This is a genomic window from Maritimimonas rapanae (assembly GCF_057837205.1).
The window spans coordinates 346,029-461,371 of sequence record NZ_JBYQFI010000001.1; the positions used below are offsets into that span (position 1 = coordinate 346,029).

The 115,343-nt window shown below is 32.0% G+C and carries 118 protein-coding genes and 1 tRNA gene (2 of these 119 cut by a window edge); 60 read left to right on the top strand and 59 right to left on the bottom strand.

The features are described from left to right. Positions 1-323 carry the 5' portion of a transcription termination factor Rho gene (gene rho, locus AC3IF2_RS01580; RefSeq protein WP_489165257.1) on the bottom strand. Its footprint begins 1,234 nt before the window's first position, so 323 of the gene's 1,557 nt are visible here — the first part of the coding sequence; it begins with the start codon at positions 321-323; the stop codon falls past the left edge of the window. Between the two features lie 199 nt (positions 324-522). Here rho and AC3IF2_RS01585 point away from each other — a divergent pair, with 199 nt between their 5' ends. The 4 genes from AC3IF2_RS01585 to AC3IF2_RS01600 all read left to right on the top strand — a co-directional run bounded on the left by AC3IF2_RS01585 (position 523) and on the right by AC3IF2_RS01600 (position 4,623). Beyond that, the gene (locus AC3IF2_RS01585; protein ID WP_489165258.1) at positions 523-954 is read left to right on the top strand and encodes a DUF4293 domain-containing protein; all 432 of its coding nucleotides are present in this window, start codon (positions 523-525) and stop codon (positions 952-954) included. Positions 955-1,640: 686 nt separating this feature from the next. Next, a complete protein-coding gene (locus tag AC3IF2_RS01590; protein ID WP_489165259.1) occupies positions 1,641-2,015 on the top strand; it encodes a hypothetical protein in 375 nt (124 codons plus the stop codon). Between the two features lie 115 nt (positions 2,016-2,130). After that, the gene (locus AC3IF2_RS01595; RefSeq protein ID WP_489165260.1) at positions 2,131-2,802 is read left to right on the top strand and encodes a response regulator; all 672 of its coding nucleotides are present in this window, start codon (positions 2,131-2,133) and stop codon (positions 2,800-2,802) included. Between the two features lie 15 nt (positions 2,803-2,817). Next, positions 2,818-4,623, top strand: a complete 1,806-nt coding sequence (locus tag AC3IF2_RS01600) for a tetratricopeptide repeat-containing sensor histidine kinase (protein WP_489165261.1) — start codon at positions 2,818-2,820, stop codon at positions 4,621-4,623. Here the strand turns inward: AC3IF2_RS01600 and AC3IF2_RS01605 are convergent. Beyond that, the gene (locus AC3IF2_RS01605) at positions 4,620-5,117 is read right to left on the bottom strand and encodes a metallophosphoesterase family protein (RefSeq protein ID WP_489165262.1); all 498 of its coding nucleotides are present in this window, start codon (positions 5,115-5,117) and stop codon (positions 4,620-4,622) included. The genes AC3IF2_RS01600 and AC3IF2_RS01605 overlap by 4 nt on opposite strands. A gap of 70 nt (positions 5,118-5,187) precedes the next feature. Here AC3IF2_RS01605 and truA point away from each other — a divergent pair, with 70 nt between their 5' ends. Beyond that, complete coding sequence (gene truA / locus AC3IF2_RS01610) at positions 5,188-5,955, top strand: tRNA pseudouridine(38-40) synthase TruA (protein ID WP_489165263.1); 768 nt, start codon at positions 5,188-5,190, stop codon at positions 5,953-5,955. After that, positions 5,948-7,714, top strand: coding sequence for an ABC transporter ATP-binding protein (locus AC3IF2_RS01615; RefSeq protein WP_489165264.1), 1,767 nt, complete (start codon positions 5,948-5,950; stop codon positions 7,712-7,714). Before truA ends, AC3IF2_RS01615 begins: the two co-directional genes overlap by 8 nt. Positions 7,715-7,716: 2 nt before the next feature. Here AC3IF2_RS01615 and AC3IF2_RS01620 read toward each other — a convergent pair whose 3' ends face one another. The 4 genes from AC3IF2_RS01620 to AC3IF2_RS01635 form a co-directional block, all read right to left on the bottom strand. Continuing rightward, a complete protein-coding gene (locus AC3IF2_RS01620) occupies positions 7,717-8,499 on the bottom strand; it encodes a diadenylate cyclase (RefSeq protein ID WP_489165265.1) in 783 nt (260 codons plus the stop codon). Positions 8,500-8,582: 83 nt separating this feature from the next. After that, the gene (locus AC3IF2_RS01625) at positions 8,583-9,185 is read right to left on the bottom strand and encodes an ExbD/TolR family protein (protein WP_489165266.1); all 603 of its coding nucleotides are present in this window, start codon (positions 9,183-9,185) and stop codon (positions 8,583-8,585) included. 52 nt (positions 9,186-9,237) lie between these two features. Continuing rightward, complete coding sequence (folP, locus tag AC3IF2_RS01630; RefSeq protein WP_489166900.1) at positions 9,238-10,062, bottom strand: dihydropteroate synthase; 825 nt, start codon at positions 10,060-10,062, stop codon at positions 9,238-9,240. Positions 10,063-10,206: 144 nt separating this feature from the next. Then, positions 10,207-10,791, bottom strand: coding sequence for an LOG family protein (locus tag AC3IF2_RS01635; RefSeq protein WP_489165267.1), 585 nt, complete (start codon positions 10,789-10,791; stop codon positions 10,207-10,209). Between the two features lie 97 nt (positions 10,792-10,888). Here AC3IF2_RS01635 and AC3IF2_RS01640 point away from each other — a divergent pair, with 97 nt between their 5' ends. Genes AC3IF2_RS01640 through crcB form a run of 3 tightly spaced genes read left to right on the top strand, consistent with a single transcriptional unit; the run spans position 10,889 to position 12,905 of the window. Further along, the gene (locus AC3IF2_RS01640; RefSeq protein WP_489165268.1) at positions 10,889-11,434 is read left to right on the top strand and encodes a DUF1599 domain-containing protein; all 546 of its coding nucleotides are present in this window, start codon (positions 10,889-10,891) and stop codon (positions 11,432-11,434) included. After that, on the top strand, positions 11,418-12,533 hold the full coding sequence (locus AC3IF2_RS01645; protein WP_489165269.1) for a BT_3928 family protein: 1,116 nt from the start codon (positions 11,418-11,420) through the stop codon (positions 12,531-12,533). Before AC3IF2_RS01640 ends, AC3IF2_RS01645 begins: the two co-directional genes overlap by 17 nt. 6 nt (positions 12,534-12,539) lie before the next feature. Next, positions 12,540-12,905 (top strand): fluoride efflux transporter CrcB, encoded by a 366-nt coding sequence (gene crcB, locus AC3IF2_RS01650; RefSeq protein ID WP_489165270.1) that lies wholly within the window; start codon positions 12,540-12,542, stop codon positions 12,903-12,905. A gap of 1 nt (position 12,906) precedes the next feature. On the opposite strand, the gene AC3IF2_RS01655 is transcribed toward crcB, so the two are convergent. Further along, positions 12,907-13,665, bottom strand: a complete 759-nt coding sequence (locus tag AC3IF2_RS01655; protein ID WP_489165271.1) for a HEAT repeat domain-containing protein — start codon at positions 13,663-13,665, stop codon at positions 12,907-12,909. Between the two features lie 159 nt (positions 13,666-13,824). On the opposite strand from AC3IF2_RS01655, the gene AC3IF2_RS01660 reads away from it, so the two are divergent. Next, the gene (locus AC3IF2_RS01660) at positions 13,825-13,968 is read left to right on the top strand and encodes a DUF5679 domain-containing protein (RefSeq protein ID WP_480196744.1); all 144 of its coding nucleotides are present in this window, start codon (positions 13,825-13,827) and stop codon (positions 13,966-13,968) included. Between the two features lie 80 nt (positions 13,969-14,048). On the opposite strand, the gene cphA is transcribed toward AC3IF2_RS01660, so the two are convergent. Further along, a complete protein-coding gene (gene cphA / locus AC3IF2_RS01665) occupies positions 14,049-16,709 on the bottom strand; it encodes a cyanophycin synthetase (protein ID WP_489165272.1) in 2,661 nt (886 codons plus the stop codon). 116 nt (positions 16,710-16,825) lie between these two features. Between cphA and AC3IF2_RS01670 the strand changes: the two genes are divergently transcribed. Next, on the top strand, positions 16,826-17,692 hold the full coding sequence (locus tag AC3IF2_RS01670; RefSeq protein WP_489165273.1) for a cyanophycinase: 867 nt from the start codon (positions 16,826-16,828) through the stop codon (positions 17,690-17,692). On the opposite strand, the gene AC3IF2_RS01675 is transcribed toward AC3IF2_RS01670, so the two are convergent. From AC3IF2_RS01675 to AC3IF2_RS01685, 3 genes are all read right to left on the bottom strand, one after another. Then, positions 17,689-18,618, bottom strand: coding sequence for an isoaspartyl peptidase/L-asparaginase family protein (locus AC3IF2_RS01675; protein ID WP_489165274.1), 930 nt, complete (start codon positions 18,616-18,618; stop codon positions 17,689-17,691). The genes AC3IF2_RS01670 and AC3IF2_RS01675 overlap by 4 nt on opposite strands. A 102-nt stretch (positions 18,619-18,720) precedes the next feature. Further along, positions 18,721-20,115, bottom strand: coding sequence for an OmpP1/FadL family transporter (locus tag AC3IF2_RS01680; RefSeq protein ID WP_489165275.1), 1,395 nt, complete (start codon positions 20,113-20,115; stop codon positions 18,721-18,723). Between the two features lie 22 nt (positions 20,116-20,137). Further along, positions 20,138-21,292 carry a hypothetical protein gene (locus AC3IF2_RS01685; RefSeq protein ID WP_489165276.1) on the bottom strand — a complete coding sequence of 385 codons (1,155 nt, stop codon included), beginning with the start codon at positions 21,290-21,292 and terminating at the stop codon, positions 20,138-20,140. A 101-nt stretch (positions 21,293-21,393) separates the two neighbouring features. Between AC3IF2_RS01685 and proS the strand changes: the two genes are divergently transcribed. The 4 genes from proS to AC3IF2_RS01705 all read left to right on the top strand — a co-directional run bounded on the left by proS (position 21,394) and on the right by AC3IF2_RS01705 (position 23,710). Then, positions 21,394-22,869: a proline--tRNA ligase gene (gene proS / locus AC3IF2_RS01690; RefSeq protein ID WP_489165277.1), complete on the top strand. Its 1,476-nt coding sequence runs from the start codon at positions 21,394-21,396 to the stop codon at positions 22,867-22,869. 78 nt (positions 22,870-22,947) lie between these two features. Continuing rightward, a tRNA-Glu gene (locus AC3IF2_RS01695) sits at positions 22,948-23,019 on the top strand. A 23-nt stretch (positions 23,020-23,042) separates the two neighbouring features. Further along, a complete protein-coding gene (gene rpsT, locus AC3IF2_RS01700) occupies positions 23,043-23,294 on the top strand; it encodes a 30S ribosomal protein S20 (RefSeq protein WP_489165278.1) in 252 nt (83 codons plus the stop codon). A 137-nt stretch (positions 23,295-23,431) separates the two neighbouring features. After that, the gene (locus AC3IF2_RS01705; RefSeq protein WP_489165279.1) at positions 23,432-23,710 is read left to right on the top strand and encodes a hypothetical protein; all 279 of its coding nucleotides are present in this window, start codon (positions 23,432-23,434) and stop codon (positions 23,708-23,710) included. A gap of 5 nt (positions 23,711-23,715) precedes the next feature. On the opposite strand, the gene rodA is transcribed toward AC3IF2_RS01705, so the two are convergent. The 8 genes from rodA to AC3IF2_RS01745 form a co-directional block, all read right to left on the bottom strand. Beyond that, on the bottom strand, positions 23,716-24,993 hold the full coding sequence (rodA, locus tag AC3IF2_RS01710) for a rod shape-determining protein RodA (protein WP_489165280.1): 1,278 nt from the start codon (positions 24,991-24,993) through the stop codon (positions 23,716-23,718). Further along, complete coding sequence (gene mrdA, locus AC3IF2_RS01715; protein WP_489165281.1) at positions 24,974-26,926, bottom strand: penicillin-binding protein 2; 1,953 nt, start codon at positions 26,924-26,926, stop codon at positions 24,974-24,976. Before mrdA ends, rodA begins: the two co-directional genes overlap by 20 nt. Next, on the bottom strand, positions 26,927-27,433 hold the full coding sequence (mreD, locus tag AC3IF2_RS01720) for a rod shape-determining protein MreD (protein WP_489165282.1): 507 nt from the start codon (positions 27,431-27,433) through the stop codon (positions 26,927-26,929). Further along, positions 27,426-28,253 (bottom strand): rod shape-determining protein MreC, encoded by an 828-nt coding sequence (gene mreC / locus AC3IF2_RS01725; RefSeq protein ID WP_489165283.1) that lies wholly within the window; start codon positions 28,251-28,253, stop codon positions 27,426-27,428. The genes mreD and mreC overlap by 8 nt, the downstream gene beginning before the upstream one ends. Positions 28,254-28,265: 12 nt before the next feature. After that, positions 28,266-29,297, bottom strand: coding sequence for a rod shape-determining protein (locus tag AC3IF2_RS01730; RefSeq protein WP_489165284.1), 1,032 nt, complete (start codon positions 29,295-29,297; stop codon positions 28,266-28,268). A gap of 67 nt (positions 29,298-29,364) precedes the next feature. Then, positions 29,365-30,897 (bottom strand): bifunctional phosphoribosylaminoimidazolecarboxamide formyltransferase/IMP cyclohydrolase, encoded by a 1,533-nt coding sequence (gene purH / locus AC3IF2_RS01735; RefSeq protein ID WP_489165285.1) that lies wholly within the window; start codon positions 30,895-30,897, stop codon positions 29,365-29,367. Between the two features lie 91 nt (positions 30,898-30,988). Further along, positions 30,989-31,429 (bottom strand): DinB family protein, encoded by a 441-nt coding sequence (locus AC3IF2_RS01740; RefSeq protein WP_489165286.1) that lies wholly within the window; start codon positions 31,427-31,429, stop codon positions 30,989-30,991. Between the two features lie 9 nt (positions 31,430-31,438). Then, positions 31,439-31,906: a GAF domain-containing protein gene (locus tag AC3IF2_RS01745; RefSeq protein ID WP_489165287.1), complete on the bottom strand. Its 468-nt coding sequence runs from the start codon at positions 31,904-31,906 to the stop codon at positions 31,439-31,441. A 58-nt stretch (positions 31,907-31,964) separates the two neighbouring features. Here AC3IF2_RS01745 and xrtF point away from each other — a divergent pair, with 58 nt between their 5' ends. The 4 genes from xrtF to AC3IF2_RS01765 are packed head-to-tail and all read left to right on the top strand — an operon-like array spanning position 31,965 to position 35,004. Beyond that, positions 31,965-32,522, top strand: a complete 558-nt coding sequence (xrtF, locus tag AC3IF2_RS01750; RefSeq protein WP_489165288.1) for an exosortase family protein XrtF — start codon at positions 31,965-31,967, stop codon at positions 32,520-32,522. Further along, entirely contained in the window at positions 32,506-32,952 is a 447-nt protein-coding gene (locus tag AC3IF2_RS01755; protein ID WP_489165289.1) for an exosortase F system-associated membrane protein, read from the top strand. Before xrtF ends, AC3IF2_RS01755 begins: the two co-directional genes overlap by 17 nt. Before the next feature lie 47 nt (positions 32,953-32,999). Continuing rightward, positions 33,000-34,286, top strand: a complete 1,287-nt coding sequence (locus AC3IF2_RS01760; RefSeq protein WP_489165290.1) for an NAD(P)/FAD-dependent oxidoreductase — start codon at positions 33,000-33,002, stop codon at positions 34,284-34,286. A 4-nt stretch (positions 34,287-34,290) separates the two neighbouring features. Next, the gene (locus tag AC3IF2_RS01765; RefSeq protein ID WP_489165291.1) at positions 34,291-35,004 is read left to right on the top strand and encodes a heavy-metal-associated domain-containing protein; all 714 of its coding nucleotides are present in this window, start codon (positions 34,291-34,293) and stop codon (positions 35,002-35,004) included. Here AC3IF2_RS01765 and AC3IF2_RS01770 read toward each other — a convergent pair. Beyond that, a complete protein-coding gene (locus AC3IF2_RS01770) occupies positions 35,001-35,267 on the bottom strand; it encodes an EF-hand domain-containing protein (protein ID WP_489165292.1) in 267 nt (88 codons plus the stop codon). The genes AC3IF2_RS01765 and AC3IF2_RS01770 overlap by 4 nt on opposite strands. A gap of 83 nt (positions 35,268-35,350) precedes the next feature. On the opposite strand from AC3IF2_RS01770, the gene AC3IF2_RS01775 reads away from it, so the two are divergent. From AC3IF2_RS01775 to AC3IF2_RS01790, 4 genes are all read left to right on the top strand, one after another. Beyond that, on the top strand, positions 35,351-35,770 hold the full coding sequence (locus tag AC3IF2_RS01775) for an HYC_CC_PP family protein (RefSeq protein WP_489165293.1): 420 nt from the start codon (positions 35,351-35,353) through the stop codon (positions 35,768-35,770). 75 nt (positions 35,771-35,845) lie between these two features. Beyond that, positions 35,846-38,101, top strand: a complete 2,256-nt coding sequence (locus AC3IF2_RS01780; protein WP_489165294.1) for a TonB-dependent receptor — start codon at positions 35,846-35,848, stop codon at positions 38,099-38,101. Position 38,102: 1 nt separating this feature from the next. Beyond that, positions 38,103-38,462 (top strand): heavy-metal-associated domain-containing protein, encoded by a 360-nt coding sequence (locus AC3IF2_RS01785; RefSeq protein ID WP_489165295.1) that lies wholly within the window; start codon positions 38,103-38,105, stop codon positions 38,460-38,462. Between the two features lie 19 nt (positions 38,463-38,481). Beyond that, a complete protein-coding gene (locus tag AC3IF2_RS01790; protein WP_489165296.1) occupies positions 38,482-38,790 on the top strand; it encodes a heavy metal-binding domain-containing protein in 309 nt (102 codons plus the stop codon). A 44-nt stretch (positions 38,791-38,834) separates the two neighbouring features. On the opposite strand, the gene AC3IF2_RS01795 is transcribed toward AC3IF2_RS01790, so the two are convergent. From AC3IF2_RS01795 to miaB, 8 genes are all read right to left on the bottom strand, one after another. Beyond that, positions 38,835-39,491, bottom strand: coding sequence for a DUF6090 family protein (locus tag AC3IF2_RS01795; RefSeq protein ID WP_489165297.1), 657 nt, complete (start codon positions 39,489-39,491; stop codon positions 38,835-38,837). Between the two features lie 95 nt (positions 39,492-39,586). After that, positions 39,587-41,221, bottom strand: a complete 1,635-nt coding sequence (groL, locus tag AC3IF2_RS01800; RefSeq protein ID WP_489165298.1) for a chaperonin GroEL — start codon at positions 41,219-41,221, stop codon at positions 39,587-39,589. 30 nt (positions 41,222-41,251) lie between these two features. Then, on the bottom strand, positions 41,252-41,530 hold the full coding sequence (locus AC3IF2_RS01805) for a co-chaperone GroES (RefSeq protein WP_480195456.1): 279 nt from the start codon (positions 41,528-41,530) through the stop codon (positions 41,252-41,254). A gap of 155 nt (positions 41,531-41,685) precedes the next feature. Then, positions 41,686-42,045: a preprotein translocase subunit SecG gene (secG, locus tag AC3IF2_RS01810; RefSeq protein WP_489165299.1), complete on the bottom strand. Its 360-nt coding sequence runs from the start codon at positions 42,043-42,045 to the stop codon at positions 41,686-41,688. A 3-nt stretch (positions 42,046-42,048) separates the two neighbouring features. Then, positions 42,049-42,822 (bottom strand): DUF8458 domain-containing protein, encoded by a 774-nt coding sequence (locus AC3IF2_RS01815; RefSeq protein WP_489165300.1) that lies wholly within the window; start codon positions 42,820-42,822, stop codon positions 42,049-42,051. A 1-nt stretch (position 42,823) separates the two neighbouring features. Continuing rightward, positions 42,824-43,327: an LptE family protein gene (locus tag AC3IF2_RS01820; protein WP_489165301.1), complete on the bottom strand. Its 504-nt coding sequence runs from the start codon at positions 43,325-43,327 to the stop codon at positions 42,824-42,826. Between the two features lie 51 nt (positions 43,328-43,378). Then, complete coding sequence (locus tag AC3IF2_RS01825) at positions 43,379-44,614, bottom strand: sigma-54 interaction domain-containing protein (protein ID WP_489165302.1); 1,236 nt, start codon at positions 44,612-44,614, stop codon at positions 43,379-43,381. A gap of 1 nt (position 44,615) precedes the next feature. Further along, positions 44,616-46,067: a tRNA (N6-isopentenyl adenosine(37)-C2)-methylthiotransferase MiaB gene (gene miaB / locus AC3IF2_RS01830; RefSeq protein WP_489165303.1), complete on the bottom strand. Its 1,452-nt coding sequence runs from the start codon at positions 46,065-46,067 to the stop codon at positions 44,616-44,618. Between the two features lie 209 nt (positions 46,068-46,276). Here miaB and topA point away from each other — a divergent pair, with 209 nt between their 5' ends. The 7 genes from topA to AC3IF2_RS01865 all read left to right on the top strand — a co-directional run bounded on the left by topA (position 46,277) and on the right by AC3IF2_RS01865 (position 55,858). Further along, positions 46,277-48,763 (top strand): type I DNA topoisomerase, encoded by a 2,487-nt coding sequence (topA, locus tag AC3IF2_RS01835; protein WP_489165304.1) that lies wholly within the window; start codon positions 46,277-46,279, stop codon positions 48,761-48,763. A gap of 44 nt (positions 48,764-48,807) precedes the next feature. Further along, complete coding sequence (locus AC3IF2_RS01840) at positions 48,808-49,965, top strand: formimidoylglutamase (RefSeq protein WP_489165305.1); 1,158 nt, start codon at positions 48,808-48,810, stop codon at positions 49,963-49,965. A gap of 130 nt (positions 49,966-50,095) precedes the next feature. Continuing rightward, entirely contained in the window at positions 50,096-51,505 is a 1,410-nt protein-coding gene (porK, locus tag AC3IF2_RS01845) for a T9SS ring complex lipoprotein PorK/GldK (protein ID WP_489165306.1), read from the top strand. 107 nt (positions 51,506-51,612) lie between these two features. Continuing rightward, positions 51,613-52,248 carry a type IX secretion system motor protein PorL/GldL gene (gene porL / locus AC3IF2_RS01850; RefSeq protein ID WP_489165307.1) on the top strand — a complete coding sequence of 212 codons (636 nt, stop codon included), beginning with the start codon at positions 51,613-51,615 and terminating at the stop codon, positions 52,246-52,248. Between the two features lie 46 nt (positions 52,249-52,294). Next, a complete protein-coding gene (gene porM / locus AC3IF2_RS01855) occupies positions 52,295-53,827 on the top strand; it encodes a type IX secretion system motor protein PorM/GldM (RefSeq protein WP_489165308.1) in 1,533 nt (510 codons plus the stop codon). A 14-nt stretch (positions 53,828-53,841) separates the two neighbouring features. After that, positions 53,842-54,738, top strand: coding sequence for a type IX secretion system ring subunit PorN/GldN (gene porN / locus AC3IF2_RS01860; RefSeq protein ID WP_489165309.1), 897 nt, complete (start codon positions 53,842-53,844; stop codon positions 54,736-54,738). Between the two features lie 76 nt (positions 54,739-54,814). Continuing rightward, entirely contained in the window at positions 54,815-55,858 is a 1,044-nt protein-coding gene (locus tag AC3IF2_RS01865) for an NAD(P)/FAD-dependent oxidoreductase (protein WP_489165310.1), read from the top strand. Here the strand turns inward: AC3IF2_RS01865 and AC3IF2_RS01870 are convergent. Beyond that, complete coding sequence (locus tag AC3IF2_RS01870) at positions 55,839-56,252, bottom strand: DUF983 domain-containing protein (RefSeq protein ID WP_489165311.1); 414 nt, start codon at positions 56,250-56,252, stop codon at positions 55,839-55,841. The genes AC3IF2_RS01865 and AC3IF2_RS01870 overlap by 20 nt on opposite strands. Before the next feature lie 63 nt (positions 56,253-56,315). On the opposite strand from AC3IF2_RS01870, the gene AC3IF2_RS01875 reads away from it, so the two are divergent. Next, positions 56,316-58,226 carry an ABC-F family ATP-binding cassette domain-containing protein gene (locus AC3IF2_RS01875; RefSeq protein ID WP_489165312.1) on the top strand — a complete coding sequence of 637 codons (1,911 nt, stop codon included), beginning with the start codon at positions 56,316-56,318 and terminating at the stop codon, positions 58,224-58,226. A 68-nt stretch (positions 58,227-58,294) separates the two neighbouring features. On the opposite strand, the gene AC3IF2_RS01880 is transcribed toward AC3IF2_RS01875, so the two are convergent. The 3 genes from AC3IF2_RS01880 to AC3IF2_RS01890 form a co-directional block, all read right to left on the bottom strand. Further along, entirely contained in the window at positions 58,295-58,852 is a 558-nt protein-coding gene (locus AC3IF2_RS01880) for a DUF4136 domain-containing protein (RefSeq protein ID WP_489166901.1), read from the bottom strand. Between the two features lie 29 nt (positions 58,853-58,881). Further along, entirely contained in the window at positions 58,882-59,466 is a 585-nt protein-coding gene (locus AC3IF2_RS01885) for a DUF4136 domain-containing protein (RefSeq protein WP_489165313.1), read from the bottom strand. A gap of 114 nt (positions 59,467-59,580) precedes the next feature. After that, positions 59,581-59,745, bottom strand: coding sequence for a C1orf53 family protein (locus AC3IF2_RS01890; RefSeq protein ID WP_489165314.1), 165 nt, complete (start codon positions 59,743-59,745; stop codon positions 59,581-59,583). Positions 59,746-59,828: 83 nt separating this feature from the next. On the opposite strand from AC3IF2_RS01890, the gene AC3IF2_RS01895 reads away from it, so the two are divergent. After that, a complete protein-coding gene (locus AC3IF2_RS01895; protein ID WP_489165315.1) occupies positions 59,829-60,722 on the top strand; it encodes a 1-aminocyclopropane-1-carboxylate deaminase/D-cysteine desulfhydrase in 894 nt (297 codons plus the stop codon). Next, positions 60,719-61,579: a glucosaminidase domain-containing protein gene (locus AC3IF2_RS01900; protein ID WP_489165316.1), complete on the top strand. Its 861-nt coding sequence runs from the start codon at positions 60,719-60,721 to the stop codon at positions 61,577-61,579. Before AC3IF2_RS01895 ends, AC3IF2_RS01900 begins: the two co-directional genes overlap by 4 nt. Positions 61,580-61,603: 24 nt before the next feature. On the opposite strand, the gene AC3IF2_RS01905 is transcribed toward AC3IF2_RS01900, so the two are convergent. Both AC3IF2_RS01905 and AC3IF2_RS01910 read right to left on the bottom strand, forming a co-directional pair. Beyond that, complete coding sequence (locus AC3IF2_RS01905) at positions 61,604-62,071, bottom strand: DUF4890 domain-containing protein (RefSeq protein ID WP_489165317.1); 468 nt, start codon at positions 62,069-62,071, stop codon at positions 61,604-61,606. A 108-nt stretch (positions 62,072-62,179) separates the two neighbouring features. Next, positions 62,180-62,824, bottom strand: coding sequence for a DUF4294 domain-containing protein (locus tag AC3IF2_RS01910; RefSeq protein ID WP_489165318.1), 645 nt, complete (start codon positions 62,822-62,824; stop codon positions 62,180-62,182). A gap of 158 nt (positions 62,825-62,982) precedes the next feature. Between AC3IF2_RS01910 and AC3IF2_RS01915 the strand changes: the two genes are divergently transcribed. Further along, positions 62,983-64,071 (top strand): M42 family metallopeptidase, encoded by a 1,089-nt coding sequence (locus AC3IF2_RS01915; protein ID WP_489165319.1) that lies wholly within the window; start codon positions 62,983-62,985, stop codon positions 64,069-64,071. 32 nt (positions 64,072-64,103) lie between these two features. Continuing rightward, positions 64,104-64,784, top strand: a complete 681-nt coding sequence (locus AC3IF2_RS01920) for a PrsW family intramembrane metalloprotease (protein WP_489165320.1) — start codon at positions 64,104-64,106, stop codon at positions 64,782-64,784. Here AC3IF2_RS01920 and AC3IF2_RS01925 read toward each other — a convergent pair. The 3 genes from AC3IF2_RS01925 to AC3IF2_RS01935 are packed head-to-tail and all read right to left on the bottom strand — an operon-like array spanning position 64,781 to position 67,274. Further along, positions 64,781-65,695: a hypothetical protein gene (locus tag AC3IF2_RS01925; protein WP_489165322.1), complete on the bottom strand. Its 915-nt coding sequence runs from the start codon at positions 65,693-65,695 to the stop codon at positions 64,781-64,783. The genes AC3IF2_RS01920 and AC3IF2_RS01925 overlap by 4 nt on opposite strands. A gap of 12 nt (positions 65,696-65,707) precedes the next feature. Then, positions 65,708-66,175, bottom strand: a complete 468-nt coding sequence (locus AC3IF2_RS01930) for a DUF6265 family protein (RefSeq protein ID WP_489165323.1) — start codon at positions 66,173-66,175, stop codon at positions 65,708-65,710. Between the two features lie 10 nt (positions 66,176-66,185). Continuing rightward, the gene (locus tag AC3IF2_RS01935; protein WP_489165324.1) at positions 66,186-67,274 is read right to left on the bottom strand and encodes an amidohydrolase family protein; all 1,089 of its coding nucleotides are present in this window, start codon (positions 67,272-67,274) and stop codon (positions 66,186-66,188) included. Between the two features lie 120 nt (positions 67,275-67,394). On the opposite strand from AC3IF2_RS01935, the gene AC3IF2_RS01940 reads away from it, so the two are divergent. Beyond that, entirely contained in the window at positions 67,395-68,606 is a 1,212-nt protein-coding gene (locus tag AC3IF2_RS01940) for a multidrug effflux MFS transporter (RefSeq protein WP_489165325.1), read from the top strand. Here the strand turns inward: AC3IF2_RS01940 and acs are convergent. From acs to AC3IF2_RS01960, 4 genes are all read right to left on the bottom strand, one after another. Continuing rightward, positions 68,587-70,494, bottom strand: coding sequence for an acetate--CoA ligase (gene acs, locus AC3IF2_RS01945; protein ID WP_489165326.1), 1,908 nt, complete (start codon positions 70,492-70,494; stop codon positions 68,587-68,589). The genes AC3IF2_RS01940 and acs overlap by 20 nt on opposite strands. A gap of 133 nt (positions 70,495-70,627) precedes the next feature. Next, complete coding sequence (locus tag AC3IF2_RS01950) at positions 70,628-72,442, bottom strand: sodium:solute symporter family protein (RefSeq protein WP_489165327.1); 1,815 nt, start codon at positions 72,440-72,442, stop codon at positions 70,628-70,630. 96 nt (positions 72,443-72,538) lie between these two features. After that, positions 72,539-74,224, bottom strand: coding sequence for a sodium:solute symporter family protein (locus AC3IF2_RS01955; RefSeq protein ID WP_489165328.1), 1,686 nt, complete (start codon positions 74,222-74,224; stop codon positions 72,539-72,541). A 3-nt stretch (positions 74,225-74,227) separates the two neighbouring features. Further along, positions 74,228-74,482, bottom strand: coding sequence for a DUF4212 domain-containing protein (locus AC3IF2_RS01960; RefSeq protein WP_489165329.1), 255 nt, complete (start codon positions 74,480-74,482; stop codon positions 74,228-74,230). A 149-nt stretch (positions 74,483-74,631) separates the two neighbouring features. Between AC3IF2_RS01960 and AC3IF2_RS01965 the strand changes: the two genes are divergently transcribed. Genes AC3IF2_RS01965 through AC3IF2_RS01975 form a run of 3 tightly spaced genes read left to right on the top strand, consistent with a single transcriptional unit; the run spans position 74,632 to position 76,956 of the window. Beyond that, entirely contained in the window at positions 74,632-75,417 is a 786-nt protein-coding gene (locus AC3IF2_RS01965) for a sulfite exporter TauE/SafE family protein (RefSeq protein WP_489165330.1), read from the top strand. A 49-nt stretch (positions 75,418-75,466) separates the two neighbouring features. Further along, positions 75,467-76,066, top strand: coding sequence for a TetR/AcrR family transcriptional regulator (locus AC3IF2_RS01970; RefSeq protein WP_489165331.1), 600 nt, complete (start codon positions 75,467-75,469; stop codon positions 76,064-76,066). A 44-nt stretch (positions 76,067-76,110) separates the two neighbouring features. Then, positions 76,111-76,956, top strand: a complete 846-nt coding sequence (locus AC3IF2_RS01975; protein ID WP_489165332.1) for an alpha/beta hydrolase — start codon at positions 76,111-76,113, stop codon at positions 76,954-76,956. 76 nt (positions 76,957-77,032) lie between these two features. Here the strand turns inward: AC3IF2_RS01975 and AC3IF2_RS01980 are convergent, their stop codons facing one another. Genes AC3IF2_RS01980 through AC3IF2_RS01995 form a run of 4 tightly spaced genes read right to left on the bottom strand, consistent with a single transcriptional unit; the run spans position 77,033 to position 80,613 of the window. Further along, positions 77,033-77,929, bottom strand: coding sequence for a Ppx/GppA phosphatase family protein (locus AC3IF2_RS01980; RefSeq protein WP_489165333.1), 897 nt, complete (start codon positions 77,927-77,929; stop codon positions 77,033-77,035). Between the two features lie 3 nt (positions 77,930-77,932). Then, positions 77,933-78,436, bottom strand: a complete 504-nt coding sequence (locus AC3IF2_RS01985; protein ID WP_489165334.1) for a SixA phosphatase family protein — start codon at positions 78,434-78,436, stop codon at positions 77,933-77,935. Between the two features lie 58 nt (positions 78,437-78,494). Further along, positions 78,495-79,142 (bottom strand): pyridoxamine 5'-phosphate oxidase, encoded by a 648-nt coding sequence (gene pdxH / locus AC3IF2_RS01990; protein ID WP_489165335.1) that lies wholly within the window; start codon positions 79,140-79,142, stop codon positions 78,495-78,497. 16 nt (positions 79,143-79,158) lie between these two features. Continuing rightward, complete coding sequence (locus AC3IF2_RS01995) at positions 79,159-80,613, bottom strand: sodium:solute symporter (protein ID WP_489165336.1); 1,455 nt, start codon at positions 80,611-80,613, stop codon at positions 79,159-79,161. 69 nt (positions 80,614-80,682) lie between these two features. On the opposite strand from AC3IF2_RS01995, the gene recR reads away from it, so the two are divergent. Beyond that, a complete protein-coding gene (gene recR, locus AC3IF2_RS02000; RefSeq protein ID WP_489166902.1) occupies positions 80,683-81,300 on the top strand; it encodes a recombination mediator RecR in 618 nt (205 codons plus the stop codon). Positions 81,301-81,308: 8 nt separating this feature from the next. Here recR and AC3IF2_RS02005 read toward each other — a convergent pair whose 3' ends face one another. Together AC3IF2_RS02005 and AC3IF2_RS02010 are read right to left on the bottom strand one after the other, a co-directional pair. After that, a complete protein-coding gene (locus AC3IF2_RS02005; RefSeq protein WP_489165338.1) occupies positions 81,309-82,739 on the bottom strand; it encodes an amidohydrolase family protein in 1,431 nt (476 codons plus the stop codon). A 35-nt stretch (positions 82,740-82,774) separates the two neighbouring features. Beyond that, entirely contained in the window at positions 82,775-83,329 is a 555-nt protein-coding gene (locus tag AC3IF2_RS02010) for a CopD family protein (RefSeq protein ID WP_489165339.1), read from the bottom strand. Positions 83,330-83,429: 100 nt separating this feature from the next. Between AC3IF2_RS02010 and AC3IF2_RS02015 the strand changes: the two genes are divergently transcribed. After that, a complete protein-coding gene (locus tag AC3IF2_RS02015; protein WP_489165340.1) occupies positions 83,430-83,897 on the top strand; it encodes a nuclear transport factor 2 family protein in 468 nt (155 codons plus the stop codon). A gap of 5 nt (positions 83,898-83,902) precedes the next feature. On the opposite strand, the gene hemH is transcribed toward AC3IF2_RS02015, so the two are convergent. From hemH to AC3IF2_RS02030, 3 genes are read right to left on the bottom strand one after another with little or no spacing between them, the layout of a single operon-like run. Continuing rightward, on the bottom strand, positions 83,903-84,937 hold the full coding sequence (gene hemH, locus AC3IF2_RS02020; RefSeq protein ID WP_489165341.1) for a ferrochelatase: 1,035 nt from the start codon (positions 84,935-84,937) through the stop codon (positions 83,903-83,905). A 31-nt stretch (positions 84,938-84,968) separates the two neighbouring features. Beyond that, a complete protein-coding gene (locus AC3IF2_RS02025; protein ID WP_489165342.1) occupies positions 84,969-85,487 on the bottom strand; it encodes a TrmH family RNA methyltransferase in 519 nt (172 codons plus the stop codon). Beyond that, positions 85,488-86,375: a helix-turn-helix transcriptional regulator gene (locus AC3IF2_RS02030; RefSeq protein ID WP_489165343.1), complete on the bottom strand. Its 888-nt coding sequence runs from the start codon at positions 86,373-86,375 to the stop codon at positions 85,488-85,490. 206 nt (positions 86,376-86,581) lie between these two features. Here AC3IF2_RS02030 and hemA point away from each other — a divergent pair, with 206 nt between their 5' ends. From hemA to AC3IF2_RS02070, 8 genes are all read left to right on the top strand, one after another. Then, the gene (gene hemA, locus AC3IF2_RS02035; RefSeq protein WP_489165344.1) at positions 86,582-87,835 is read left to right on the top strand and encodes a glutamyl-tRNA reductase; all 1,254 of its coding nucleotides are present in this window, start codon (positions 86,582-86,584) and stop codon (positions 87,833-87,835) included. After that, positions 87,832-89,424: a hydroxymethylbilane synthase gene (gene hemC, locus AC3IF2_RS02040; protein WP_489165345.1), complete on the top strand. Its 1,593-nt coding sequence runs from the start codon at positions 87,832-87,834 to the stop codon at positions 89,422-89,424. Before hemA ends, hemC begins: the two co-directional genes overlap by 4 nt. Further along, the gene (hemB, locus tag AC3IF2_RS02045; RefSeq protein ID WP_489165346.1) at positions 89,417-90,382 is read left to right on the top strand and encodes a porphobilinogen synthase; all 966 of its coding nucleotides are present in this window, start codon (positions 89,417-89,419) and stop codon (positions 90,380-90,382) included. The genes hemC and hemB overlap by 8 nt, the downstream gene beginning before the upstream one ends. A 4-nt stretch (positions 90,383-90,386) precedes the next feature. Next, complete coding sequence (gene hemL, locus AC3IF2_RS02050) at positions 90,387-91,676, top strand: glutamate-1-semialdehyde 2,1-aminomutase (protein WP_489165347.1); 1,290 nt, start codon at positions 90,387-90,389, stop codon at positions 91,674-91,676. A gap of 3 nt (positions 91,677-91,679) precedes the next feature. Beyond that, entirely contained in the window at positions 91,680-92,705 is a 1,026-nt protein-coding gene (hemE, locus tag AC3IF2_RS02055) for a uroporphyrinogen decarboxylase (RefSeq protein ID WP_489165348.1), read from the top strand. A gap of 70 nt (positions 92,706-92,775) precedes the next feature. Next, positions 92,776-93,201 carry a DUF6973 domain-containing protein gene (locus AC3IF2_RS02060; protein WP_489165349.1) on the top strand — a complete coding sequence of 142 codons (426 nt, stop codon included), beginning with the start codon at positions 92,776-92,778 and terminating at the stop codon, positions 93,199-93,201. A 2-nt stretch (positions 93,202-93,203) separates the two neighbouring features. Next, positions 93,204-94,106 carry an oxygen-dependent coproporphyrinogen oxidase gene (gene hemF, locus AC3IF2_RS02065; RefSeq protein ID WP_489165350.1) on the top strand — a complete coding sequence of 301 codons (903 nt, stop codon included), beginning with the start codon at positions 93,204-93,206 and terminating at the stop codon, positions 94,104-94,106. Positions 94,107-94,275: 169 nt separating this feature from the next. Beyond that, positions 94,276-95,604, top strand: a complete 1,329-nt coding sequence (locus AC3IF2_RS02070; protein ID WP_489165351.1) for a dihydrolipoamide acetyltransferase family protein — start codon at positions 94,276-94,278, stop codon at positions 95,602-95,604. Here AC3IF2_RS02070 and AC3IF2_RS02075 read toward each other — a convergent pair. Continuing rightward, positions 95,601-96,512, bottom strand: coding sequence for an amidohydrolase family protein (locus tag AC3IF2_RS02075; protein WP_489165352.1), 912 nt, complete (start codon positions 96,510-96,512; stop codon positions 95,601-95,603). The genes AC3IF2_RS02070 and AC3IF2_RS02075 overlap by 4 nt on opposite strands. A gap of 69 nt (positions 96,513-96,581) precedes the next feature. Continuing rightward, positions 96,582-97,028, bottom strand: coding sequence for an SRPBCC family protein (locus AC3IF2_RS02080; RefSeq protein ID WP_489165353.1), 447 nt, complete (start codon positions 97,026-97,028; stop codon positions 96,582-96,584). 104 nt (positions 97,029-97,132) lie between these two features. Here AC3IF2_RS02080 and AC3IF2_RS02085 point away from each other — a divergent pair, with 104 nt between their 5' ends. The 3 genes from AC3IF2_RS02085 to AC3IF2_RS02095 are packed head-to-tail and all read left to right on the top strand — an operon-like array spanning position 97,133 to position 101,445. Then, positions 97,133-97,960: a 3'-5' exonuclease gene (locus tag AC3IF2_RS02085; RefSeq protein WP_489165354.1), complete on the top strand. Its 828-nt coding sequence runs from the start codon at positions 97,133-97,135 to the stop codon at positions 97,958-97,960. A gap of 38 nt (positions 97,961-97,998) precedes the next feature. After that, positions 97,999-98,484: an ABC transporter ATPase gene (locus AC3IF2_RS02090; RefSeq protein ID WP_489165355.1), complete on the top strand. Its 486-nt coding sequence runs from the start codon at positions 97,999-98,001 to the stop codon at positions 98,482-98,484. Between the two features lie 42 nt (positions 98,485-98,526). Further along, the gene (locus tag AC3IF2_RS02095; protein WP_489165356.1) at positions 98,527-101,445 is read left to right on the top strand and encodes a serine hydrolase domain-containing protein; all 2,919 of its coding nucleotides are present in this window, start codon (positions 98,527-98,529) and stop codon (positions 101,443-101,445) included. Between the two features lie 18 nt (positions 101,446-101,463). Here AC3IF2_RS02095 and AC3IF2_RS02100 read toward each other — a convergent pair whose 3' ends face one another. The 3 genes from AC3IF2_RS02100 to AC3IF2_RS02110 are packed head-to-tail and all read right to left on the bottom strand — an operon-like array spanning position 101,464 to position 104,055. Beyond that, entirely contained in the window at positions 101,464-102,501 is a 1,038-nt protein-coding gene (locus AC3IF2_RS02100; protein WP_489165357.1) for a lysophospholipid acyltransferase family protein, read from the bottom strand. Between the two features lie 2 nt (positions 102,502-102,503). Beyond that, positions 102,504-103,433: a bile acid:sodium symporter family protein gene (locus tag AC3IF2_RS02105; protein ID WP_489165358.1), complete on the bottom strand. Its 930-nt coding sequence runs from the start codon at positions 103,431-103,433 to the stop codon at positions 102,504-102,506. Beyond that, entirely contained in the window at positions 103,417-104,055 is a 639-nt protein-coding gene (locus AC3IF2_RS02110) for a DUF4159 domain-containing protein (RefSeq protein ID WP_489165359.1), read from the bottom strand. The genes AC3IF2_RS02105 and AC3IF2_RS02110 overlap by 17 nt, the downstream gene beginning before the upstream one ends. A gap of 159 nt (positions 104,056-104,214) precedes the next feature. On the opposite strand from AC3IF2_RS02110, the gene AC3IF2_RS02115 reads away from it, so the two are divergent. Next, positions 104,215-104,874: a YceI family protein gene (locus AC3IF2_RS02115; RefSeq protein WP_489165360.1), complete on the top strand. Its 660-nt coding sequence runs from the start codon at positions 104,215-104,217 to the stop codon at positions 104,872-104,874. A 48-nt stretch (positions 104,875-104,922) separates the two neighbouring features. Here the strand turns inward: AC3IF2_RS02115 and AC3IF2_RS02120 are convergent, their stop codons facing one another. The 3 genes from AC3IF2_RS02120 to AC3IF2_RS02130 are packed head-to-tail and all read right to left on the bottom strand — an operon-like array spanning position 104,923 to position 107,935. After that, positions 104,923-105,639 (bottom strand): 16S rRNA (uracil(1498)-N(3))-methyltransferase, encoded by a 717-nt coding sequence (locus AC3IF2_RS02120; RefSeq protein WP_489165361.1) that lies wholly within the window; start codon positions 105,637-105,639, stop codon positions 104,923-104,925. Further along, positions 105,639-106,757: a GTP cyclohydrolase gene (locus AC3IF2_RS02125; RefSeq protein WP_489165362.1), complete on the bottom strand. Its 1,119-nt coding sequence runs from the start codon at positions 106,755-106,757 to the stop codon at positions 105,639-105,641. Before AC3IF2_RS02125 ends, AC3IF2_RS02120 begins: the two co-directional genes overlap by 1 nt. Beyond that, positions 106,757-107,935, bottom strand: coding sequence for a transporter (locus AC3IF2_RS02130; RefSeq protein ID WP_489165363.1), 1,179 nt, complete (start codon positions 107,933-107,935; stop codon positions 106,757-106,759). The genes AC3IF2_RS02125 and AC3IF2_RS02130 overlap by 1 nt, the downstream gene beginning before the upstream one ends. Positions 107,936-108,049: 114 nt before the next feature. On the opposite strand from AC3IF2_RS02130, the gene AC3IF2_RS02135 reads away from it, so the two are divergent. From AC3IF2_RS02135 to AC3IF2_RS02165, 7 genes are read left to right on the top strand one after another with little or no spacing between them, the layout of a single operon-like run. Continuing rightward, positions 108,050-108,310 (top strand): DUF4834 family protein, encoded by a 261-nt coding sequence (locus AC3IF2_RS02135; RefSeq protein WP_489165364.1) that lies wholly within the window; start codon positions 108,050-108,052, stop codon positions 108,308-108,310. A gap of 9 nt (positions 108,311-108,319) precedes the next feature. Next, positions 108,320-110,740, top strand: coding sequence for a YfhO family protein (locus tag AC3IF2_RS02140; protein ID WP_489165365.1), 2,421 nt, complete (start codon positions 108,320-108,322; stop codon positions 110,738-110,740). Continuing rightward, entirely contained in the window at positions 110,737-111,246 is a 510-nt protein-coding gene (locus tag AC3IF2_RS02145; RefSeq protein ID WP_489165366.1) for a class I SAM-dependent methyltransferase, read from the top strand. The genes AC3IF2_RS02140 and AC3IF2_RS02145 overlap by 4 nt, the downstream gene beginning before the upstream one ends. A 3-nt stretch (positions 111,247-111,249) precedes the next feature. Continuing rightward, on the top strand, positions 111,250-112,437 hold the full coding sequence (locus tag AC3IF2_RS02150) for a glycosyltransferase family 4 protein (RefSeq protein WP_489165367.1): 1,188 nt from the start codon (positions 111,250-111,252) through the stop codon (positions 112,435-112,437). Next, positions 112,438-113,715, top strand: a complete 1,278-nt coding sequence (locus tag AC3IF2_RS02155; protein WP_489165368.1) for a glycosyltransferase family 4 protein — start codon at positions 112,438-112,440, stop codon at positions 113,713-113,715. Then, positions 113,712-114,788, top strand: coding sequence for a non-hydrolyzing UDP-N-acetylglucosamine 2-epimerase (gene wecB, locus AC3IF2_RS02160; RefSeq protein ID WP_489165369.1), 1,077 nt, complete (start codon positions 113,712-113,714; stop codon positions 114,786-114,788). Before AC3IF2_RS02155 ends, wecB begins: the two co-directional genes overlap by 4 nt. A gap of 5 nt (positions 114,789-114,793) precedes the next feature. Then, positions 114,794-115,021, top strand: a complete 228-nt coding sequence (locus AC3IF2_RS02165; RefSeq protein ID WP_489165370.1) for a hypothetical protein — start codon at positions 114,794-114,796, stop codon at positions 115,019-115,021. 50 nt (positions 115,022-115,071) lie between these two features. Here AC3IF2_RS02165 and AC3IF2_RS02170 read toward each other — a convergent pair whose 3' ends face one another. Continuing rightward, a protein-coding gene (locus AC3IF2_RS02170) for a hypothetical protein (protein ID WP_489165371.1) crosses the window boundary here: on the bottom strand, positions 115,072-115,343 show its 3' portion. It continues 256 nt past the right edge of the window; 272 of the gene's 528 nt are visible here — the last part of the coding sequence; its start codon lies beyond the right edge, outside the window — the gene reads right to left on this strand; it ends in the stop codon at positions 115,072-115,074.

Consider the following 115,343-nt stretch of genomic DNA (forward strand, 5'->3'; position numbering starts at 1 on the left):
TTATTCTCTTTTTTAGCTTCAGGAGCTTTTGGTGTTTCTTTTTGAACTACTGCTTCAGGCTCTTTTTCTTTGCTCTCAATAGCTTTAGGTTGTTCAATTTTTTTAGGAGTGTTTTCCTCAGGTTTTCGTGTTATACGCTTGCGCTGAGGTTTTTGTTTTTTCGGTTCATCAGTTCTTTGCGTTGGGCTTGTGGCTTGTACATCTAAAATCTGATAAACTAGATCTAACTTTTTTAATTGACGAAACTTTGGTACACCTATTTTTTCTGCAATTTCCTGTAATTCAGGAAGCTTTTTTTCTTTTAGGGCTTCAATTTCAAACATTCGAATGTAAATGAGGTTAGTAATAAAGGAGTTATCCTTGTTAAATTTTAATTGATAAATTAAATTGGTTTGAGCTTATTTTGATATCTTGTAAAGAAGTTATTTCTACAAAGATGGTGCAAGTATACAAATTAATTTTATAAAACAAAGTTTATTTCTTAAAAAGATTCCTTTATTTTTGTGCTCGAAATTCATAAAAATGATTCAGCGTATACAAACATTATATTTGTTAATTGCTGCCATAATTTCTGGTGGATTAATATTTGTATTTTCTTTATGGAAGCAAATAGAGCAAGAAATATTTGCGCTAGATTTGTTTTCTAACAGTGATGTGTTATTAAAAATTATACCCGTATTGTTTATTGTTTCGGCTATAATGTCTTTAATAGCTATTATAATGTTTAATAATAGAAAATTACAATTTGCGTTGAATAGAATTAATATTTTGATCAATCTTTTTTTATTAGGAATATTGTTATACTATTTGCTAATATTACCTGGAGAGATAGAAATCTCTGAGAAGGGTATTGGGGTTTTTCTACCTATAGTAAGTGTTTTTCTATTAGTTTTTGCTAATAGAGCAATACAAAAGGATGAAAATCTCGTAAAATCTGTAGATAGATTGCGATAATTTCTAACATCTTAGTTATATTGTGTGTAAGGCTGCTTTTTAAAAAGCAGCCTTTTTAATTGAATAGTTTTGGTATAAAAAATAAAGACCCTGCAAAGCAAGGTCTTTAAAATTTTGCAGAAAATCATGGAAAACCATGATTTTGAAAAATACCTATAGTCTCTATTGACTGGTATACTTTCTTGCAATACATTTGGAGTAGTAATTGTCGCTAAACATTTATTATACACTCCTGTAATAAGGGGAGAAAGGAAGGGGAGAAAGGTGAGAAGTGAAAAGCTAATAAATTAGCATCTACAAAAGCTTCTCGCCTTACTATTAATAGGAGTTTCCTATCTCTTAGGCTAAATTAGAAAATTATTTAACTTCTACAACTTCAAATGCTATTTTTTTAACAAAAAGATATTTATCTAATTATCAGCAATTTAAATAGAGGAGATGTAAATTTTATTAACAATTTCTTGCGGTTATTAACAATTTTTCATTTAATTTACAGTATCAAAAGGAAAAAAACTAGTGGTTTCTGGGTAGAAACTCATGGTTTTCCATGAATTTAAAAAATACCCATTTTCCCTATTGTTTTCTGTTGAGCACAAAGATATTTTTGATTCATATTTTAAGTTTGAATCAAAAAAGACTTAATTATAACTCTAAATAATTTAATAACTCTAAAAACTCCCTTTATCATGAGAAAAGCATTACTCTTATTGAGTATGGTTTTTGTGTTCGCTGCATTTACCAACGTAGACAATCATAAAATTATACTTAAAGATATAGATGGTACTTTATTGCAATCGTATGCAGTAATAGATACAGAACAAAATACAATTACTTTTACCGTAGATGCTAACACTACAGTTTCTTCATCTGTTATAGATGGTGAATTTAAAATATTTTTAATTGAGAATGGCAATTCAAATGAAAGTACAACACATACTTTAAACATGTCTAAGGTAAATGCAGTAGCATTTAATAACTATTTTGAGTCTAGTTACGATATTGCATCTCAGAATAATTATTTAGCATTAGTTGCCAAAAAGAAACCTTATAGAATATTTTAAAAAATACTTAATTTTCTTTTAAAAATCCGAAAGCTTAGCTTTCGGATTTTTTTATTAATATTATACAATATATAATACTAATTTCTGTTTGTATGTTATACATATTTAATATAAAATGGAGAATTTATTAGATAGTAAAATTACTGTTCACATTGCTGATGACCATCAGATTTTAATTGATGGTGTAATGGCTGTTTTGGAATTAGAGCCTGACATAAATGTTGTGGGATACTCATTGAACGGTAATCAAGTTTTGGATTGGTTTCATGAACATAGTGCTGATGTTTTGGTGTTAGATATTAATATGCCTGAATTGGATGGTATAGAAGTACTAAAACAATTTGCTTCTTTTGATGACGTGCCTCATGTAGTTATTTTATCAAGCTATGATGATATAAAATTAGTTAAAGAAGTATTAGGTATGGGAGCCAAAGGATTTGTGCCCAAGAAATCAGCAGGAGAGCATATTGTTAAAGCTATACGTAAAGTATTTAATAATGAACAGTATTTTAGTGACGATATTAAAGAGAAGATGATGAAAACTTTAATTGGTAAACCGATGGGTGATAATGATAATCCTGAAGGTGTTTTAATCAACTCATTAACAAGGCGCGAATTTCAAATTCTTAAACTAATCGCTCAGCAATACACTACAAAGGAAATGAGTGAATCTTTGAATATCAGTGAAAGTACCGTTGAAACACACCGTAAAAATTTGATACGTAAAGTAAATGTAAAGAATAGTGTTGGTTTGGCTATCTTTGCTATGAAAAACCAAATAGTTTAGTTTCATTTATTTAAAATGAAGTTTTCTTTTAGTACATTTTTAATTATAATAATAACATTTTTCTATCTGGATTGCTTTTCTCAGAATAGTGAAGAGTTAAAGAACCATATTGATAATAAACTCATAAGAATAGATAAATTATTACATGATAGTAATTTCAACCTAGCATTAGTTAAACTGGAAGAGTTAGAATCTTACAAAGGTTATATTTCTCAGAAAGAAAATAAATATGAAACTGATTTTAGAAAAGCCAAGGCATATATAGGTTTAAAAAAACAAGAGCTTGCCATTAACTTGTTATTAAACGGTATTGATGACTTCGATAAAACACCTGAATATTCAAGCTTTAGAATAAAATACTCCAAACTTATAGGTGTTATTTTCCAAAAAGCAAGCAATCCGAATAAGGCATTAACTTATTTTGAAAAGTCTTTAGAAAGTGCTAAGTATTTAAACGATACAATAAACATTATTAATTCATATTGGTCTATTAGTCAGGCTGAATATGAAAGAGATAATTTGGAGAACGCTAATAATATTCTTAAAAAAATAATATTATTTCCTCAAAATAAGGAAAATAGAGATATAATCTCTAAAAGTTATAACAGTCTGTCTGTAATATCATCAGAACAAGATAGTTTGAATTTGGCGCAATTTTATAGTGAAAAAGCTTTGTCTATAAAAGAATCTTTGAATGATACTATAGAAATAGCTATAGCTACTTTGAATCTGAGTAATATTTATTATGATAAGGAGAATTACCATAATGCAAAAGAAAGCTATTTAAATGCATATAATAAAGTAAAAGATATTGATTCCGAAAGGGCTACGAAAGTAAAAGAATTTGCACTTTATAATCTTGCATTTACAAATGAAATGTTAAAAGATTATGAAAAAGCATACCATTATTTAGAAAAAGCAAAAAATTTAACTGATAGTATAGCTGAAGCCAAAGTAACTCAGAATATATCAGAAATTGAAGCTAAATATAATGTTGCTAAGGAAGCTCAAAAAGCGGAAGAAGAAAAGTCAAAACGCTTACAAGCACAGGCAATGTTTTATGGTACCGCTTTAGCTTTTATTGCTTTGTTGGCATTGGCTTATATTTTTTATAGAAATTATAGGTTAAAACAGCAAACGAAGCTCGATCAAATTGAAAATGAATCTCAGACTAAGATTATTAATGCTACCATAGATGCTAAGGAAAAAGAACGTAAGGCCATTGCAGAAACGTTGCATGATAGTGTTAGCGCATTGTTGTCTTCTGCGAATTTGCATCTACAAGCTACTAAAGCACAACTAAAAAAGCAAGCGCCGCATGAGGTTACAAAAGCTCAAAGTATAGTAAATGAGGCGTCAGTAAAAATACGTGATTTATCGCATGAGCTTATTTCTTCTGTACTTCTTAAATTTGGTTTAGCTTTTGCAGTTCATGATATGTGTCAGAAATATTCAAACTCCGAAATTACATTGCATAGCGATGATGATGGTATTAAACGTTATCACCAAGATTTTGAAATTAAGATTCATAATATCATTGAAGAGCTAGTCAACAATATTTTGAAGCATAGTAAAGCTGCTAATGCGACTATTATGTTAGCTCATAGAGAAAATGATATGCTTAGTGTTAGAATTAGTGATGATGGTGTTGGGTTTAACCCTAGATCAGTTAGAGGGAAAGACGGCCTAGGCCTTAGTCATATAGAAGCACGTATTAAGGTAATGAAAGGTGTTTTTAATATAGTGTCCTCAAAAAACAACGGTACAAACATCTTTATATTAGTTCCCATTCAGCATAAAGAAAATACAATATCAGCTTAACCTCTTTTTGCTAATTCTATTACTTCTAAATCTTTTATTTCTTTTTCATCAATTACAAATCGTAGCATAGTACGGATTTGATGAAGTCCATGTTTACCGACAGCACCAGGGTTCATATGTAGTAAATCCATTTTTTTATCTCTCATTACTTTAAGAATATGAGAATGCCCACAGATATAAAGATCTGGGGTATTGTTTGATAATTCTTCTTTAACTCTAGCATAATACCTTCCAGGATAACCACCAATGTGAGTCATGAAAACAGAAACCCCCTCAATTTGAAACTTTTGGTCTAAAGGAAATTCTGCTCTAATGGTTTTATTATCTATATTTCCATATACTGCACGCAATGGTTTTAATTCTTTTATAGCATCTGTTACTCTAGAATCGCCAATATCACCGGCATGCCAAACTTCATCTGCTTGTTTTACAAATTTTAGAATTTTATTATCAATAAAACTATGAGTATCCGATAAGAGTAAGATTCTCTTCAATATTTAGTATAGATTTAAGATTTCTAGTAAGTCGATTTTATATCTTTGCTTTGGTCAAAAGTAAAACTTCTTGAGGTATTTTATTGAACTTTCTTATAATGGTAAAAATTATCATGGTTGGCAAATACAACCAAATGCTAGTTCGGTACAAGAAACTATACAAAAAGCATTATCTAATATTTTAAGACAAGAACTATCTATTGTTGGTGCAGGCAGAACAGATGCAGGAGTTCATGCGTCTCAATTATTCGCTCATTTTGATGTTGTAAACGAAATTAATATCCTTGAAGTTAAAAATAGACTCAATGCATTTTTACCTGATGATATAGTGATTCAAGAAGTTTTTATAGTTGGTGATGAAGCACATACGCGCTTTGATGCAACTAGTAGAAGTTATGAATACAGAATTTATTTAGGAAGAAATCCTTTTTTTGTTGAAACTACTTGGCAATTATATAATCAAGAGTTGTCTATAGAAAAGATGAACGAAGCGGCCAATATTTTATTAGATTATACTAACTTTAAATGTTTTTCGAAATCTAAAACAGATGTTAATACCTATAATTGTAAGATTACGAATGCAATTTGGAAACAGGAGGGGAATAATCTTACCTTCTATATAACCGCAGATAGATTTTTAAGAAATATGGTTCGTGCAATTGTAGGAACTCTAATAGATGTGGGGTTAGGTAAGAAAGCTTTAGAAGATTTTATAAATATTATTGAAAGTAAAGATAGAACAAAAGCAGGTTTTTCAGTACCAGCTCAAGGATTGTTCTTAACCAAAATAGAATATCCTAAAGAATTATTAATAAATAGGAAAAGGATAAATGTCTAAAAAAGTAACGGGAAAGGTTTTTGATTATCTATTATTTAAACGATTAATGCAATATGCTAAGAATTATCGTTTACACTTTTTTATTGCAGCCTTTTCAGTAATAGTGGGCGCCTTATTAGCCGCCATAAACCCTATTCTTATAAAAGAAATTGTTAATACATTTTTAGCAAATAAAGACCCTAAAGGGTTATTTAATTATGCTATGCTAATGGTGTTGGTTCTTACCTCGATGGTTCTATTCCAATTCCTGTTTATCTATTTCGCCAACTGGTTGGGTCAGAATATTATTAAAGATATAAGAACACAGTTGTTTGATTATATGTTGCATTTTAAGATGCAATATTTTAATACCTCACCGGTAGGTAAGCTAGTAACTAGAGTGGTATCAGATATTGAAACTATTGCTAGTATTTTTGCACAGGGTCTTTTCATGATCATTAGCGACTTACTAAAAATGATTGTTATTTCTGGAGTAATGATTTGGATGAATTGGCGATTGGCTTTAATTGCTTTTGTGGCTTTGCCTATTTTAGTTTATGCGACAAAGATTTTTCAGAAGGCGATGAAATCTGCTTTTACAGATGTTAGAAATCAGGTTTCTAATCTGAATAGTTTTGTACAAGAACGTGTTACGGGAATGAAAATAGTACAGCTATTTACACGAGAGAAAATTGAATACGAATCTTTTAAAGATATTAATGATAAACATAAAAAGGCATGGATAAGAACTATTTGGTATAATTCTATATTTTTTCCTATTGCAGAGATAATTCCATCTATAGTTATAGGTTTAATTGTTTGGTTTGGAGGGTTAAGAATTGCTGTTGACGTTTCTGTATCTGCAGGAGAAATTATAGCTTTTATTATGATGAGCCAATCATTATTTAGACCACTACGCCAGATTGCTGATAAATTTAATACTTTACAGATGGGTATGGTAGCAGCAGATAGAGTGTTTACTATTTTAGATGAAAAAGTACAGGAAGTAGATTCAGGCAAAGTAGAAACTAAAGCAATTGATGGGGTTATCGATTTTAAGAATGTTCATTTCAGTTATATAAAAGATGAACCTGTTTTAAAAGGAATTTCATTTAATGTTAATAAAGGAGAAACGGTAGCGGTTGTAGGCGCGACTGGCGCGGGTAAATCTACTATTATTAATCTGTTAAATAGATTTTATGATATTGATAATGGTCAGATTTGTATAGATAGCATTCCTGTAAAAGAATATAGCTTGAATTCATTGAGAGATGAAATTGCTGTAGTATTGCAGGATGTATTTTTATTTTCTGATACTATTTATAATAATATCACTCTTAACAATAAAGATATTTCGTTAGAAAAAGTTCAAGAAGCGGCCAAGATTATTGGTGTGCATGATTTTATAATGAGCTTACCAAATAATTATCACTATAATGTAAAAGAGCGTGGTGTTATGCTCTCATCGGGTCAAAGGCAACTAATTGCTTTTTTGAGAGCATATGTTAGTAATCCGAGTATTTTGGTGTTAGATGAAGCAACTTCTTCAATTGATTCACAATCTGAAAAATTGATTCAAAAGGCAACGAATAAAATTACAAAAGGAAGAACTTCTATTGTAATAGCGCACCGTTTGGCTACTATTAAGAAAGCCGATAAGATTATAGTTATGGAAAAGGGAGAGATTGTAGAACAAGGAACACACAAAGAGCTCTTAAAACAAAAAGGATACTACAGTAAATTGTATGAAATTCAATTTGCTACCGCTTTAGCAAGTTAATCTTATTCTAAATCTTTTTTGATGATTTCAATCAATTTTTCTGGATTTTCGAACAGAACAAATTCTCCATTTTTAATATAAGAAATTTGACCAGTTTCTTCAGAAACCACCAAAGCCAAAGCATCAGTTCTCATAGTGATACTTAAAGCCGCTCTATGGCGTAAACCAAAACGGGCAGGTACATCTAGTGTATTATCAATTGGTAAAACAACACGTGTTGCGGTAATAATATTATCTTCAATTATAATAGCTCCATCATGTAAAGGGCTATTTTTATAAAAGATACTTTTTAATAATGGTTTGTTAAGTTCAGCATTCATTTTATCGCCAGATTGCTTTACAAATTCTAGATTACTATTACGTTCTATAATAATTAAAGCACCGGTATAACTATTCGCCATGTCTTCGCATGAGCGAACAATTTTTTCTACATCAGTAATTACAAAATCATCTGATTTCAAAAAATTCAATTGTTTCATAAATCCTCTTCGGGAAGCAAAATTAGTAGAGCCTACCATCAATAAGAACTTACGAATTTCCTGTTGAAAAACGATAATCATGGCAATAAAACCAACACCTAAGAATTTACCTAAAATATCACTTAGAAGTTCCATTTTTAGAACTTCGGTAAGTTTCCAGATCAAATAAATGATAGCGATTCCTAAAAAAATATTAATTGCAACAGTACCCCTAATTAGCTTATAAACGTAGTAGAGGAGTAATGCAACTAAAATGATATCGACGATATCTAAAATACGAAAGTTTAAAAAATCAAGTGCGTCCAAGCGTTTGGTTTTTGTAAATGTACTAATAATTTATAGTTATTTACAAGCACTAATTTTTTTACTTATCGACCAATTTATTAAGATTATTTTTCAGGTTCTTTTTCAGAAATTAATTGAGGATATTTCTCTTTTATGTTATCAATTTGAGATTTTAGAATCTGATTCGTCTTATCTTTTTTATAGGAATTTTCAAGTTCAGTAAATGTTTTTCCATATAGTGAGAATGCTAGCTTATTCCTAAGTTCATTATATGCAGTATTTATTTCGTTTTGTACTGAAACATACGTTCCGTAAGACGTATTTCTACTAGATTCTAATTCAATAATCGCTTTTGTAGGATGATCGGAAGATTCTATATTTTTATCACCATTACACCAATCACAAATATTCCCTTTTGCGTCATTTCTTGCCCCGTTATCTATAAAATCGAGTACAATTTTCTTTAATTCTTTAAGTTCTATTTTTTGAGAATTTTCAACCAAAATTTCATTATTGGTATTGAGTGAAATTTCTAAGACATTTCGTTCATTTGTTGGTAATGATTCTATTCTTTTATTGTCAGGAAGTCTTTTTAAGATTCCTATGTCATTGTTCATAGTTGTTGTTACTAGAAAAAATATCAATAATAAAAATGCGATATCTGCCATAGAACCCGCATTGATTTCTGGAGATGGATGATTACTCATAATATAAAAGTTAAGATGAGTTTAATAATCCTCAAAAACAATGCCGAGTGACCTATTTAATAGTAGCTTCTACTATTTTGACCGTTTCGATAGCCTCTTTCACATCATGAACTCTTAAGATGTTGGTGCCATTTAAAAGTGCAATTGTGTTGGCAGAAGTTGTTGCATTTATAGCATTTTCAGGAGTAGTTTCTAAGACCTTATAAAGCATTGATTTTCGAGAAACACCTGTTAAGATAGGCAGCTCTAAAGATTTAAATAGATCTAAATTATTAAGTAATTTGTAATTATGTTCTATAGTTTTACCAAAACCAAAACCAACATCAATTATAATGTCATTCACTTTTAAATCTCTTAATTCACTCATTTTTTTAGAAAAATAGTAATACAACTCATGTACAATATCTTTATAAACAGGTTCTAGCTGCATGTTCTGTGGTGTGCCTTGCATATGCATGATTATATAAGGCACTTGCAGTTCTGAAATTGTTTTAAACATATTTATATCCATTGACCCTGCAGATATATCGTTGACCATACAAGCGCCAATTTCAATACACTTTTTTGCAACCATACTTCTAAACGTGTCAATAGAAATTAAAATCTCTGGAAATTCTCTTACTAATAACTCAATGATTGGGATTATCCTTTTTAACTCTTCATCCTCATTAATATGAGTTGCATTTGGCCTTGAAGAATAAGCACCAACATCTATAAAAGTAGCACCTTCATGTAACATTTTTTCCGTTTGAACGAGGATACTTTCATCGCCATTATATTTTCCACCGTCATAAAAAGAATCTGGTGTAATATTCAAAATGCCCATTACTTTAGGTGATGATAAATCAATGAGTTTTCCTTTACAGTTGATAGTCAGAGACATTCACTAAATTTTTTGAAAAAAATTAACAATTGTAATCTTAAATTTTTATATATTTGTCTATTCTCTCTATTCTTCATGAGAGTATTATAAATGTTTAGCGACATATAATTGTTAAAGGCTACTGAAAAGTAGCCTTTTTTATTTACTAGTAATTTTGTTTACAACCTTCGAAATTTTAGGAGCCGTATAATTATTCATTTGAAGAATAAGATCTTCAATAGAGTCACTAACCAAAAGCATATTTCTGTTGGTTTGTTTTAAAAAGCCTTCATCAACCATAATATCTAATTGCTTTATAAGATGATCAAAAAATCGATTTGTATTTAATAAACCAACAGGCTTATTTTCTATACCAAGCTGCCCTAGGGTAAGTGCTTCAAAAATTTCATCTAATGTTCCAAAACCTCCGGCTAAAGCAATATATCCATCAGCCATTTTGCTAATACTAACTTTACGTTCACTCATAGTTTTAGTGATGATCATTTCTGTAACACTATCATTAATAACTTCTTCATGACGTAACAGATCTGGTATTACTCCATATACTTTGCCTCCATTTTCAATGATGGTATTAGAAAGAATACCCATCAAACCAATTTTTCCACCTCCGTAAACTAAATCTATTGAGTTGTTTACAAAGTATAGCCCTACCTTTATGGTTTCTTCTTTATAGATGTTTGAAAATCCTACGCTTGAGCCACAGAAAATTGCAATTTTTTTCACTTAAAAATGAATTGGTTAGTCTTGTAAAAATACATATTTACACAAGAATATATGGTTTGTTTTTTATAAATTCGTTCGGTAATTTAAAGATAGTTAGATGCATAAAACAACTGAGCAATATGATGAGGTAATTAATAAATGTAGAGCACTTTTTGTGAATAAGATGAAAGATTATGGTAGTGCTTGGCGTATACTAAGATTACCGTCATTAACAGATCAAATTTTTATAAAAGCTCAGAGAATTAGACAATTACAAGAGAACACAACTAGAAAGGTAGATGAAGACGAGATACCTGAGTTTATAGGTATTATTAATTATTCTGTAATGGCCCTAATTCAATTAGAAAAAGGAATTGTAGAACAGCCAGATTTAAATGTGAAACAAGCTACCAAATTATATGATAGTCATATTGAACAAACGAAATCTTTAATGCTAGATAAGAATCATGATTATGGAGAAGCTTGGAGAGACATGCGCATAAGTTCTTTAACAGATTTAATCTTACAAAAGTTACTTCGCGTAAAACAAATTGAAGATAATAAGGGTAAGACTATAGTTTCAGAAGGTATCGATGCTAATTACCAAGATATGATCAATTATGCTGTTTTTGCTTTGATTTTAATGAATGAAAACGAAGATTAATATGAAGATTTTAGTATTTATAGCCCGAATTTTTGTTGCAATAACATTTATATTTTCTGGCTTTGTAAAGTTGGTTGATCCGCTGGGGTCACAATATAAATTTGAGGAATACTTCGGAGCTGATGTCTTAAACCTTGAATTTTTAATTCCTTATGCTTTACCGTTTTCGATAGTACTTATTATAGCCGAAATTGTGTTAGGTGTTATGTTATTGGTTGGATTTAAACCAAAATTTACAGTTTGGAGTTTATTCGCACTAACACTTATTTTCTTATTTCTAACATGGTATTCGGCATACTACAATAAGGTAACAGATTGTGGTTGTTTTGGTGATGCAATTACCTTAACACCTTGGGAAACATTTTATAAAAATATTCTGTTAATACTATTAATTGTTTTATTGGTCTTTAAAATCAATTTTATAAAACCTTTTTTTAGTAAGCCAATTACAAAAGGTATAACTTTCGGTAGTCTGTTTATCTTTTTATTTATTACTTATTATGTTCTTACACATTTACCTATTATTGATTTTAGGGCTTACGCTGTTGGGAAGAATATACCTGACGGAAAGATTATTCCTGATGGAGCTAAAAAAGATGTTTATAAAGATATTTGGATTTATAATGTTAATGGTGAAGACAAAGAATTTTCTACCGAAGAAAAACCTTGGGAAATTGAAGGTTCCACTTTCGTGGATAGAAAAACGACACTAATTGAAAAAGGTTACGAACCACCAATTCATGATTTTACTATGGAAAAGGATGGAGAAGACTTAACCGAACAATTAATGCAGAAGGAGAAATTAATGCTAGTGGTTATGTATAATGTTGCTAAGTCTGATGCTCAAGGATTAAGAAAAGTAAAAGAGATTACCACAGAAGCTATGCAACAAGGTTACGACGTATACGGTTTTACAGCATCTACTAAAGAAGATTTTGAGCAGATCAAGAAAGAATATGATTTTGATTTTGATCAATTATTCTGTGACGAAACCGCTATTAAAACTGTGATTCGTGCCAACCCAGGAATCGTAACTATTAATAAAGGTACCATTACAGGAAAATGGAATGCAAATGATGCCAATAAAGTAAAACTGTAATAGCTTATGAAGCATTTGCTATTAGTATTTATTGGTGGAGGTTTTGGTAGTATAGCAAGATTTTTATTAGCAAAATATTTTAATAGTGAAGCTACAGGAATACCATATGGCACTTTTTTAGCAAATGTTTTAGGAAGCTTACTTATTGGAATTATATTAGGTTTTGCAGCTAAAAATGATACCCTAACTCAAAGTCAAACTTTATTATTGGCTACTGGTTTTTGTGGAGGTTTTACCACTTTTTCAACCTTTGCTTACGAGAATCATGTGTTTTTAAAATCTGGAGATTTCTTTAATTTCTTTTTGTATGCTGTAGGAAGTTTCGTTTTAGGTTTTGCAGCTGTGTTTTTAGGAATGTTTTTGGTAAAATAGTCTAAGGATAATTAGCATCAATATAATTGATAACTTCTTGTTGCGTAAGAATTGCAAAGCTTTTATATCGGTTGTGTACATCTACAATTTCATCTAAAGCTTTTTGAACTAGCTCTTTATTTTTCCAAGTTTTTAAATGTACAACCACTGTTTCTAAACACCCTTTTTTGTAAGAGATTTGTCCTAAAACATGAATTAAAGTATTTTTTACTCTGGTGGTTTCATCAAACTGTAATTCTTTAAGCATTGGTAAAATATCTTGGGGATATTTTCTACCCCTTAATTCAATACCATGGCATATTTCTCTACGTATTTCTTTATCTGGATGATGTAAGTATTGTTTTGCCCATTTCAAAGAAGGTATAGGGTTTTTCTCTCCAATCTTTTTTATAGAACCAATAACAGCATTTCTAACTTTATGATGGTCATCAAATAGGCCAATATCAAAGAATTTTTGCACTTCATTAAAGTGAAATTTACCTATTTCACCTGCCGAATTGATCGTAGTTTGCCTAATTAGCTCATCTTGAGATTTTAACAATTTCTGCAATTGTGCTAATATTAAACCTCTTAATTTTCGCTTGCTAAAGTAGAGCTTAGCTATAGCTTGATAGGCTGTTTTTCTTATATAAGTGTCTTCATCAGAAAAATAATTAATAATATTTGTTGATTCATTATTTTTTATATCGCTGATAATCAATACATTAATTTTTTCAACTAACTTGATTCGTTCTTGTTTCGATAAATCATAAAATTTCATTGATTTAAAGGTAAAAATTTAAAATTAGCTACAAAAACAATACTAACTTGTACTTGCGCAACGTAGTTTTTCTGTTAATAACTATTATTTGCGAACACGTAGCATAAAACCTATATTTGTAGGAAACGGAGTTTAATCAAAATCAATATTTATAAAATTATGGAAGGATATTGCGTAAAGTGTAAAGCTAAGAGAGACATTAAGGATGCCAACGAAGTTACCATGAAGAATGGTAGAAAAGCAATGAAGGGTAAATGCCCAACTTGTGGAACTGGTATGTTTAGAATATTAGGTAAAGCTTAGTTATACTAAATAGCATATTCTATTTGTTTTATCAAATAGAAATTAAAAGCCATCATTTTAAATTAATGATGGCTTTTTTATTAGCTCAAATTGGGGATTTGTTCAGGTGAAAATTCATATAACTTGTTCGCTTCTTTTTCTTTTAATTCTTTTACTAAGTCTAGCGCATCTGGTATTACATCACTACATAATATAATCAACGAACCTTTTTTAGCATTTTTAACTGCATGCAATATGGCTTCTCGTTCAGAAGGTATTATGGTTGTCTTTTTATTAGGGTCGTGCATTTTAATACCATCATCTAGCATTTTAATCAATTCTTGCTCAGTTTTACCACGTAGACGTTTGTCTTGACGGATGATTACTTCATCAAACATTTCAGCTGCAATACTGCCCATTTCATTATTATCTTCAATACGTCTATCGCCAATACCAGCTATAATACCAACCTTAACCGTAGCATCGAGATTATCAACAAATTGCTTTAAAGCCCTCATGCCAGCAGGATTATGTGCGTAATCTACTAAAATCTGGAAGTTTTGAAATTTAAATAAATTTAATCTACCTGGAGTTTGCGATGCTGAAGGAATAAATGTCTCAAGAGACATTTTCATATCTTCTAGGGTAAAACCTTTAATATAACCCATTAATACTGCAGGAAGTACGTTTTGAATCATAAAGGTTGCTTTACCTCCGTAAGTTAAAGGGACATTTACTGCTTTAACAACACGCATTTTCCACTCGCCACGACAAATAGTAATGTATCCGTTTTCATAAATAGCAGAAAGCCCACCACGTTTTTGCATGGCTTTAATACGAGGGTTTTCTTCATCTAACGAAAATAGAGCAACATTACATTCAACATTTTTACGCATAGCATAAACCAAATCATCATCGGCGTTTAGAATAGCAGTTCCATCTGGTAAAACAGTTTCAGGAATAACTCCTTTAACTTTTGCTAATTGCTCTATAGTATGTATTCCTTTTAGTCCTAGATGATCTGCGGCTACATTAGTAACGATACCGATATCACAATGTTTAAACCCTAAACCAGCTCGTAATAATCCGCCTCTTGCACTTTCAAGAACAGCAAAATTTACTGTTGGATCTCTCAATACGAATTCTGCACTTGTAGGGCCAGTACAGTCTCCTGTCATTAACAGTCGGTTTTGAATATAAACTCCATCACTAGTTGTATAGCCTACTTTATAGCCTTTCATTTTTGCCATGTGAGCAATTAGCCTTGTGGTAGTTGTTTTACCGTTGGTTCCAGAAATGGCAACAATAGGAATTCTTGAAGTTGACCCAGGGGGGAATAATTTGTCGACTACATGAGCTGCAACATTTCTAGGTAAACCAGTAGTAGGAGCTAAGTGCATTCTAAACCCTGGGCCAGCATTAACTTCTAAAACGGCACCTCCAGTTTCAGACAATGGTTTACTGATATCAGTTGTCATAACATCTATACCGCAAATATCTAAATCGATAATTTTAGAAATACGTTCGGCCATAAATACATTTGCAGGATGAACAATATCTGTAACATCTTCTGCAGTTCCTCCAGTACTTAAATTAGCAGTATCTTTTAAGATAAGTTTCTCGCCTTTTTTTATAACAGTATCTAAGTTATATCCTTGAGATGAAATTATAGTTTTGGTAAGATCATTTATGGTGATTTGAGTTAATACTTTTTCGTGGCCATACCCTCTGCGAGGATCTTTATTTACCTCATCAACCAATTCTTGAATAGTTGATTTGCCATCTCCAATCACATGAGCTGGTGTACGTATAGCAGCAGCTACCAGTTTATTATTAATAACTAATAATCTATAATCTTCTCCAGCGATATATTTTTCAACAATAATTGCTCCGCTTCTCGAGCTTTCTTTTGCATGTCTAAATGCAACTAAAGCGTCATCGTAATTTTGAATATCTACTGTAATTCCACGGCCATGATTTCCATCAATTGGTTTTATTACAAGAGGATATCCAACATAATTACAGGCCTCTTCTAAGCTCCTTTCTCTTCGAATAATATCTCCTTTTGGAACTTCAACTTCTGCTTGTTCTAACAAGAATTTGGTATCTTCTTTATCACAAGCTAGTTCAACACCAATATTACTAGTTTCACTAGTTACTGTCGCTTGAATTCGTTTTTGATTAGCACCATAACCTAACTGACATAACGAATATTTATTTAGACGAATCCAAGGGATTCCTCTAGCTTCCGCTTCTTCAACAATTGAACCTGTACTAGGCCCAAGACGTTCTTCTTCACGAATTTCTCGCATGGTTTGAATATCATCGGTTAAATCATATTCTTCACCAGCAATTAATGCTTCACAAATCCTAACAGAAGCTTTAGCAGCATAACGGCCTACCTTTTCTTCCATATAAGAAAATACTACATTGTATACACCGTCTTCACCATATCCTCTAGTTCTGCCAAAACCAGTATCCATACCAGCTAGGGTTTGAATTTCTAAGGCTATGTGTTCTATAATATGCCCCATCCATGTGCCTTCATCTACTCGTTGAAAGAATCCGCCAGGCTCACCAACAGAACAACGATGCTCATACATGCTAGGAAACATAGCTTTTAATCGATCAGAAAATCCATTTACTTTATTTGAAGGGAATTCTTCCATTTCTTTTAAATCGAGCACCATAACTATTAATTTATGGCGACGAACAGACCAATAATTTGGTCCTCTCATGGCATTTATACTTCTTATTTCCATATTAAGGCATTTTGTGGGTTAGAATTTAAAGCAGAATATAAATATAACATTTTTTAGTATAAAATTATAAGGCTATTTTTGCCTATTATTTGATCGAGTTGAAGAAAACTGCTAAAATGAGTAAAAAAGAAGCTAAAGGGACCTTGATTCCTATTGGAGGAAATGAAGATAAAGGAATAGAAGAGAATGAACAATATACGCAGGATTATATTAGTGAAGGAATATTGTTTCATGTAGTAAAAGAAGCAGGCGGAATAGATGCTACTATTGTTGTGATACCTACCGCTTCAAGTATTCCTGTTGAAGTCGGTAAAAATTATATTACCGCTTTTAACAAGTTAGGATGTAAAAATGTAACCGTATTAGATATAAGAAGTAAAGAAGATTCTGAAAAATCTGAATCTATTGATCTTATAAAAACTGCAAATTGTATCATGTTCTCAGGGGGAGATCAATCCAAAATTTCAAATAAAATTGGCGGAACAACTATTCATACAATTTTGAGAGAACGCTATAAGAATGAAAAAGGTTTTGTTATCGCTGGAACTAGCGCAGGAGCAATGGCTATGGCAGAAGAAATGATTGCTGGAGGTAGCGCCACAGAAGCTTTTGTAAAGGGTGCTGTTGATATGAATAAAGGATTAGGATTGATACCAGAATTAATAATTGACACTCATTTTATTCAGCGAGGACGTTTTGGTAGAGTTTCTGAAGCTGTCGCAAAGTTTCCAAAAAAAATAGGTATTGGTCTAGCCGAAGATACAGGCTTAATTATTAAAAATGATATTGTTGAAGTGATTGGCTCTGGTATGATCATTGTGTTTGACCCAAGAAAAGTAAAACATAACAATCAAAAAATATTAAAAGTTGGAACACCAATGTCTTTAACAAATTTGAGAGTTCATATTTTAGCTAATGGTGACCGATTTAATTTTAGAAAGAAAAAGGTAAAAGTATTACCTGTAGAAGCACCATTTATTTAACGATAAATCGCAATTTCTTCCTTTCCATTAGAAGACTTACTGGCTCTATACATGCCTTCAGTATTAAAAGGCATGGCAATATTGCCTTTTGAATCTACAGCAATTAAGCCGCCATCTCCTTTAATTTCTAGAATTCGTTTATTGATAACTTCTTCTGCAGCTTCTTTTAAGGGTAATCCTTTGTGTTCTATTAAGCATGAAACATCATAAGCTACAACGCCGCGTATAAAGTATTCACCACTACCTGTACAGCTTACTGCACAAGTTTTATTATTGGCATAATTACCCGCACCGATCATTGGTGAATCACCAACGCGACCAAACCGTTTATTTGTCATACCACCTGTTGAAGTAGCTGCTGCAATATTTCCATTTTGGTCACAAGCCACAGCACCGACAGTACCAAATTTTGAATCTTTTTTTACTGAATGATCTAATTGAAAACTATCAGTATCTTTAATTTCTAGCCATTGCCTATGACGGAATTCATCATAAAAATAGTTAGGCTCTTCGATAGCGTAATTATTAAGTTTTGCGAATTGCATAGCACCATTGCCAGCTAAAAACACATGTTCACTTTTTTCCATAACATCTCTTGCTAGTGAAACAGGATTTTTAATTCCGGTAATCAAAGAAACTGCGCCCGCATTTAGAGATTTACCATCCATGATTGAGGCATCCATTTCATGGGTTTCATCTGCTGTAAAAACACTACCCTTACCAGCGTTGAATAAATGAGAATCTTCTAAAGCTATTACAGCTTTTTCAACAACTTCAACAGCATTGCCACCTCGAGTTAAAATTTCATATCCGGTATCTAAAGCCATCTGTAGGGCTGTTTTATATTGAGATTCTAATTCTTTGGTCATCATCCCTTTTACTAAGGTTCCTGCGCCACCATGAATTGCAATTGAAAACATATTCATTAATTAAAATTTGAATGTGAAAATTAATGAATTAATAGCTTATAGCATAAAAAAGCCCGAGATAAATCTCAGGCTAAAATGTATATATTGAAATTCTAAATTTTATAACCCTATAACTAAGGTAGCAGTAAATTTATCGTTATTAAAATCTAATTCTGCGCCAGGGAAATTATCTGCATTTGCAAAATTATAAACCCCTGTATTTTCTGTATGTTGATAAGCAAGGTCTAACTTAGTATTTCCAAATTTAAAACCGATACCAGCAGAGAACCCTTCAATGTTATCTGAATCTATAGCGTCATTAAATGGGCTTTCTTCATAAAAATAACCACCTCTTAAACTTACATTCTCTATCCGCCACTCAGCTCCAACTTTAAATTGTGAAGCTCCTTTTAAGACTTGAGATAATTCTTCGTTTTCTGGACTAAAATCCGCTGTAGGCCTTAGTTTAATATTTTGATAGTCTTTATAAGTGTAATCAAAACTAATTAAGCCTTCTTTTCCGAAAAGGTAAGCAAAACTTCCAGTCAATCTACTTGGGGTTGATAATTTATAATCTGCTGCACTTAGATCATTTCTAAGTACAAACAATTCAGGATCATTACTCACAGAAATTTCTAGATCATCTACAAATTCATCTGTTAAATTATACCATGTTGGAGTTTGATAAGTGAAGCCAAATCGTGTAATTTTTGTCGGCTTTAATAGAACACCGAAAGAAGCGCCAATGCCTTCACCAAACGTTCTTAATTCCTGTAAGAAAGAAGCATCAAAATTATTGCCATTACCATCGTTACCACCATGCTCAAACAAAGTTTGTTGATAAGAATTTACACTATGTGTAATAATTGAGAATCCTAAATGTAATTTTTCATTATATTCTGCTGCTAAAGTAAATGTGAATTTTTCATTTTGACCATTCGTGATGTTTCTAAAAAATTGGTAATCTACATTATTGTAGAAAACATTGTTAGTATTATCACCGTCAAAATTTAAATATGGATCATCTCTAAAATTCACAATTGGTTCACCAAATTCTACAACGTCTATGTTAGCAATACTGCTGTTGCCTTCAACATCATAAAAATTTTCAAAATCTTTTGCTAAAGTATAGTTTACACCTAAGGCAAATTTAGTCCAGTTAGAACCACTATTTCCATCAAAAACTAATACGCCACCAGCTTGTGTAAAATTAAAATAACTATCATCAAAAATATTCGAGTTGCCTTCAAAAGAAGCTCCAATATCAGTATTTCTCAACCCAAAAGTTGCAGTAGCTTGTGAGTTTTTAAAGATTGATAAACCTGCAGGATTTACATCGCCTGCAGATAAATCTCCGCCAAGAGCTCCAAAAGCTCCACTCATAGCGCTGTAACGAGCTGTTCCGTTATTTTCTTCGATTGAAAGGAGTAAAGCAACATCGCTTTGACTCATAATTTGAGCATTAATTACCCAAGAGGATAACAATCCTCCTAAAAGGAAAAGTAATTTTTTCATAACTAAAATTAAATGTTTTCTATTAACGTCTTCTTGAACTTGAGGAACGGCTTGTTGATCTTGAAGAGCTACTTCTAGATGGTGCACTACTTCTTACAGATGATCTTGAAGAAGAGGATCTATTATAACTTCTATTACTAGAAGAACTTGAACTTCGTCTATATGTTGAATTACTTCTAGGTTTAATATAACTTCTTCTTTGTGTACTATTAGAATAACTTCTTGTTCGGTTAGACCTTTGTGGTGATCTAACAACTGACGCTGTTCTTCTTTGTGGACTTATTCTATTTACAGAAGAATAATTTCTTCTTGTAGAACTACTACGTCTCACTCCGCTAGAGCGACTTGGGCTTGTAGATCGTCTAATCGAACTATTTCTTCTAATTGGGGTAGAAGAACGTCTTACACCAGAATTATTTCTTGCCCCAGAACTTCTACGAGCGTCATACGTACGTCTGTTAGTAGTAGATCTTCTATTAACAGAATTTCTTGAGGTTGTACCTCTATTATATCTTGATGAGCTATACCTTCTACTTAAAGTGCTTCTATTACCTGTTCTTGCAGAATTATACGCATAGCGTCTACCATAGTTGTAATTGTTATATCTATTACCGTAGAAGCCTCTTCCATATCCGTAGTACGGATAACCCCAGCCTCTGTAAGGATTATTCCATCCTCTGAAACCGTATCCATAGCCATAAAAACCACCATACCAAGGGTCATACAATCCGCCATATCCATAATAAGGAGGACAATAAATACCACCTATACCATAACCGCCATATAGCCAAGGGCTTCCCCAACCCCATCTATTCCATCCCCAATTATTACCTACATTTAGGTTTACAACTACATTATCGGTATATTCCCATGCGCCATTACCATCACCATCATCATCTAAATTATCTTCATATCCATATTCATCAACATCAGTAAAAATATCATCATCCGTAATGTCTGCATATTTTTCTGCTTCTCTTTTAAAATAGTCTTGATATTTATTAGATCTCTGGTTTTCTACAACAACAACTTTTTTGTCGTCAGACTCATAAATACCATCATCTTCGTTAGCAGATGTAGCATCTCTGTAGACAATACAAGAAGTAGTAGAGCTTAGTATTAATAGACCAATTAAGGTAAGGAATAGTGATCTAGAAGTGTAATTATTAATTTTCATATCCAATGGCTTTTTCTTATTGTAAATTACAAATTATAATTAGCTTTGCAGCTAGATAATTTGTGAAATATTTAACACAATATTTGTGCCAAACAGACATTATGGGTAAGAATTTAACGAAAAGAAGCGAAGATTATTCTAAATGGTATAACGAATTAGTAGTAAAAGCAGACCTTGCCGAGAACTCTGGTGTAAGAGGATGTATGGTTATAAAACCCTATGGTTATGCTATTTGGGAGAAAATGCAGGCAGAATTAGATAGAATGTTTAAGGAAACTGGCCACGAGAACGCATATTTTCCGCTCTTTATCCCTAAATCTTACTTTAGTAAAGAAGCAAGTCATGTAGATGGTTTTGCTAAAGAATGTGCTGTTGTTACTCATTATAGATTAAAAAATGCTGAAGATGGTAGTGGTATTGTTGTAGACGAAAATGCAAAACTTGAAGAAGAATTAATTGTACGCCCTACTTCAGAAACCATTATTTGGGATACCTATAGGAAATGGGTGCAGTCGTACAGAGATTTACCGATTTTAGTGAATCAATGGGCAAATGTGGTGCGTTGGGAAATGCGCACACGATTATTTTTACGTACTGCAGAATTTCTTTGGCAGGAAGGTCATACCGCTCATGCCACAAAAGATGAAGCGATAGTCGAAGCTGAACAAATGCAAAGAGTATATGCTGATTTTGCAGAGAATTTTATGGCTATGCCAGTTATTAAAGGAACAAAAACCGAAAGTGAACGATTTGCTGGTGCACTAGAAACGTATACCATTGAAGCATTAATGCAAGATGGCAAAGCCTTGCAAGCAGGTACTTCGCATTTTTTAGGACAAAATTTTGCAAAAGCTTTTGATGTTAAGTTTGCTTCTAAAGAAGGAAAACAAGAATATGTTTGGGCTACTTCTTGGGGAGTGTCTACAAGATTGATGGGAGCTCTAATCATGACACATTCTGATGATAATGGATTAGTATTGCCACCTAACCTAGCACCAATTCAAGTTGTGATTGTACCTATATATAAGGGTGAAGAGCAGTTGGAAATCATTACAGTGAAAGCAAAAGAAATAATGGATAATCTTAGAGCTAAAGGTATATCTGTAAAGTTTGATAATAGAGATACATACAAGCCAGGTTGGAAATTTGCTGAGTATGAATTAAAAGGTGTTCCATTAAGAATAGCTATGGGACCACGCGATTTAGAAAATGGAACTGTTGAACTTGCTCGAAGAGATACATTATCTAAGGAGATCGTTCCTCAAGAAGGTATTACAAATAGAATAGAAGAACTTTTAAAAGAAATTCAGCAAAGCTTATATAATAAAGCATTTGAATATAGAGATGCGCATATTACTGAAGTAAATACTTTTGATGAGTTTAAAGAAGTAATTGAAACTAAAGGAGGTTTTGTTTCTGCTCATTGGGATGGAACAGCAGAAACCGAAGATAAGATCAAAAATCTAACTAAGGCTACTATACGTTGTATTCCTTTAGATGCTAATGAAGAGGATGGGATTTGTGTTTATTCAGGCAATAAATCGAACAAGAGAGTACTTTTTGCGAAGGCATATTAAAATTTTTTAAAAAGTACTTGCAGAGAATAAAATTTGTTTTATTTTTGCACTCGCTTAAGAAAGTAAAAGTGATATATTGGCCCGTTCGTCTAGGGGTTAGGACGCCAGGTTTTCATCCTGGTAACAGGGGTTCGATTCCCCTACGGGCTACAAAAGTTTAAACAACAAAATAAATGGCAAATCATAAGTCAGCAATAAAGAGAATTAGAAACAGTGAAACTAAACGTTTAAGAAACAAGTTTCAGCATAAAACTACACGTAATGCTATTAAAAATTTACGTGCTATAGATAAAAAGAAAGATGCTGAAGCTCAATTGCCTTTAGTAGTAGCTATGGTTGATAAATTAGCAAAGAAAAATATTATTCATAAAAATAAAGCAGCTAATTTAAAATCTAAATTAACAAAGCACGTTGCGTCTCTTTAAAAAATAAATTTTTTAATTAAGTAATTAGGCAGCTTTTTAAGCTGCTTTTTTTTGCTTTGAATTGAACGTTTTTATAAGGGTTTAGATATGGTAATTTAGGACTTTTTGCTTTTCGATTGTTTTATTTCGAAAGTAGAATGATGAAAAACAATACAGATAAAGACATTACGTATGTGCTTTTTGGCAAGGAAGCGATGTTGATATACAAGGTTTCACCAAGAATGCTTTTAGCAACCAAAGATGTTCAATTTTGTGTCGGTGCGTTTTCTAGTGTAAGAGTTTTTGTTAAAGAATCTAAGCTATGGGATGGTTTTGTTGAAATTACAAAGCAAGACTATAATTTACTAAAAAGTCGTTCTTGTAGCCCTAGATCTACACAAAAGAAAAAATCATTTTTAAATCTACTATTCAGATAATAAATTTACCATACATAGGTTCTATCGGCATCTAACCTAATAAAAATAAACAGTAATAAGGTAAAACCCCAAAGAGAAGAACCTCCATAACTAAAAAATGGCAACGGAATTCCAATAGTTGGTATAAGACCTATTACCATACCGATATTAATCATAAAATGGAAGAAAAATATAGTTGCTACAGAATATCCAAAAACTCGACTAAACTTAGATTTTTGCCGCTCAGCTAACTGAATTATTCGTAAAATAAAAGCTGAAAAAATTAGGATAGTTGCAGTAGTTCCTAAAAAGCCCCACTCTTCACCAACTGTACTAAAAATGTAGTCTGTTTCTTGTTCGGGCACAAAATTCCCTTGAGTTCTATCTCCTTCCAAAAATCCTTTTCCTGTTAATCCTCCAGAACCTATAGTAATCATAGATTGATTCGTATTATAACCAATACCTTGAGTGTCTGATGTTTTACCTAGAACAATGGCAAACCTATCTCGATGGCGTTGCTCAAAGACGTTATTAAAGACATAGTTTACACTAAAAATAAATAATCCTATAGCTAAATAAACAACTATAAATTTTAACCAATGCCTTTTAAAATTTGCATAGTTAGATTTAGAAAGGTAGATAAAAAACGCTGTAATTAGTGTTAGAATAACTATTAATGTCGTTCTTAAACCTAAGGCTAATGTGATAACAAATAATAAAATTGCACCCAGTCCAATCCAAATATAATAAGCAGGTAATCCTTCTCTATATAATACAAAAACTAATGACAGAAATATTAATGCTGAACCTGCATCTGGCTGTAAAATAATTAATATAGCAGGTATTAATAAAATCAAGAATGAACGTAGTTGCGTATTGAGATTTCTTAGGTCTTTGTTTGATTCAGATAAAAAATTGGCAAGTGCAAGTGCAGTGCCCATTTTGGCAAATTCAGAAGGTTGGAGCGTGAACCCTCCTATACTGTACCAAGATGTTGCACCATTAATAGTTGATCCAAAAATAAATAAACCAATTAATGCTATTAGTGTAAGTATATAAATAACGCCAGAGAAGCGCTCATAAAATTTAGAATCTATAGAAAGTGTTATTATTATAACTGCACACCCAACAAGCATTTTTTGTAAATGCTTACCGGATAAAGTAGAGAAATCAAATATCGATGTATCGTTTTGACCAACTGTTGCTGCATAGATATTTATCCATCCAAAAAAGACCAATACTAGAAACAGTAATACTAAAACAATATCTATACCAGCGAATATATTATTCTTCCGTTTCCTCAACTTCAAGTTCTTTTAGTGCAGACCTTTTCTTTTCTAATTCTTGTTGTCTTAAATACTCTGCCCTTAATTGTTTACCAATTAGTACATTTCTATCATATTCTTCCTTAAGACTTCCTTCAACCATTCGTTTCTCTAACCATGGTCTTGAAGTTTCTCCGTTCAAATATTGTTCAATCATCAAAGTAGCTATTGGACCAGCCCAGCGAGAACCCCAATAACCATTTTCTACAAACACAGCAATGGCAATTTTAGGATTGTCTTTAGGTGCGAAAGCTATAAATACTGAATGATCTTTAAGCTGTTCTCTAATACCTTTGTAGCTTACAAAATTTTCGGCAGTACCAGTTTTGCCACAAATTTCAATACCTTTTACTCTTGATCCCAGAGCAGTACCTTTTTCGAAAACATTAAATAGGCCTTCTATAACTGGTTCAAAGTGCTGAGGATCTATAGTGGTTCTCTTAGGTCTTGTAAATTCTTCTATTTCTATTGGTTTGTTATCTACTCTTTTTAAAATATGTGGTGTATAGTAAAATCCTCGGTTAGCTATTGCAGCTGTCATATTTGCCAGTTGCATTGGGGTAGTTAGTATTTGTCCTTGACCAATTGCGTTAGAAATTGTGTAGGTTGATGTCCAGTTTTTTGCAGGATACCAACTATCATATAATTCCGAATCTGGCACCATTCCTTTTTTTCCTGTTGGAAGATCTGATCCTAAAAAATTTCCTAAACCAAAACTTTCGACGTGTTTATTCCAAGTGTCCATCCCATCACGAGCTTTACCATATTTTTCGATCGTTCTTCTGTAAACATTGGCAAAGTAAGCGTTGCAAGATTTATAAATTCCTTTATTTAAACGAATAGGAGAAGCATAAACACCACAATGGCATCCCATAAAGGCGCTTTTACCTCTACCGTATCTATAACCGTTGTAGCAATAAAAGTGAGTATTAACATCTATTACACCTTCTTGTAAACCTATTAAACCTGTGATTGCCTTAAAAGGAGAACCTGGTGGGTATTGAGCTAATAAACTTCTATCAAACATTGGTCTATTAATGGTGTCTCCAAACAACTCAACGGAGTTCTTAGAGCGCTTTCTTCCAACCATTCTACTAGGGTCATAGGTTGGTGTAGATATTAATGATAATATCTCACCAGAGGAAGGTTCAATAGCTACAATACCACCTCTTTTATTACTCATTAATCGTTCTCCGTATTGCTGTAATTTTATATCGAGAGATAATGTAAGGTCTTTACCAACTACAGCAAGTGTATCATATATGCCTTCTTTATAAGCTCCAATATCTTTGTTAAATCGATCTCGTTGAATAAATTTTACACCTTTTACACCTCTTAATAATTCTTCGTACTGTTTTTCAATTCCATTGACACCTCGATATTCACCTAATTGATAATAAGCATTCTTTTTAAGAAAAGATTCATTAGCCTCACCAATATATCCTAATACATTTGGAGCACTTTTTATAGGATATTCTCTCAATGATCTCTTTTGAATATAAAATCCTTTAAAATGATGCATCTTTTCTTGTAAGTAGGCATAGTTTTCTTTTGAAACTTGCTCCAAAAAAGGTGAGGGTATCCGGGGTGAATAGGTAGTAGCTCTTTTAATTTTTTTAATATAATCTTCTTTACTAATCTGTAAAAGATTACAAAATTCAGTAGTATCAATACTTTTAACATCTCTTGGTATAACCATGATGTCGTAAGTAGGTTGATTAGCAACTAAAAGCATTCCATTTCTATCATAGATATAACCTCTTTGCGGATAATCATATTGAATTTTAACAGCAGCATTATTTAACGGAGATACTCGATAGCTATCATCTAAAATCTGTAGATAGAATAGACGAAATATAAATATAATGCTTATAGCAATTATCGAAAAATATGCTAAATATTTGCGTTCCATTTATTTTTTTCTTGATAGCAAGTTAATACATAATATTGTTAATATAATCGTAAAAATGCTAGTAAAAATTGTCCTTTTAAGAATAACTCCGATTAAACTTAATTTAAAATATTCTAAACCAAAGACAATAAAACTATGCATAAAAATAAGAATGGAGACGAATGATAGGATTTTTAAGAAGGGTTGTTTGGTAATATTAAAAACAGGGAAATCAATTTCAGATTTTCTTAATACAGACTTTAATAGTGGTAGCCGTATATATCCTATAAAAAGTAAAGCCGCGGCATTGATACCTCCTGAGTTTTGAAAGAAATCAATTAACAAACCCAGTAAGAAACAAAGGAAAAGAAAGATGCCTCTATCTTTTTTAAAAGGATAAATTATAGCAAATAAAACGTATAGAAAAGGATTAATGTACCCAAGAAATAAAACTTTGTTTAAGATTAACACTTGTAGAAGCAGTAACACAACAAATAGTATAATATTTTGCGCAATATTGTTATTCATTTGTTTGTTCTTGTAATTGATTTACTTCTTCCTTATATAAACTAACAACAACATTTACGGGTCCGATAGCACTCATATCATTAAATAACCGCACATTCACAAAACTATAATCGTTATTCTCAACTCTAAAATCTTCGATAATACCAACAGGAATACCTTCTGGAAAAATAATAGATTTTCCACCAGTAATAACAGTATCACCTTTTTGAATATTTGCTTGAATGGGTAGGTCAGCCAATTGAAGAATATTATAGTCCTTTGCATCCCATTGTAGGGTTCCAAAGTGTAAACTATTAATAAGGCGCACGTTTATTTTGGAATTTTCATTTAAAATTGACTGCACAGTTGCAAAATTTTCAGACACAGTTTGTGTAATGCCAACTATACCTTTACTATTAATTACTGCCTGATCGAAAAGAATTCCATCTTTAGCTCCTTTATTAATTGTTAAGTAATTATACTTTTTGTGAAATTGATTATCAATTACTTTGGCAGGAGTGTAAAGATAGCGTTGAAAATATTTTGTGCTATCATTTACAGCTGCTAAATTCTCAGTTGTATCAATCTGTTGCTGGGCAATAATATTTTTTAGACGAGTATTTTCATCAAGTAATTGCTGATTGTAAGTCTTTAGGTTTGTAAATTCTCTAAATGAATTAACCCTTTTATAAAAACCGCCAGTAATAAAATTGGCAGAACTTACAAATTTACTTTTATGGTATGAATGATTTTGAATGGTAAGTGAAATTGCAATAATTTCTAACAACAAAAAGAATAAAAAATACTTGTACTTTATTATAAAGTTTACAATTTGTTGCATAGTTGATAATCACTATTTCATCAATACATTTTTGTATTTTTCTAAGTCTTTAAGTGCAATACCAGTTCCACGTACAACGGCTCTTAACGGATCTTCGGCAACATAAACAGGTAAATCTGTTTTACGAGACAAACGTTTATCTAAACCTCTAAGCATAGACCCACCACCTGCTAAATAAATACCAGTGTTGTAAATATCAGCAGCTAATTCTGGAGGTGTTTGAGATAAAGTTTCCATTACTGCATCCTCGATTCTAAGAATAGATTTATCTAAAGCTTTTGCAATTTCTCTATACGATATTTTAATCTGTTTTGGTTTACCACTAAGTAAATCTCTACCTTGTACTAAAATATCTTCTGGCGGCTCTTCAATATCTTCAGTTGCTGCACCGGCATCTATCTTTATTTTTTCTGCGGTTGTTTCACCTACATATAAGTTATGTTGTGTGCGCATGTAGTATGCAATATCGTTTGTAAATACATCACCGGCTACTTTTATAGACTTATCACACACAATTCCTCCTAAGGCAATTACAGCTATTTCGGTTGTTCCACCGCCTATGTCTATAATCATGTTTCCTTTAGGTTGCATAATATCAATACCGATACCAATAGATGCTGCCATTGGCTCATGTATCAAATAGATTTCCTTTGCATTCATGTGTTCAGCTGAATCACGAACAGCACGTTTTTCAACTTCTGTAATTCCAGAAGGAATACAAATAACCATTCGTAATGAAGGCGAAAAAAAGAAGCGTTTTTTGATGGAGGGAATTTGTTTGATAAATTCTCTTATCATTTGCTCAGACGCTTCAAAATCTGCTATTACACCATCTTTTAAAGGACGAATTGTCTTTATGTTCTCATGCGTTTTACCTTGCATAAGATTGGCTTTTTTACCAATAGCAATAATTTTTCCTGTAGAGCGGTCACGGGCAACAATTGACGGGCTGTCGATTACAACTTTACCATTATGTATGATAAGTGTATTCGCCGTGCCGAGGTCAATCGCAACGTCTTCTGTCATGAAGTCGAAAAATCCCATAGAGTTATTTAATTTGGGTTAGAGTAATTTTTGCGAATTGCCAAATTTAATAAAATAAACTTAATATTTAGTGTTTAAAATGACGAGTTCCGGTAAATACCATTGACATATTGTTTTCATCACAATAATCAATCGATAATTGATCTTTAATTGAACCACCTGGTTGTATCACCGTATTAATACCAGCTTTGTTAGCAATCTCTACACAATCTGGGAATGGAAAAAAAGCATCACTAGCCATTACAGCACCTTTTAAATTAAAGTTAAAAGTATTGGCCTTAACAATAGCTTGATTAAGAGCATCTATACGAGATGTTTGCCCTGTGCCACTAGCACAAAGCTGCTTATTTTTTGCTAAAACAATAGTATTAGATTTAGTGTGTTTACAAATTTTTGAAGCAAAAATAAGGTCCTCAATTTCTTTGCCGGATGGAGATAATTTGGTAGCTGTTTTTAAATCTTCTAGAGTATCTGTTTTATTATCTTTATCTTGAACTAAGACACCATTTATACATGATCTAACGGTAGTTTTGGGTAATTCTATATCTTTAAGGGTTAAAATAATTCGATTTTTCTTCCCTTTTAATATTTCTAAAGTATCTTCATCAAAAGAAGGTGCAATTACTACTTCGCAAAATAATTTATGAATCTCTTCAGCAGTAGCTTTATCAATCGAATAGTTTGAAATTAAAATACCACCAAAAGCAGAAATAGGGTCACCAGCTAGCGCATCTTTATAAGCCTCTAAAACAGTTGAACGCTGAGCTAAACCACAAGCATTATTATGTTTTAAAATAGCAAATGTTGGAGCTTCTCCTTTAAATTCATTCATCAAATTAACAGCAGCATCAACATCTAATAAGTTGTTGTAACTCAGTTCTTTTCCATGTAATTTGGTGAACATTTCATCAAAATTACCAAAGAAAAATCCTTTTTGATGTGGATTTTCGCCGTAGCGTAATACTTTCCCATGTGTTTCGCTAATTTTTAATGAAGCGATGCTATGATCGGCATTAAAATAATTAAAGATTGAAGTATCGTAGTGCGAGGAAACATTAAATGATTTTGCTGCAAAATGCTTCCGTTGGTCTAGTGTAGTTTCTCCATTCTGTGAGGTTATTATTTCTAAGAATTCATCATACTGTTCCATTGAAGAAACACAGATCACATCCTTAAAATTCTTAGCGGCAGCTCTAATTAATGAAATACCACCAATATCAACCTTTTCAATGATATCTTGTTCAGACGCACCAGAAGCAACAGTTTTTTCAAAAGGATATAAATCGACTATTACAATATCCATTTCTGGAATTTCATACTCTTCAATTTGAGCAACATCTCCATCATTTTCACGTCTCGATAATATACCGCCAAATACTTTTGGGTGCAATGTTTTTACTCTTCCGCCAAGAATAGAAGGGTATGAAGTAAGATCTTCTACACGCTCTACTTGTATACCTAATTCATTTATAAATTTTTCTGTACCACCAGTAGAATAAATGGTAACTCCTAATTCATTTAGTTTTTGTGCTATGGGTGCTAATCCGTCTTTATGAAAAACTGAAATTAAAGCTGATTTTGCTTTTTTTGTTGTATTCATTTGTTGTGTTGAGGTTTCCGCGCAAAGCTACTAAAACAGAAAAGCTTTCGCAATCAATTGCAAACCTTAATTAATGAACAAATTATCAACATTAATCGATAAGTCGACGGTGGTAATTTATTTGCCCTAAATGATAGTTTAGATGACCGTATAAATGGATTAAAAATTGCTCAACAGACATTCCTTCTTTACGAATATTTATTGGATAGATCTCTTGAAAATCACTAGGTGTTAAACTTGAAATTACATTTTTTATAATCTCTTTTACTTTATCAATATCGTTTAAAATTATTTTTCGAGCAATATTTTTATTATTGAATTCACCATCACGATCTCTTATATAACCAGTTTCACCCAAAACGGCACCAATGAAGTGATTCAGGTTTCCGACAAGGTGAATAGCAAGATTTCCAGCAGAATTTTTAATTTCTTTTTCTACTTTCCAAAAGTCAGCGTCAGTTTTATATAATGTTATTTCTGTTTTTAATCTATCTAAATCTCTATTAAAAAGAGTAACAAGTGATGTATTCATTGTGATAATTTATGTTAAAGCTACTAAATTTAATTCAGCAACTTTTTTACAGACAAATTCTAATAATTCGGTGTCCTCTTCTGTAAATGGGTTTTTAGTATGTGAATCTATATCTATTTGGCCAATATTTTCTCCATCAACAAAAATTGGAATCACAATTTCACTTTTTACTTTCCATCCACAAGAAATATAGTTGTCTTGTTCAGATACATCCTGAACAACAAAATTTTTATTACTTACGGCTACTTGTCCGCAAATTCCTTTTCCGAAAGGTATAATAATGTGTTCTGTTGGTTCACCTGCAAATTGAGCTAATTTTAGCTCTTCTTTAGCTCCGTTTCTAAAATAGAATCCTACCCAATCATAGTAATAGATTTCTTGTTTTAAATAATCACAAATTGATTGAAGTTTTTCTTCAGTAGTTGCTGTGTTATCTATTATGTTAATAATTTCTTCTTTTAGTTGACTCAGTAGCATGTGTAATACTTAAATTTGGAATTGTATTTTTGGACGAACAAATTTAAAATACTTTCAGTTGAAGAAGAAGAAAGTCATCATTAATTTTTTGCTAAAATTTTTTATTACCTATTTTTTATTACTAGGTATTTATTCTATATATTTAAAACAAACCCAACAAAAGGGTGATGTTTTTTCTTGTTCGCCGATTACTCAAACAGTTGCTTATCATACACAGAAGCTAGCAAACTTTTTTGGCTATAATACAACTGTGTATCAACATGAAAGTGAATTGTCTATGAAGTTTTTTGTAGGTAATGTATATGCTATACGTGTAATTGAAGGTTGCAATTCAATAAGTTTAATAATACTATTTTTATCTTTTATTATTGCTTTTTCTGGAAGTTTAAAAGCAACTATAATTTATGGCACCTTAGGATGCTTAGTTATTTATTCGGTAAATATTTTAAGGATAATGGTGCTTAGTCTTTTGTTGTATAAGTACCCAGAACATCAGTATTTTTTACATAGTTTATTATTTCCTGCAATTATTTATGGAACTGTATTTTTATTGTGGGTGATTTGGGTAAATAGATTCTCGTATTTAAAAAAACCTAAAAGTGAAAAAAGAAATTAGAATATTACTAATTGTACTTTTATTCATTTCTCTAATTCTAGTTAGGGCATTTGGTTCTAAATTATTTTATGACCCATTTATTCACTATTTCGTAAATGATTATATGCATTTACCAATTCCAAAATATGATACAATAAAGCTTTTCTTTAACCTCTTTTTAAGATATTCGTTAAATACTATAATCTCTTTAACTATAATATACTTGGTATTTCAGAAAAGAGGATTAGTTAAGTTTTCGATAAAATTCTATATCGCGGCTTTTTTTATTTTAAGTATTGCATATTACATCCTCTTAAAGATGGGTATGATCAATGGGCATTTATTCGCATTTTATGTGCGTAGATTTTTAGTTCACCCAGTTTTTGTACTCATACTTTTACCGGCATTTTATTATCAAAAAAAACTAGTAAGATCGTCTTTAAAATCGTAAATTTATAGTCGCAATTTCGACTAATTATACGGTTAAATAAAGAACGTATGAATAAACAAAAAGATGTTTATATTCCAAAAAGTAAGCATCCAAGAATAGTTATTATAGGTGCAGGTTTTGGCGGCATCTATTTAGCAAAAGCCCTTAAAAATAAACCTTTTCAAATTGTTCTATTAGATAAGAATAATTTTCATCAGTTTCAACCTTTATTTTATCAAGTCGCCACTAGTGGATTGGAACCTGATTCTATTGTTTTTCCAGTTCGGAAAATTTTTAGAGGATACAAAAATTTTGTATTCAGAATGGCTGATGTGCTAAATATCGACTCTGAAAGAAAAATTGTTGAAACTGATATTGGTGATATCAACTTTGATTATCTTGTATTGGCTACAGGAAGCACTAACAATTTTTACGGGATGCAAGATGTAGAGGCGAACAGTATTGGTTTAAAATCGATTCGAGAATCTTTAGATATACGTAGCAATATTTTACAGAATATAGAAAAAGCGGTACAGGCATCAGATGAAAAAACTCGTAAAAAGAACACAACCATCGTTATTGTAGGTGCCGGACCAGCTGGGGTTGAAATGGCTGGCGCAATTGCTGAGTTTAAAAAATATATTTACGACAAAGATTATCCTGAATTAGTCAATTTTCCAATTGAAGTTCATGTTGTCGAAGCGGGATCAAAAGTGTTGTCCGCTATGACGGAAAAATCATCTAGAGACACATTAAAAGATTTAGAAAGATTGGATGTGCATGTGCATTTAAATACCGCTGTGAAATCATATGATGGTAATAAAGTTGAATTATCAAATGGAACAAACCTTTTGTCAACTTCTCTAATTTGGACAGCGGGTGTACGAGGTCAGTTTCCTAAAGGCATTAATCCAGATATCATAGTAAGAGGAAATAGAATAGAAGTTGATTTGCATAATAGAATAAAAGAAAAAGAAGACATATTCGCCATAGGCGATGTAGCTTTTATGAAAACTGAGGCTTATCCTCATGGTCATCCTATGGTGGCACCAACAGCCATTCAACAAGGTGAACATTTAGCAAAAAATTTATTAAGTAAAGGCAATTGGAAACCATTCAAATATTTTGATAAAGGCTCACTTGCTACTATTGGTAAAAAAAGAGCGGTGGCTGACCTAGGTAAATTGCACTTTCGTGGATTTTTCGCCTGGTTTATTTGGTCAACAGTACATTTAATGTCAATTAGTGGGTTTAAAAACAAGCTAAGAGTAGGTTTGAATTGGATGGGGAGCTATTTTTCATACGACAAAGGAAATCGATTGATAATTAGAAGATATAAGCCTAAAAAAGTATAAATTTATGATACACACATATATTATTGAAGGGATGACTTGCGATGGTTGTAAGGCTTCGGTAGAAGAAAAGTTAAGTTTAGTAGGTGGAGTAGAAGAGGTAAAGGTGAATTTAGAAAGATCGGAAGCGGAGATTAAAATGTCTAAACATATTTCAACTTTAGAACTTCAGAACAATTTGCCATCTAAATATACAATCTCTGAAAAACAAGAGGTTACTCATCAAATTTCAAAAGAAATAGAATCGAAAAGTGATTTACAGCAATTATTTCCGTTGTTTTTAATTTTCGCTTATATAACAGTGGCTTCAATATTGTTAAACTTAAAAGGAACTACTTCTGGCTTTATGCTCGATTTTATGGGGTTATTCTATATAGTATTCAGCTTCTTTAAATTTTTAGACTTAAAAGGGTTTCCAGAGTCATTTAAAATGTATGATCCACTCGCGAAACGAATACCTGTTTATGGATGGGTATATCCATTTTTAGAACTGGTGCTAGGGTTACTGTTTTTAACAAGAACACAAATTCCATTAGCTTTAATAACTACAATAATAATTTTAGGAATTACCACTGTTGGCGTTACCAAAGTTTTATTAGATAAAAAGAGTATTCAATGTGCTTGTTTAGGTACAGCACTAAAATTACCAATGACCAAAGCCACATTTATAGAAAATACGGTAATGTTGGTAATGGCAATTTTAATGCTGGCCATGGGTTAACCCATTTCTTTAAGTGCTTTTCTAAACTCTTTCCAATCAACTTTGTTATCATTAGAGAAATCGTAACCACTTACTAACTTAGAAGCTACAATACCTCTTAAAAATCCACTTACTTCAGCTTCTTTTAAGAGCTTAACAATTTCTTTTTTAGATAGTGCACCGTCACTGTTTTTATCAAAAAAACTGAAAGCTTTTTCTGGCGTTTCAAAATGGTTGGTTAATACAATTCTAATTTTACTAACAATTTCTTTTTTTCTACTCATGATTTTTAGTTTTATTTAAAATTACAATATTATTTTAACTTTTCGTTTATAAAATAACTAGTTGAATTTCATATTTTTGCATCGTGAAACAAAATTTTAGCAACATAGTATCTATTTTTTTAGCGGTATTGTTGTTGTTTTCGACTTTATCTTTTACAGTTGAAAAACATTATTGCATGGGGCAATTAGAAGATTACTCATTACTGGGTAATGTAGATGGTTGTGAAATGCCAATGTCTAAAGATTCAGAACAAGAATCTAAAACCTCATTCACCAAAGTTCCATGTTGTAAAGATGTATTAGAGGTTATTGAAGGTACTAATGCTGAATTAAAAATAGCTAAAGAATTTTCAATAGATAAAATTCAATTTGTTGCAGCTTTTGTAGCAAGTTATATTTATCTTTTTGAGGGATTACCTGAAAATATAATTCCTTTTCAAAACCACTCACCTCCATTACTCATTAAAGATATACAGGTTCTTTATGAAACTTATTTAATTTGATTTATTAGAATTTAATTAATGTATTCGCATATGCGAATATTTAAAAAGTAAATTTTAATCTTATTGAATCAAATTATGAAAAACATATTAAAAATAATATTAATTCTTATTCCTTTAATGGCTTCTTCGCAAGATGTTATTCGCGGAATGGCAATGATAAAAAATAAAGATGGTAAACATGCAGGTTTACCTGGAGCTACAGTATATTGGCTTGGTACAGAAGTAGGAACCATAACTAACGATAAAGGTTGGTTCACCATTAAGTATAAACCAGAATATAAAAAGTTGGTATTTAGCTATATTGGTTACCGAACAGATACTATTACTGTTAATGAACCTCGTGAGATTCATCATTTTATGAAAGAAGAAAGTGAATTAGATGAGGTTACAGTGCAAGCCGAAAAGAAAAATACAGCTGTCTCTTATTTACAATCTGCTAACATTGTTACTATTAATGAGGGCGAATTATTAAAGGCTGCTTGTTGCAATTTATCCGAAAGCTTTGAAACAAACCCATCTATTGATGTTAATTTTTCTGATGCTTTAACAGGAACTAAGCAAATCAAATTATTAGGATTAACCAGTCCCTATATATTAATTGCTCAAGAGAATATACCGAATGTTAGAGGCGCTTCACAAGCATTTGGTTTGACCTATACGCCTGGAACATGGATTGAGAGTATACAGATCACTAAGGGTGCAGGTTCGGTGGTTAATGGTTATGAAAGTATTGCTGGTCAAATCAATACTGAGTTAAAAAAACCACTACGTGATGATCGGTTATTTATCAATCTATACTCTTCACTAAACGGTAGGCAAGAGTTGAATACTCAGTTTAAGCAAAAAGTATCTGATAAGTGGAGTACAAGTTTGTTTATACATGGAAACCAACGAACCGCTGAAATTGATAAAAACGATGATAATTTTCTAGATATTCCTTTAGCAAAACAGATTAATATTATGAATCGTTGGCAGTACACAAATGCTAAAAAAGGTTTAGTGAGTTTTATCAATTTTAGATATTTAAAAGATGATAAGCAAACTGGTGATGTAGATTTTGATCCAGACATTAATAAGTTTACAACTACAAAATATGGTTCAGAAATCGACACCGAGCGTTTTGATGCTTCAGCTAAATTAGGTTATGTTTTTCCTGATACTCCATATCAAAGTGTAGGCTTTCAAATAGCATATAGTGGACATAATCAAGATTCGTATTTTGGATTTAATGAATATAATATCAATCATAAAAGTGTATATTCTAATGCCATTTTTAATTCTATTATAGGAAGCTCGTTACATAAATTCAAAACTGGTATAAGTTTTACTTATGATATGTACGATGAGTTTGTGAATATTCAAAATGCAGCTGCTGATTTTGAAAGAGACGAGAATTCAGTTGGTGGCTTCTTCGAATATTCTTACGATGATTTAGATAAGTTTAGCGTAGTTGCTGGTGTTCGTATAGATTTTCATAACCTTTTAGGAACTTTTGTAACACCTCGATTGCATTTGCGTTATGCTCCTTGGGAAAAGGGAGTATTAAGAGCTTCGGTTGGAAGAGGTAAGCGTAGCGCTAATATTTTTGCTGAAAATCAACGATTATTCGGTTCGTCTAGAAATCTAAACATCTTAAATACTACAGGTAAGATTTATGGATTAGACCCAGAGATTGCATGGAATTATGGAATTAGCTACTTGCAAGGATTCAATTTATTTGGTAAAAAAGCTGACTTAACATTAGATTTTTATAGCACTCAGTTTGAAAATCAAGTAGTTGTTGATGTGGATCAAAGTCCACAGCAACTATTGTTTTATAATTTAGAAGGAGATTCTTATTCAAACAATTTTCAGGCTCAGCTAAATTATGAATTGGCAAAAGGTATGGAAGTGCGATTTGCCTATAAATATTATGATGTAAAAACAAATTATCTTAAAGGAAAATTACAAAAACCATTATTACCTGAGCATCGCTTTTTTGCAAACATATCATACGAAACTGAACGTAAATTAAATGGAGCACAATGGCGTTTCGATTATACGTTTAATTGGTTAGGCGAACAGCGCTTGCCATTTACGGGTACAAATCCTATTGAAGATAGATTACCAGAATTTTCACCGAGTTATAGTTTAATGAATGCGCAAGTCGCTCGTGTGTTTTCCGACAAATTTGAAATATATGTTGGCGGAGAAAATTTAACAGGTTATATACAAGAAAATCCTATTTTAGCAAATAGCGATCCGTTTGGACCGAATTTTGATACCAGCATTGTGTATGCGCCGATATTAAAAAATATGTATTACGCAGGTTTACGTTTTAAAATTAAATAATATGAAAAAAATCATTTTTATACTTATAGCAATTATATCATTTACGCTTTCCGCGGAAGCTCAAAAGAAATCTAAAACCTCTAAAGTTAGATTTGAAGTAGATGGAGTTTGTTTAATGTGCAAAGACAGGATTGAAAAAGCATTGACTTTGACCAAAGGAGTAAAGTTTGCTTCTTGGAATGTAGATACAAAAGAGTTATATTGCATCTATAACAATAAAAAAACTTCGACATTAGAAATAAAAAAAGCTTTAGCTAAAGTAGGTCACGATACCAAAGAAGTTAAAGCCACACAAGAAGCATATGATAGTTTAGATGCTTGTTGTAGATATAGAGATGGTGAAGTTAAAAAACATCATTAACAATAAATAATTAAACCAAATGAAAAAATTAATTTTAGTATTAGCAGTTGTATGTTTTACAGCTTTTACGGTTACATCGTGTAAAAAGGATAAAAAGGAAGATATAAAAACTGAAGCTGAGGTAAAAGAAGAAGTTAAGGAAGAAGCAAAAGAAGTATTAGCTTCTAACGATGTGTTATATCAATGTCCGATGGATTGCGAAAAGGGTAAAAGTTACACAGAAGCTAGTACTTGCCCGGTTTGTAAAATGGATCTAAAAGAAAAGAAAGTTGAAATGCATAAAGATCACGAAGAAGGTGATGGGCATGATAAAGATTCGGTCAAATAAGGTTGAACAAAAATAGTTTAAAAATGCGGCAATAAGCCGCATTTTTAGTTTAATGAGTTGTTTAATTTTTCTAAAATCTGATTACAGCTTTCTATACTTTTTTGGGTAGAGGTTATTTTTAAACCTATAGCGCCAAACATACTTTGCATAATACTCTTTAATAGTTTTTCATTATCAAAGGCCTTTTCTTTTCGTCGAAATTTATCCATATCGATATTATAGATAAAATAATCAGCAATATATTCTTTACTAATATTTTCCATTCTATCATAATCTTGTTGTAGGCTACTATATTTTCTATAGTGTTCTTGTATAGAAGTTCTTAATTCGAAATTATTAATCAGCTTTAAATCTCCAGAATTCATAAGAGTTTGATGCGTGGTAGTTTTCGGGGAAAATTCAATTATTTGAGCTGTGTCGAAAAAATTCTTAATTAAAGCAGAATCTCTCTTAGGAAATGTAGGGTTAAAATATTTAAATGTACTTTTTATAATTTCTCTTTTGCATATAAGACTCTCTAAATTTTGTTCTAAATTCTTTTTGTCTGTCTCAATATCACTTTTTAAATTTTCAAGATATAACTTTTGTACTTTTTGATTCTGACTACTTTCAGAGCATTTATTTAAACTAAAAGCAATTGTAATGCCTATAATTACAATTAATATTTCCCCAAAAGTATATTGCCAGTTAATTTTTTTCATTTTAAAGGGTTGATTTTTATAAAGATATAAATATAGGACAAAAAAAACGCCGCATAATTTGCAGCGTTTAATTTTTATTTATAGAAGCTCTTGACTTACATCATACCTGGCATTCCACCACCCATTGGAGGCATACCAGCTACAGGAGCATCTTCTTTAATATCTACTAAAGCACATTCTGTAGTTAAGATCATACCAGCTACAGAAGCTGCATTTTCTAGTGCAATACGTGTTACTTTAGTTGGATCAATAATTCCAGCCTTTAGCATATTTACATACTCGTCAGTTTTGGCATTAAAACCAAAATCTTTTTTACCATCTAATACTTTAGCAACTACTACTGACCCTTCACTTCCTGCATTTTCGGCAATAATACGTAAAGGAGCCTCAATAGCACGAGCAATAATTTGAAGACCAGTTACTTCGTCTAAGTTATCAGTTGTAATTTTGGTAAGTACATCTTTAGCTCTAACCAAAGCAACACCACCACCAGCAACAATACCTTCTTCAACTGCAGCGCGTGTAGCATGTAATGCATCATCAACTCTATCTTTCTTTTCTTTCATTTCAACTTCAGAAGCTGCGCCAACATAAAGAACAGCAACACCACCAGCAAGTTTAGCTAGACGTTCTTGAAGCTTTTCTCTATCATAATCAGAAGTAGTTGTTTCTATTTGAGATTTAATCTGATTAACTCTTCCTTTAATATCTGCTTTTTTACCGTTACCATTTACAACTGTTGTGTTGTCTTTATCAATAGTAACTCTTTCTGCAACACCTAACATATCAATGGTAGTATTTTCTAAAGTAAATCCTCTTTCTTCAGAAATTACTGTACCACCAGTAAGGATCGCGATATCTTCTAGCATTGCTTTACGTCTATCGCCAAATCCTGGAGCCTTAACAGCAGCAATTTTTAGTGCGCCACGTAATTTGTTAACTACCAATGTAGCTAAAGCTTCGCCTTCTACATCTTCTGCAATAATTAATAAAGGCTTACCTGTTTGAGCAACTGGTTCAAGAACTGGTAATAAATCCTTCATCGCAGATATTTTTTTATCATACAATAAAATGTAAGGGCTTTCAAGATCGGTGATCATTTTTTCAGAATCAGTTACAAAGTAAGGAGATAAATATCCTCTATCGAACTGCATTCCTTCAACGATGTCTACATAAGTGTCAGTCCCTTTTGCTTCTTCAACCGTAATTACACCTTCTTTGCCCACTTTTTCAAAAGCTTGAGCGATTAGATCACCAACACTTTCATCATTATTAGCAGAGATAGATGCAACTTGTTTGATCTTATCAATTTTACTACCAACTACTTGTGATTGTTTTGCTAGATCAGTTACAATAGCACCAACAGCTTTGTCAATACCACGCTTTAAATCCATAGGATTTGCACCAGCAGCAACATTTTTTAATCCTTCTTTTACAATTGCTTGAGCAAGAACTGTAGCTGTAGTAGTACCGTCACCAGCAAGATCATTCGTTTTAGAAGCTACTTCTTTTACCATTTGAGCCCCCATATTTTCTAGAGCATCTTCTAGTTCAATTTCTTTAGCTACCGAAACTCCATCCTTAGTGATTGCTGGCCCGCCAAAAGCTTTACCAATTACCACATTACGACCTTTAGGTCCTAGAGTTACTTTTACAGCATTTGCTAATGCGTCTACACCACGTTTTAGTCCGTCACGTGCTTCTATATCAAATTTTATATCTTTTGCCATCTTTAATTTCTGTTTTGATTAATTCTAATATTATAAAATAGCGAAGATGTCGCTTTCTCTCATGATTAAATAGTCACCACCATCAAGTTTTAACTCAGTACCTGCATATTTTCCGTAAAGAACAGTATCGCCAACTTTTACTGTTGTTGGTTCGTCTTTAGTGCCTTTACCAACAGCTACAACTTTACCTTGTTGAGGTTTTTCTTTTGCAGAATCTGGAATATAAATTCCTGAAGCAGTTTTAGTCTCAGCAGCTAGAGGTTCTATAACAACTCTATCAGCTAATGGTTTGATTTTTATTTTACTCATCTTTTATTAGTTTATGTTAATTATAATCGAAGATTAATTTGCTAAAAGTGTGCCAACTCATAAAAAGTGACAAATTGTAATTTTTAACAGAAATAAAAAATGCCAACGTGTCATTTTCGTTGGCATTTTTTATTTCAAAATATAAAATATTTGAATTAGTTCGTTGAGTCTTGTTGAGAAGTTGTTTCACTTTGAACATCATTTAATGTTGGTACTTCATCAGTTACTTCTCTATCATTTATTGTATTTTCAATGGCTGAATTATTATCTACAGAATTTGCTCTAGGTATAGCAAAGTTTGACAATAAAATCAATGCAAATAATGCAATGGCCAACGTCCAAGTACTTCTATCTAAAAAGTTAGTTGTGCTTTGCACACCTCCGCCAAAACCTTGACTTCCTTGCCCTCCAAATGAAGATGATAACCCACCACCTTTAGGATTTTGTACCATCACTATTAAAATTAGCAATACCGCTACAATAATTATTAATATTAAAAATAATGTGTAAGACATGATTTATGAATTATTCTTTCTTAAAAATTTCACCGCTTTAATTCGGTCTGCAAAGAAACCACTTTTTTCTGGATATTTCAAACTTAATATTTTAAAAGCTTTTATAGCTTTTTCATACTTTTTTTGTTCCAAATATACACGAGCTAAAGTCTCTGTCATTAGCTCTTCATTTTCTGAAACACTATCTAATGATATATCAATTTTTTCTGATGATTTGCTTGGTTGAATTTTAGGTTTAGTTTCTAAAAATTGTTCAATTAGATCAAAATTTTTATTCTCTTTTTTCTCTTCTTCTTGTACAGGATTTTTTTGCTCAACTCTTTCTATAGGGCGAAAAGATGTTAGTTGTAACCATTCATTAAAAGAATGCTTTTCAGATTTGTCAAAATCAAGTGGCTGCCCAATTTGTAAACTTTCTAAAACGGGCTTTTTAACAGCTTCTGCTACTACAACATCATGCTCTACTTCAACAACCTCAAGATCTACAATTTCAGATTCTTGAATCAAATTATCTTCTTTTGCTTCTTTTCTTACAACATCTAATGTGTCTTGTGTAATGAAATCAAAAAGAACAGTACGATTAGTTGTATAAGCAGCTGTAGCTTTTAAAGCATTATTATATTTATAACTGCTTTGTTTCTTTAATCCTTTTAAATGTAAGACACGAGCTGCTTGAAAGTATGGATAATTTTCTAGTATATCTTCAACAGCATTAGTTTGCTCTTTCGTGATTTCGCAAGGCTGCTTTAATAGATATGTAAAATCTTCTAATTTCATACTACCATTTAGCAACAGATGCATTAAAAATATCTTGTGTTACGCGTTCAAAAATTTCATCTAGAGCGCCTTCTAAAACTGAACCTGTTAATTGTGCATTAGCATCAAAGTCCGAAAAGAATGAAAATGTTTTATCAAAATCATCTTCTGGTATAAGCTTATTAAAAAAACGAACCCTTATGCTAATGTTCAATCGGTTTTGAGCAGCAGTTTGTTCTGCCGTTGCACTTATAGGGATAATTCTATAATCTGTAATCTCACCTTCAAAATGTAAATCTCCACCTGATCTCACTAAATTTAAACTTGTTTGTCTCAAAAAAAGATCTTGTAGATCTTGTGTGAATTTTTGACTTAAAGTTGGCTCAACTAATGGAGCATTATTAGGAAAATAATCTATTTGTATAGTTTTAGCATCGCCGGTACTACCACCTGTAAAAGAATAAACCCCACACCCTGTTAAGATGAGTAATGTGAAGAATGAAATTAAAAAAGTAATTCTTTTCATTAGGGTATTTAGAAAATGAGAGTTAGCAAATAAACGACTAAACTAACTGATTTACAAATCGAACTGCTTTATTTTTCTATAAAGAGTTCTTTCAGAAATACCTAATTCTTTTGCAGCTAGTTTACGTTTGTTATTATTTCTCTCTAAAGCTTTTTTTATTAATTCAAATTCTTTTTCTTGTAGAGATAGGCTTTCTTCTACATCTTCTACATGCATATATCTATCTTCTTCTTGAAAGACATCATTCTTTTGAGCAGGAATAATTTCTACAAGATTATCTTCTTTATCATCAGAATCACCATAGATTTTTTGTATCAAACGTTGATTATCTTCTTTAACCTGAACAGAATTGCCGCTTTCCATCAATTCTAAAGTTAATTTCTTTAAATCGTTGATATCGTTTTTCATGTCGAATAATACTTTATAAAGTATTTCTCTTTCATTAGCAAAATCACTACTTGCACTGGTTGACTTATTATCAACTAGTGCAGGGAAATTTCCGCTATATTCAGGTAAATAATTTTTTAAAGTTTGTGCAGTAATAGTTCTATTTTGCTCAATAACAGAAATTTGCTCTGTAATATTTCTTAGTTGACGTATGTTTCCGCGCCAAGCATAATTCAGTAAAATTGTAATAGCCTCAGACTCTAATCTGATGGTTGGCATATTGTATTTCTGAGCGAAATCTGAAGCAAATTTTCTAAACAATAAATGAATGTCTTCTTTACGTTTTCTAAGCGCTGGTAAATGAATTTCAACAGTACTTAGTCTGTAATATAAATCTTCACGGAACTTTCCTTTTTGGATAGCCTCCATCATGTTCACATTGGTTGCAGCAACAATACGAACATTTGTTTTTTGAACTTTAGAAGAACCAACTTTAATAAATTCTCCATTTTCAAGAACACGTAATAAGCGTACTTGAGTAGTTAATGGTAATTCACCAACTTCATCAAGAAAAATAGTACCACCATCGGCAACTTCAAAATATCCGTTTCTTGTTTGAGTAGCTCCAGTAAAAGAACCTTTTTCATGGCCAAATAACTCACTGTCTATTGTTCCTTCTGGTATAGCACCACAGTTAACTGCAATATACTTTGCATGTTTTCTATGTGATAGTTGATGTACAATTTTTGGAATATTTTCTTTACCAACACCACTTTCGCCGGTAACCAATACAGAAATATCAGTTGGTGCTACTCTAGTTGCTTTTTCTAAAGCTCTATTTAGTAGTAAATCATTACCGATAATACCGAAACGTTGTTTTAAAGTTTGTAAGTTTTCCATATTAATTATTATCAGAATACCCAACAGCTTTACCTATTAAAGTAGCTGAAGTACAATCTTCAATTTTTACATTAACAAAATCACCTAATTTGTAACTTTCCTTAGGAAAAACCACAACGGTATTTTGCGTATTACGTCCTTTAAAATGAGCATCAGATTTTTTAGAAGTTCCCTCAACCAAGACTTCTTCAATTTTACCAACATGTTGTTTAGTTCTATAATGAGAATGTTCTTGTTGCAAAGCAATAATTTCAGCTAAACGCCTCTTTTTTATTGCTAACGGCACATCATCTTCAAATTTTTTAGCTGCTAATGTTCCAGGTCGTTCAGAATAGGCAAACATAAAACCGAAATCATATTTTACATGCTCCATCATAGATAATGTATCCTGATGATCTTCTTCTGTTTCACCACAAAACCCTGCAATCATATCTTGACTCAAAGCCATTTCTGGGATGATCTTATAGATGTTGTCGATCAGTTCTATATACTCCTCACGAGTATGCTGACGATTCATTGCTTTTAGTATCTTATTGCTACCACTTTGAACAGGTAGGTGAATATATTTACAAATATTTTGATGCTTAGCCATTACATGAATTACATCTAATGTCATATCCTGAGGATTTGATGTAGAAAAGCGAAAGCGCATTTTTGGAAACTCAGTAGCACACATATCTAATAATTGTGCAAAGTTTACAGCAGTAGCTTTAGCAATATCAGAAGCATTTTTAAAATCTTTTTTAAGTCCACCACCATACCATAAGTAGCTATCTACATTTTGACCTAATAAAGTAATTTCTTTAAAATTCTTCTCATGCATCTCTCGTATTTCCTCTAAAATACTTTTTGGGTCTCGACTACGTTCACGACCTCTAGTAAATGGTACTACACAAAATGTACACATATTGTCGCATCCTCTTGTAATAGAAACAAAAGCAGATACTCCGTTAGAGTTTAAGCGAACGGGAGAAACGTCTCCATAGGTTTCATCTTTAGAAAGTATAACATTTACAGCATCGCGACCAGCTTCTACTTCTTCTACTAAATTAGGTAAATCGCGATATGCGTCAGGGCCAACTACCAAATCAACAATTTTCTCTTCTTCTAAAAATTTTGCTTTTAGGCGTTCTGCCATACAACCTAGCACACCAACTTTCATTGATGGATTGATCTCTTTTACTTTATTATAATATTGTAAGCGTTTACGAACAGTTTGTTCTGCCTTATCTCTAATTGAGCAAGTATTTACTAAAACTAGATCGGCATCTTCTAGTTGTTGAGTAGTATTAAAACCTTCTTTAGCTAAAATTGATGCTACAATTTCACTATCGTTCATATTCATTTGGCACCCATAGCTCTCAATAAATAGTTTTCTACTATTTCCTTCAACCTTATCCGTAATTAAAGCTTTACCTTGCTTTTGCTCTTCTATAACTTTCTCTACACTCATTAGTTAAAAATGGGATGCAAATATACAACCAATTTCTAAAAAATATGACAAAATGACAGCGTAATATTTTGTTAAAAACTAGCGAAAAAATTGATTGGGAATTATGCTCAATAATCTTAATAAAAAAATTCTATATACTTTTGCAATCCAAAATTATTGCTCCATTGTAGTGATTTTGTCAATTAAGACTACTTATTATATTAAGAAATATGGCAAAAAATTTAGTAATTGTTGAGTCACCTGCTAAGGCAAAAACTATTGAGAAATTTTTAGGAAAAGATTTTCAAGTTGAATCTAGTTTTGGACACATTGCAGATCTTCCTTCAAAAGAATTAGGGATTAATGTCGATGGAGATTTTAAGCCTAGTTATGAGGTTTCTACAGATAAAAAAGCTGTGGTTAAAAAATTAAAAGACTTAGCTAAAAAAGCTGACACGGTTTGGTTAGCCAGTGATGAAGATAGGGAAGGAGAGGCTATAGCGTGGCACTTATACGAGCAATTAAAATTGAGTGATGATAAAACAAAGCGTATCGTTTTTCATGAAATTACTAAGAAAGCCATTTTAAATGCTGTTGAGAACCCGAGAAGTATCAATTATAATTTAGTAAATGCGCAACAAGCTCGTCGTGTATTAGATAGATTGGTAGGTTATGAATTATCTCCTGTATTATGGCGTAAAGTAAAAGGAGGTCTTTCTGCTGGTAGAGTCCAGTCTGTTGCTGTAAGATTAATTGTTGAACGTGAGCGACAAATAGAAGATTTTAATGCTGAGGCATCTTATAGAATTGATGCTGAATTTACAAATAGTAATGGTAAGAAGTTTAAAGCTAAACTTCCTAAAAATTTTAAGACAAGAGCTGAAGCTGAGAGTTTTTTAAATTCATGTATAAATGCCGATTTTAAAGTTGCTGACTTACAAACAAAACCAGCTAAAAAATCCCCTGCAGCACCTTTTACAACATCTACTTTACAGCAAGAAGCTGCTCGTAAATTATTTTTTCCAGTAGGGAAAACGATGACGATAGCGCAGCGTTTATATGAAGCAGGTTTGATTACCTATATGAGAACAGATAGCGTTAATCTCTCTGATGACGCTAAAAATGCAGCTAAACAAGAAATTATTGACTCTTATGGAGAACAATACAGCGCTCCAAGAAATTATAAATCTAAAGCAAAAGGAGCTCAAGAGGCTCACGAAGCTGTAAGACCTACCAATATGAGTCGTCATAATGTGTCGGTTGATTATGACCAAGACCGTTTATATAGTTTGATTTGGAAACGAACTATTGCTTCTCAAATGAGTGAAGCTAAATTAGAACGTACTAATGTTAAAATTTCTAATAATATTAATGGAGAAATTTTGACTGCTAATGGAGAGGTAATAACATTTGATGGTTTTCTAAAAGTTTATTTAGAAGGTACAGATATAGAAGATGAAGAGCAAGCAGGAATGTTACCAAAACTTTCGGTTAATGAACAAATTGAAAATAATTTTATTACTGCAACAGAAAGATATTCAAGACCACCTGCAAGGTTCACCGAAGCTTCTTTAGTGAAGCGATTAGAAGAACTAGGTATCGGCCGTCCTTCTACATACGCACCAACAATTTCTACTATTCAACGTAGAGAGTATATTGAAAAAGGAATGGTTGAGGGTAAAGAAAGACAGTACACACAAATAACACTAAGTAATAATTCGGTTTCTGATAAGGTTTTATCTGAAAAAGTTGGAGCTGATAAAGGAAAGTTAGTCCCTACAGATATAGGAAAAATTGTAAATGATTTTTTAGTAGAAAATTTTTCTACAATATTAGATTTCGGATTCACGGCAAAAGTAGAAGAAGATTTTGATGAAATTGCTAAGGGTAAAGAGAATTGGACCGAAATGATCAAGGATTTTTATACAGATTTTCACCCTAATGTAGAAGAAGTTTCTCAAAATGCTGAAAGAGCTAAAGGTGAGCGATTACTAGGAATTGATCCTGAAAGTGGTAAAAATGTATATGCACGCTTAGGTCGTTTTGGAGCAATGGTTCAGATTGGTGAAGCAACCGATGAAGAAAAACCAAAATTTGCTAGTCTTCAAGGTGAACAAACATTAAGTAGTATCTCATTTGAAGAAGCAATGGATTTGTTCAAATTGCCTAAGACATTAGGAGAATATGAAAGTAATGAGGTTGTAGTTGCTAATGGTCGATTTGGTCCTTATGTGCGTTTTGATAAGATGTTCGTATCCTTAGATAAAGGAGAAAACCCTATGTCTGTTGATCTAGATAGAGCCATCGAATTAATAAAAGCTAAGCAACAAGCTGATGCCCCAATAGCAGAATATCAAAATATGCCTGTGCAAAAAGGTGTTGGTCGTTTTGGACCATTTATTAAATGGAACGAAATGTTTATCAATGTGAATAGAAAATATGATTTTGATAATCTTTCACAATCTGATATTGTAGAATTAATCCAAGATAAACTACAAAAAGAAAAAGATAAGATAATCCATAATTGGGAATCAGAAGGGATTCGTGTGGAAAAAGCACGTTGGGGGCGTTTTAATATTATAAAAGGAAAAACAAAAATAGAATTACCTAAAACTACTAAAGCTGAGAAATTGACTTTAGAAGAAGTTAAAGAAATAATAGAGAAAAAGACTCCGAAGAAAAAAACTACAAAAAGAAAGGCCTCCACTAAAAAATAATGTTACTTTTTATTTTAGTTTTGTGCTTTACTATTTTTTAATCTATGAGTTTAGAAACCCTCTTACCAATTGATGAAGCTGTAGTTGCTCATACTACATTACTTACTGAGCAAACGATAGGTAAGGTTATCGAAATTCATTCGAAGCAAAATGGACTTCCAGAAATCGAAAATGCGCAACTAGCTATTATTGGTGTATCAGAAGATCGCAATGCAGTTGATAATATTGGCACAGGCAATGATCTTAGTTTGTTAAGAAAAAATCTATACCAATTATATGTTGGTAATTGGTTCGCTAAAATTATTGATTTAGGCAATCTTGAAAAAGGTGAAACTGTAGAAGACACCTATTTTGCTCTTCAAGAAATATTAACTGAGATAATAAAGAAAGGAGTTATACCTATTATTATAGGAGGCGGTCAAGATTTAACGTATGCTAACTATCGTGCTTACGATAAATTAGAGCAAACAGTTAACCTAGCAGTTGTTGATAGTAAATTTGATTTAGGAAATCTAGAGGATGATATTTCTTCACAATCTTATTTAAGTAAGATAATTATGGAGAAACCTAATAATCTTTTCAACTTTAGTAATATAGGCTATCAAACTTTTTTTAATTCACAAGACGAAATAGAATTATTAGATAAACTTCATTTTGATATTTATAGATTAGGTGAAGTAGCTAACAATGTAAAAATTGTTGAGCCTATTATGCGAGATTCAGATATTGTTAGCATTGACTTAGGTGCTATACGCAGAACAGAAGCGCCAGCAAATAATAATGCAGTACCAAATGGTTTTTATGGTGAACCTATTTGCTCTATATCTAGATATGCGGGTATTAGTGATAAGGTTTCATCTTTTGGTATTTATGAATATAATGCCAAGTTTGATGAGCAAGATCAAACTGCACAACTCATAGCACAAATAATATGGTATTTTATTGAAGGATATAATTTCAGAACAAATGAATATCCTTTTACTTCAAAACAAGACTACAAAAAGTACATAGTCCCTATAGAAGACACTACGATTAATTTCTTTAAAAGTAATAAGAGTGATCGTTGGTGGATGGAGGTACAACACGAGAATAATAAATTCCAAAAACGTACGTTAATCCCTTGTACGTATCAAGATTACTTGAGAGCGGGTAAACAAGTTTTTCCAGAAAGATGGTGGAAAACTTTTAGAAAATTAAACTAGTAATACACTAAAGCTAATTTTTTCACGTTCTTAAAGTGATCTCGAAGCAAAAATTCAGATCATTTTAACTTAAAAAGTTTTATTAAAAACGAGTAATAGTACCCCTTAACGGGATTATAAATTTACATTTATGAAAAAATTAACCGTATACTTTTTACTAGCCGTTACAGTAATATTATCCAGTTGTAAGTCTGGAGACAGAGGTGAGTTGGTAGGTGTTCGATCTAAAAAGAAATTCTTTCCAGAAAAGCCATTGGGTATGACATTGATTCCTGGTGGAGCTTTTACTATGGGTAAAGAGGAAGAAGATGTTGCAGGAGCATTAAATGCACCAACAAGAACTGTAACTGTAAATCCATTTTATATGGACGAAACAGAAATTACAAATGCAGAATATAGAGAATTTGTAGTAAGAGTTAGAGACTCAGTTTTAAGAACGCAATTAGCATTACTTGCTGAAGAGCAAGGTTTTGGTGCTGAAAGTGCAGACATAGAAGGAGGAGCTCAAACTAGTGGAGGTGGAGAAGGTATTCAAAAATATAAATTCGCAGAACCAGATACCACTGCCAACGTATATTATAAATATATGATGGATAACTATGGTAGTTTAGGTGACTTAAATTCTCCTACAGAGGGTAAGGCATTAAACTGGGATGCTGATTTAGTTTGGAATGTAAATGAATATCCTGATGAGTATTATGCTGAAGCTATGGATAGTTTATATGCTCCAATTTCAGAATCATACGATGGTAGAAGAACCATTAATACTAAAAAGTTAAAGTATTTGTACTTTACTTTTGATAGAGAAGCTGCTGCTCGCAAAAGAGGTGGTAACAGAAAAGATTTTATTAAAAAGAATTTAGTTGAGGTATATCCAGACACTACTGTATGGGTAAAAGATTTCAATTACTCTTATAATGACCCTATGCACCAAGATTATTTCTGGCATCAAGCATATAATGATTATCCAGTTGTGGGTGTAAAATGGGAACAAGCAAAAGCATTTTGTGACTATAGAACACAAAAGAAGAATAAGTTTTTATCCAATACTAAAAATGGAGGTAAAATACCAAGTTTTAGACTACCAACTGAAGCTGAGTGGGAGTATGCTGCTCGTGGAGGTCTAGAGTATGCTAAATATCCTTGGGGTGGTCCTTATACATATAGCGATAGAGGATGCTTCTTAGCAAACTTTAAACCAGAAAGAGGTGACTATGCAATAGATGGTGCTTTATATACTATGGAAGCTAAATCATTTACACCAAACGACTATGGTTTGTATAATATGGCTGGTAATGTTTCGGAATGGACGAACACAGCTTACAATCCATCATCATATTACTTAGGTTCAACTATGAATCCTAACGTAAATGACGCTACTAACCTACGTAAAGTAATTAGAGGTGGTTCATGGAAAGATGTGGCATATTTCTTGGAAGTAAGTACTCGTGATTATGAGTATGGAGATTCAGCAAGAAGTTACATCGGTTTTAGAACTGTACAAGATTATTTAGGAACCAAAATGAAAGATAAAAAATAATCCTATAAGTAGGAATTTCTTAAAGAGAATTGTTCTACTCAAGGGAAAAAGAATAAAAATTAAATTAACCCTAATAAACATTAACCCAAAACTTAAAATTAAAAATTATGGCACAATCACACAAAAGTAAAAAACTAATGAACATGGCCTACGGCCTTGGAGCTGCAGTAGTATTAATTGGAGCATTATTTAAAATCTTACACTATAGCATCGGACCATTAACTGGTGGTGTAATGTTAACTATTGGTCTTGTAACTGAGGCATTTATTTTCGTAATTTCAGCTTTTGAACCTGTTGAAGAAGATTTAGATTGGTCTTTAGTATATCCTGAGTTAGCTGGCGGAGAAGCTGGTGAGAAAGGTATGAATGGAGAAGGACTTTCTGATAAGTTAGATTCAATGTTAGCAGAAGCAAATTTAGATTCAGAAAAAATGGGTCGTCTTGCTACAAGTATAGAAAGTTTTGCAGATGCTGCTTCAAATATTGAGCCTGCTGCAAATTCTGTAGCCGCTACAAACAAGTATAGTGAGCAATTATCATTGGCTGCTACTCAAATGGAGTCTTTGAATAGTTTATATAAAGTACAGTATGATAGCGCAGAGCGTCAAGCTCAAATGAGTGATGCTGTTGCTGAGAATACTGAGAGATTAAAAGATCAAATGGAATCTTTAGCTACGAACTTATCTTCATTAAATGGAGTATATGGCGGTATGTTGTCTGCAATGTCAAATAATAGAGCTTAATTAAGGCTTAACTAACCGAAACTTTAACCCTTAAAATCTATTAAAAATGGCAGGAGGCAAATTATCACCAAGGCAGAAGATGATTAACTTGATGTATTTGGTATTTATTGCGATGTTAGCAATGAATATGTCAAAACAAGTTTTATCAGCTTTTGGCTTCATGAACGAAAAACTGACGGATGCTAATGCAACGTCAGAGACAAGAAACGTTGCAACTTATGCAAGTTTAGCGACGAAAGCTGAAGATCAACCAGAGAAGTATAAATCTCATAATGAGAGAGCACAACAAGTGCAAGCTTTATCAATTGATTTTAACAATCACCTTGAAAAAATGAAATCGGCTCTAGTAGAAGGTATTGAAGATCCTACTAATTATGAGTCAATGGATAGTGAAGATAAAGGTAATACCTACTTTTTTGAAGGTGAGAACCTTACAGCAGATGGTCAAGCATTTGTAGATAAAGTTAATAATTATCGAACAAAAGTTTCAGAACTTTTAGGTAAGGATTATAAAGAAATTGTAGATAATGTAAATAAGCGTTTTGATACTTCTGATCAAGAAATAGAAGACGGTACACAACCATGGATAAACAATCGTTACGAAGGTTTTCCATTAATTACTACGATTACTAACATATCGCAAATGCAAGCAGATGTTAAGGCTACTGAAAATGAAATGTTGACTTCAATGGTTCAAGGTCAGTTAGAAAGTGATGTTTCTATGAAACATTACACTACAATCTTAGTACCTGAAACACCAGCTACTCTGCAAGGTAACAACTTTAAAGGTAAAGTAGTATTAGGTAAATATGATGCTACATTAAAACCTCATAAAGTAATTATAAACGGTAAAGAGATTACTAACATCGAAGGTGGTGGAGCTGTATTAGATTTCCCAGCTGGTAATGTTGGTGAGAATGACATTAAAGGTGAATTTATTTTTAAAGAAGGAGATTCTCTAGTTAGCTTACCAATTAATCAAACTTATGCTGTAGTTGCTAAGCCTAATAGCGCTGTAATTTCTGCAGATAAAATGAATGTTGTATATAGAGGTGTACAAAACCCTATTACTATATCTATGCCTGGTGTACCAGATAATGCTGTAAAAGCAACTGCTGCTGGTTTACGTAAAGTAAAAGGAATTGGTAAATATATGATGAGTCCTGGTAAAGGTAGAGAGGTTAAGATAAACGTGTCTGCTAAATTACCAGATGGCACTCCTGTAACTTCAGGTCAAACTTTCAGAATTAAAGATATTCCTGCTCCAGCTGCAACAGCTAGAAATGAGTATGGTGTAATTAAAATGCCTAAGACTACGTTACAAAAAGTAACTATTGGTGCAACGTTACCAGATTTTGTGTTCGATCTTAATTTGAATGTATCTGGCTTTAGTGTAAAAGTACCTGGTTCGCCAACTGTAATAGTAAAAGGTAGAAAATTTAATGCTGCTGCTATTAGAGCTTTAGGTAAAGCAAGAAAAGGAGATATGGTTACAATATTTGATGTGAAGGCATCGTTACAAGGTAACAGCGGATATTACTTAAAGAAAGTGAATCCTTTGAGTATACAAATTAAATAATAAGAAGTAATATTATGAATTGGAGAGGTTTTTTAGCAATATGTGCTATCGTTCTAGCAACAAATGCAATCAGTGCACAGGCTAATTTATTAAACGCAACGATTCCTGAAGAAGTAGGAGTAAAAACTGTTGAGCAATTAGCTGCAGATAATGATAGACCGTTGCCGTATGGATATATTGATGATAGAGATATATTATGGTCTAAAGTAGTATGGGAATATATAGATTTAAACGAAAAGATCAATCTACCTTTTTACTACCCTGTAGATACAAGTAATATAAGTTCTAGCAGAAGATCTCTTTATGATACATTGCTTAGAGGAATTAGAAGTGGAGAGATCGTAGATGTGTATGACGATTCTTATTTCGAGAATAAGTTAACATTTAAAGAAATTCAAGGGCGTTTGTCTAGAATTGACACGAGTGATGCTGGTATCGAAATTTTGAATGCTGGTGAAACATTAACTGATGAGTATATTGATAGAGTTGATTTAACTTCAGGTGAGATTGCTGGAATTAAGATCAAAGGTGTGTGGTACTTTGATAAAAGACAAGGTGAACTAAAATATCGTTTACTGGGTCTTGCTCCTGTAGCGCCTGATGTGAATTTCTTAGACCAAGATGCTGTTGATCAAGAACTAATCCCATTATTTTGGGTATGGTATCCTGGTGCTCGAGAGATAACTCATAACATGAAAGTGTTCAATAATAAGAATTCGGCATTTCCATTGTCATACGATCATTTACTAAATGCTAGGCGATTTGTAGCCAGTATTTATAGAGAAGAAAATATATATGGTAACAGAGATGTTGCAGAATATATTAAAGGAAACGCATTGTTTCAGGTTCTAGAAGCTGATAAGCTCAAAGAGAATATCAGAAATAAAGAACTAGATATGTGGAACTACTAAGTTTCTTATAAAGTAAAAATTAAAACTCCTGTCTTTTGGCAGGAGTTTTTTGTTGCTATTCATTTACTTTTGCAATGTGCAAGTAGATTATATTATTGTTGGTTTTGGGTTGGCTGGTTTAGCTTTCGCGGAAACCTTAGAAAGACACCATAAATCTTTTGTTGTTTTTGAGGATGCTTCTCAACAATCTTCACTAGTAGCAGCTGGAGCTTATAACCCGGTTGTATTAAAGAGATTTACACCTGTTTGGGGTGCTAAAGAACAATTAGAAATTGCTTTACCATTTTACAATAAACTTGAAGAAAAATTCAATTCTAAATACGACTATAAGCAAGATACTTATAGAATATTTTCGTCTTTAGAAGAACAAAATGATTGGTTTGTAGCTTGTGATAAGCCTGTGCTTAAGGAATTTATGATTCCTAGTGTGATTCAAAATTCAAATATGGCTATAAAAGCTCCTTTTGGTTACGGAAAACTTTCAGAAACTGGAAAAATTAACATCAAAAAATTAATAGCAGATTATAAGAAACATCTAACAGAGTCTAACAAATTATTTAATAAATCTTTTGATTATGAGGTGATTGAATATGATACTAATGCAGTTAATTATAAAGACATTACAGCTAAACAAATCGTTTTTTGCGAAGGATTTGGTCTAAAAAAGAACCCTTATTTCAATCATTTGCCTATGAACGAAGCTAAAGGCGAATTGATAACTATTCATGCTCCTGATTTAAAACTAGATGTAATGTTGAAGTCTTCTATTTTTATAATGCCTTTAGGTAAAGATTTATATAAAGTTGGTGCTACTTTTAACTGGGGTGATAAGACATCTAAACCTACACAAAAAGGGAAAGAAGAACTAATTGATAAATTAGAAACAGTTATTAATATAGATTATGAAATTGTTGATCATATTGCGGGTATTCGGCCAACAGTTAAAGATCGCAGACCATTATTAGGTGTACACAATAAGCATAAGCAATTAGCAATTTTAAATGGATTAGGAACAAGAGGTGTTATGTTGGCTCCAAAAATGGCCCAATTACTTTTTAATTATTTGGAAATAGGAAAAGAATTACCCAAAGAAGTTTCTATCAGTCGTTTTGAAGCTTAGCTGCTTGTATACCTGCTTCGTTTTTATAGTTGGCATCATATCCCACAAACATATTTATATATATCAATCTAGCTAAGCGAAGTGTAAATGGCGTAAATAATATTAGGGAAATAATAATTCCTATAAACACCTGTATCAAGTTAAGCCCTAAAAAGTATAATACTAAAAAGGTAACAATAGAAATAGCAACTGTTAATCCATAAGAAACGTACATAGCTCCATAAAAAAAGGAAGGCTCTATTTGATATTTAAATCCGCAATTAATACAGTATTCATTTGTTTTTAATACCTTTTTTAAATGTAACGGATTACTGTCCTCGAAGAATTCACCTTCATTACATTTAGGACATTTATTTTTAAAAATACTATAGGCTTTCGTTCCTTTTTTAAACATTAATGTTCTTATTTGATTAGATTTGCAAAGTTAAAATTTAAAGCTAAACAGAGTTTAAAAAATATGCTAAATGCTCATAACATAAAGGTTTCTTTTGCAGGAGAAGATTTATTTTCTGGTATCACGTTTAAATTAGATCCTGGTAATAGAGTAGGCTTGGTTGGTAAAAATGGAGCAGGTAAATCTACCCTATTAAAGATTATCGCTAAAGAGCAAGAAATAGATGGTGGTACGTTGGCTTTGGAAAAAGATATCCGTATTGGATTTTTAAAACAAGATATAGATTTTGTCTTTGGCAGAACCGTTTTAGAAGAAGCGTATGAGGCATTTACTGAAATTAAAGCATTAGAAAGAAAACTAGATGAAGTCAATAAGCAGCTTGCAGAGAGAACAGATTATGAAAGTGAGGCTTATAATCAATTAATTATTGATTTAAATGATTATACACAGCAGTATGAATTGCTAGGTGGTTATAATTATCAAGGAGAAACCGAAAGAATATTACAAGGTCTAGGCTTTAAACGAGAAGATTTTGATAAGCTGACCGATACTTTTTCTGGTGGTTGGCGTATGCGTATCGAGTTAGCAAAATTATTACTACAAAATAACGATATTTTGTTGTTAGATGAACCTACTAACCACTTAGATATAGAATCGATTATTTGGTTAGAAGAGTTTTTAAAAGGTTATTCAGGTGCTATTATGTTGGTGTCGCATGATAAGATGTTTTTAGATAATGTGACAAATAGAACTATCGAAATCTCTATGGGTAATATTTATGATTATAAGTACCCATATTCTAAATATTTGATTCAGCGTAAAGAATTGATGGAAAAGCAATTACAAGCACAAAGAAATCAAGAAAAAGAAATAAAACAGACAGAACAACTAATTGAAAAATTTCGCTATAAAGCCAGTAAGGCTGCTTTTGCACAATCATTAATAAAAAAGCTCGATAAGGTAGAACGTATAGAAGTAGATGTAGAAGATAAATCTGTGATGAAGGTACGTTTTCCATTATCTGTAAATCCAGGTAAAGTAGTAATTGAAGCTAAAAATTTAGCTAAGAACTATGGAGAAAAACAGGTGCTAAGTAATGTTAATCTATTGATTGAAAGAGGTAGTAAAATTGCTTTTGTTGGTCAGAACGGCCAAGGAAAAACAACATTAGCAAAAATGATTGTTGGTGAGATTCCTTTCGATGGAGATTTAAAGCTAGGCCATAATGTTCAGATAGGATACTTTGCTCAAAACCAAGCAGAATACCTAGACGGCAATAAAACAGTTCTTCAAACCATGGAAGATGCTTCTAACGATAGTAATCGTGTGAAAGTACGAGATATGCTTGGTGCTTTTTTGTTTGGTGGAAACGATGTAGAGAAAAAAGTAAAAGTACTTTCTGGTGGTGAACGTAATCGTTTAGCATTATGTAAAATGTTATTATCTCCATTTAATGTATTGGTAATGGATGAGCCTACCAATCATTTAGATATTGCTTCTAAAAATGTATTAAAAGAAGCTTTAAATAATTTTGAAGGTACATTAATTCTTGTATCACACGATCGTGATTTTTTACAAGGTTCTGCTAAAACAGTTTATGAGTTTAAAGATGGCCGTATTAAAGAATATTTAGGTGATATAGATTATTATTTAGAAGAACATAATCTTGAAAATCTGCGAGAGGTAGAAAAGAGAACTAAAGTTAAAGAAGTTAAAGAGACTTCAACTAATAAGAAGTCTTATGAAGATGAGAAAGAATTAAAGAAGCTTCAAAACAAGTTGAGTAAACTAGAAACTCAAATAGCGGACCTTGAACAAGAAATAAAAGAGATAGATACTCAGCTAATGGATGCAGCTAAGTACGAGGAATTAACCTCAGACGCTGATTTTTTTGCAAAATATCAAGCTAAAAAAGATTTAGCTGATAAGCTAATGATGGAGTGGGAAAGCGTTCATGAAAGGATAGAAGACTAAAAGAAAATCCCAAAACAAACATTCGTTCGTTTCGGGATTTTCAATCAAACAGAAAATATAAACGTTGCCTATTCGGCACTTGGTGGATAATTGGCCATAATTTCTGTAACAAATTCGCTAATTCGTTCCTCTTTCTTTTCAATATTTTTTGCAGAACGCAAAGCACCGGTACCTACACCTTGCCATGCTAATTCTTTTTTCTTTGCATCTATTAGATCTATAAATAAGGTTCCTTCAGTAGACTTAGTAACGGTTTGGTAAGCATTAGATCCAAAACCTAACCCTAAAGGTCCAAAACCTCCATAATACCACGGATACCATCCAAAGTAACGATTGTTATTATAGACATCAATCTTTTTACGTGATTTAGTAAAGATATTCACTAATACATCAGGATTGTTAGATTTTGTCAATCCTTTTCCTTCTAATTCTTTTTCAATGGCCTTTAGTATTCTGCGTTTATCTAGATCAGAAATATCGACTTTATCAATCCCTTTTTTATAAAAGGCAAAGGTTTTATACTCGCCAAAGTTGGTTTTATCATCATAATTAGATGCAACTTTAACCGAGGCACATGAAGTGGCTATGAAAAGGGCGGTTAGTACAAGTAGTTTTGTAATTTTCATCATTATTATATTAAATACTAATCTCTATTTTATTCTGCGCTAGGAGGATAATTTGCCATAATTTCTGACACAAAACCCTTAAGACGTTCTTCTTTCTTTTCAATTTTTTGAGTAGGACGAAATGAACTGGTACCCATACCTTGCCAAGCCAATTCTCTTTTTTTGGCATCTATTAAGTCAATAAACAAAGTACCTTGTACGGATTGAGTAATCTGATAATCATCAGCTCCAGCACCCCAAGGGCCCCAAGCTCCCCAGCCCCAAGCACCTAAACCCCATGGTCCCCAAAGACCCCAAGGTCCCAAGCCACCCCAACCAAAGTTGTTGTTGCGTACATTTACCTTATTGCTTGATTTGGTAAAAATATTCACTAAGACATCAGGATTCTCAGATTTTGCAAATCCTTTTGCTGCCAATTCTTTTTCAATAGCTTTTAAGATTCTTCGTTTGTCAAGGTCAGAAATATCAGCTTTGTCAATTCCTTTTTTATAAAAGGCATAGGTCTTAAATTCATTAAAGTTTGTTGACCTGTCATAGTCTGAAGCCACTTTTACAGAAACGCACGATGTGCTTGCAAACAGTATTGCCAGTAAGAGTAATTTTACAAATTTCATGCTGTTAATATATATTTAGATAATCTTTTACTGAATATCGTTCTCAAAACATGGTTGAAAACGTAAAAATAAATTAACAAGAATCATGCCGAATTCCTTTAATATTACGGTTTATTAATTCTGAGAATTTGTTTTCTTATTATAGCCATAAGGGCAATGTCTACAACCACTTTCGCAACAATAACCACGTTTTAAGTGATATTTCTCGGTAAATACTTTATAACCTTGCTCAGAATAATAAAAATCGTCAGGTTCTAACTCAGGTAATTTATTGTACATTTTTATAAATTATCGCAACAAAGCTACACAATTCTAAACAGATATTTCTTTAGTATTATTGCCTATATTCGCCTCGATTATTCATGAAAAGCGTCAATCAATCCATAGAATTTGAAGGTATATTTTTAACCGTTAAACGGGAAGATTTACTACATCCTGTAATTTCTGGTAATAAGTATAGAAAGCTAAAATACAATTTACAAGAGGCTAAAAACCAACAAAAAGACACGCTTTTAACATTTGGAGGAGCCTACTCTAATCATATTACAGCTGTGGCAGCTGCAGGTAAGAAATTTGGTTTTAAAACAATAGGAATTATTCGCGGAGAAGAGCTAAAAGATACAATTTCTAATAATCCTACACTAAGCTATGCTCAAAACTGTGGTATGTATTTTGATTTTATATCTAGAAAAGATTATAGAAAAAAAAATGAGCTTGATTTTATAGAAGATCTTAGAGGAAAATATGGTGATTTTTATTTGATTCCAGAGGGGGGAACCAATGAACATGCTATTAAAGGATGTGAAGAAATTTTAACAGTTGATGATGCAAAATACGATTATATTTGTGTGCCTGTTGGTACTGGAGGAACTGTTGCTGGGTTAATTAATTCCGCGAAAGCCTATCAGAAAATTGTAGGCTTTTCGGCGTTGAAAGGCGATTTTTTAACTGATGAAGTTAAAAAACTCACCAAAAGAAGAGGAAACTGGCAAATAAATACTAATTATCATTTTGGTGGCTATGGTAAAATAAATGAGGTATTAATTACGTTTATCAATCAGTTTAAACTACAAACGAGTATCCCTTTAGATCCTATATATACAGGAAAAATGCTTTACGGAATTGTAGATTTAGTAGAGAAAAAATACTTTGAAAAAGATAGTAAGATTTTAGTAATTCACACCGGAGGTTTGCAAGGAATAGAAGGTGTAAATAGAAAGTTAAAGTTGCAAAGTAAGCAGTTGATTAAGACATGAGAGGAGTATTTTTTTTAATAGTAGTTGTTATAGTATCCCTTTTAGCAAGTTGTAGTTCAAAGAAAACCATTGTTTCTTCTAAAAGTAAACCACCTGTATCTATTTCCACTAAAACAGTTGTTAAGAAGTCTATTCCTGTTAAAGAAATAAGCGTAGAAAGAGTACCTATGGCAGACGAATTGGTATACAATCTTAAAAAGCGTAAACCCAATTTGCATAAAAGTACTTTAGCTTATATAGAAGAGTATAATGATATCGCTATTGCGGAAATGCTGAAGTACCAGATTCCTGCAAGTATAACATTAGCGCAAGGTATATTAGAATCGAATAGCGGTAGAAGTAGGTTAACTGTTAAAGGAAACAATCATTTCGGCGTAAAATGCCATAAGAGCTGGAGAGGAAAACGTATTTATCACGATGATGATGCTCGACAGGAATGTTTTAGAAAATATGAACATCCACTATCATCTTTTAGAGACCATTCATTGTTTTTATTTGGTAGAAAAAGATATGAAGGTTTGTTCGATTTAAAATTAACCAATTATAAAGCTTGGGCTAAAGGATTAAAAAGAGCAGGTTATGCTACAGATCCTAAATATCCAAAAAAACTAATAGGCCTTATCGAATTATATGAGCTGTACAAATACGATGATTTTAATAAAAAATATGCAGGTGGTGTTACTAAGGTTAAAAAGAAAGAACCAGCAAAACCAGGCACTTATATAAAAGTTAAAAAAGGCGACACCTTATATTCTATTGCCAAGTATTATAACTTAACAGTAGATCGTTTAAAGTGGTTAAATGGATTAAAAAGCAATGAACTTTCGATAGGTCAAAAAATATATGTAGAATTATAAAAAAAGCGGCATTAGCCGCTTTTTTTATTTTCTATCTTGAGCTTTTCTATGCCTCACTCTTCTTTTCTTCATCTTGCGTTTTGCCATTTTCCGTTTTCCTTTATGAGCGCGATGTTTTCTGGTTTTTTTCCAAGCATCAAATTGCTTTTCATTTAAGATTTTTTTCATCTCAGCTTGATGCGCAATTTGTTTATCTAATCTATTTTTCTTTAACTCAAAAAGTTGATCGTTAGAAGGCTTTTTGCCTTCAGTTCTTAAAGTTTTTAACTCTGTAATCTTTTGTTTACGCTCAATAGCCTTTTGCTTATTGATCTCAAAAATTTGTTGTTGTTGTCGCTCAGATAACTCAAGATCTAGCGTCATTTTTTTAGTTTGCAATTCTGCAATCTGTTCAGCTGTAAATTTAAGACGTTTGCGTTCTTTTTTCTGTTCTTGTGCAAAGACACCAATAGAAAATAAAGCTATTAATGCTATACTGAATAATCTTTTCATAATGTAAGTTTTTGTGATTAATAATTTTTTATACACCACTTTGACTGATAAGAATTGATAAGGTTTAATAGAAAAAAAGACTTTAACAATGTTTTAACTTTGAGAAGTTTATCGATTATTGATTGTAGCTATAACATCTATATCTTTAAACTTTTTAGAAACCTCGTAATAATCAATTGGTAGTCTTGCTTTTTGTTCTTCTAAACTTCCGTTTATAAAAGAACGCTGTAAGATATCTTCTATTAAAAAATCTATGGGTTCACTTTCTGGATGATATTCACTTTTTAACGAAAGTTTGAACATATTAGCAGTGGTGTTATACCAAAAAGCTTTCCAGCCACTACGATATTCTTTAACAAGATCGAAAGCTGTTAATCCAGTTTGCCTGTGCAGCAGTTTTATAAGTATCCGCCCTTCAGTACGTGTCATTTTTTTAAGCTCATCTGTAAACTCACCTTCCATATATTTTTGCATTTTTTTGGTATGCCGTTTACGCTTCCGCTTAGAGCGAATTTTAGCTAATTGATCATTTAGTTGAATCAACCTGTCCGCTGCTAATTTCGCATAGGGATATGCCTTCTGAACTTTTTTCCAATACCAATAATAATAACGTTTTTCTTTAGTTGAATCAAATTTGAGTTTACTCAATACCACAACTTCATCTAAAGGAATAACCACCGAATCTCCTTTAATAATAATAAGGTCGCCTATGATGGTATCCTTCTTTACCTGTTGAGCAAAGATTCCCAGCATAAAAAATGCGAATATGTATGTTAAAATATACTTCATTTTACCTTTAATAGGATGATTTTCAAATACCATTCCAAAAGTATAATATTTATAAGACTCATATTAAACATTAACGTTTATTTAGCTATAAATTATTACATTCGTGTAAATAATTTTTAACAATGGCTAAAAAGAGCATTCTTAATAAAAAATCACTTACTTTTTTAGAAAAATATTTAAATAACGCCTCACCTACAGGTTATGAATGGGATGGGCAAAAGCTTTGGATGAATTACCTTAAACCTTATGTAGATGAGTTTGTTACCGATACTTACGGTACTGCAGTCGGGGTTATTAATCCTCAAGCAGAATATAAAGTTGTTATAGAAGGACATGCGGATGAAATCTCTTGGTATGTAAATTATATTTCTGATAATGGTTTAATTTATGTAGTTCGTAATGGAGGTTCAGACCATCAAATCGCACCTAGCAAGGTGGTAAATATTCATACTAAAAAAGGAATAGTAAAAGGAGTGTTTGGCTGGCCGGCTATTCATACGCGTAGTAGAGCAAAAGAAGTACCGCCAAAACCTGACAACATTTTTATTGATGTAGGTTGTAAAAAGAAAGAAGAAGTAGAAAAGTTAGGCGTGCATGTTGGTTGTGTTATTACATATCCAGATGAATTTCATATTTTAAATAAAACTAATTTCGTTTGCCGAGCTTTAGACAATAGAATGGGTGGATTTATGATTGCTGAGGTTGCCCGTTTGTTGCATGAAAATAAAAAGAAATTACCTTTTGGTTTATACATTGTAAATGCTGTACAAGAAGAAATTGGTTTGCGAGGAGCACAGATGATTGCAGAGCGTATTCAGCCCAATGCCGCGATTGTAACTGATGTTACACACGACACTACTACACCTATGATCGATAAAAAGGTTCAGGGTCATTGTGAAATAGGCAAGGGGCCTGTTATTGCGTATGCACCGGCAGTACAACAAAAATTACGTGATTTGATTACAGACACTGCAGAAGAAAAGAAGATTCCATTCCAGAGATCTGCGTTGTCTAGAAGCACTGGTACAGATACCGATGCTTTTGCGTATAGTAATTCTGGTGTGGCTTCGGCGCTCATCTCATTGCCTTTACGTTATATGCATACAACTGTAGAAACAGTGCATAAAGAAGATGTAGAAAATGTTATTCGATTAATTTATGAATCGTTATTAAAGATTGAAGAAGGAGAAACTTTTAGTTACTTTAAATAAATAGAAGCCTCAAATTAAGGCTTTCTTTTTCTATGAAATTACTATTATTAGCTGTAGCTCCTGCATTAATTATAATTCTTTATGTTTATATTAAAGACAAGCACGAAAAAGAACCAAAAAAATTATTGATAAGTAATTTTTTATTGGGTGCTATTGTTAGTATAATAGTTACCACTATTCTGTATTTTTTATTTCAATCTATTTTTCCGCCATTCGAAAAAGAAAGTGTTTTTCAGCAATTTTTAAAAGCATTTTTTATGGTGGCTTTGATCGAAGAATTTAGCAAATACATTATTGTGCGCTATTATGCGCAACCAAAGAAAGCATTTAATGAACCATTTGATGGTATCGTATATGCGGTTATGGTTTCAATGGGTTTTGCAGTAACAGAAAATATCTTCTATGTTTTAGAAGGAGGTGTAGAAACTGCAATAGTTAGGGCATTTACAGCTGTGCCAGCACATGCAACTTTTGGTGTTTTAATGGGGTATTTTATGGGTAAAGCTAAATTTTCTAAAAATAGAACTGTACTGAATTTAACAGGATTGTTATTAGCCATTATTTTCCACGGAGCTTATGATTTCTTTTTATTTATACCTTTTGTTCCAGGAATTTGGACAGGGGCTTTTGTTTCGCTAATAGTCGGAATATTTTTATCTAGAAGAGCAATGAAATTACATAACGATAGTTCAGAATTTAAATCTGAAATCTAATCTAGTTTACCATCTAACCAATGGATGATATTAAGTAGTAATTGGTAATTTTCTTTTGCAATATCTAGGCTCATACCAAAACGTCTTCTGTTAGGTCCCGCTAATTGTGCAGTAAACATAGCGGCTTCACCCCACATTACAACTCTACCTTTACCATATTTTTTATAAGCACCTTGTGACCATCCTTTAACAGGTGTTCTAGGGATGTCTCTAAACACCCAAGCCGTGTCAGGTAGCATGTTTACATAATTATCTTCAAAAGTTAATACAGAAGTTGCATCTTCTGGAATCTTAAATCCTTGCCCCGTAAAAGATGTGATTTTATTAATAGTCTCATTTGAATTATTTCCTTTGGTAATTACGTTTTCTGATAGCGTACCGTTTTCTTTATTAAAATAGGCTGTACCTCGATTAGATTCTGTATTAAATACAAAGCCATTTGTAAATTCAAACCCAAAAGCTGTTGCTAATTCTTCCGCCGCACCAGCCATCGGCATATGGTCTGCAATTAAGAACAAACTTCCGCCATTTTTAACCCAGTTTTTAGTAGTTTCAATTTCCTTTTTTGAAAAAGCAGAAGGTGTAGGCAAATACCAGTTTCTAACATTTATTTCATTTAAAGCATTAGAAATAACTAGAATTTTCCCTTTAGATAATTTTTTAGTTTCGAATTCTCCAGTATATCCATTAACAGTATAACCATCTCTTCGCAATAAGTTTGCAAATGCCCAGTAGTTACCATCTTTGGTATGAAAATTATGATGTCCTTCATCTATAAAAATTACAGAACCCTTTCCAGTAGTATACATGGGCTTTTGGATTGTTGGATTATAGGTGGTATCTGGTATTTGCTGAGAAAAAACACTACTCATAAATACGGTGAGGAATAAAGTACAAAGGATAGTTTTCATAATTTAATATTGTTAATGTAATTGCTTTTTAAAGTTGAATTCATAGCTAACCAAGCTGTCTTTTTCATATCCTGTTATAGTTCTCTTATAATTATATGAGTCTATAAATTCATATTTTACTTGGTACGGATTTTTATAGTCTTTGTTTTCGAAAATGATTTCATTTTCGTTAGACTTTATGGCTTTAAATATTTTAGGGTTTGAATTTATTATCACACTAAAAAGAATAATATCCTGACCTACTTTTTCTATTCTAGTTTTTGCACTGTAGCTTGTGTCGGTTTTTTCAATATAATAACCTTGCTGCTGCATCCAACCACTTTTATCAAGTTCCCAAGTTTCGTGTAATTCCCCTAAAAAGGCATCAGCTTTCCATGAACCACTCAATTTAGAAGCAAGGTTTAAGTTGTCTTTAACTTGTGATTGTTTAGTACAAGATATAATTAATAAAAGACTTGCTAAATATAAAATAGGTTTCATAGATAATATTTTAATTTGGGAACAGCGATTTGTTTAAGCCAGGAACCAATTTTAAAGCATTCTTATAGTAAACCTTTTTTAGAACTTCATCCGATAAATCTAATCCATACATTGCCCAAAAAGCATGATATTTTTTATGATATGGAAAGTATTCGTCATCGCTTTCTAAGACTCTAAAATAGGTTGGAAATTCTTCTGGTTTCCAACTATCTTTCCCGAAAAGGATTCTATCTTGATATTTTATAAAGAACGCTTTTGCAAAACGAGGCTGACGACCTAGCTCAGCAATAATAGCACCTATGCCTACATACATATTAGGCATTTCATCAAGTAGCTGCCCTAATTTTCCTAAGTTGTTGGCATACCAACCCATATGTGCATTTATAAATTTGGTTTTTGGGTGCTTTTTAAACATATTATGTTGTTCAGCAATAATTTGTTCCCAAGGTGCAGGATTGTCTGCTTCTCTTTTTCTTCTTGGCTTCGTTTTTAATTCTAACCAGCGTTCATTATCACCATTAAATTCATCCCAAAAAGATTTAGGATCAGCAGTATGTATTAAAACCGGAACCCCCATCTCTGCACATTTTGCCCAAATAGGATCTAAGCGAGGATCGTCAACTTTTAATCGATTACCATCAGAATCTTTATTATACATACCTAAACTTTTATAAACTTTTAATCCTCGAGCACCATTTTTAATATCTTGTTCTAATTGATCAGCCGCTTTTTGCGCCCAGCCTTCGGTACCTACATCTTTAAAATCTACATTTGCAAAAACAACAAATCGATTAGGGTAATTATCTGCAATATTTTTTACAGACTTTTTTAAATTCTCGCCAGATCGACCACTAAGGTTTACCATAATACCCATATTTAAGGTATCCATGGCAGCGATTACCGGCGCTAGGTCTTGTTCAGGCATTCTGTATTGATGCCCATGTACATCGATAAAAGGAAACTTTGCTTTTTTAATAATCTTACCTGGTACAACCAAAGTAGATTTAGGATTGTATTCTTCGAAAGTTAATTCTTGCGCTAAAGTTGAATTAATATTAATTAGTGCTAAAAATAGAATTGTGATTTTTTTGAATTGCATTGATTTTAATTTAGAAATATAAAAATACTAATATGTTGAATGCAAAACTGATTTTTACAAATGTTTAACTTATTTATGTATTTGTAATTTATCTCTATAGAATTCGAGTACATTTGCTCAATGCAAAAAAATACAGCTAAACTTCAACTAGAATTTGTGGCCTTAATGGCTTCATTAATGTCTATTGTAGCGTTATCAATTGATGCATTATTACCAGCTTTACCAGAAATTGGCTCTTATTTAAGTGTTGTTAATACTAATGATAATCAGTTATTAATAACAATGATCTTTCTTGGCTTGGGTTTTGGTCAGTTAATATTTGGGCCGTTGTCTGATAGTTTTGGAAGAAAACCAGTAGTATATGTAGGGTTTATTCTATTTATTATTGCTAGTATTATTTGTGTAACAACTAAGAATTTTGAAATGATGATTCTTGGTCGGGTATTACAAGGAGTAGGATTATCTTCACCAAGAACCATGGCAATAGCAATTATAAGAGACAGATATAGTGGTGATTATATGGCTAAAATTGTTTCTATTGTGGTAATGGTATTTATTCTAGTGCCAGTAATAGCGCCAGCTTTAGGTCAGTTTATTTTAAACTATTACCACTGGAAAGTAATTTTTTATGTCAATTTAATATTTGGCTTGCTAGTAATGTTATGGTTCTGGATACGGCAAGATGAAACTTTAAAAACTGAAAATAAAATACCATTTACATGGAGTTTGTTTACAGACGGAGCCAAAGAATTTATAAAATATAAAGATGCAATTGCCTTTACTTTGGTTTCAGGGTTTATAACAGGTTCTTTCATGGTGTATCTAAGTACTTCGCAACAGATATTTGAACAACAATACGATATGGCTGATATGTTTCCATATATTTTTGCCAGCCTAGCTATTTCTGTAGGATTAGCAACTTTTTTAAATAGCCAGTTGGTTGTTAAATACGGAATGTGGCGTATTGCTTATATAGGTACTATTGCCTATGTAGTTATTTCATTATTGTATGTAGTGTTATTTTGGTCAGGAACAAATCCTAGTTTGGCGGTTTTAATTGGATTTTTTGCAATACAATTTTTTGCGATAGGGTTCCTTTTCGGAAACCTGCGAGCTTTGGCCATGCAGCCATTAGGACATATTGCTGGTATTGGAGCTGCAATTAATGGATTTGTATCTACAGTTATGGCAGTGCCAATAGCTAACTATATTGGTTCTTTTGTAAAAGATTCAGTCTTGCCTTTGTTCATTGGGTTTTCTGTGTTTGGAATACTTTCTTTATTAATTTTTTTCCTTTTAAAAAGACAGAAAACTATAACGAGTTATCCATAATATTTTGTACAACTTCGGGGTTTAAAAGTGTACTAATGTCTCCTAAATTGTCAGTATTTTTTTCTGCTATTTTTCGTAGAATTCTTCTCATAATTTTTCCACTACGTGTTTTTGGTAAACCAGCAGTAAATTGAATTTTATCTAGCTTTGCAATTGGGCCAATTCTATCAGCTATTAATTGATTGATCTCTTTGCGTAAATTGTCATGATTTCGACTTTCACCAGTATCTTTTAAAGTAACATATCCGTATAGTGCACTTCCTTTTACATCATGAGGAAAACCTACAATAGCACTTTCAGCAACTGCCTGGTGCTCATTAATAGCATCTTCAATCGGTGCAGTACCTAAATTATGCCCAGAAACAATAATAACATCATCTACACGACCTGTAATTCTATAATAACCTACTTCATCTCGTAATGATCCATCGCCTGTAAAATACATATTCTCAAATGTAGAGAAATAAGTGTCTTTGTATCGTTGATGATTTCCCCAAATGGTTCTAGCAATACTTGGCCAAGGGAATTTTATACATAATCTTCCTTCTACTTGATTTCCTTTGAGTTCATTGCCATTTTCATCCATCAAACATGGTTGAATTCCAATAAAAGGTAAAGTTGCGTAAGTAGGTTTTGTTGGTGTTACGTAAGGAATTGGTGTGATCATCATTCCACCAGTTTCTGTTTGCCACCACGAATCTATTATTGGGCTCTGTTTTTTACCAATATTTTCATTGTACCAATGCCAGGCCTCTTCATTTATTGGTTCACCGACACTTCCTAATACCTTTAGAGATGATAGGTCATATTTCTCAACTAATTCTACACCTTGTTTAGCTAAGGCACGGATGGCTGTTGGCGCCGTATAAAATTGATTTATCTTATGCTTTTCGACAATATCCCAAAAACGTCCAAAATCAGGATAACTAGGAACGCCTTCAAACATAACAGTGGTGGCTCCATTAGCTAATGGACCGTAAACGATATAACTATGGCCAGTAATCCAGCCAATATCTGCTGTACACCAATACACATCATCCTCTCTATATTGAAAAGCATTTTTAAACGTGTACGCTGTATATACCATATAACCTGCAGTTGTATGTACCATTCCTTTAGGCATTCCTGTAGAACCAGATGTGTACAGAATAAAAAGCGGATCTTCTGCATCCATCACTTCTGCAATACATTGGTCTAAGGCAGTATCTAATAAAGGTTGTAACCATTTATCTCTACCCTCTATCATATCAATATCAGAATTAATTCTTTTAACAACCAATACAGTTTCTACACAAGAACATTCTTTTAAAGCTTCATCTACAATTCCTTTTAAGTCGATTGTTTTAGCACCTCTGTAAGAACCGTCAGCGGTAATTACCATTTTACATTCTGCATCATTAATTCTAGTAGCCAAAGCAGTTGAGGAAAAGCCCGCAAATACTACTGAATGTATAGCGCCAATTCTAGCGCAAGCCAATACAGCAATTGCTAATTCGGGAATCATGGGGACATAAATACAAACTCTATCACCTTTTTTAATTCCTTGTTGTTTTAGAACATTAGCAAACTTATTTACACGATGATATAATTGATTGTAAGAGATATGTTCTGCAGCTTCCTTAGGATCATTAGGTTCGAATAAAATTGCAGTTTTATCGCCTCGAGTTGCTAAATGTCGATCTATACAATTTTCGGTAATATTTAATTTAGCACCTTTGAACCATTTAACTTCTGGTTTGCTAAAATCCCAACTTAAAACATTGTGCCATTTTTTCCTCCAAATAAAATGTTCTTCGGCAATCTCTTCCCAAAAAACCTCTGGATTACGAATAGATTTTCTATAAACTTGATAGTATTCTTCTAAATGTTTTATGTGGTAGTTGCTCATAGTTTAAACTTGATCTAATTTCGTTTAAAAGTAAAACTTATAGCCTCTTTAACCAAAAAATGAAGCTAAAAGAAGCGATATTGATTACGATTTAAGAAAATGATATTAAATTATAAGAGAAATATAATTATTGTTATAATATTTTAGCTTTAATTTTTTTCCAAACCTTAATTAATAAAAATCCTGATATTATAGCTAGCGTAGTGAATATCAGTGCTAATTTTGTTTTCCCATATATCCAATACCCAGTAGCGAACATTGTGCTATAAATTAATAAGCAACCTAATAGCATTGCATAGATTCCAGAAGGGACACTCCATTTTTCATTACCTTCGACTAAGTCTATTTGTTCAGTTTTTGCATCATTAATAACTTTTGCCCAACCTGGACCTCCGGGTTGTATTTTCTTATAAAAATTTTGAAGTACTTCTTTGCTTTCAGGTTTCGTAATAAATGTAGTCAATAACCATATAAATGTTGTTGCGAAAACAACAAATGGAAATTGAAACCATTCAGGAAAAACACCTTCATTTTTACCAAATAGAGACGACTGTATAGATGGAACAATTAATAATAATGAAATTATTCCAGATGCAAACATGGCAGTAATTTCTGACCAAGCATTAATGCGCCACCAAAACCATCTTAAAATAAATATTAATCCAGTACCAGCACCGAATACCAAAAGCAAGTTAAAAAGTTGTAAAGCGTTTTGTAAAAGCAATGCTAGTAAAGCGCTTAAAACCATTAGCACTACAGTAGATATTCTACCAACTGCTACTAATCTCTTTTCTGAAGCTTTAGGATTAATTTGTTGTTTATAAAAATCATAAACTATATATGAAGAGCCCCAATTTAATTGAGTAGATATTGTAGACATATATGCAGCAATTAAAGAAGCCAAAACTAATCCTAGTAGTCCACTTGGTAGTTTTGTAAGCATAGCAGAATAAGCTAAATCATGCCCCAATTTGTCTTCTGGTATACTAGGAAAAGCTTCATGAATACTTGCTAGATCAGGAAATACAACTAGAGATGCTAAAGCAACCATAATCCATGGCCAAGGTCTTAAGGCATAATGCATGATATTAAAGAAAAAAGTAGCACCAATAGCATGATTCTCGTCTTTAGAGGCTAACATTCGTTGTGCTATATAGCCACCTCCACCTGGTTCCGATCCTGGGTACCACGAACTCCACCATTGTACTGCAAGTGGTATGATTAAAAGTGTAATAAGAGCATTTTTATCATTTAGATCAGGAATTATTGATAGCTTATTAGCAACATTTTCATGAGTAATTATTGCTTCTATGCCACCAACTTCAGGTAAGTTCACTAAATAGTAGGCAGCACCAATTGCACCACCCATAGCAACGAAAAATAGCAAAAAGTCTGTATAAACAACTCCTTTAAACCCACCTGCTGCGCTAAAAACTACAGTTACTAGACCTGCACTTACCACTGTTTGCCATGGCTCTAACCCGAGCATAATACCTCCAATTTTTATAGCGGCCAAGGTAACTGCCGACATAGTAATTACATTAAAGATTACACCTAAATAAATAGCTCTAAATTTTCTCAAAAATATACCTGGTCTGCCTCCATATCTTAATTCGTAAAATTCTAGATCAGTTTTCACATTAGATTTTCTCCATAATTTTGCATAGACAAAAACTGTTAGAAGTCCAGTTAGTAACATAGCCCACCACACCCAGTTTCCGGAAACGCCATTAGTTCTAACAATATCTGTTACCAAATTAGGAGTATCAGTTGAAAAAGTGGTTGCTACCATTGATAACCCTAATAACCACCAAGGCATATTACGTCCCGAAAGGAAAAATTCGGTTGAATTTTTACCTGATTTTTTTGAAACCCAAATACCAATAAATAAGGTAATGGCAAAAAATAGTATAATGAGAGCGTAATCAAAAGTAGATAATGATACCATACGAATATTTTAAGATAGCTCAATGTATAAAAAAAACTAATCTCAATGAATTTTTTTCTATAATTGACGTCAAAAAACTGTCAAATTTGTAAAGAATTAATGAGTAGCTTCACCAGCACCAGATGGTATTCTAATATTATCCACAATTTGCTGTACTTCTTTTGGAGGCTCAGGTGTAAATTTTGAAATCACTATTGACACTATAAAATTAACAAACATAGCTACTGTACCAAAACCTTCAGGTGATATACCAAACCACCAATCTTCTTTGGTACCACCACCGAACCAATCAAATTTGAATCGTAGCATGTAGTAAAGCATTAATAAGATACCCACCACCATGCCTGCTATGGCACCTTCTTTATTCATTCGTTTATAAAAAATCCCTAAAATTATAGCCGGAAAGAATGATGCTGCGGCTAGCCCAAAGGCTAATGCGACTGTTGCTGCGACAAAATCGGGAGGATTAATCCCAAAATAACCAGCAATTACTACAGCTACAACAGCGGATAAACGAGCAGCTACCAATTCGCCTTTTTCCGAAATACTCGGTTTAATAATCTTTTTAATTAGATCATGAGAAATTGATGATGAGATCACTAACAATAAACCAGCAGCAGTTGACAATGCAGCGGCTAACCCACCAGCGGCAACCAAAGCAATTACCCAATTAGGTAAGTCAGCAATTTCTGGATTAGCTAACACCATAATATCTCTATCGACTGTCAATTCATTTTTAGAAGCGTCAGAAACATATTGAACTTTTCCATCTTTATTCTTATCATCAAATTTTATTAATCCAGTGGTTTCCCAATTATTAAACCATTCTGGTAGCTCTTCATATTCTTTATTACTTACCGTTTCTATCATATTAGTTCTGGCAAAAACTGCTATTGCAGGAGCAGTTGTATATAGAATGGCAATAAATAATAATGCCCAGCCAGCTGACTTTCGAGCATCACTTACCTTTTTTACTGTAAAGAAACGAACAATTACATGTGGTAAACCTGCTGTGCCAATCATTAATGCCGCAGTTATAAAAAAGACATCTATTTTTGATTTACTGCCAGATGTATACTCATGAAAACCTAATTCGCGATGTAAACCATCCAGTTTATCCAAGAGGTAAAGCCCATCACTACCGGTACTTCCAAATCCTATTTGAGGTATAGGGTTTCCAGTCATTTGTATGGAAATAAAAATTGCTGGAACCATAAAGGCAAAGATCAATACACAATATTGTGCAACTTGAGTATAGGTAATTCCTTTCATCCCACCAAGGACAGCATAAAACAATACGATAAACATACCGATGAGAACTCCAGTATTAATGTTTACTTCTAAAAAACGAGAAAACACCAAGCCTACTCCACGCATTTGACCTGCAACATATGTAAAAGAAACCAATAAAGCACAAAGAACTGCTACTACGCGGGCTATATCAGAATAGTAACGATCACCAATAAAATCTGGCACCGTAAATTTCCCAAACTTTCGTAAATATGGTGCCAAAAGTAAAGCCAAAAGCACATAGCCACCTGTCCAGCCCATTAAATATACCGAGCCGTCATAACCGCTAAAAGATATAATGCCAGCCATAGAAATAAAAGATGCAGCCGACATCCAATCGGCAGCAGTGGCTAATCCATTAGCAATAGGATGCACGCCTTTACCAGCAACATAAAATTCGCCCGTAGAGCTGGCTCTTGACCAAATGGCAATACCAATATATAATGCAAATGTAATTCCAACGATAACCCAAGTCCAAGTTTGTATATCCATGTCTTAGTCGTTGAGGTTGTATTTTTTATCGAGTTTGTTCATGAGTCTGATATATACAAAAATGAGGATTACAAACACGTAAATAGAACCTTGTTGCGCAAACCAAAAACCTAGCTTAAAACCACCTAGTTTTATGGTATTTAGTTGATCTACTAATAAGATTCCGAAAACATATGATACTAAAAACCATATGGTTAACAATATGGATAAATATTTTAAATTTTCTTTCCAATATTTTTTTTCAGATGCAGAGCTCACAGGTAAGGTTTATTAATTATTTAGCAAGATAAAATTTATTATTGTAAAACAATAGTCTTTTCTATTAGCAACAATCTTAAAAGGTTAAAGGTCATATTTACTAGTATAAAAAACATATTTATTACTTTTATTTTTAAAAGTATTTTTAAATGATCGAATTCTCTCAGTTATTAAGTGTTTTTATTGCTAATTGGGAGGTAGTTCTATTGTTTTTTCTAATTGCCATTTTATATTCTTCGGTTGGTTTTGGTGGAGGTTCTAGTTACTTAGCCATTTTGGCTTTAACAGGGTTGAGTTTTATTCAATTTAGAGCAATAGCATTGCTTTGTAATATTGTAGTGGTATCTGGAGGAACCTATATTTTTGCAAAAAAAGGGCATTATAATTGGAAAAAAGTATTACCGCTGGTTTTGTTGAGTGTTCCGTTAGCATTTCTAGGAGGTTATTTAAAGATTAGTGAAACATTTTTCTTCATTTTATTAGGTGCTACATTGTTAATTGCTGCTATTTTAATGTGGATTTCTAAATATATAGTGAGCGAAGCAAAAGAAAGCAAAGGGGTTAAATCTAAGATAGTAGATGGTAGTATTGGTGGTTTTATAGGATTTATATCTGGCATGGTTGGTATAGGAGGTGGTATTTTTTTAGCCCCATTATTACATCTTACAAATTGGGATACACCTAAACGAATAGCAGCTACTGCTAGCTTTTTTATTCTGGCAAATTCTATTGCTGGGTTATTAGGACAAATTCAAAATCCTGATTTTTATTTTGAACCTAATATAGCTTTCTTGTTAATGGTTATTGTATTTTTTGGAGGACAAATTGGCTCTAGGTTAAGTGCCACAAAGATTTCGCCTTTTATATTAAAAAGAACTACGGCCGTATTAATAGCTTTTGTTGGAATTAGGATTTTAATAAAATACTTGAATTAATTTTTTAATATATTTTATACCAATTGGTATATTTTTATATATTTGTCTTATGATTTTGACAAAAGCCGAAAAAACAAGTCAATACATAATTGAAAAAACTGCAGCTATATTTAATAGAAATGGTTATACTGGTACGAGTTTGTCTGATGTAACAGAAGCAACCGGCTTAACTAAAGGTGCTGTTTATGGTAATTTTAAGAACAAAGAGGAATTGGCTTTAGAGGCATTTAATTATACTATCAAATATCAGATGGATGAGATAAAGGAGATTATTAATACAATCGAATCTCCTTTAGCTAAACTCTTTGCTATTACTAACTTTCATCGCAATTACTATAATAAATTAATTGAATATGGTGGGTGTCCTATTGTAAATGTTGGTGTTGATACTAATCATACAAATCCTGCTTTGTTCGTAAGAGTTAAACACGTGATTGATAAAATACAAAGTAGTATTACTTCGATTATTGAGGATGGTATTTTTAAAAATGAAATTAAAGAAGATATTAATGCTATGAAATATGGTGTTCGTATTTATTCTTTAATTCAAGGAGCAGTATTTACTTCTATGATGTCGCAGGATGAACAGTCACTTAAAGATATGATGAATCATGTAGATAATATGATACAAAATGAGCTAAAAAAATAATTTTTTTAATAAATAATATACCGATTGGTATAAAATAATATATTATGAGTTTACAATTAAAAGTAATACGTTTCTATTTTAGAATAACTTCATTTGTTTCTCCAAAGTTAAGTGGGTTACAAGCTTTTAAGGTATTTCAAAAAGTAAGAAAAAAGAGTGTTAGAAAAAGAGAGCAAGAATTTTACAACAAGGCAAAGCATTTTAAAATTCCATCATTAAGTGAAGATGTTCATTGTTACGAATTAGGTAATATTGAAGGAGATTTAATTTTTCTAGTACATGGTTGGGAATCAAATTCTGGTAGCATGTCTAGATTTGCTTTTGATTTAGCTGAGAAAGGATATAGAGTTATTAGTTTTGATCTACCAGGTCATGCAAATACTATATCTAAATATACAAATTTACATGAATGTAAAGAAGCGTTTAAAAGTGTAATTGATTTCATTGAGCCAAAAAAACCTTTTACCGTTGTTGCGCATTCTTTTGGGTCAGCGGTTTCAACATATACATTATCATATCTTGATTATAAGGTTGATAAGTTTGTTTTTCTGACTTCACCTAACTCAATTTTGGAAGTTTTTAAAGATTTTAAAAAACTAATTGGTCTGAATGATAAATCATTCTCTCACGTGTTAAAACAAGCAAAGTCATTACTGAATGAGGACGTAAGAGATGTAAGCGTTGATGAAAAATTACAAAAAGTATCTTATTCAAAACTTTTATTGGTGCACGATAAGTTTGATAAGATTATACCATTGCGTAATTCTGAAAAAATAAAAGAAAATAATACTGAAAAAGCTGAACTAAAAGTTTATAACAAAATAGGGCATTATCGTATGTTATGGGACGATAATGTTATTAATGATACACTATCATTTATTGCAAGTTAAAAATATAATAAGCCATTGTACGATTTCGACATAGGTATTCATAATGAGGTTAACAAATGAATATTTTACAATGGCTTTATTTTAATTTTCCTTGATATAATCCTTTTATAATTCCATCAGCCAAGCCAATTTTTGGTACATGAATTTTACGAGCGCCACTCCATTTCATGGCAGATAAATAGATCTTGGTTGCAGGTATAATTACATCGGCTCGGTCTGGATTTAGACTCAATTCAGAAATACGTTCTGTATAACTCATCTTCTTTAAGAACTGATATTGAGCATTTAAGAAAATATAAGACAATGGTTTACCAATTGTTCTACCGGACATTTTAAATAGTTTATTAATATTTCCGCCAGAACCAATTAGAGAGAGTCTTTTTAAATCTTTGGTATTTACTTTAATCCAAGCTTCTACTTTTTTGAACATAATTTTGTTCTCTGCTTTGCTATTGTTAATCAAGCGAACAGTACCCATTTTAAAAGACTTGGAGTTAATGATCTTTCCTCTAGAAAAAATAGTGAACTCAGTACTACCACCACCAACATCTACATATAAATAAGAATCATCACTATTAATCAATTCATCAAGATCTGTAGATGATATTATAGCAGCTTCTTTTTTACCATCTATAATTTCAACCTTAATATCTGTATTATTATAGATTTTTTCTACAACATCCTTACCATTAGAGGCTTCTCTTATTGCAGAAGTAGCACATGCCTTAAATTTTTCAACCCCATGTACTTTCATTAAAAGCTTAAAAGCTTCCATAGCATTTATCATTCGATCAATATTATCTTCACTAATGCTGCCGTTAACAAAGGCATCAGCACCTAGACGGATTGGAACACGTACTAATGAAGATTTTTTAAATTGAGCTTCTTTATTTTTTTCTATAATAATATTCGCCACTAACAACCTAACGGCATTAGAGCCAATATCGATTGCAGCGTACTTTTTTATTTCCAAACTTTAGCTATTTTTTGGCGGTTTATGATGCTTCGGAAATTCAACTAAAAAAGTTTCTCCTTTTTTAAGATTTTTCCAATGCTTTATGTCAAAATTAATACCTACAACACCGCAAGTAGGCACATGAGAAATATATTTATCACCAAATTTGTTTACAAACGTGCTAATTCCATGGTCGTGACTAAAAATTATAGCCGAATTGAACCCATCATCTAACGCTTTTACTGTTTTAATTAAATAACCGTCACTAAAACTATATAACGATTTACTAATTTTTAAGTTAGCCAACGGATAGTTGAACGTATAGCTAAAAATCATAGCTGTATGTAAAGCTCTATTGGCACAACTAGACATAAAAACATCTGGTGTTTCTACTTTTTTTTCTAGTACGTTAGATACTAAATAGGCATCGTTAATCCCTCTTTTTTTTAACGGGCGATCTATATCACTTACGCCTTGGTATTCCCATGAAGATTTAGCATGGCGAACAATATAAAGTGTCTTCATTTTATGTAAGCAGAGTAGTTTGTTAGGTTTCTACTTTTCAAATATAATTGTTTATTGTTTACGGCGCTAATCGTTCTTTCTTCCAATCAAAATTTTCTTGTAATGCATAACGAATTCTATCATGCATTCTGTTAGGGCGTCCTTGCCAAAACTCAATAGATGTTGGTTTTACAAGATAACCTCCCCAATTTTCAGGACGAGGTATTTCGCTTTCGCGGAATTTATCTTCGTACTCTTTTAATTTAGAATCTAATTCATTTCTAGAAGAGACTACTTCGCTCTGGTTAGAGGCCCAAGCACCTAGTTTACTGCCGTCTGGGCGGGATTCAAAATAACCGTCAGACAAATTTTCTGAAAGCTTTTCAGCTTTTCCTTTAATAATGATCTGACGTTCTAAACCATGCCAAAAAAATGATAAGCAAACATTTTCATTTTCTGCTATTGCTTTACCTTTTTCGGAATTGTAATTGGTATAAAAAATAAATCCTTCGTAAGTAAATTTCTTTAGTAAAACCATCCGGTTTTTAGGATAACCATCTAGTCCTATTGTAGCTATGTTCATAGCATTCGCTTCAGAAACTATTTCAGATGAATCAGCAATTAGAAACCAATCTCTAAATAATTCAATAGGATTTTCAGGAGTGTTTTGTTCTAGCAAAGCATCCTTTTCGTAAGATTGTCTATAATTACTAAGATCTTTCTCCATACTGTAAAATTACTTTTTATTTTTTTCGAATAAGCCATAATCCTAGAAAAGTAATCAGTCCGTTTATTGGTAATATTTCCCAGTGGAATTTATAATCGCCAATAATACTTTCTGGTAATGAAGTTATTACTAAACTTAGTATAATAGAAAGTAAGGCGACAATCCATGCATATTTATCTTTAATTTGATGCTTTGTTAAAATACCTAACGCAAATAGACCTAATAAAGGGCCATAGGTATATGTTGCAAATTTAAACAGATTATCAACTACGTTTCCATCAAGATTATTAAATAAAATAACAACTAAAATTAATAGAATTGAAATGCCTATATGCACTTTCTTACGAAGTGGTTTTTGTTCAGCTTTTGGTTTCTTTTCAATATTTAAAAAATCAACTGAAAATGACGTTGTTAGTGACGTTAAAGCACTATCTGCGCTTGAGTAAGCAGCGGCAATTAATCCTATAATAAATGTTATTGCTAAGCCAGTGCCTAAGTCTTGATTCATAGCTATTTCTGGGAATAATAAATCAGTTCTCGACCTGCCATCTACCTCTGGAATTTGCAATCCGAATTTTTCTGAATAAATAAATAAAAGTGCCCCTAATGATAAAAAGATGAAGTTTACTACAACTAATAAAGTTGCCATAGTAATCATATTTTTTTGAGCATCTTTTTTGTTTTTGCAAGTCAGGTTTTTTTGCATCATGTCTTGATCTAAACCTGTCATGGCAATAGCGATAAATATACCGCCAATAAAGTATTTCCAGAAATATGTTGTAGTGTTTAAATCATTAAAAAAGAAAATTTTTCCTTTTCTAGAAAACTCATCTGAGTTTAAAAACTCAAAAAATGACCAATCTAATTTTTCATTTATTAAATAAATTCCAACTCCTACAGCAACAAGCATAGCTAATGTTTGCAGCGTATCTGTCCAAACAATGGTTTTTATGCCACCTCTAAATGTGTAAATCCAAATTAAAAGAATAGAAATAACCACCGTTACCCAAAAAGGAATTCCTATTTCTTCAAACACAATATATTGCATAGCCAATGCTACTAGAAATAATCTAAAAGAAGCACCTGTAACTCTTGAAAGCAAAAAGAAAAATGCCCCCGTTTTATAACTCACTTTACCAAAGCGTTGTTCTAAATATTCATAAATAGAGGTTACATTGAGTTTGTAGTAAATAGGCAGTAATACTAATGCTATTATTAAGTAGCCTACAAAAAAGCCAAAAACACCTTGCATATAAGCAAATTGCTGACCTCCAATTAAACCCGGTACTGAAATAAAGGTGACACCAGATAATGATGCGCCAATCATGCCAAAAGCAACGATGTACCAGGGCGATTGCTTTTTTGCCTTAAAAAACACTTCGTTACTATCGTCTTTACCAGTAAAAAATGAGATTAAAATTAATACACCAAAATAGGCTAAGATGAGTACTAAAATATGTATGGGCTGCATTTAAAAAAGGATGTTTTGAAACACGAAGATAGTTTTTTTAAAGAAAATCTAAATTGTACATTTGCTGCTATGGATTTTTCTTCAAAATTGCTCGAAAATGCTATAAATGAGGTGTCGCAACTACCAGGAATTGGTAAAAGAACTGCTTTGCGTTTGGTACTACATTTATTAAAACAACCCAAAGAGCAAACTAGCTATTTGGCAAGTGCTTTAGAACAGTTTAGAAATGATATAAAATTATGTAAGAATTGCCATAATATTTCTGATGTTGATCTATGTGAAATTTGTTCGAACAAGAATAGAAATGAAGAACTGATTTGTGTGGTTGAAGACATACGTGATGTAATGGCTATAGAGAGTACTGCTCAGTTTAGGGGTATGTATCATGTTTTAGGCGGAAAGATATCGCCTATAGAAGGAATAGGCCCTCAAAACTTAACTATAGAATCATTGGTAGACAAAGTGTCAAAAGGTTCAATTAAAGAGATCATCTTTGCGTTAAGCTCTACTATGGAAGGTGATACAACTAATTTTTATATTTTTCGACAAATAGAAAAATATGATGTAAAAGTGTCTACTATTGCTCGTGGCATTGCTGTTGGCGATGAATTAGAGTATGCAGATGAGGTTACTCTTGGGCGTAGTATTTTAAACAGAATACCTTTTGAGGGTAGTTTGAAGGCTTAAAAATTAAGTTATTTTTTACTTACCGTTTCTAAGATTTTATCAAGCTTTTCTCTGTCAAAATAATTTCCTTGTTTTAAAACTGCATTAATTTTCTTGGTATTATTAATGTCTTCTAGCGGATTAGCATCAAGAATAACTAAATCTGCCAACATGTTTTCGTTAATTAAACCAAGTTCTTCATCTAGATTGAAATACTTTGCAGGATTTAAAGTTGCAGTTTTTATAGCTTCTAATGGTGATAACCCTGATTTTACTAATTGATATAATTCTTCATGTAAGCTAAGCCCTGGTGTTAAATAACCAATTGGTGTATCAGTTCCTGCCATAATTTCAATCTTATTTTTATGAACTTCTCCTGTCATTTTTAACATCCATTCGGCATACAGCACTCTTTCTGGTGGAGTTTCTCTACTCTGAGATGCTTCTAACCCTTTTTGCCATTCTGTTTTAATAGGCTCTGGTATGTATTTAAAGTTTTCTTTTAATCTAGTTGATGCATATAAAGCTAATGTTGGTATTTGCCATGTATCATTTTTGGCCAACACTTGTAATACCTCTTGAGCTTTTTTCTCATCATAATTCTCAACTGCTTTCATCCTTTGAGTAGAATGAATACGAGAACGCAAAACACCCCCTGGATCATTTTTACCAGAAGCTAAAAGTTGTTTACGGGTTTCTAAAAGCTCGTTTGCATTTGATGCACAAGATAGTTCAAGATTACGCATATGCTCCATACTGTTTAAACCAGCATTTGAGGCACTAATTACATCCATGCTTAATGGAACATGTCCTGTTACTTTAAGCCCTTTCCGTTTAGCGAGTTCAGTTATTTTGGTAAATTGCTCAGGAGTAAGCATTTCATAAGCCTTTAAAAGATCTACATCTAAACTATCTAAAAAATTGATTTGTTTAATAAGATCATCAGTAGAATTCAAACCTACAGAAAGATGAGGACGTGACGGAGCTGAACCATCATAAACGTTTGGCATTCCATCTAACAGTGGGCCAGCGATCATTACTCTAGGAGTAGTTGTTGGTTTACTCAATGATTCATCTTTATATTTTTTAACATAATTTATTTGCCCACCAGTATCTCTCACTCCAGTTACTCCATAAGCCAAAAATAAATCGAACATGCTTGGTGCTAATTCTTCTATAAAAGCAAAATGTATATGCGCATCCCAAAGACCAGGAATAAGATATTTACCACTTCCATTTATAATTTTATTTTTTGGTGATAAATTAAGCTCACTTGTTGTTGCTATTTTATGAATTTTACCATTTTTAATAACTAAAGTTTGATTCTCAATTAAACCATTTTTAGCATCTATTGTTGTAATATTTTCTATACACAAAGCATTTTCAAAGAATATTTGATCTGATTTGCATCCAGATAACATTAGTATAACTAAGCTGATTGATATTATATATTTTCGCATTTTCGCTTATTTTTAATTATTAGAAATTTACTGTATTAATTCTCTTTCTCCCAACCTTTTTTACTTCTTAATTTTTTATAAAGTTTAATCCCAAGCATTAATAGAGTAGAAAATAAAACTAATCCAACTACTCCATAAATCCAGTTTACTGCGTTTTTAAGAGCTACTAAGAAAATTACAGAAAAGAGAATTATAGTTGCTACTTCATTCCAGATACGGAGTTTGTTAGACGAATATTTTACAATATCATTTTGCAATTGAGAATAGATTTTATGACAGATCAAATGATATATATATAATAATGCTACAAAACCAAGTTTTACATGCATCCAAGGCATATCTAAATATGAGGGGTTTTGATAGAGCATCCAAAAAGCAAATAAACTCGCTAATATTGCTGATGGCCAAGTTATAATAAGCCAAAGTCTTTTACTCATTAATTTATATTGTTTCTGGAGTATACTTTTATCTGGCTCAGACTTTTCTTCCGCTTCAGCATGATAAATGAATAAGCGAACTATATAAAAAAGACCTGCAAACCAGGTAATAACAAAAATTATGTGAAGCGCTTTAAGATTTAGAAAGTCCAAATGAAATTGAATTTATATATCGACAAAAATAGCAGATTAACAGTTTTGTAACATAAACTTTTAGTAATTATTTATTAATTAGCCACTTAAACTACTAATTATGAAGCCAGTTATAAAGTCAATTCTTTTTTTATGTACATTTATTTTAATTATCTCATGTACTAATACTCAGCAAGATAAAAAATCTATTATTAGCGATGACGATCGAAAAACACTTACATATCTAAAAGAAGTAGAATGGCCAAAGGCCTATAGAGAACAAGATACGCTTTTACTAGATAGGATTTTAAACGATGACTTTAAAATGATCGGAGCCGATGGTCGATGGAGAACGAGAACTGATGAAATGAATTGGATTAAAAATAACAAACCGACCTATGATTCCTTTCGATTTGAAATTAAACGCTTAGATATTTACGATAATGGAACTGCTGTGGTCTCTGGCACAGGGCATATCTTAAATGACTCTGTTAAAACGATCTATCAATCTAGCAATATCCTTATTAAAAAAGATGGCGTTTGGAAAGCAATCACTTCTCATGTTTCGGGAATAAAACAGGTTGAATGATAGTGTTACACTAAAACAGTTTTTTCTGACCATTCTTCAATCCATTGAATAACGGTATTTATCCATTCTTTATCTTCATTAACACAAGGTATGTATTTAAAGTTTTGACCACCAGCTTCAATAAACTGATGTTTTCCTTCCATGGCTATCTCTTCTAATGTCTCTAAACAATCAGCAACAAAAGATGGGTCAATTACAGCTATTTTCTTTTTCCCTTCTTCTTTTGGTAAACGTTCAAATTCAAAATCGGTATAAGGTTTTAACCACGGATCTTTTAGTAAGCGAGACTGAAATGAATTGCTGTATGTTCCTTCTTTTAAATCAAGCTCTTTTACAATAGCTTTTGTTGTTTCAAAACATTGATGCCTGTAACAAGTTCTATGCGCATTAGAAGGTGTTTCGCAGCATGTGCCATTTATTTTACAATGAGATTTGGTGGTGTCTGACTTATAAATATGCCTTTCAGGTATACCATGATAAGAAAACAGAATATGATCATAGTCATAGCCTTCGAGGTTCTTCTTTATTGTAGAACAAATAGCCTTGATATATTCTTTATCGTTGTAGAAAACAGGAAAAACGTCCATTTTAATATTTGGAAAATCAGAGCGATTTACTTCTTTAGCTTTCTCAACTACCGTTTCGTATGATGACATTGCGTAGTGTGGGTATAATGGAAGCAATAAAATTTCTTCTACGCCTTGGTCTTTTAGTTGTTGAATTCCTTTTTTAATACTCATCGAACCGTAGCGCATGCCCAAAGCTACAGGTATATCAAGTTTTTCGGCGACTTTTTTTGTAAAGCGTTCTGATATAACCACTAAAGGCGAGCCTTCTTTCCACCAAATTTTTTGATAAGCTTCAGATGTTTTTTTTGGTCGTGTTCTTAAAATAATTCCCTTTATAAGTAAAAGACGTTTCCAGTAAGGTATATCAATTACGCGCTCATCCATTAAAAATTCATCTAGATATTTACGGACATCTTTGATTTTTGTACTATCTGGTGATCCTAAATTAACTAATAATACTCCTTTTTTCATATTCATTTTTCCACGAAAATGGGAATCTATTTTAAATTAAACTTTTTATTTCGGTTAACTGATTTGTTATTTCATATAGAGAAATTGCCAAACTATGTACGACATTCATTGATGAATTCTTTCCGTACATAGGTATGGCTATGCTTTTATCTACGAGATTTATGTTTTTAATTCCGTTTCGTTCACTACCTAGTAGCAATACAATTTTTTCATGTTCTGTAAAATTATAGGATTGAATAGGAATGCTTTTATCGGTTATTTCTATACCAAGAATGGTATTTCCTTTTGCTCTTAGCCCTGAAATTAAGGCTTTAAAATCTAAATACTTTTCATATGAAATTTTCCCTAATGTATTTCTGGCGGTACGCTGAACGATTCTATTTTCTATAGATGGAGAATTTTCGTGTAAATAGATTTTTTGAACACCAAAACTATCTGCTATTCTAAAACACATCCCAATATTTTCAGGTGTTCTCAATTCATCACAGACTAAAGTAATTGGAAATTGCTGTGTGTTATTTTCTATTTCTGTATGGTGTAATTGCCTCATTTAATTATTCTGTAAAGCGCTAACATATCGCTTTGGGGTAGTGCCAAATTTCTTTTTAAAGGCCGCTATAAAATGGCTAGCTGTACTGTAGCCAACTTTATGACCAACTTCATTTACATTATGCTGGTTACTTTCTAGCAATCTACGAGCGTGTTCCATTTTGTAATCAAATAAAAAACTATAAACAGTATCTCCATAAATTTGTTTAAAACCTTCTTTGAGTTTTTTAAGGGTTAAGCCTACTTCATTTGCTAATTCTTGCAAACTAGGTGGTTCAATCATTCTGGCAATAATAATATCTTTAGCTTGTCTAATTTTTAATACATTTTGCTCATCCACTAAAAACGGACAATATTCACCAATAGAAGTTTCATCTTTTTGGAAATGTAAGCTCAATAGCTCATAAATCTTTCCCTTTATGTATAAATCTCTTATCGAGCTATTACTATTTGAATTGATGATTTGTTGTAATACTACTAAAACTGTTGGTTTTATAATAGTGTCATCATAATATTTTTTGTTTGCGTTTTCTGCTCTTAAAAAGTGAATGAACCCGGCTTCTTTTGAAAATAAAGAATGAAATTTATCAATCTTTATTAATAGAGATACTAGAGATGTTTTGGGCATAATCTCTAAATCGAGTGGAAGTTTTTGCTGTGGATTATAGAGTAAAATAGAATGCTTATCTAATACATCAAAAGTATAAGAACCATTGTTGAAATGAAACTTACAATTGCCTCGTAAACAAAAGTGTAACTGTATAAAAGTAGTATCAATATCTCGTTCAAAATGTTGAATTTTATTTGATTCATTTTGGAATTCTAAAAGATGAAAACCGTTTTCGAGGTTTACTTCATTAAATGTACTTTGTGCGACATTTTTTGACATCGATCTAATTGTTTTAAAAAACAAGCTTATTTAGAATCATTCTACATAATATATTCTGTAAGCCCTTATTTTACTGCAAAAATATACTTTTTTGTAACTTTATTAAATGAATCACATCTAAAATTCGTGAAGCGACATTAAAAGTTCTTCTAGCGTTATTTTTTTTTATACACTAATAATATTTTTGCTAACGAATTTAAAAGTACATGAAGCGTTATAACATTTCAAAACATAATTCATTTTACTGTGTTGGTTTAAGTTATAAAAAAGCAAATGCCGAAATAAGAGGTAAATTTTCTGTTAATATTCAAACAAAAAAAGAAATTCTTCTACAGGCTAAAGAATCTGGTTTAGAAGAAGTAGTAGCCATCTCTACTTGTAATAGAACAGAAATTTATGGTTTTGCCGAACATCCATTTCAATTAATTCAATTATTGTGTGATAATACAGTTGGTACGGTTGAAGAATTTCAGCAGGTTGCTTATGTGCGTAAAAATAAAGAGGCAATCAGTCACTTATTTAAAGTAGGTACTGGGCTTGATAGTCAAATTTTAGGTGATTTCGAAATTATAAGTCAACTAAAGCAAAGTTTTAAACTTTCTCAAGAATATAATTTGATCAATTCATTTTTAGAACGTTTGGTCAATGCGGTTATCCAAGCAAGCAAACGCATTAAGAATGAGACAGAAATATCTACTGGTGCCACCTCTGTTTCTTTTGCTTCTGTACAATATATTCTCAATAATGTTTCAGATATCTCCGATAAAAATATTCTTCTTTTTGGCACTGGTAAAATAGGTAGAAATACTTGTGAAAATTTAGTAAAACATACCCAGAATGATCAAATTACTTTGATTAATCGTACTAAAGATAAAGCTGAACAAATAGCAGGAAAATTTAATTTAATTGTAAAAGATTATGATCATTTGCAATTAGAAATTAGTAAAGCAGATATTTTAATTGTTGCCACTGGTGCGCAAAATCCAACTATTACTAAAGACCAAATAATAATTGATAAAGAATTATTGATCTTAGATTTATCAATTCCTAAAAATGTCTCAAATGATGTAGAAGAATTAGAAAACGTTCGTTTAATTCATTTAGATCATTTATCACAAATTACTGACGAAACTTTAGAAAGAAGAAAACTACAAGTACCAAGAGCACAAGATATTATTAATGAAGTTGAAGTTGAATTTACAGCTTGGTTAGAAACCAGAAAATTTGCACCAACCATTAAAGCTCTTAAGACTAAGTTGAAGGAAATTCAATCAGAAGAAATAAATTATCAACGTAAAAAACAGCTAGATTTTAATGAGCAACAGGCTAAATTGTTGTCAGATAGAATCATTCAAAAAATAACAAAGCACTTCGCAAATCATTTAAAAGATGATGATTCTTCTAGCGAAAGTATAGAGCTTATTTCTAAAGTTTTTCAACTAGAAGAAAGTAATTCATGAATTCCACAATCAGAATAGGAACTCGCGATAGTGAGTTAGCACTATGGCAAGCAACTACTGTTCAACAACAATTAGAATATTTAGGTTATACTACTGAACTTGTTCCTATAAAATCTACTGGTGATCTAGTTTTAGATAAACCTTTATATGAATTAGGTATTACAGGAATTTTCACCAAGAATTTAGACATTGCTTTATTGAATGAAGAAATAGATATTGCAGTTCATTCACTAAAAGATGTGCCAACAGTTTTACCTAAAGGGATTGTACAAACAGCAGTTTTAAAGCGTGGTAATAATAATGACCTGTTAGTTTTTAATAATAACGAAGAGTTCTTGGCGCAAAAAGATGCCGTAATTGCAACTGGCAGTTTACGCAGAAAGGCACAATGGTTAAATAGATACCCAACACATACAGTTGTAGACCTTCGCGGAAATGTAAATACACGTTTAGAGAAGTTAGACAGTAATGATTGGAATGGTGCCATTTTCGCTTCCGCGGGATTAGAACGTATAAACAAAAAACCAGAAAATTCTGTCCAATTAGGATGGATGGTTCCTGCACCTGCGCAAGGTGCTATTATGATTGCTGCCTTAGAAGAAAATGAATTTGCCAGAGAGGCTAGTGCTAAACTTAATGATGAGGACTCTGAAATTTGTACAACAATTGAACGAGAATTTTTAAATGTATTAGAAGGTGGTTGTACCGCACCTATTGGAGCATTGGCTTACATTAAAGAAGTTCAAGACGCCCCAAATGAAGTTCACTTTAAAGGTGTTTTATTAAGTAAAGACGGTAAAAAGAAAGTAGAGACTACTAAAAAAACAAAATTCAGAGATTGGCAAACTATTGCCAAATATTGTGCTGGTGAAATCATAGAAAGAGGAGGTAAGCGCATCATGTTAGAAGATGAAGGATTACTTCCTAAAAAGACTACTGTGTTTTCAACTAAAAAGCTTTCCGAAAGTCAAGAAAAATTATTTCACAATGATATAGCTGTAGAGAGTAGTGATTTTATAAAAATCCGTTTTAATAGATTAGCTCCAAAGCTTATTAAAGATGAGATCGAAAATGTAATTATTACTAGTAAAAATGGTGTTGAATCATTACTGACAAATTTTTCAGTAGTAGAATTACAGTTTAAGAATATCTACTGCGTAGGTAGAAGAACCAAAAGATTGATTGAGAAGAAAATAGGTGAGGTGAAGCATTCTGAGAAGAATGCACAACAACTTGCTGAATATTTATCAAAAGAAATAAAAGGGCAGGAAGTAACCTATTTTTGTAGCGATTTACGATTAGATACATTACCTAAAGTTTTAGCTGAAAACAAAATTGTTGTAAATGAAGTTGAAGCCTATAAAACAATATATAGTCCTAACAAAATGGATGATAATATTGGAGGGGTGTTGTTTTATAGTCCGTCAACTGTAGAAAGTTATATGAAGCAAAATCTACCAGATAAAGTTGCTTTTTGTATTGGTGAGAGTACGGCTAAAGAAGCCAGAAAGCATTTCGGAAATGTAGAAGTTGCCAAAGTTCCCACTGTAGAGAGTGTTATAGAACTTGTAAATCTTCATTATGTATAGAACAAGAAGACTTCGCAAAACAGAAAATATTAGAAGATTGGTTAGAGAAACCAAACTTTTCGTAGATGATTTTATCTATCCTTTGTTTATTGAAGAGGGAAAGAATATTCAAAAGGAAATTGAATCAATGCCTGGTATTAAGCGTTATTCTTTAGATACTATCTCGAAGGAATTAGATGAAGTAGTAGCTCTTAATATTCCCGCTGTATTATTATTCGGAATTCCATCAAAAAAAGATGAAGAAGGTACTGAAACGTGGAACGATAACGGAATTATTCAACAAGCAATTCGCTTTATAAAGAAAAATTATCCAAGTTTATACGTAATTACTGATGTGTGTTTTTGTGAATATACATCACATGGACATTGCGGAATTATACATGATAATGATGTAGATAATGATGCAACTTTGGTGAATATCGCGAAGCAAGTTATTTCACATGCCAAAGCAGGAGTAGATATGGTTGCTCCATCAGGAATGATGGACGGTACTATAGCCATGATTCGTGAAAGTTTAGACAATTCAGGATTTGCTAATCTGCCAATTATGGGATATTCAGTAAAGTATGCCTCTGCATTTTATGGGCCGTTTAGAGATGCAGCTGACTCTGCACCAAGTTTTGGTGATAGAAGAACATATCAAATGGATCCTTCGAACAGAGATGAAGCCTTACGTGAAGCTACGTTTGATGATGATGAAGGTGCAGACATTTTAATGGTAAAGCCAGCTTTATCGTATTTAGATATTATTCGAGATATAAAGAATAATTTTGATCGACCAATTGCATGTTATAATGTAAGTGGTGAATATGCCATGATAAAAGCTGCAGCTGAAAAAGGTTGGATAGATGGTGAAAAAGTAATGCTAGAAAGTTTGCTTTCTATGAAACGTGCAGGAGCCGATATTATCATTACCTATTTCGCTAAGGAAGCAGCAAAATTATTAGCAAAAAAATAGCATTATGAGTTTTAAGAATTCAGAAAAATTATATAAAAAAGGATTAAAAAATCTTGTTGGTGCAGTTAATTCTCCAGTACGGGCATTTGCCTCTGTAGGGGGTAATCCTTTGTTTATTAAAAAAGCTAAGGGAAGTAAGATTATAGATGTTGATGATAATGAGTATGTAGACTATGTACTTTCTTATGGACCAATGATACTAGGGCATCGTCATAAAAGAGTGCAAAAAGCAATTTCAAAAGCTTTGCAAAATGGCTATTCTTTCGGTGCTTCTACTAATAATGAAATTAAACTTGCCAAAATAGTGTGTGATGCTTTTCCTGGTATGGATAAAGTACGTTTTGTGAATTCTGGTACAGAAGCTGTTTTGAGTGGTATTAGATTAGCAAGAGCCTTTACAGGCAAAGATAAAATCATCAAATTTGCAGGATGTTATCATGGTCATCAAGATGCTTTATTGGTTGCTGCAGGCTCAGGTTTAGCTACGTTAAGCTTGCCAGGCAGCAAGGGTGTTCCTGAAGGGGCTGTAAAAAACACATTAATAGCTAATTATAATGACCTAGAAAGTGTAAAAGCTCATTTTGAAAAACATGATGATATTGCAGGGATTATTATTGAACCTGTTGCTGGTAATATGGGTGTAGTTAAACCCAAGAATGATTTTTTAAAGAGTCTTAAAGAATTAGCAAGTGCCAATGGAGCAGTTTTAATTGCTGATGAAGTAATGACAGGTTTTCGATCTAAATTCGGTGGCGCTCAAGAACTATTTGATGTTGAAGCCGATATTACCTGTTTGGGTAAAGTGATTGGTGGAGGCTTTCCAGTTGGAGCCTATGGTGCACGTAATGAAATTATGGAAATGGTTGCACCTTTAGGCGATATGTATCAAGCAGGAACTTTAAGTGGAAATCCGATTGCGATGGCTGCTGGTATAGCTACATTGATCGAGTTAAAGAATCAAAACCCATATGAATACTTTAACCAAACGGCAAGTATTTTAGAAGTGATTTTATTGGAGAAAGCAATAAAGCATAAGGTAGATATTACTGTAAATCGCTTTGGCTCGATGATCAATCCTTTCTTTGCTAAAAATGAGGTGACAAATTTTGAGGAAGCTCAAAAGTCTGACACCAAGAAATTTGCTGTCTTTTTCTGGGAAATGATTAAGAATGGTATCTTTTTACCACCATCACAATTTGAAGCATGGTTTTTATCATCCGCTTTAAGCGATAAAGACATTCAGAAAACATCAAAAGCAATAGATAAAGCAATGGAAGCCGTTGCTAATATGTAAGATATGATTAAAAACGATTTATTTTTAAGGGCTCTAAAAGGAGAAACTGTTGAAAGACCACCTGTATGGATGATGCGTCAGGCAGGGCGTTATTTACCAGAGTTTATGGAGATTCGTAAAAAGTACGATTTTTTTACGCGTTGCCGCACACCTGAACTAGCTTCAGAAATCACTGTGCAACCTATCAGAAGATTTGGTATGGATGCGGCGATATTATTCTGTGATATTTTGGTAATACCACAAGCAATGAATATTGAGGTAGAAATGAAACCAAATTTTGGGCCTTATCTACCGAACCCTGTTCGTGACCAAAAAGGGGTAGATAACGTAATTATTCCTGATGTTCAAGAAGAATTAGGTTATGTAATGGATGCCATTAAAGCTACTAAAGAGAAACTGAATGATGAAATCCCATTAACTGGTTTTGCAGGTTCGCCTTGGACGATCTTATGTTATGTAGTACAAGGTCAAGGTTCAAAAAACTTTGATAAAGCAAAAGAATTTTGTTTTACAAATCCCATTGCCGCTCATCAGTTATTGCAGAAGATTACTGATACTACAATTGCTTATTTAAAAGAAAAAGTAAAAGCAGGTGTAAATGCGGTTCAAGTTTTTGATTCTTGGGGCGGAATGCTTTCACCAACCGATTATCAAGAGTTTTCTTGGCAATATATCAATCAGATTATTGAGGCCTTAAAGGATGATGCCCCAGTTATTGCTTTTGGTAAAGGATGCTGGTTTGCATTACAAGAAATGTCAAGATCTAATGCTTCTGCTTTAGGTGTAGACTGGACATGTTCGGCTAGAAATGCTCGTTATTTATCAGGAGGTAATATTACTTTACAGGGTAATTTTGACCCTTCAAGATTATTTTCACCGCCAGCGGAAATAAAAAAAATGGTACACCAAATGATTAATGAATTTGGTAAAGATAAATATATTGTAAATTTAGGTCATGGTATATTACCAAATATTCCTGTAGAAAACGCTAAAGCATTTATAGATGCAGTAAAAGAATATAAAGGTTAGTAAAAAAGAAATGACCGTTTGGAGTATCATAAGGCGATTTCGATATCGACAACTATGGCAGCTTTTTGAGTTGAGTATTAAGTATCCATTGTATGTATATCCAACTTTAAAAGCAACTTCACATAGCTTTTTACAAGCAAAAATTGAATTTCCAGATACCCATGGAAAAAAGGGAAAAGCAAATGCATATAGGCATGCATATTGGAGTGCAGTTATTTGTTTCGAGTGCTATAAATGGAGTAAGGATAGAAGACGTATTATGGCTTGGACAAAATTAATAACAGACAAGCACGAACAATTATCTCCAAATGAACCATTAGATGAAAAAATGGACCTACATAATAATAGAATTGGTAGAGATTTGTTTATAGCTTCTGGTTTTAAATCTGTAGATCAGATTTCTGAAAAGATTAAGTTTAAAATGGAAAGTGCACAAAAAGTTAAAAGTGTTAATGAAATAAAAAAGCATCCTCTTGAATTAGTTTACATAAAATAATAATGAAAGATAAATTTTATAGCTACATACAAAAACTTCAATACGCTATTACCTCTAAATTAGATGAGGTAGATGGAAAAGCTAAATTCAAAGAGGATATATGGAATCGACCAGAAGGTGGTGGAGGTAGAACTCGAGTCATTCAAGATGGTAATGTGTTTGAAAAAGGAGGTGTAAATATTTCTGCAGTGCATGGGTCTTTGCCAAAAACCATGCAAGCTTATTTTAATGTTGGTGAGGTTGACTTTTTTGCTTGCGGATTGAGCTTGGTATTACATCCTAATAATCCTTTTGTTCCTACGGTGCATGCTAATTGGCGCTATTTCGAAATGTATAATAAAGAAGGCGAGATTGTAGATAGTTGGTTTGGCGGAGGACAAGACCTAACACCATACTATTTGTTTGAAGAAGACGCCGAACATTTTCACAGTATATGTAAAAACTCTTGCGATAAACATAATACTAGCTTTTATCCTGAATATAAAAAGAAATGCGATGAATACTTTCACAATTCGCATAGAGACGAAGCGAGAGGTATAGGTGGTTTATTCTTTGATTATTGTAAGAAATCAGAAGAAATGACCATGCAAAATTGGTATGATTTTGTAACCGAAGTAGGTGATAGTTTTTTAGAAGCCTATGTTCCAATAGTAGAAAGAAGAAAAAATATAGAATACACTCAAGAACATCGCAACTGGCAAGAAATTCGTCGAGGTCGTTATGTAGAATTTAACTTGGTACATGATAAAGGTACTTTGTTTGGTTTGAAGACCAATGGCCGTATTGAGAGTATCTTAATGAGCTTACCACCACATGTACAGTGGGTCTATGACCATCATCCCGAAAAAGGAAGTGAAGAGGCAAAACTTTTAGAAGTTCTTAAAAAACCTAGAGATTGGAATTGATTATCAGATTAATAATAAAAAGCAATGTTTTCTGATTTATTTTTAGGCTAACCTTTTATTTGCTTCAATTTTTAATAATTTCATAATTAACAATTAGATTAATGGTATAAATTTAATTTTCACATCTTAATATTTACTAAATTTGCGGCGATAAATAGTATAGTAAATAATGGCAAAGTTTGAACTTAAATTACCTAAAATGGGAGAGAGTGTTGCTGAGGCAACGATTACTTCTTGGTTAAAAGAGGTAGGTGACACCATTGAATTAGATGAAGCAATTGTAGAGATAGCTACAGATAAGGTAGATTCTGAAGTGCCATCTGAGGTAGAGGGAGTTTTAGTTGAAAAACTATTTAATGTTGATGATGTCGTTGCAGTTGGGCAAACTTTAGCTGTTATAGAAACAGATGCAGATAACGTATCAGACACCTACGATTCTGCCGCAGTAGAACCAACTCCAGCTGAGGTAAAGGAAGAAGCGTTAGAGCTAATACCAGTAGCCGTTGCTGAACAAGTAGTACCTGCTGCTATTACAGAAATAAAAAGCTCACCAACAGGTAAATTTTATTCGCCATTAGTTAAAAATATTGCGCAAAAAGAAGACATTTCTTTAGACGAACTTGAAACATTAACTGGTACAGGTAAAGAAGGACGTGTAACTAAGAATGATATTCTAGCTTATGTAGAGAATAGAACAAATGGTTCTGTACAATCAGTGGCTAAAATTGAAACTTCTAAACCTACTCCATCAGAACAACCTAAAATTTCAACTCCGATTTCTGTTAGTGGAGAAGACGAGATTATAGAAATGACTCGTATGGGTAAATTAGTTTCTAAACATATGGTGGCTTCTGTGCAAACTTCTGCTCATGTACAATCATTTATAGAAATTGATGTTACTAATATTGTTAAATGGAGAGCTAAAGTTAAAGATGCTTATTTACAAAGAGAAGGTGAAAAGCTTACTTATACGCCAATCTTAATGCAAGCTGTTGCATCTACTATTAAAAAGTTTCCGTTAATAAATATTTCTGTTGATGGAGATACCATTATAAAAAAGAAGAATATCAATTTAGGTATGGCTGCCGCTTTACCAGATGGTAATTTAATTGTACCGGTTATTAAAAATGCTGACACTTTGAATCTTGTTGGCATGACCAAAATTGTGAATGATCTAGCCAATAGAGCTAGAGCAAATCAATTAAAGCCAGATGAAATTCAAGATGGTACCTATACGGTTACCAATGTAGGTAGTTTTGGTTCCGTGATGGGTACACCAATCATTAATCAGCCACAAGTAGCGATTTTAGCATTAGGGGCAATTCGTAAAGTACCAGCTGTTATTGAAACTTCAGAAGGTGATTTTATAGGCATACGCCATAAAATGTTTGTATCACATTCATACGACCATAGAGTGGTAAACGGCGCTTTAGGCGGTATGTTTATTAAAACACTTAAAGAAACTTTAGAAGCGTGGGATGTAAACCAAGATTTTTAATCTTGTAAACTAGATTTTAAAAGTTTTCTAATTTCTTCATAAGAAAAGATATTACTTTCTACTAATGATACGCATTGATCTGTAATTGAAGCATTAAATAGAAGAAAATCATCAGAGTTAATAGTTATATCAATACCGTAATCGTATAATTTTCTAATCGGATGTTCTGTGAGACTCTTTACTGACCCTAAGGATATGTTACTTTGTGGGCAAATATTTAATTGGATGTTTTTTTCTTTAATTAAGGCCATAGCACTTTCAGAATCAGCAGCTTTAATACCATGTTGAATTTCGTCAGGATTTAATAAATCTATCACTTCTTCTATAGTGTCTGGGTTTGTAAACTCACCGATATGAACTTTTGTTTTTAGCTTATGGCTTTTCGCGCGTCTATAGATATCAAGAAAACCGTCTAGTTTCTGCCCATATTCTCTACCATATAAATCGATACCATTAAATACGCCGCTTTCTACACATTTTAATCCATTAGAATAAACTTGTTCTAAATCTAGTTCTTTATTAATGCCAATATCTGGTTTAAAATCTATTTGATGCTTATATTTTGCTATTAATGCAGCAACACTTTCAATCAATTTTTCAATAGAACCTTCAAAGTATCTAACTAGATTGATATCAACACTGGCTTCAAGATACTTTATGTTGTCATTAATGGCTGATTGAATGGATTTATCCATAAAATAAATCACATCTTCACTAGAGTTTAATAGCTTGTTTATACTAGTTTGTATAAAATCAATCATTCCATCTAAACCATTATATTTTGTTGGGATAATTGGAGCATGTTTAGAGTATTTTTTTCTTAAAAATTGTATATTAACACCTAAGTGTAAATGATTGTGAAACTCGGCTTTGGGTTGTAGGTATATTTTAGATCTTAAATCTGACATAGAGTTAACTCATTGTAGCTAAGATAACTAAAATTGCATTAACGATATACCAAGCTAAAAGAGAGTTGATTATTTTATTCCTTCCGCAAAAGTTTTAAAATCTTTCATATACTGAAAAGATTGTTTTTTGAACGCCCCAGGCATTAAAAAACCGAATACTTTCATTTTAAAAGAAGAAAACTTAAATATATTATCACTTACCCATTTGGTTTTATTAGGCGAAACTTCAATAAAGTGATTTTCAATCTGGTTAAATACTCCAGGAGCTTCATAAGTAGCATTAAATTCATCTGGTAAATTACGACTCATAATTGTTTCAATCATTTCAACTTTTCCTCCTTTTTTACCCATATCGTACTTTAATTTTGACTTTGCACCAGTTTGTCCGGCTTCACCACTTACATGTTCAAAACTTATAAATCCTTTTTGCCACTTAGACATATTATCTGGGTTATCAAACAACTCAATTACTTTTTCTCTAGGTAGGTCAATTTCAATTTCGTTAGAATATTTCATAGTTTAAGAGTTTGGTAAACAGCTTAAAATTACTAAAAATCAAAAATGTTAATTGTTAAAAATATCATAAGACATATTGTATATTTGAATCTTAAACAAATTAAATGGAGCTAAACATTAAAAAACCAATTGTATTTTTCGATTTAGAAACTACCGGTGTTAATATAGCGAAAGATAGAATTGTAGAGATTTCTATTTTAAAAGTGCATCCTAACGGAAATAAAGAAGGAAAAACATGGTTGGTAAATCCTGAGATTGAAATTCCAAAAGAAGCATCAGATATTCACGGAATTACAAACGAGAAAGTAGTAACAGAGCCTATATTTAAAGAACTGGCTAACGAAGTAAGCACTATGATCGCTGGCTGTGATTTAGCAGGATTTAACTCTAATCGTTTTGATATTCCACTTTTAGCTGAAGAAATGTTACGTGCTGGCGTAGATTTTGATATGAATAATAGAGTGGCCATAGATGTGCAGGTGATCTATCATAAAAAAGAGCAACGTACATTAAGTGCAGCTTATAAGTTTTATTGTGATAAAGAATTAGAAAATGCACACTCAGCTGAAGCTGATACTGTTGCTACTTATGAAATATTAAAAGCACAATTAGATAAATATGATGATCTAGAAAATGATGTTAAATTTCTAAATGAATTTTCATCTCATAAAAAACGTGCAGATTTTGCGGGATTTATTGTGTATAACGATAAAGATGAAGAAACTTTTACATTCGGTAAATACAGAGGTCAAAAAGTAACTGATGTACTAGAGAAAGATAAGGGTTACTTTTCTTGGATACAGAATGCGGATTTTCCTTTGTATACCAAGAAAGTATTAAGAAAGATTAAAGAAGATATGATGAATCCGAATGATTCTTTATCTGAAGAAGAAAAGCTGAAAGCACTTCAGCAAAAATTTAATTTGCGTTAATACAATTTAAGTAATTTTATCAGTATAATTGTAAGAATATGTTTGTAGATTTTAAGAGCCTTCCAGATAGTTCTAGAGTTTGGGTTTACCAAGCAGATAGACCATTTTCTAATGTTGAAGTTGAGCAAGTTTCAAAAAAACTAGCTGTATTTGTACAGTATTGGAAGCGTCATGGAGATGATTTAAAAGCGTCTTATCAAGTAAAATACAATCAGTTTATTGTACTTGCCGTTGATGAGAATTTTAATAATGTTTCGGGCTGTTCTATAGATGCTTCTGTTCATATTATTAAAGAATTGCAAAAAGAATTCGAAGTAGATTTATTAAATAAAATGAACGTTAGTTTTAAAGATGGAAACAATATTAATACAGTTTCTATGAAACAATTTAAAGAATTTGCTAAACTCGATAAAATAAACAGTGATACAATTGTGTTTAATAACATGGTAACTTCTAAAGCAGCATTTGAAACTGCTTGGGAAGTTGAAGCAAACCAAAGTTGGCACTCACGATTTTTAAATTAAAAAACACTATTAATAGCAGGTTGTATCCTGCTTTATATAACTATGAAAAGAAACATTCTCTTAATTTTTCTTTTAGTTTTCGGAGCCTACGTATATGCCCAAAACGTAGATCCTTTAATTAAAAAGGATAGCCATGGGCAACAAATATGGGTAGATAGTATCTTAAAATCAATGACTATTGACGAAAAGATAGGTCAATTATTTATGATGCAAGCTTATTCTAATAAAAACTTAAAGCATAAGACTGAAATTGAAAACCTTATTAGAAAGTACCACATTGGTGGTCTGATCTTTATGCAAGGTTCGCCAGAAAAACAATTACCATTAAATAATCATTATCAGGGTATGTCTAGAATACCTTTGTTAATTGGCTTTGACGGAGAATGGGGCTTAGATATGCGTTTAAAAAATGTTTACAAGTTCCCTTGGAATATGACTTTAGGAGCAATTGAAGATGATTCATTAATAGAAGAATTTGGTAAACAAATAGCGAGACATTGTAAAAGATTAGGGATTCATATCAATTTTGCGCCAGTAGTAGATATAAATATTAATCCTAAAAATCCAATTATCGGTAATCGATCTTTTGGCGAGGATAGAGTAAATGTTACTAACAAAGCAATAGCATTTACAAAAGGTTTACAAAGCGAAAACGTATTAGCCTGTGGTAAACATTTTCCAGGTCATGGCGATACAGACGCCGATTCACATCATACATTACCTACAATACCATTTACAAGACAACGATTAGATTCTATAGAATTATATCCTTATAAAAAACTATTCGATGTTGGCTTAGGTAGTGTTATGACAGCTCATTTAAGCATACCAAGCTTAGAACCAAACGAAAGTTTACCCTCATCTTTATCTTATAATGTAGTAACAGATTTGTTACAAGATAAAATGGGTTTTGAAGGATTAGTTATAACAGATGGATTAAACATGAAAGGAGCAGCTGACTTTTCGACTTCTGCTGATATTAATTTAGCAGCTATACAAGCTGGTAATGATATGTTATTGATACCTCATGATATACCTGGTACAGTTGCCAAAATGAAACAAGCGGTTCTTGATTCTGTTTTAACTGAAGATCGTTTAAATCGTTCGGTAAAGCGTATATTAAAAGCTAAGTATTGGGCAGGTTTGCGTACTTATAAGATAATACCAGAAGAGAATTTATCTAGTGATCTTAATGCAGTAGAAAATGATGCTTTGCATCAACAACTAGTCGAAAACTCAATTACCTTAATTAAAAATGAAAACGGAATTTTTCCTATTAAAGATTTAGTTCATAATAATATTGCATATGTAAAGCTAGGAGATGCAATTTCTGGCACTTTTGTAGAAAGACTAAAAGATTATACTAATGTCGATGTAATTTCTGGTAAAACCCTAGATGCTGTTATCGAGAAACTAAAGCCATATAATTTGGTAATTATTGGATATCATAAGTCAAATTCAAACCCTTGGAAAGATTTTAAATTCCAAAATAGAGAATTGGTATGGTTACAAGAAATTTCGAGAAATAAGCGTGTTATTTTAGATGTGTTTGCAAGCCCTTATAGTTTGCAGGCCATCAAAACATTTACCAATATAGAAGGTGTTGTTGTTTCTTATCAAAACAGTAAAATTGCTCAAGATATTTCTGCTCAAATGATATTCGGAGCGTTACAAACTAGAGGAAAATTACCAGTAACAATAAATAGTGAATTTAAAGCAGGTCATTGTTTAACATCTACAGATTTACACAGACTAGCTTACGATGTGCCAGAAAATGTAGGTATAAGTACAGAAAAGTTGCAGAGAGTTGATTCTATGGCTAATGTAATTTTACAAGAAAGAATGACCCCTGGGTTACAGCTGTTAGTTGCTAGAAAAGGTAAAGTGATTTATCGTAAAAGCTTTGGCAATCATACTTATAAAAGAATTAGGCAAGTAAAGAATACAGATATTTATGACTTAGCTTCTTTAACCAAGATTTTAGGCGGATTACCGCCAATAATGAAAGCTTACGAAGAAGGTAAATTTACACTTGATACTGAATTAGGCGAGATTATGCCAGTTTTAAAAGGTTCAGATAAAGATACTATCAAACTAAGACGAGCATTGTCTCACAATGGTCGTTTTCAAGCATGGATTCCCTATTATTTAAGAACTTTTGATAGTATTACAAATAAACCTTCTAAAGATTATTATCATACCAGAAGATCTAGAAAGTTTAATATTAGAATTGCTAAAAATTTATTTTTAAAAACCAGTTTTAAAGATTCTATTTATAAAATGATTGCAGATTCCCCTTTACGGGAAAAATCTAACTATAAATACAGTGGCTTAATATTTTATCTCTTTAAGGATTATTTCGAACGTGAATTCGATCAATCACTAAATATGTTGAATGAGTCTTTATTTTATCACCCTTTAGGAGCCACAACACTTACTTACAAACCACTTGAAAAGTTTCCGAAGAGTAGAATAATTCCTACTGAAGCTGATAATGTATTTAGAAAGCAATTATTACATGGTTATGTTCACGATCAAGGTGCGGCTATGTTAGATGGCGTTAACGGTAATGCAGGATTATTTGCAAATGCAAATGATATTGCTAAGATGATGCAAATGTATATTCAAGAAGGATTTTATGGAGGTAAAAGATATTTTAGTAAAGAAACAATCAATACATTTAATAAAAGACATTTCGAAAATCAAGACGTTCGTAGAGGTTTAGGTTTTGATAAGCCTCAATTAGACCCTGAGATTAAGGCTACTTGCGGCTGTGTTTCTTCTAAAAGTTTCGGGCATAGTGGTTATACAGGTACTTATACATGGGCAGACCCCGAAACCGAATTAGTATATGTGTTTTTATCAAATAGAGTACATCCTTCTTCGCAAAACACTAAATTGGTAGACGAAAATATACGTACTATTGTTCAACGTTTGGTTCAAGAGGCTATAGTAGAATAGAAGATTTAAACTTCAGTCTTAATTTTTAGTTTTTGCTAAGACTAACACAAAGAATATACTTACAAATAAATAAATTAGAGCTATTTTATTTCCAAAGAAATAACCAATTACTAAAGTTTGAAGTAAATAGAATAGTGGGAAAGCAGTAATGCCAATTGCAAATCTTGTAGTAGAATCAAACTCAACTTCTTTAATGTTGGGTTTTATAGCTTTCCAAATCAAATAAGGAAAAATACTATTTATTAAGACTAAAAAATAACCTAATTGCCAAAGAAGATTAGGCTTTTTTATCTTAATTGAATTGGTTTCAGTTATCTTAAGGTTCTTTAATTTTTCATTAACTCTAGTTGGTTCTAAATAATTTATAGCACCCAAAGCATTAATAATTGAGTCATATTTCTCAATATCCTCGATATGAGTAGTAAGCTCCTTCATTTTTGAACTAACTTCTTCTTTTAAAGCTAAAGCAGCGGCATTTTTGTTCTTATTATTTAAGAATGGATTTACAGCAATTGGCTCACCATAATAAATAGATACACTTTCGGCAAATTCTTCTGCTTTACTATAATTTAAACCTATCGGCACTATGGTAAGTTCTAAATTAGGATTCTGTTCTAAAGCACCAAAAGTAATTCTGGTAAAGCCTTTACTTAATGGGCGAACCCATCTACGTATATCATGTGTTCCTTCCGGGAATATTAATAGAGACCGTTTTTTATTAAAAAGGTCATAACATTTTTTAAATATTTCTTCATTCTTCGCCAATGTTTCTTTGCCATCTCTTATCCTATAAATGGGCAACATATTTACGGTAGAAAGTAACCACTTTACTAACTTAATTTTAAAAGCACTTGCACGCGTTAAAAAGTGAATGTTTCGTGTGGTAGTTGTAGCAATTAATAAAGGATCTATTAATGCATTTTTATGATTAGAAACAAAAAGTAAAGCACCTTTTTTTGGAATATTTTCTTTACCATAAATCGAAATTTTTTTGTGGTAGAAAAATAACCCTGTAGTAATATAAATTTTAACAATATGATACCAGATACGTTTCAAAATTAGGCGATAGCTTTATCTGTTTTGCGAGACCAAAAATAAGCCAATCCTAAACCAGAAGCAATATCCCAAATTCCCCAAAAAGCAACACAAAGTGCCATTCCTCCCAATCCTTCAAAAAATGCAAATACTAGTAGAAGACCTAGACCCGAATTTTGAATACCAGTCTCAATAGCTAATGTTTTTTGATCTTTATAAGATAGCTTCATAGATTTGGCAAAAAAGAATCCAGCTATATAACCAGAAAAATTATGTAGTATTACTATAAAAAGTACATAATGAATATACTCCGTAAAAATTTCTAAGTTTTGTGAAAAAGCTACTATGATAAAAATTAGAAATATGATCATTGATAACGGTTTTAATACCTTGGAAAGTTTCTTTGCTAACTCTGGTTTAGATTTTCTAACTAACATGCCCGCAATTAATGGAATGCCTAGTATCAGCGTTACCAACTTGACAAGTTCAAACGGATCAAGTTCTACTGTTCTTAAAATTTGAGCAGTGGGCTCATATAAGTTTCCCCAAAAGGCTAAATTAATAGGTGTCATTAATACAGCTACCAAAGTAGCAAAGGCTGTTAAACTTACAGATAGAGCAGCGTTACCATTAGCAAGTTGCGTCATAAAGTTCGAAATATTACCACCAGGACAAGCTGCAACCATAATCATACCTAATGCGATACTAGGGTAGGGATTTATAATATTAACTAATAAAAAAGTAACAAGTGGAAATAAAATAAACTGAGAAAAAATACCAGTTAGCACAATTTTAGGATTACTAAATAAGCGTTTAAAATCTTCTACAGTTATGCCTAATGCTACACCGAACATTATAATAGCAAGTGTAATGTTTAAAACCCATAATCCTTCGGTATCAAAATTTATTTTTAAAGCATCTAAGACGCCTTGAGAATCAGTTTTTAAAGGCATATTCTATAATATTGGCACCCATCTTTAATGCTTTTTCACGCACATCTAGAGGGTTATTATGTATTTCAGGGTCTTCCCAGCCATCACTCAGATCACACTCATAGTCATAAAAGGAAACTAATCTTCCTTCATAAAAGATACCGAATCCTTGTGGTGGCTTCCCATCATGTTCATGAATTTTAGGTAACGACTCAAAATCATATGATTGATGATAAATAGAATGACTGTAAGGAATTTCTTGAAACTCAAGATCAGGAAACACTTTTTTCATTTCTCTTCTAATGTATTGATCTAATCCGTAATTATCAGAAATATGTAAAAATCCACCTGCCTGTAAATAGTTTCGTAAATTTTCTGAATCATTTTCCGAAAAATAAATATTACCATGACCAGTCATAAATAGAATAGGGTAGTTGTATATATCTACACTATTTATAGCTACAGTCTCTGGTTTTTCCTTGACTTTTGTATTAATATTGGCATTAGAGAATTGAATAAGGTTAGGTACTGCCGTAGGGTTAGAATACCAATCGCCACCACCATCGTATTTTAAAATTGCTACTTTCTGAGCAGTAAGAATATTGCACAGAAAACAAATAACAATTATAAATAAGCTTCTCAAACGATCAAAGTTTTGTAAATCAAATATAAAATTATTCTACTTAGATAAGAAAAATTAACGTTTTATTAATTTTTTGAATTAGAATCTTTAGAATTTGCATAGATTTTCTTTTTAAATTCGCAGCTTTATTACACAAACAATTAAATAAATAGTATAAAAATGAAAAATCAATTTGTAAAAATCGCTTCAATCTTGTTTTTAGGGTTAGCAATAGTATCTTGTAAGAAAGCTAAAAATGAAGTAGAAGCAAAAGAAGCTGAAGATGTACAACAGATAGCACAAGCTGCTGCTAGATTTGTAGCTGATGCTGATAACAGTACAATTACTTGGAAAGGTTTTAAACCTACAGAATCTCATAATGGAACGATTAAGGTTTCTGAAGGATATGTAGCTTTAGAAGATGGTAAGTTAGCTGGTGGTAACTTTATTGTTGACATGAATACAATTTCAGACCTTTCTATTGAAAGTGCTGAATACAAAGCAAAATTAGAAGGCCATTTAAAAAGTGCAGACTTTTTTGATGTAGAGAAAAACCCTTACAGTGTTTTTGCTATTACTGGAGTAGATGGTGAGAGCGGTAAAGTAAAAGTTAAAGGTAATTTAACTATTAAAGGAATTCAAAAGAATATTGAGTTTCCTGCTACAATTACTATAGATGGTGATGAAGCTTCTTTTGTAAGTGAGCCTTTCACTATAGATAGAACAGAGTGGGGTGTAAAGTACAATTCAGGTAAGTTCTTCGAAGATTTAAAAGATAAATTAATAAAGGATGAAGTTGAAATTTCATTCAATATTAAAGCAAAGAAAACTGAAGTATAGTTTTTAAGTTTTCAAAAATAAAAAGCTGTCTTTTATGGGCAGCTTTTTTTATTTGATATTATTTAATAAAGCTACAGTATGGGTTGCAACTACTCCAGCTGTTTCTGTTCTTAACCTACACTTTCCAAGTGTAATAGGTGTAAAATTGTTTTGTATTGCTTTTTCAATTTCGTTAGAAGAAAAATCACCCTCTGGACCTATTAGGATAATAATATTACTGTCAAAGTGAAGAGTTTTTTCTAAAGAATTTCTTTTCTGATCATCTTCACAATGAGCTATAAATTTTTGATCGCCGAGATCTGAGTTTATAAATTCTTTAAAAGCTAAAGCATCATTCAACTTCGGGAAATTATATTTCAATGATTGTTTGCTGGCAGACTCTATTATTTTTTGTAAACGATCATGTTTTACAATTTTACGTTCAGAACGATCACAAATTATAGGTGTTATTTCATCAATACCAATTTCAGTAGCCTTTTCTAAAAACCATTCAAAACGATCATTATTCTTAGTAGGGGCGATAACAATATGTAAATGGTAATTCCAAGGTTTTGTTTTTTCTTCTACATTTAGAATATTGGCTACACATTTCTTATTGTTAGCTATAACAATCTCTGATATAAACAATAACCCTTTACCATTTGTAATATGCAAAGTATCTCCCTCTTTCTTTCTTAATACACGTACTATATGCTTACTTTCTACTTTGTCGAAAGTAAATTGTTTATCAGTTAGTTGTAATTGTGAATTGTAAAAAAGTTGCATTATAAATTCTTACGATATGTTCTTCTTCGCTTATAAAGTGTAGGATCAAAACGTTTCCAAATTTTTTGAACAGCAATGTTATCCTCCAATTCGGGTGTTCTAATACAATTTTGCATATTTAACTTTTGAAAGGTTTCAAAGCACTCATTAAAAAGAACAGCATGTACTCCTTTGTTTTGATAATCAGGATGCACACCTATAAGATAAAAGATAGCATCTTTACTGTGTTTCTTTGCTTTTAATAAATGAAAAATACCGAAAGGGAAAAGTTTACCTTTTGCTTTCTGTAAAGCTCTAGAGAACGAAGGCATAGTAACGGCAAAAGCAACTAAATTATCATCTTTGTCGACTACATATTTTATGTATTCTGGGTTAATAAAGCTAATATATTTCTTTTTAAAATACTCTTTTTGCTTTTTAGAAATTGGTGTGAATGTTGAAAGCTTAGAATACGACTCATTAAATAAATCGAACATCGCATCGGCATATTTTAAAACTTCTTTAGTAGTTTTAAAGTTTAACGCCTTTAAATTATATCTTCTTTTAATTAATGATTGTGCTTTAACAAAATGTTCCGCTTTTATATTCTTAAAAGGAAACTTCCATTCTAAATGCTCCTTTTCTTTAAAATACCCTAATTTTTCTAAATGTTCTTTGTAATAAGGATGATTATACCAAGTAATCATAGTACCTATATGATCAAATCCTTCAATTAAGACGCCAACTTTATCAAGATTAGAAAAACCAACCGGCCCCTCAACATATTCTAAGTTATTTTGGATTCCGATCTCTTCTACCTTGTTTAGTAATGATTTAGTGACATTTACATCATCAATAACATCAAACCAGCCAAAACGCATTTTTTTAATGCCTTGTTGATTTACCTCAGTATGATTAATAATGGCTGCAATTCTACCAACTATAGAGCCGTTCGAATAAGCTAAAAAGAAACGGGCATCAGCAGTTTCGAATGCAGGATTCTTTTCTTTGTTAAAGGTGGCAACTTCTTCATTAATTATAGGTGGTACCCAGCAATCGTTATTTTTATAAAGACTAAAAGGAAATTTTACAAATTTTTTAAGATCAGATTTTTTTGAAATTTCCTTTATGGTTATCATCAATTATTATTTTTATCCTGATTCGGATCGTAATTTTTATTATAATCTTTAGCTTTTTTCTTTAGCTTCTTTTTGTCTTCTTTAGTCTTTTTACGAGCTTCTTTTTCTCTACGCTTTTGTGCTTTGGTCTTTTTAGGAGCTTTATCCTTTTTTATCTTACGCTTTTTGGCTTTAATTTTCTTAACCTTACGTTGCTTACCATCTTTATCTTTTTTACCAAATAGTCTAGAAAAGAAATTTCCATCACGATCTTTCTTAACTTCCTGTCCGTCTGCACCAATTAATTTGAACTTATCTCTATGTTTATCTATACGCCAAGAAAATCCAGCATTAAGTAATAAACTAGAACCATCGCGATCACTAATAGCTCTGGCTGCCACATCAAGTTGCATATTTTTACTAAAGAGATATGCCACACCGCCTCCGAATTGAAAATCATTTGGGATATGCTGATCCTTAAAAATACCTTGATGTTCGCCAAATATAGACCATTTATCATTAATAGAATATGTGGCTGTTAATATGTAAGAATTCTCTTTCTGATCAGAACCTATTTTATCCATTATCAAATTTGTAATAAATACAAATCGATCGGTAAAATCATGCTGTGTATAAAGCCCAAGACTAGGACTAAAATCACCCTTTTTATACCCAGGTGCATTACCTCCAATATAACCTTTTGTAATTGGTAGGTTGGCTCCAGCATAGACAGCAACAGATGGAATCAATCGTTTCCAATCAAAAGCCATTTTCTTTTTCCAACTTCGTATTTCTTTAGAACGATCTAAATATTTAGGCATATAAACTAAATATTTTGCACCTATTCTAAATGTACCAAAGCTAAAAGCAGATACATCATCTACAGGCTGATTTATGATAAAAGTATTTGGGTCAAAGTCAATTTTATCATGTTGAAAAGTAACATTTAAATTTACTTCTAGCTTATCTAAAAACTTACTATAACGAACCATAAAATCTGAACCTATAGAATTGACTTTATTACCTCGGTCATTAATGTCTTTATAAAACAAACCTTGTTCAAATTGTAGCACATCAGTACCCACACTAAACGGGCTATCGGAAAAACCAGGCCTTCTAGAATTGATTACCTTAGTATATTGAGCCATGATAGTTTGAAAGCTGAAAATACAGATGAAAATAACGAGGAGACGTCTCATAAATAGGATTTCGTATTTAAATTCTAAAGATTTTATCTATATACTAACGTTTAAGTTGCTCTCAAATTGTTACTTTTGGCATATTATTTAAAATTTAAGAAAGAAGCAGTATAGATGGGTTTATTAAGGACTTTACTTATCATATTATTAATCTATTATGGATTTAAGATCTTATCTAGATTTTTATTTCCGTTAGTGATGAAAAGATTTGTAAATAATGTAGAAAAGAAATTTAAAGAGCAACAAGGACAATATCAAACAAATCAACAGAAGACAAAGGTTGGTGAGACTGTAATCGATAAAGCACCAAGGTCAATGCAAAAAAGTAATGATAAGGTTGGAGAATATGTTGATTTTGAAGAAGTTGAAGAGTAAATAATTTTAATGAAAAATTTAAAAACCAAACTACTTCCGTTTATTATAGCTATTCTTATTTTTATAATAGCCTCTTTGGTTTATTTTTCTCCTGTACTTGAAGGAAAAAAATTATTTCAAAGCGACATTGCTCAGTTTAGAGGAATGTCTAAAGAGATTGTAGATTTTCGTAAAGAAAATAATAAAGAACCCTACTGGACCAATAGAGCTTTCGGAGGTATGCCTGCATACCAGTTAAGTGCCTATTACCCTCACAACTATATTAAAAAAGCGGACCTACTACTAAGGTTTTTACCAAGACCCGCCGATTACCTTTTTCTGTATTTTTTAGGATTCTTTATTCTCTTATATGTGCTTAAAATCGAATGGAAGTTGGCCATTTTAGGTTCGCTTGCCTTTGGCTTTTCAACTTATTTGATCATTATTTTTGGAGCTGGACATAATGCTAAGGCCCACGCTATTGCATATATGCCTGTGGTTTTGGCTGGTATTATTGCAACTTTTCAAAAACGATATTTGTTTGGGTTTATCCTAACGACTCTAGGTATGGCATTTGAAATTAACGCTAATCATCCTCAAATGACTTACTATTTATTATGGATAGTTATCATTTTTGGTATAGTGTATCTAGTTGATGCAATTAAAGAAAAAGAGATTCCTAATTTTTTTAAAACGATCGGAATATTAGTTGCTGCTGTACTAATTGCTATAGGATTAAATTCTACGAGTCTTTTAGCGACTAAAGAATATGCAAGTCACAGTACACGTAGTAAAAGTGAATTGACTATTAAGACTGATGGAACATCAAAAGACAAGGTAACTAGTGGTTTATCTAGAGATTATATTACTCAATATAGCTATGGAAAGGCTGAAACTTTTAATTTGTTAATACCAAGATTTTATGGTGGTGGAAGTGGAGAAAATTTAGGTAAAGATTCTGAAACATATGAATTTTTGAAAGATAAAATTGGTAGAGGTCAGGCCAAAGACTTTTCAGAAAATTTTCCTGGTTATTGGGGAGATCAACCAATAGTTGAAGCTCCTGCATATATAGGGGCAACGATAATTTTCTTATTTGTATTAGGTTTATTCGTTTTAAAAAGTAGACTTAGAAATTGGTTATTAGCAGCTACTATTTTTTCAATTTTATTGAGTTGGGGTAAGAACCTTTCTTTTTTGACAGATTTTTTTATTGATTATGTTCCATTATATAACAAATTTAGAGCAGTTTCTTCAATTCAAGTAATTGCAGAATTGGCAATTCCTTTATTGGGTATTTTAGCCTTAAATAAGTTTTTAAATTTAGATACTAATAAAGAAGAAAAACTAAAATGGTTAAAGTATACTTTGTATATAGTAGGAGGAATTACATTGTTATTTGTATTAGCTGGAACTAGCTTATTTAGCTTCGAAAGTTTTAGAGACACCAGATGGGAGCAACAATTAAATGGAATATCAGAAGCGTTTATAATAGATAGAAAATCATTATTTTTTAATGATAGCTTACGTTCTTTAATCTTAATTTTAATATTGGCGGCAATATTATGGGCATTCTTAAAGGAAAAAATCAATAAGAATATAACCATAGGTATATTAGGTTTTTTAATTTTATTTGATTTGGTTGGTGTCGATAAGCGTTATGTAAATAAAGATGATTTTGTAGCTAAAACTAAAGAAGAAAAACCTTTTCAAGCTTCAGAAATTGATAAAGAAATTTTAAAAGACAAGTCTTATTATCGTGTTGCAAATTTTGCAGTTAATCCCATAAATGATGGTAGTACATCTTATTTTCATAATTCTATAGGTGGTTACCATGCGGCTAAACCAAGACGTTTTGAAGAACTGTTTGAATACCAAATTACCAAGAATAATTTTGAAGTATTGAATATGCTCAATACTAAGTATATTATTTTCGGTGATCAGCAAGGAAATCTTCAATTTCAAAAGAATGAAGAAGCTAATGGTAATGCTTGGTTTGTAAATCAAGTTGAGTTTGTTAATTCAGCAGATGAAGAGATTAAGACTTTAGATAGTTTAAAGACTAAAGAAAAAGCTATTATTTCTACAGAATTTAAAGACTTGCTACAAAAGGCTAATTATCCTAAAGACTCAACGGCTACAATTTCTTTGACCAAATATGGAGTTAATGAATTAAGATATGCAACGGAATCGAGTTCAGGACAACTAGCAATATTTTCAGATATTTATTATAAAAACGGTTGGAAAGCGTATATTGATGGTGAAGAATCGACTATCCTTAGAGCAAATTATGTACTTAGAGCATTAGTAGTTCCAGCTGGCAATCATGAAATAGTATTTAAGTTTGAACCTTCAGTGATCAAAACTGGTAATAAAATTACATTAGTATCATATGCTTTACTTTTATTAATTCCTTTAGGTTGGTTCTTTGTTGAAAGAAGAAAAACATGAGTCACCACAATAAACGCTACAATCATACCATAGAGTTTTTACAAAAAGTGCTTCCAACCCCAGCAACTATTTTAGATCTGGGAACTCGAAATGATTTTAGTGAGATCATGGAGAAATATGGTTATAAAGTTTATAATACCGAAGGTGAAGATTTAGATACACTGCCAGAAGTTGTAAAAAAATATAATGTAGATGCAGTTACTGCTTTTGAGATTTTTGAACATTTAATAGCTCCTTTTAATGTTCTCAGGTCAATCGAATCAACTAAATTGATAACTACTATTCCTTTAAATTTATGGTTTGCGAAAGCATATCGATCTAAAACAGAAGAATGGGATCGACATTATCACGAGTTTGAAGATTGGCAATTCGATTGGCTACTAAAAAAATCTGGATGGAATATTAAGGAAGCTCAAAAATGGACAAGCCCTGTAAATAAAATAGGATTTCGTCCTATTCTAAGGAGATTCACACCGAGATATTATGCAGTTTATGCAGAAAGATAGACTATGAAAATAGGTATGATCTTAGATAAAATTTTTCCACCCGACCCAAGGGTAGAAAATGAAGCCATTTCTTTGGTAAATGCTGGGCATGAAGTTTTTTTATTCTGCTTAAAATATAATGAAGAGCCTAGAAATGAGATCATAAACGGGATTGAAATTAGACGGTATAGATCGAATAAATTAGAGTATAAATTATCAGCCTTGGCATATACTTTACCTTTTTATACGAATAGTATGGCTAAAAAAATTAGTCATTTTATTAACCAAAATTCGATTGAAGTAATTCATATTCACGACATTAGAATAGCTGGTGCAGTCTTTAAAGTTAATAAAAAACTTAATTTACCAACTGTTCTTGATTTACATGATAATATGCCAGAAATCATGAAACTGTATCCTCACCTTCAGAAATTTCCGGGTAAGTATTTGATTTCTCCACGAAGGTGGAAACAAAAAGAAGAAGAATTTATAACTAAGACGACAAAAATCATTACAGTTACTGAAGAATCTAAAAATGAAGTTATTGATAGAATCAACGCTAGTAAAGATAAAATTGTTGTTGTGCCAAATACTGTGAGACAATCTTTTTATAATGATTTTGTATTAGATGAAAATATTGTTGAAAAATATGAGGATAGTTTCGTGGTACTATATTTGGGAGATACAGGTTTGCGTAGAGGCTTGCAAACTGCTATAGAGGCTACTTGTATACTAAAAGAGAACATATCAAATCTAAAGTTGGTAATAGTTGGTAGAAATACAACAGATACAGTTTTAAAAAATCAGGTAAAAGAATTAAAAATTGAAAATTATATAGATTTTCAAGGTTGGCAAGATATTAGCCTGTTTCCTTCATACATTTTGGCAAGCTCGGTATGTATTTCGCCATTACACCGTAATATTCATCACGATGCTGCTTATGCAAATAAACTTTTTCAGTATATGAGTTTCGGTAAACCTATTTTGGTTAGCAATGCTATAGCGCAGAAAAATCTAATTGAGAGAGCTAAAAGTGGGTTGGTTCATATAGAAAAAGATGTAGACGATTTAGCGGATAAGGTACTAGAGCTATATAAAAATAAAAGCCTTGCTTCTGAGTTAGGAAAAAATGGAAAATTATTTATTGAAAATGAGTTTTCTTGGGAAAGAACTTCTAAAAGTTTGATAGATTTATACACCAAATTCAATTAATTGAAGATACTAATTATTACATATTATTGGCCTCCTGCTGGTGGTTCTGGAGTTCAACGATGGTTGAAATTTGTAAAATATCTACGTGATTTTGGTATTGAACCTGTTGTGTATACTGTAGATAATCCTAAATATCCAATTTTAGACACATCGTTATCTAATGATATTCCTGAAAATATAGAATTAATAAAATATCCTATTTGGGAACCAAATAATTTATTTTCCATTTTTGGAAATAAAAAAAAGAGTACAAGTGCTGGATTTTTAGATTCTAATCCATCTTTTTTTGGAAAAGTTGCTCAATATATAAGAGCTAATTATTTTATACCAGATGCACGTAAATTTTGGATAAAACCATCAATAAAGTATTTATCTAACTATTTAGAAAAGAATCCTGTCGACGCAATAATTAGTACAGGACCACCTCATAGCCTTCATATGATTGGTTTGGGGTTAAAAGAAAAATTAAATAACAAGTGGATTGCTGATTTTCGAGACCCTTGGACAGAAATTGATTACTTCCACCAATTACCATTAAGTAATGCGTCAAAAAGAAAGCATCAAAAGCTAGAGCAAGAAGTTTTAGGAAGTGCTGATGCCGTTTTAGTTGTTGGTAAAACAATGGCAGAAAATTATAAAAAGTTTAATAATAATACCTACATCATAACCAATGGTTATGATTCTAAAATTTCTGGCAAAGAAATTATTCTAGATGATAAGTTTTCTCTTGTTCATATAGGTATGATGAATGCAGATAGAAATCATAATATTTTATGGAAATCCTTAAAAGAACTATGCTTAGAAAATGATGAATTTGCTAATGACTTACAATTAAAATTTATAGGTAAATTGGCTGATGAAGTGAATCAGTCTCTAAAAGAAAACGACTTAAAAAATTATTCAGAGATTATAGATTATCTACCACATCAAAAGGTTTTAGATCACCAAAAGTCAGCTCAAGTTTTATTACTTTCTGTAAATAATGTACCAAGTTCAAAAGGTATTATTACAGGAAAAATATTCGAATATTTACAAGCTAAAAGACCTATTTTAGCAATTGGACCAACTAAAGGCGATTTGGCAGAAATCTTGTCTAACACTAATGCTGGAGTTATAGTTGATTTTGATGATAAGAATAATCTAAAACAAAAAATAGTAGGTTTATATAAAGAATATAAAAAGAGATCATTGATTATTAATTCTAATAATATTGAGCAATACCATAGACGGTCTTTAACCGAACAATTGGCAAATATTTTAAAAGAAGTTGTATCGTGAAGAAAATAGTAACCATATTGGGTGCAAGACCTCAATTGATTAAAGCTGCGGTGTTAAGTAGAATTATTACTGATAATAATCAATTAGAAGAGGTAATTGTGCATACGGGTCAGCATTATGATGCTAATATGAGTTCTGTTTTTTTTGATGAAATGCAGATACCCAAACCTGTTTATAATTTAGGAATAAGTGGCCTGAACCATGGAGCGATGACAGGGCAGATGCTTGAAAAAATAGAGGAAGTTTTAATTAAAGAAAAACCTGATGCTGTTATAGTTTATGGCGACACCAATTCAACAATTGCTGGCGCTTTAGCTGCAAGAAAATTTAATTCTAAAGTAATACATATTGAAGCAGGTCTGCGATCTTTTAATATAAAAATGCCTGAGGAAATCAATAGAATAGTTACTGATAGAATATCAGATCTATTATTATGCCCAACAGAAGCTGCTATGAATAATCTTAAGAAAGAAGGTTTTGATAATTTTGAAGCAAAAGTTGTAAAATGCGGAGATATTATGAAAGATGCTGTAGAGTTTTATGGACGAATTTCATCAGAGAAATCTTCGATCATCAAAAATTTAAGTTTAACTGATTTTGTGTTAGCGACAATACATCGCCAAGAAAACACTAATGACATTGAGAAACTATCTTCAATTTTTAAAGGATTAGAACAAATCAATAATGAAGCTCAAGTTATTCTTCCGCTACATCCTAGAACAAAGAAAATACTCACTTCAAATAATATACATCCTAAAATAACGATGATAGATCCAGTGGGATACTTTGATATGCTTGAGCTTTTAAAGCATTGTAAAATGGTTATTACTGATAGTGGTGGTTTGCAGAAAGAAGCATTTTTTAATAAGAAACATTGTATTATTGCTAGAGATGAAACAGAATGGGTAGAGTTAGTTGACAATGGTTTTGCTAAAATTGTAGGTAGCGATCAACAAAAAATGTTTTCCGCTTTTAATGAATTTAAGAATAGTAATACTGATTTTTCAAATAATCTTTATGGTGATAATGTTGGAGAAAAAATATATAACGAAATACTAGAACTTGTAAATTAAGAGTAATGACTTTACCAAAATTTTTATTAGGTGATAATACTGACTATCCAGATGATATTTTTATCCTGCACACAGAATATCCTCAATTTGTTATTAATTTAAAAGATGACGAAATTGAATGGTTTGAAGATGTACGAGGCGACAACGAAACTGCATTAACAAATGAAATTAATGACTTGATAGAGAAAGCTTCTCAATTTTATGATCGAGAAATGGAACGTTATTCTGAATAAAAAACCCCCAATATTACAATTGAGGATTTAACTTTTATATGTGGCGTAATTTAACGTCCACCTTTTAGTTCATCTTGCCATTTTTCTAATGCTTCCCATTCACCATTAGCGGCCATCCTAGCTTGTTCAGACCATGTGCCTGGGTTATGAATTCGATATCGAGGCCCAGCATTATCTAAAATACCTTGTATACGATCAACAGTCGCTTCAGATAATTGCCTAAAGCTCCAAATACCATCATTATTTAGTAATCCTTTTATTTTAGGGCCAATACCTTCCACTTTAGTAAGATCATCCTTTACAGAGTCATCTATTTTTGCAA

Excerpts from the sequence above, each read along its gene's own strand:
- AC3IF2_RS01585 (WP_489165258.1), top strand. The coding sequence starts at position 523 with ATGATTCAGCGTATACAAACATTATATTTGTTAATTGCTGCCATAATT.
- AC3IF2_RS01590 (WP_489165259.1), top strand. The coding sequence starts at position 1,641 with ATGAGAAAAGCATTACTCTTATTGAGTATGGTTTTTGTGTTCGCTGCA.
- AC3IF2_RS01595 (WP_489165260.1), top strand. The coding sequence starts at position 2,131 with ATGGAGAATTTATTAGATAGTAAAATTACTGTTCACATTGCTGATGAC.
- AC3IF2_RS01600 (WP_489165261.1), top strand. The coding sequence starts at position 2,818 with ATGAAGTTTTCTTTTAGTACATTTTTAATTATAATAATAACATTTTTC.
- AC3IF2_RS01615 (WP_489165264.1), top strand. The coding sequence starts at position 5,948 with ATGTCTAAAAAAGTAACGGGAAAGGTTTTTGATTATCTATTATTTAAA.
- AC3IF2_RS01625 (WP_489165266.1), bottom strand. The coding sequence starts at position 9,185 with ATGAGTAATCATCCATCTCCAGAAATCAATGCGGGTTCTATGGCAGAT.
- AC3IF2_RS01640 (WP_489165268.1), top strand. The coding sequence starts at position 10,889 with ATGCATAAAACAACTGAGCAATATGATGAGGTAATTAATAAATGTAGA.
- AC3IF2_RS01645 (WP_489165269.1), top strand. The coding sequence starts at position 11,418 with ATGAAAACGAAGATTAATATGAAGATTTTAGTATTTATAGCCCGAATT.
- crcB (WP_489165270.1), top strand. The coding sequence starts at position 12,540 with ATGAAGCATTTGCTATTAGTATTTATTGGTGGAGGTTTTGGTAGTATA.
- AC3IF2_RS01655 (WP_489165271.1), bottom strand. The coding sequence starts at position 13,665 with ATGAAATTTTATGATTTATCGAAACAAGAACGAATCAAGTTAGTTGAA.
- AC3IF2_RS01660 (WP_480196744.1), top strand. The coding sequence starts at position 13,825 with ATGGAAGGATATTGCGTAAAGTGTAAAGCTAAGAGAGACATTAAGGAT.
- cphA (WP_489165272.1), bottom strand. The coding sequence starts at position 16,709 with ATGGAAATAAGAAGTATAAATGCCATGAGAGGACCAAATTATTGGTCT.
- AC3IF2_RS01670 (WP_489165273.1), top strand. The coding sequence starts at position 16,826 with ATGAGTAAAAAAGAAGCTAAAGGGACCTTGATTCCTATTGGAGGAAAT.
- AC3IF2_RS01675 (WP_489165274.1), bottom strand. The coding sequence starts at position 18,618 with ATGAATATGTTTTCAATTGCAATTCATGGTGGCGCAGGAACCTTAGTA.
- AC3IF2_RS01680 (WP_489165275.1), bottom strand. The coding sequence starts at position 20,115 with ATGAAAAAATTACTTTTCCTTTTAGGAGGATTGTTATCCTCTTGGGTA.
- AC3IF2_RS01685 (WP_489165276.1), bottom strand. The coding sequence starts at position 21,292 with ATGAAAATTAATAATTACACTTCTAGATCACTATTCCTTACCTTAATT.
- proS (WP_489165277.1), top strand. The coding sequence starts at position 21,394 with ATGGGTAAGAATTTAACGAAAAGAAGCGAAGATTATTCTAAATGGTAT.
- rpsT (WP_489165278.1), top strand. The coding sequence starts at position 23,043 with ATGGCAAATCATAAGTCAGCAATAAAGAGAATTAGAAACAGTGAAACT.
- AC3IF2_RS01705 (WP_489165279.1), top strand. The coding sequence starts at position 23,432 with ATGATGAAAAACAATACAGATAAAGACATTACGTATGTGCTTTTTGGC.
- mrdA (WP_489165281.1), bottom strand. The coding sequence starts at position 26,926 with ATGGAACGCAAATATTTAGCATATTTTTCGATAATTGCTATAAGCATT.
- mreD (WP_489165282.1), bottom strand. The coding sequence starts at position 27,433 with ATGAATAACAATATTGCGCAAAATATTATACTATTTGTTGTGTTACTG.
- mreC (WP_489165283.1), bottom strand. The coding sequence starts at position 28,253 with ATGCAACAAATTGTAAACTTTATAATAAAGTACAAGTATTTTTTATTC.
- AC3IF2_RS01730 (WP_489165284.1), bottom strand. The coding sequence starts at position 29,297 with ATGGGATTTTTCGACTTCATGACAGAAGACGTTGCGATTGACCTCGGC.
- purH (WP_489165285.1), bottom strand. The coding sequence starts at position 30,897 with ATGAATACAACAAAAAAAGCAAAATCAGCTTTAATTTCAGTTTTTCAT.
- AC3IF2_RS01740 (WP_489165286.1), bottom strand. The coding sequence starts at position 31,429 with ATGAATACATCACTTGTTACTCTTTTTAATAGAGATTTAGATAGATTA.
- AC3IF2_RS01745 (WP_489165287.1), bottom strand. The coding sequence starts at position 31,906 with ATGCTACTGAGTCAACTAAAAGAAGAAATTATTAACATAATAGATAAC.
- AC3IF2_RS01760 (WP_489165290.1), top strand. The coding sequence starts at position 33,000 with ATGAATAAACAAAAAGATGTTTATATTCCAAAAAGTAAGCATCCAAGA.
- AC3IF2_RS01765 (WP_489165291.1), top strand. The coding sequence starts at position 34,291 with ATGATACACACATATATTATTGAAGGGATGACTTGCGATGGTTGTAAG.
- AC3IF2_RS01770 (WP_489165292.1), bottom strand. The coding sequence starts at position 35,267 with ATGAGTAGAAAAAAAGAAATTGTTAGTAAAATTAGAATTGTATTAACC.
- AC3IF2_RS01780 (WP_489165294.1), top strand. The coding sequence starts at position 35,846 with ATGAAAAACATATTAAAAATAATATTAATTCTTATTCCTTTAATGGCT.
- AC3IF2_RS01785 (WP_489165295.1), top strand. The coding sequence starts at position 38,103 with ATGAAAAAAATCATTTTTATACTTATAGCAATTATATCATTTACGCTT.
- AC3IF2_RS01790 (WP_489165296.1), top strand. The coding sequence starts at position 38,482 with ATGAAAAAATTAATTTTAGTATTAGCAGTTGTATGTTTTACAGCTTTT.
- AC3IF2_RS01795 (WP_489165297.1), bottom strand. The coding sequence starts at position 39,491 with ATGAAAAAAATTAACTGGCAATATACTTTTGGGGAAATATTAATTGTA.
- groL (WP_489165298.1), bottom strand. The coding sequence starts at position 41,221 with ATGGCAAAAGATATAAAATTTGATATAGAAGCACGTGACGGACTAAAA.
- AC3IF2_RS01805 (WP_480195456.1), bottom strand. The coding sequence starts at position 41,530 with ATGAGTAAAATAAAAATCAAACCATTAGCTGATAGAGTTGTTATAGAA.
- secG (WP_489165299.1), bottom strand. The coding sequence starts at position 42,045 with ATGTCTTACACATTATTTTTAATATTAATAATTATTGTAGCGGTATTG.
- AC3IF2_RS01815 (WP_489165300.1), bottom strand. The coding sequence starts at position 42,822 with ATGAAATTAGAAGATTTTACATATCTATTAAAGCAGCCTTGCGAAATC.
- AC3IF2_RS01820 (WP_489165301.1), bottom strand. The coding sequence starts at position 43,327 with ATGAAAAGAATTACTTTTTTAATTTCATTCTTCACATTACTCATCTTA.
- AC3IF2_RS01825 (WP_489165302.1), bottom strand. The coding sequence starts at position 44,614 with ATGGAAAACTTACAAACTTTAAAACAACGTTTCGGTATTATCGGTAAT.
- miaB (WP_489165303.1), bottom strand. The coding sequence starts at position 46,067 with ATGAGTGTAGAGAAAGTTATAGAAGAGCAAAAGCAAGGTAAAGCTTTA.
- topA (WP_489165304.1), top strand. The coding sequence starts at position 46,277 with ATGGCAAAAAATTTAGTAATTGTTGAGTCACCTGCTAAGGCAAAAACT.
- AC3IF2_RS01840 (WP_489165305.1), top strand. The coding sequence starts at position 48,808 with ATGAGTTTAGAAACCCTCTTACCAATTGATGAAGCTGTAGTTGCTCAT.
- porK (WP_489165306.1), top strand. The coding sequence starts at position 50,096 with ATGAAAAAATTAACCGTATACTTTTTACTAGCCGTTACAGTAATATTA.
- porL (WP_489165307.1), top strand. The coding sequence starts at position 51,613 with ATGGCACAATCACACAAAAGTAAAAAACTAATGAACATGGCCTACGGC.
- porM (WP_489165308.1), top strand. The coding sequence starts at position 52,295 with ATGGCAGGAGGCAAATTATCACCAAGGCAGAAGATGATTAACTTGATG.
- porN (WP_489165309.1), top strand. The coding sequence starts at position 53,842 with ATGAATTGGAGAGGTTTTTTAGCAATATGTGCTATCGTTCTAGCAACA.
- AC3IF2_RS01870 (WP_489165311.1), bottom strand. The coding sequence starts at position 56,252 with ATGTTTAAAAAAGGAACGAAAGCCTATAGTATTTTTAAAAATAAATGT.
- AC3IF2_RS01875 (WP_489165312.1), top strand. The coding sequence starts at position 56,316 with ATGCTAAATGCTCATAACATAAAGGTTTCTTTTGCAGGAGAAGATTTA.
- AC3IF2_RS01880 (WP_489166901.1), bottom strand. The coding sequence starts at position 58,852 with ATGAAAATTACAAAACTACTTGTACTAACCGCCCTTTTCATAGCCACT.
- AC3IF2_RS01885 (WP_489165313.1), bottom strand. The coding sequence starts at position 59,466 with ATGAAATTTGTAAAATTACTCTTACTGGCAATACTGTTTGCAAGCACA.
- AC3IF2_RS01890 (WP_489165314.1), bottom strand. The coding sequence starts at position 59,745 with ATGTACAATAAATTACCTGAGTTAGAACCTGACGATTTTTATTATTCT.
- AC3IF2_RS01895 (WP_489165315.1), top strand. The coding sequence starts at position 59,829 with ATGAAAAGCGTCAATCAATCCATAGAATTTGAAGGTATATTTTTAACC.
- AC3IF2_RS01900 (WP_489165316.1), top strand. The coding sequence starts at position 60,719 with ATGAGAGGAGTATTTTTTTTAATAGTAGTTGTTATAGTATCCCTTTTA.
- AC3IF2_RS01905 (WP_489165317.1), bottom strand. The coding sequence starts at position 62,071 with ATGAAAAGATTATTCAGTATAGCATTAATAGCTTTATTTTCTATTGGT.
- AC3IF2_RS01910 (WP_489165318.1), bottom strand. The coding sequence starts at position 62,824 with ATGCTGGGAATCTTTGCTCAACAGGTAAAGAAGGATACCATCATAGGC.
- AC3IF2_RS01915 (WP_489165319.1), top strand. The coding sequence starts at position 62,983 with ATGGCTAAAAAGAGCATTCTTAATAAAAAATCACTTACTTTTTTAGAA.
- AC3IF2_RS01920 (WP_489165320.1), top strand. The coding sequence starts at position 64,104 with ATGAAATTACTATTATTAGCTGTAGCTCCTGCATTAATTATAATTCTT.
- AC3IF2_RS01925 (WP_489165322.1), bottom strand. The coding sequence starts at position 65,695 with ATGAAAACTATCCTTTGTACTTTATTCCTCACCGTATTTATGAGTAGT.
- AC3IF2_RS01930 (WP_489165323.1), bottom strand. The coding sequence starts at position 66,175 with ATGAAACCTATTTTATATTTAGCAAGTCTTTTATTAATTATATCTTGT.
- AC3IF2_RS01935 (WP_489165324.1), bottom strand. The coding sequence starts at position 67,274 with ATGCAATTCAAAAAAATCACAATTCTATTTTTAGCACTAATTAATATT.
- AC3IF2_RS01940 (WP_489165325.1), top strand. The coding sequence starts at position 67,395 with ATGCAAAAAAATACAGCTAAACTTCAACTAGAATTTGTGGCCTTAATG.
- acs (WP_489165326.1), bottom strand. The coding sequence starts at position 70,494 with ATGAGCAACTACCACATAAAACATTTAGAAGAATACTATCAAGTTTAT.
- AC3IF2_RS01950 (WP_489165327.1), bottom strand. The coding sequence starts at position 72,442 with ATGGTATCATTATCTACTTTTGATTACGCTCTCATTATACTATTTTTT.
- AC3IF2_RS01955 (WP_489165328.1), bottom strand. The coding sequence starts at position 74,224 with ATGGATATACAAACTTGGACTTGGGTTATCGTTGGAATTACATTTGCA.
- AC3IF2_RS01965 (WP_489165330.1), top strand. The coding sequence starts at position 74,632 with ATGATCGAATTCTCTCAGTTATTAAGTGTTTTTATTGCTAATTGGGAG.
- AC3IF2_RS01970 (WP_489165331.1), top strand. The coding sequence starts at position 75,467 with ATGATTTTGACAAAAGCCGAAAAAACAAGTCAATACATAATTGAAAAA.
- AC3IF2_RS01975 (WP_489165332.1), top strand. The coding sequence starts at position 76,111 with ATGAGTTTACAATTAAAAGTAATACGTTTCTATTTTAGAATAACTTCA.
- AC3IF2_RS01985 (WP_489165334.1), bottom strand. The coding sequence starts at position 78,436 with ATGAAGACACTTTATATTGTTCGCCATGCTAAATCTTCATGGGAATAC.
- pdxH (WP_489165335.1), bottom strand. The coding sequence starts at position 79,142 with ATGGAGAAAGATCTTAGTAATTATAGACAATCTTACGAAAAGGATGCT.
- AC3IF2_RS01995 (WP_489165336.1), bottom strand. The coding sequence starts at position 80,613 with ATGCAGCCCATACATATTTTAGTACTCATCTTAGCCTATTTTGGTGTA.
- recR (WP_489166902.1), top strand. The coding sequence starts at position 80,683 with ATGGATTTTTCTTCAAAATTGCTCGAAAATGCTATAAATGAGGTGTCG.
- AC3IF2_RS02005 (WP_489165338.1), bottom strand. The coding sequence starts at position 82,739 with ATGCGAAAATATATAATATCAATCAGCTTAGTTATACTAATGTTATCT.
- AC3IF2_RS02015 (WP_489165340.1), top strand. The coding sequence starts at position 83,430 with ATGAAGCCAGTTATAAAGTCAATTCTTTTTTTATGTACATTTATTTTA.
- hemH (WP_489165341.1), bottom strand. The coding sequence starts at position 84,937 with ATGAAAAAAGGAGTATTATTAGTTAATTTAGGATCACCAGATAGTACA.
- AC3IF2_RS02025 (WP_489165342.1), bottom strand. The coding sequence starts at position 85,487 with ATGAGGCAATTACACCATACAGAAATAGAAAATAACACACAGCAATTT.
- AC3IF2_RS02030 (WP_489165343.1), bottom strand. The coding sequence starts at position 86,375 with ATGTCAAAAAATGTCGCACAAAGTACATTTAATGAAGTAAACCTCGAA.
- hemA (WP_489165344.1), top strand. The coding sequence starts at position 86,582 with ATGAAGCGTTATAACATTTCAAAACATAATTCATTTTACTGTGTTGGT.
- hemC (WP_489165345.1), top strand. The coding sequence starts at position 87,832 with ATGAATTCCACAATCAGAATAGGAACTCGCGATAGTGAGTTAGCACTA.
- hemB (WP_489165346.1), top strand. The coding sequence starts at position 89,417 with ATGTATAGAACAAGAAGACTTCGCAAAACAGAAAATATTAGAAGATTG.
- hemL (WP_489165347.1), top strand. The coding sequence starts at position 90,387 with ATGAGTTTTAAGAATTCAGAAAAATTATATAAAAAAGGATTAAAAAAT.
- hemE (WP_489165348.1), top strand. The coding sequence starts at position 91,680 with ATGATTAAAAACGATTTATTTTTAAGGGCTCTAAAAGGAGAAACTGTT.
- hemF (WP_489165350.1), top strand. The coding sequence starts at position 93,204 with ATGAAAGATAAATTTTATAGCTACATACAAAAACTTCAATACGCTATT.
- AC3IF2_RS02070 (WP_489165351.1), top strand. The coding sequence starts at position 94,276 with ATGGCAAAGTTTGAACTTAAATTACCTAAAATGGGAGAGAGTGTTGCT.
- AC3IF2_RS02075 (WP_489165352.1), bottom strand. The coding sequence starts at position 96,512 with ATGTCAGATTTAAGATCTAAAATATACCTACAACCCAAAGCCGAGTTT.
- AC3IF2_RS02080 (WP_489165353.1), bottom strand. The coding sequence starts at position 97,028 with ATGAAATATTCTAACGAAATTGAAATTGACCTACCTAGAGAAAAAGTA.
- AC3IF2_RS02085 (WP_489165354.1), top strand. The coding sequence starts at position 97,133 with ATGGAGCTAAACATTAAAAAACCAATTGTATTTTTCGATTTAGAAACT.
- AC3IF2_RS02090 (WP_489165355.1), top strand. The coding sequence starts at position 97,999 with ATGTTTGTAGATTTTAAGAGCCTTCCAGATAGTTCTAGAGTTTGGGTT.
- AC3IF2_RS02095 (WP_489165356.1), top strand. The coding sequence starts at position 98,527 with ATGAAAAGAAACATTCTCTTAATTTTTCTTTTAGTTTTCGGAGCCTAC.
- AC3IF2_RS02105 (WP_489165358.1), bottom strand. The coding sequence starts at position 103,433 with ATGCCTTTAAAAACTGATTCTCAAGGCGTCTTAGATGCTTTAAAAATA.
- AC3IF2_RS02115 (WP_489165360.1), top strand. The coding sequence starts at position 104,215 with ATGAAAAATCAATTTGTAAAAATCGCTTCAATCTTGTTTTTAGGGTTA.
- AC3IF2_RS02120 (WP_489165361.1), bottom strand. The coding sequence starts at position 105,639 with ATGCAACTTTTTTACAATTCACAATTACAACTAACTGATAAACAATTT.
- AC3IF2_RS02125 (WP_489165362.1), bottom strand. The coding sequence starts at position 106,757 with ATGATAACCATAAAGGAAATTTCAAAAAAATCTGATCTTAAAAAATTT.
- AC3IF2_RS02130 (WP_489165363.1), bottom strand. The coding sequence starts at position 107,935 with ATGAGACGTCTCCTCGTTATTTTCATCTGTATTTTCAGCTTTCAAACT.
- AC3IF2_RS02135 (WP_489165364.1), top strand. The coding sequence starts at position 108,050 with ATGGGTTTATTAAGGACTTTACTTATCATATTATTAATCTATTATGGA.
- AC3IF2_RS02140 (WP_489165365.1), top strand. The coding sequence starts at position 108,320 with ATGAAAAATTTAAAAACCAAACTACTTCCGTTTATTATAGCTATTCTT.
- AC3IF2_RS02145 (WP_489165366.1), top strand. The coding sequence starts at position 110,737 with ATGAGTCACCACAATAAACGCTACAATCATACCATAGAGTTTTTACAA.
- AC3IF2_RS02150 (WP_489165367.1), top strand. The coding sequence starts at position 111,250 with ATGAAAATAGGTATGATCTTAGATAAAATTTTTCCACCCGACCCAAGG.
- AC3IF2_RS02165 (WP_489165370.1), top strand. The coding sequence starts at position 114,794 with ATGACTTTACCAAAATTTTTATTAGGTGATAATACTGACTATCCAGAT.